The following is a 111,396-nucleotide window of genomic DNA, read 5'->3' as shown; positions in this document are numbered from 1 at the left end:
CGTTGGACACGCAGGTCAGGGTGATGTCGCGCTCGACCAAGCGACGTTCGAGCAGTTGGTCGAACGAGATCCGGAGCTCTTTGTCGACAAGTCCGTGGACGCGCAGTTCCCAATCCCGCGGATCGATCCGGGGCACCTGCAGCAGCGTGTCCACGCGATAGAACTTGCTGTTCGGCGTCGTGAACGGACTGATCCCCGGTACGTCGACACTCGCGCGCAGCGGACCCGCGGCCTCCGTCGGTCGAGGAACCCGGACGCGTGCCCGGAGCTCGTTTCCAGACACTCCGACGACCCTCGTGGCGCCGGCGCTCACCACCCCCGTCGCGGCGAGCGCCGACACGGTCAGGAGGAAGCGCCGCCGGTCGAACCCGGCCGGTTGCGCCGCTGCTGCTCGACGGGCCTTGTGAGGGCTACGGACCACCAGCCACATAGCGGCGACGGCGACGACCAGCGTGACAGTTGCCGGAAGCAACCGGTCGACCAGGTTCCCGGCCGACGACCGGCTGAAGACCGCAAACACAAGACCGACCAGGCCCAACCCGCCGGCGATCCCGACCGCCGTCCGCCGCCGTCCCCGAGCGCCGATCAGACCAGCGACGGCGGCGACGATCACGAGGGCCGCGCAGATACCGACCCGGAGCAGCGGCCGATCGGCGGTCCCGAGCGACCGCACTGCCCAGTCCTTCACCGGCCCCGGCGCCCAGTCGATAACCTGCACACCGACCGCATCCACCGGCCACGGCCCACCGCTCAGATCGGCAACAAGATACCCAACCGCAAGCGCCACACCGGCCGCAACCACACCACCAACCGCTCCGAGAAACCTGTGCATGTACAGGCCTTCGAAGCCGACGCCCCTCCGGATGGGGGAAGAAGGCTCCTCAGAGGCTCGAGTAGGCCTTTCAGCCCAAAAGATTGACAGGAGTCTGAGAGTGGTGGCCGGCTTCGGCGGGTCAGTTTGTCCGCGCGACCTGAGCGCCACCTTGCTCGTGTGCCGCTCCCACCACCCTGTCCCCGCGGGCAGCCTGGTTCCGCCTTCGTCGACAACCCAGGTCCGCCTTTGTGGCGGCCGGCTCCAGCTCAGAGGCTCGTGTAGGCCTTTCAGACAAGAGACTGACTCGAGGTTGAGAGTGGTGGCCGGCTTCGGCGGTCAGTCGTAGGTCTGTCTGCGTGATGTGAGCGCCCACCTGCTCGTACGCCGCTCCCACCAGCACCGTGACCCTGCGGGCGGCCCGGTTCCGCCCTCGTCGACAACCCAAGTCCGTCTTCGTGGCGGCCGGCTTCGGCTCAGAGGCTCGTGTTGGCCTTTCAGACAAGAGATTGACAGGAGATTGAGAGTGGTGGCCGGCTCCAGCGGTCAGTCGTAGGTTTGTCTGCGCGACCCGAGCGCCTCCTTGCTCGTGTGGCGCTTCATCACCACCGTGACCCCGCGGGCAGTCCGGTTTCACCCTTGTCGGCAGCCCAGGTCCGCCTTCGTGGCAGCCGGCTTCGGCTCAGATGCTCGTGTTGGCCTTTCAGGCAAGGGATTGGCAGGAGTCTGAGAGTGGTGGCCGGCTTCGGCGGTCAGTCGTAGGTTGCCTGCGCGACCTGAGCGCCACCTCGCTCGTACGCCGCTCCCACCAGCACCCTGACCCGCGGGCAGCCCGGTTCCGCCCTCGTCGACAGCCCAGGTCCGCCTTCGTGGCAGACCCGTTCCGCCCTCGCGGCGGCTGGCTCCGGGTTCGCCAGGAGTGTGGAGGACAGGCGCCGTGCAGGACATACGGGGGTGCGGGTGTGGCCGGCGAGGCATGACGTGGGAGGCGGGTCCGTCCGCGAGCTGGTGGACCCCTCACCGGTTCGGCGTGGTCGACAAGACGAGCTGCCCGCTGCCGGAGGCGGCTGGAAGGATCCCGCCGTCTCCTGACCCCGTCGCAGCACAACGGCCTCCTGCCCGCTTGCCTGTGGGTAGGAGGTTGTTGTGTTCTCCGGTCTCAGCCGGTGGCTGCGAAGTCGGCCGCTTGCTGGAGGGCAGCCGCGTCGGCCCGCCACCGCGAGCGGTCGGCGACGGTCGCCACCGCGACGCCCTCGGCCGCCCGCAGGCCGGCCTCGGCGAACCCGCTGGGCTCGCTGGGCTCGCTGGGCTCGGATTCCGGTGAGCCTGTCGGGTTGTCTGGTGGCCGGGCGCGCGGAGGCGCGGTGCGTCGGGCTGTGGCGGGGGTGGGTGCGGGTTCGGCCCAGCTGGGGCGGGCGACGTGGACGATGCCGTCGAGGATGGTGATGTGCCAGCGGCCCCTGTGCAGGTCGACGTGGTGGCGACGGCACAGCAGGGCCAGGTTCGAGACTTTGGTGTCGCCGCCGTCGATCCAGGAGACCAGGTGGTGGGCGTCGCACATGATCGGCGGGGCTCCGCAGACCACGCAGCCGCGGTCGCGGGCGTCCAGGGCGCGACGCATCGCCCCGGTGACGAGCCGCACGCGGCGGCCGACGTCGAGCGGTTCGGAGTTCGAGCCGAGCACCAGCGGGATGATGTTCGCGTCGCAGGCCAGCCGCCGGATCGTGGCCGCGGACAGCCCGCCGCTGTAGACGGTGCGCCCGATCGCGTCCGCGGTCGCGGCTTTGAGGTCTTCGAGGTCGATCGTGACCGTGATGTCCGCTTTCGCGCCGTACCTGGCCGCCCGACCACCCGTGCCCGCGGCGCCGGCGGTGTGCCCTGTATCGGCGGTGCTCGCGGCGTTCTCGGTGCCCGTAGTGGGGCCGGCGGTGCGGCCGGTGGTGGGGGCGGTGGTGTCCCACACGGCGGCGGAGATGCTCAAGGCATCCGACAGCGCGTCGGCCTGGCGCTTGTCACGCGGCCGCGGGTCGTGCTCGCCGTCCACGGTCTTGTGCGGGCGAGCACCGGCGTGCACGACGGCGCGCAGGAGTTCGGCGTTCTCGTTGGCCAGGAAGCCCTTGAACTTCACGCCGTTGTCGGCAGCCGACAGCGTCAGGGACTCGCGTTCATACGCCTTCAGTTCTTCGGGTTCGGGGCCGTCGGAGTCCAGCAGGTCGGCGATCTCCTTGGCGGCGGTGCGCAGTTCGCCGGGCGATAGGTGACCGGCCAGCCCGACCAGTTGCTCCGCGGCTGCGTCCAGGTGTTCCACCGGGACCCGTGACCGGACCCGGTCGAGTCCGAACACGATCGCGGCCGCCTGCGTCGGCCGCAGCAGCCAACCACCATCGCCAGCACCGTCCCCGGATCCACTGTCTTCAGATCCGCTGTCGTCGGGTACGTCGGTGGTTGCGGAGGAGGCCGTGCGCTCGAGGGCGGTGGCTACGGCTGGGTAGTGCGGGGCGGTCTGGGCGAGGCGGAGGGTGCGGCGGGCGGCCCGTGGGTCGAGGCGGTAGCGGAAGCGCAGGAGTTCGGCGGTGTCGCGGGCGCCGAGTTCTTCGGCGTAGCCGGTGGACTCGATGGCGGCGATCACGCTCAGCCGGTAGGCCTCCAGGCGGGCGAGCTCGGCTTCGAGCGTGTCGAGGGTGGACAGCAGTTCGCTGCCATTCATCGACCACGCCGGCCGTTCGCCTAGAAGTTCCATGGCATCGACTCTAGACGGCGCCACCGACAGTTTCCGAGCCGGAATCCCCTTATTTTGTGGGCTGTTTGTGGGCCCACACCAGCAAACACCACCAGCCCTCAGGACTCAGGGCCCGGCGGGCTGGTCGACCCGTCACGGGAGGAGAATTGCAGGCCGTCAGGCGCGCTGCCGTCGGCTGTCGGCGCGGTTCCCTGTCGTACCAGGGTCCCGTCGACCAGCACGTCGCGATTTGGCGAACACGCTGGAGAACTCGAGTTCGTGCGGGCAGAGCAATTGGTCGAGCCGCGGCATGTTCACCCGGTAGATCCGCGACACCGTCTGGATACCGTCGGCAGAGTGACGCCGTCCGGGTCTGCCAGGACCTTCTGAGGCTGTACCAGCACGATCTGCCGGCTGGCCCAGAACCCGCTGCCCGGCTTCGAGGACCTTGAAGAGCGGCGTCGCGATCGAGCCCGAGTGGAGACTGATACCGCCTCGATCCACCTGCAGGAAGTTGCTGAAGCGTGGTAACTCCAATTCTCCTGCCGCGGTGGGTCGATTCCTGTTCCCTGCGCCGACTGTCGCTGGCCCGGCAAACCCAGCCACGCACCCAACTCCCGCCCTAGCTTCTCTGTTCTTCTTCTCTTGAGCACCTCCGCCAGGCGGGCCTCCGCTGCGACATCTCTCTCGCGATCGCCAACGCAAGAACCCACCACCACCTCGACGGTCTCCACCGCCGGGCTCTCCGGGCGGTCTCGACGGGGTCTGCTGGTTAGCCCATTCGGGCCAGGGCGGCTTGGGTCAGCTCGTACTGGAGGGGGCGGCCGGATGCATAGTGTTCGATCTCGTTGATGGTGATTTCGCCCATTTCGAAGTAGCACTCGACGGTGGCGGCGGCCTGGTGGGGGGTGAGCAGGACGTTGGGTAGGCCGCGGAACGGGTTGTCGCGTGGGAGGGGTTCCTCGTCGAAGACGTCCAGGGCGGCGTCGATCCGGCCGGTGCGGAGCTCCTCGAGCAGTGCGGCGGTGTCGACCAGCCAGGAGCGGGCGGTGTTGATCAGCGCGGCGCCGTCCGGCATCAGTGCGAGTTCGCGGGCGCCGATCATGTGGTGGGTCTCGGGCAGGGTCGGCGCGTGCAGGGCGACGACCCGACTGGTGCGCAGCAGTTCGTCGAGCGGAACACGACGTACGCCGAGTTCGGCCGCCCGCTCGTCGGTGAGATAGGGATCGTGGACGACGACCTCGTGAGCCCGCAGCGCGACGAGCATCCGGATGTACTCGACGCCGGTCCGGGACGCCCCGACAACGCCGATCCGCGACGCCGTCAGGCCGTGCTGCGGGGGTACGGCGTTCCGCCACGCACCGGCGTGCATCTGGTGATCGAACCGCTGGATGCGGTGCAGCATGCTCAACGTGAACGCCAGTGACACCTCGGCGACCGGCTCCGCCATCGCCTGACCCGCCTGTGTGATCCGCAGCCCGCGCCGGAACACCTCCTCGGTGACGAAATGCTTCACCGAGGACGCGCTGTGCGCGATCAGCCGCAACCGCTCCGCGTGATCGAGCACCGCCGCGGTGAGCGGCGTCGCACCCCACGACGTGATCAGTACGTCGGCCCCGGGCAGCGCCGCCGTCAACGCGTCCGCATCGCCCGGATCGTCCAGGTCGATGACCTCCCCGAGCGCCTCCAGCCGCGCCAGACTCGACGGCGCGAACACCATCTCCCGGTACGACGGGGTCGCCGCCAGCACGATGCGCAGTTTTCCGGTCATGGCCGAATTCTAGGCACGCGGGACACCGTCAGCTGCAGCACCAGCGTGCCGGCGAGGACGACGGCCGCGATGCCGAGCAGATCGTGCGGTGCGGACCCGGCCGTGAGCGCGAGCCCGCCGAGGGCGCTGCCGAGCGCGGACCCGAGCGAGATCGCGCTCCCGTTCAGCGCCATCAGGATCGCCGGGGACTCGGGCGCGAGGCCGGCGAGGCGGACCTGCTGCGGTACGGCGGCGCCGCCGTTGCCGATGCCCTGGGCGAAGAACCAGCTCACGGCGATCACGGCGAGCGCGGCGGCCGAGGTGAGCATCAGGCCGGCCATTCCGAGAATCGAGTTCAGCAGCAGGAAGACCAGGACGACGGTGAGGACGCGCGGTGCGGCGAAGCGGTCGGCCAGCCGGCCGGTGACGGCGTTCCCCAGCGCACTGGCGACGCCGTACCCGAACATGATCACGACGATCATCCAGCCGGCCGGGAAGGACGGGCCGAGGATCAGGACGGCGTACGTGAAGCAGGTGAAACTGCCGGTCAGGATGCCGGTGGTGACGAGCAGCGCGCCGACCAGCCGGGGTCGGGCGAGCGGCCGCAGCTGGTCGGTGAGCCGCCCGGCCGGGAGTTGCCGGCGGGGCAGGCCGCGCAGGATGCCGGCCAGCGCGACGACGCCCATCGCGGCCACCAGGATCATCGGGTAGCGCCAGCTGGACTGCCCGATCAGCAGCCCGAACGGTACGCCGAGGGCGGTCGCGGTCAGCAACCCGCCGAGCACGAACGACAACGCCTTCCCGCGGTGCCGGACCGGCGTCACGGCGATCACGTAGCCGCTCACGGCGGCGTTCAGCAGGCAGGCGCCGAGCGCCGCCAGCACCCGGCCGGCGAACGCGATCGGGTACGTCGTCGCGAGCCCGACGACGAGGTTGCCGAGCACGAACACGGCCAGCGCGGCGGCGATCGTCGTACGCCGCTCCCACCGCGAGGTCACCGCTCCGAGCACCGGCCCGGAGAATGCCGCGGTCAGCGCGAAGGCGGACATCAACTGGCCGGCGGCCGCCACACTCACGTGCAGGTCCTCGGCGATGCTCGGCAGCAAGCCGGTCAGGACGTAGCCGTCGATCCCCATCGAGAAGGTCGCGACCGCCAGCCACGCCAACGGCCGGTACGAGAACTGCTGATCCGCATCCGTCTCAGCGGCGCACGTCTCCGTCACCCGACGGCACCTTTTGAGGCACGGGTGACGAGCGTATGCAGTCCGACGGTGAGCGCCAGTACGACGGCGGAGACGCCGAGCAGGCCGTTCGGCGCCGCGCCCGCGGTCAGCGCGACACCGCCCAGGCCGCTGCCGAGCGCGGATCCGAGCGAGATCGCGCTGCCGTTGAGCGCCATCACGATCGCGGCCGAGTCGGGCGCCATCTGCGCCAGCCGGGCCTGCTGCGGCACGGCCGCGCCGCCGTTGCCGACACCGGCCGAGAAGAACCAGATCAGCCCCCACACCGCGGCAACGACTGCCGGCGCGAACATCAGCGCGATCATGCCCAGGACGGCGTTCAGCAGCAGCCCGACGAGTACGACGGTCAGCACCCGCAGGGCGGTGAACTTGTCGACCAGCCGGCCCGTCACCGCGTTGCCGGCCATGCTCGACACGCCGTACCCGAACATGATCAGGATGATCGCCCACTCGGCGTGGAAGTGCGGGCCGAGGATCAGCGTCGCGTACGTGAAGCAGGCGTAGCTGCTGCACAGGATTCCGGTGGTGACGAGCAGCCCGGCGACCAGCCGCGGCTGCCCGAGCGGGCGGAGGCGTTCGACCAGGGTCCCGCCCGGCAGATGCAGCTGGGGCAGCCGGAGCATGATGCCGAGCAGCGCGATGGTGCCGACGACCGCGACCAGGATCATCGGGAACCGCCAGCTGGACTGCCCGAGGACCAGCCCGATCGGTACGCCGAGCGCGGTCGCGGTCATCCAGCCGCCGAGCACGAACGACAACGCCTTGCCGTGGTGCCGGACCGGCGTCAGCGCGATCACGTACCCGGTGACCGCGGCGTTCAGCAGACTGCCGCCCAGCGCGGCCAGTACCCGGCCGCCGAGCGCCATCGGGTAGTTCGCGGCGAGCCCGACGACCAGGTTGCCGAGCACGAACACCCCGAGCGACAACACGATCGTCGTCCGGCGCTCCCACCGCGACGTCAGTGTGCCGAGGACGGGGCCCGCCAGCGCGGCGGTGAACGCGAACACCGACATCAGCTGCCCCGCGGCCGCCGGTGTGACCTCGAGGTCGCCCGCGATCTGCGGCAGCAGTCCGGCCAGCACGTAGCCGTCGATGCCCATCGAGAACGTCGCGACCGCCAGCCAGATGAACGGGCGGTAGGAGAAGTCCCGCCCCTCCGCCGCGTCGGCGGGTCGCGTTTCCGTCATCTGCCAATCTCACCCTGAGCGGATCGCCCTCGGCAAGAGGAATCTGATCAAATCTGCAGAAAACGGACCAACTACGATCACCGATGGTCAGGACGGCCAGCGGTACTCGACACACTCCGACTTGACCGGCGGACTCGGAGTGAACGTGTGCCGACCGTTCGGCAGGGTGACATTCACGTACGGACAGGTGACCGGAGCGGCCGCGGGGTTCGGGCCGCTGTCGGTGAAGAGCAGGGCACCCGCGGCGTCGTACCCGCGAATCACGAAGTCCCCGCGGCCGGGGTCGTCGGCGTCGTACGGGCCCCAGTCGGTGCGGCCGACAGTCGGCGCGAACCAGAACCCGTCCTGCAGGAGAGCCTCGATCGGCTGCTGCCCCTTCGGCTGCACGGTGACGCGGGCGACCGTCTTCGTGTACACGCCCGCGTTGCGAGCGATCCGCATCCCGGGTGCGCCGCTCAGGATGGCGCCCGGTGAGAACCGGATGCTGGGCTCACTGATCACACCGCCGGCCGTGCGACTGCACAGCCAGTACGCGGGATGGCTCCTCTCGGGCATCGGATGCCGGGCGATCGTCGGATACGTCTGGAGGCCGGAGCCGATCAGCCAGGTGCTGACGACGTCCGGATCCTTCACGTCGGTGAACTCGAAGGCCTTCACCACCTTGTAGTCCGTGAACGGATGCGGGAGGGACTTGCTCGTGATCCGGTTCGCCTCGGCCAGGCACTGGGTACGCAGCGCGTCGGTCTCGGAGGCCGTCAACGCCCTGACGGCGTGCGGCCCGCCCGCGGGCGGCGCGGCCTCGGTGCGGAACGCCCGGACGCCGAGCGCGAGGCCGGCCACCACCGCGAGCACCGCCGCGGCCGCGAGCGCCGGGGCCAGGATCCGCCGGCGTGGGGGCTCGGACTCGATCGCCGCGAGCAGGTCGGCGCGCATCCGCTCGTGCGTCCCGGGTGGCAGCGGCCGGTCGGGCCGGCGGGTGAGCAACTCGTTCATGACAGGTTCTCCAAGGACTCCGACGGTACGGCGACACTGAGATCGCGAAGGCGCTTGCGGGCCCGGGCCAGCCGGGACTTCACGGTGCCGAGCGGTACGTCGAGTGCGACGGCCGCGGATTGTGCGTCGAGGCCGCTCCAGAAGCACAGCTCGACGATCTCCTGCTCGTGCCGTGGCAACGTCCGCAGCAGCTCCCGCAACCGCTGTGCGTCCCGCTCGTCGTCGATCCGGGCAGCCACCCGGTCGGCGTGATCCGGCTCGTCCGTCGCCGGTACCTGCCGGTTGAGGTTGAGCCACCGGAACCGTTGCCGGCGCCGCTCGTTGCGCACCACGAAGTCCGCAGTCCGCAACAACCACGGCAACGCCGAGTCGTGCACCAGCACGACCTCGCTGCGCCGCCGCCACGCGTGCAGGAACACCAGCGAGGTCAGGTCCTCGGCATCACTCCACGACCCGATCCGCCGGAACACGAAGTTGTACACGGCCGTGGCATGCCGATCGAACAGGACGCCGAACACCTCCGGCTCCCCGCCCGCACCCCGCCGCCACAACTCCTCGTCGCCCACCGCCACCTCCGGATCGTCCGCATTCACCCGGTATGTGTCCCGGCCCGGGAGCCGAGGTTCATCGTTCGGTGTTGACGAGAACGACGGCGGTGGACGGGCGCAGGTCGGTTGCCTGGAGGGCGGCGAGAGTGGCGGCGCCGCAGGGGCCGGTGTGGACGTGGTGGGAGTGCAGGAGGGCCTGGGCCGCGCGGGTTTCGGCGTCGGTGACGGCGACGGCGGCGTCGACGCCGTTCCGGATGGCGGGCCAGGCGATGGTGGAGACGGTTCCGCAGTTGAGGCCGGCCATGATCGTCGGGGCGGACGTGTCGACGGTGACCGGGTGCCCGGCGGCGAGGGACTCGGTGACGCAGGCGGCGGTGACCGGTTCGGCGGCGAGGATCGACGTACGGCGGCACGGGGTCCGGTAGTGCTCGATGGCGGATTGGAGCAGCGAGCCGACGCCGGCCGGGACCACGACGAGCCCGATGCCGGCCGGATGCTGTTCGTCGATCTCCGCGAAGAGCGTCGAGTACCCGGCGACGATCGATCGCGGCACGTCCTCGTAGCCGGGCCAGGCGGTGTCCTGGATGAGTACGTCGTCGGCGTGCACACTCGCCGCGGCAGCACGGACGGCATCGTCGTACGACAGGTCAGTGCTGACGACGTCCGCGCCCTCGTCGCGGATCGCCTGCACCGGCTCCGCCGGCAGGCCGGCCGGGATGTAGATGCGCGACCTCAGCCCGAGCAGCCGCGCGAGGTACGCGAGCGCCCGCCCGTGGTTGCCGTCCGTCGCGGTCACCAGCGTGATCCGCCGGCCCGCGACCAGCGCGGCCAGTTCCGCGAAGGTCCGCGCCGGGCCGAGCGCCCGGTTGACCGCCCACGATGCGCCGAGCACCTTGAACGCCGGCAGTCCGAACCGGTTCGACTCGTCCTTCACCCAGAGGCTCCCGACCCCGAGCGACCCGGCGAGGGCAGGCACCTCGACGAGCGGCGTCACGGTGTACCCAGGCATGCTCCGGTGGAACTCGAGCGCGGACTCCCGCACACCCGGCGCGATCCACCCCGCAGCCTCAGGGTTGGTTGCCCAGGGCCTCGGTCCGCGGAGGCCGGCCGTACGACGAGGTTCGTTCATGGTCCGAGTCTGCCGTGGGCGCGGCTGACGCCGGAATGCGAAGCCGCGCGCCGACAGGCGAAGGCCGTGCTGGCGCTCCGGATCAGGCCGTGGGTCAATCGGGCTCAGCACGCCGACGGGTCGGGGCGACACCCCTGCCCCGCCGGCAACCTGGGGGAGGGCAGTGATGGACGGACTGGCCCAGCAATATCGAGCCCGGCTGGAGGGGTTGCTCGGTGAGCCGGTGATGGTCGACGACCCGCTGATCACGACCGCGCAGGCCGCGGTCCTGCTCGGGGTAGCGCCGCAGCGAGTCGCCGGGCTGGTTCGGGCCGGGCACTTGCCGGCCCGCTCCCGGACGCACCGCCGGCTGTTGCTGTCGGACGTGGTCCGGTGTGGTCTCGACCAGTGGATGTCGGTCGCGGAAGCCGGCGCCATGCTCGGGCTCGGGCAGACCGGCGTACGACGGCTGATCACGGCCGGACTGCTGGCCGCACACGGCAGGGAGCTGCCGCTGCGGCGCAACGACGTCGAGGTGCTGGCGGTGCTGCGCCGGGGCTGGCTGACGTTGTCGACGGCGGCGAGTGCGCTCGGGACGGAGGTCGACGACGTTCAGCAGATGCTGCGCGCTCGTCGCCTCACACACACGTGCGACGTGGCCCGGCCGGTGTACCGGCACGAGATCGCCACCATGCTGACCGCGCGCCGTCAGCTGCTCTCGCGCAGCGTCGTCCCGGGGGACCGCCCGTAGGTTTCCCGGTAGTGGCGGGTGAACCACCCCGTCGACGTGAATCCCCAGCGGAGCGCGATCCCGGCGACCGTCTCGCCGGGCCCCGCGTCCTGGAGCTCGCGATGCGCGCGCTCCAGCCGCACCCGGCGCAGGTACTCGCGGGGCGTGCAGCCGAGGTGCCGGCGGAAGGCGTACTGCAGCGCGCGGGCACCGGTTCCAGCGGCCGACGCGACGTCCTCGATCGTGATCGGCCGGTCGGCGTTGGCGTCCACGAACGCGACCGCGCGGCGCAGAGTCGCCGTACCGACCGCTCCTGGGGACGCCACGTGCGTCAGCTGCATCGTGGCGTTCGGGAAGGCCGCGAGCATCGACGAGGCGACGTACTCGACCAGCTGGCCCGCGACCAACGGATGCTCGGCGACCGACGGTGCCGCGGCCAGGGTCCGCCGGACGAAGCCGGTGAGGACCTGCCAATGGGTGTTCATCGCCCGCGACACCGGCCGGCCGCCGACCGGCCAGAGGTCCTTCGGTACGACGTCGAAGTGGCGTGCTGCGGCGCGGGCGACGTCCTGCTGCCCGATGCGGATCACGACCCCCTCCAGCGGCTGTGACCGGAACTGCGTCCCGTCCTTGACCGAGTAGAGGAAGCTGTCGCCCGCGACTAGCGTGTGGTCGTCGATCCCCAGCCGGCCCTTCACGAGGCAGATCGCGGTGAGGTCCCGCCACGGGTCGGTGACCGCGTCGAACCGCATCTGCATCCGGCACCGGTCAGCGCCGACGCCCGCGCACTCCGCCGTGCTCAGCGCAAGTGATCCGCTGTCCGGATTCCTCCCGACCAAGCGTGTCCGGTTCGGGTAGATCTGGTTCAGCAACTGCATCGTCGCGTCGAGCCCGCTGCTGCGGACACTGTCCCGCCGCACTTCCACGGACCCAGGCGTCATCACGCATTCATACACCTGCGATTACGAGACGTGACAGCCTCAGAGCGTGTCTGCGGGCTGACCGAAGGTAGTCGACTCCTCCCGCTAGTTTCCGTTGATCAGGTGTACGGCGAGGTCGGGGCTGAACGTGCCGGCCGGGATGCCGGCGCCGATCCCGCAGTCGCCGTCGGAGTCGCCGGGGACCTTGATCCACAACAGCATCTCGGCTCCGCCGCCGGTCTGGGCGGTGACGCCGAGCTTGCGGCCGGGCGGGTTGCACCAGTCGCTGCCCGCGCCGTTGCCGTTCCGGCTGGTGTCGACGACGAACGGCTTCGCCGCCGACAGGTGGCTGTTGACCGCGTTGCCGTAGCTCACCGTCTGGGCGGTGCTGTAGTAGTTCGAGACGTTGAGCGCGAAGCCGTGCGCGTTCGCCAGGCCCGCGCCGTTCAGCCGCTGCGCCATCACGTCGGCGGCCACCCACCCGGCGTTGCCGCCGTCCAGGTACGCCCACGCGTTCGGGGCCAGATCCTTGAACTGCTGTACGGCGTAGCTCAGCATGCCGTTGCGCTCGGAGATCTGGTCCGCATTCATGCAGTTGAAGTCACCGAGCGCATCGGGCTCGATCACGACCACCGCCGGGCGGTTGCCGATGGCAACGGCGAAGTCGTGGATCCAGGTGCGGTACGCCGCCGGTGTGCCGGCGCCGCCGCCCGAGTGGCCGCCGCACGCGTCCCGGCCGGGGATGTTGTACGCGACCAGCACGGGCAGCTTGTCGGCGGCGTCCGCGGCCCCGACGAAGCTCCCGACCGCGGTGCCGATCGGGTTGCTCCAGTTGCCGAACCAGCGCGCCATCGGCTTGGACGCGATCGAGTTCTGGATCGCGGTCCGGCGGCTGTCGCCGGAGTTGTTGCGGACCCAGACGGCCGGGTTCGAGTTCGGGTCGACGTAGAAGCCGCTGGTCAGTTGGACGGGGTTGCCGGTGGTGGCGGCGCCGGCGCCCTGGTGGGCCGGGACGACCGCGGCGAGGGCGAGGCCGGCCGCGACCAGGCCTCTGAGGATCCATCGCATGTGCTGCTCCTGTCTCGAGATGGGGGCGGGTACTCCGGGAGCGCTTCCAGTTTTCGTGCCGTTCCCGATCGTGTCGGACCAGCCGCCGGCCGTCAACAGTCTGTGTCTGGTCACCGAAAACTGCACGCAACCTCAGTTCCCGCCTCCGAGAGCGCTCCCAATCCTGAAGAGTAGTTTGAGTCCCAGATAATATGAATCTCAAACTACCAACGCAGAGGAGCGGAGCATGAAGATCGTGGTGACCGGCGCGACCGGTCTGGTGGGCAGGCTGCTGGTCGGCCTGCTGAGGGAGCGCGAGGTCGAGATCCGCGCGGTCGCGCGGCCGTCGGCGACCTGGCCCACAGGGGTTGCGGGATTCACCGCAGACCTCGCCGAACCGGCAAAGCTGCAGCCGGTGCTGGACGGAGCCGACGCACTGTTCGTGCATCCGCGTGCCGTGGGTGACAACGCCGGCAAGCTCCTCGCGCTGGCCGGTGAGACAGGCGTACGACGCGCCGTGGTGCTGTCGGCGATCAACGTCGACGACGACCCGGCGTACCAGCCCTCGCGGCTGAACGGCGACCGCAACAAGGAAGTCGAGGAGGCCGTCGTCGTGAGCGGCCTGCCGTGGGTCGCCGTACGGTCGAGTTCGTTCGCGACCAACGTCATCGGCATGTTGGGCGCGCAGATCCGCGGCGGCGACGTCGTCCGGGCGCCGTACGGCGACTTCGCGGAGGCGCTGATCCACGAGGCCGACCTGGCCGAGGTGATCGTCGAGGCGCTGACGAACTCGGACCTCGACGGCCGCCGGCTCCGCGTGACCGGGCCGCAGTCGCTGACGCACGAGCAACAGGTCGCCGTGCTCGCGGAGGTGCTCGGCCGGTCGCTCGTGTTCCAGGAAGTTCCGGCGCAGGCCGCGGTGCGGGGAATGGTCGCGAACGGTCTGCGCGAGGAGTTCGTGACCGCGTTGATGAACCGGTACGAGCGCGGCGCCGGGCAACCGGCCGAGGTCACCGACGAGGTGCGGCGCGTCCTCGGCCGTCCGGCCCGGACCTTCGCGCAGTGGGTCGCCGACCACGCCGCTGTCTTCGGCAGTGTCTTCGGAGGTGTCAGGTAGCCGCGAGCTTCGCGGTGGACGTCTCGCCGGCTTCCGCGCAGCGGCGCAGGAAGCCGGCGATCAGGTCGAGCTCGTCCTCGGAGTACCCGGCGCAGATCCGGTCGACCGCGCTGTTCATCCCGCGGTACAGCTGGTAGACCTCGGCCGCGCGGTCCTTCACGACGCTGACTGTCACCCGCCGGCGGTCGGCCTGGTCACGGTCGCGGACGATCCAGCCGCCGCGCTCGAGCCGGTCCAGGATGCCGGTCATCGTGGCCGGGTGAATCCCGGAGCGCCGGGCCAGGACGCTCGGGGTGAGCGCCCCGTCCCGGGCGAGGACGTCCAGGCAGTCCAGCTCGGCGTCCTTCAGCGACAGCTGGTAGCCGACGTGATGGTTCAGAAGCGCGAGCTGGACCCGCAGGTCCCGCAACGCGGTCCGGATCTCGGCACTGCGCTTCGGCATACTTCCGCTCTCGTATCATCCGAGTTTCAGATCATCTCGGACAGCAGCCTAGCTCACCGGGACCGCGCGGCCGAGCGGTGCGGGCGTGAGCACCGGGTGGGCGCGAAGGTAGGAGATGAAGCCTTCGTGGTCGCGGTCGTTGCGGACCGGGTCGGTGAAGCCCTTGAAGACCGTGGTCCCGTCGCCGCCGATCAGCGTGTAGGCCAAGGCTGCGACCCGGTAGTCGCGGTTCAGGTCGAGCGGCGTCCCGTCGATCAGCACGGTGGCGGGGTCGACGCGCTGACCGATCGGCTTGCTCTTGTCGTAGCTGTAGCTGACGTTGTGCGACACCGCGAACGGCGCGAACTTCTCGGTCCCGTCGGCCTGCGGCACCCACTGGGCCTCGAAGGCGGCGTGCAACTGGGTGCCCGGCAGTGTCACGGTCAGGATCGGGTTGCCGTACCCGAAGGCGCCCCATGCCTCGCCGAACAGCACCGTGCCGTCCTCGTCGGACGCATTGGTGCCCTTGGTGAACAGCAGGTCGCCGGTCACCGCGTTCGATCCGGAGACCGGCTTGACCGAGATCAGGGCCAGGTCGGCGCGGCCGTCGCGGTGCTGGTTCGCGTCCCAGTAGGCGAAGTCCGCGGCCAGGTTGCCCATCGTGCTCTCGCCCGACGTGTTCGGCGTCCGGGTGAAGTCGGCAGTGACCCGGGCCAGCGGTGTCGCGTACCGCTTCTTGCCCTGGGCGGTCCAGTAGTCGGCGATGTACTGCAGCTCCTCGTCGAGCGGTACGTCGCGGGAGTTCGCGTGGTTCGTCGAGCGGGTGAGCTCGCGGATCACCTCGCCGGTGCGCGGGTCCAGCTTGAGGTTGATCTCGTTGATCAGCGACCCGTGGTTGCCGGCCTCGACGACCGGCCGCGGTACGCCGTTCGGGTCCGGGACCATCATGTTGAACCGGCAGTGCCAGTGCCCGGTGACGATCGCGCAGATGTCCGGCGACGCGTTCGCGGCGAGCTGGAACACCGGCCCCGACGGGTTCGTGCCCGCGTTGTAGTCGTTGCCGGCGACGCCGCCGTCGTGGATGTTGATGACGATCGCGTTGACCCCGCGCTTCTTCAGCTGGGCGGCCAGCTTGTTCGCCTGCTCGAGGTCGGACAGTGACCGCAGCCCGGGCTGGTACGACGTGGAGCCGACCTCGCTGCCCACCAGGGTCAGGTGGATGAACGCGATCGGCAGCTTCCGGCCGTGCCCCGCGTCGACCCACTCGATGTTGTACGGCGGCACGATCGTCTTGCCGGTGTCCGCATGCACGATGTTCGCGGTGTAGAAGCGGAAGTTCGCGCCCTGGAAGCGCTGCCCGGTCGAGTCGACGAAGTTGTCGTCGCGCCCGCTGACCGGGTACGGCTTGCCGCGCTCCATGTGGTCGACGAGGAACTCGACCGAGTGGTCGAGCTCGTGGTTGCCGACCGTGCTGAACTGCAGGCCCATCGCGTTCAGCGCCTCGATGGTCGGCTCGTTGGCGTGCGCGTCGACCTCGAACGGCCAGCCGTTGAAGTTGTCGCCGGAGGAGAAGAAGATCGAGTTCGGTTGGCCCTCGCGGAGTCGCTTCAGGTGCGTCGCCAGGTACCCGGCGCCGCCGACGGTGACCGGGACGCCGCCGGCGCCGGTGATCACACTGCCCTGGCTGGGCGTCGTCGGCTGCAGGTAGCCGTGGAAGTCGGTGATGTTCAGCAGTTGCACGTCGACGTACTCCGAGGTGTCGTCGAGCGCGTGCGGCGTGGCGTAGGCGACGTCACCGACCGCGGTGGCGGTGGCGATCGCGCCGGTGGCGGTGAGGAACGTCCGGCGGCGGATCCGACTGTTCACGGCAAACCTGCTTCCTGGCGGGAGGGTGCGCGTTAGTGCGCAATTATCGCCTGTTTGCGACATTATTAGCTGCCGGACCGGACATGCGTCAACGGCCCGATGAACAATCGGCCAACGTGCTCGTCAGATGCTGCGCGCGGACAACCGGGGGAGCGGGCCGCGGCCGGCAGTCAGCAGCCGGGCGTCGATCGCGTCCTGCGCGAGGCTGGCGGCGCCGAGCGCGACGCACAGCGCGCCGAGCGACGACGCGTGCAGCTCGGGGACCCGTGGACAGATCCGCTCGAGCTCGGCGGTGAGCGGCTCCATGAGGACGTCGGCCGCCTGCGAGAACGCCCCACCGAGTACGAGCAGCCGCGGGTCGACGATCGCGATCGCCGTCGCGGCGGCCACCGCCATCGCGCGGGCGTACTTCCGGACGGCCGCCCGCGCGGCGCTGTTCCCGTCGCGGGCGGCGGCGAACGCGCGCTCCGCCTTGTCCACCGTGGGAACCTCCGCCGGTACGACGGTGTGCAGGTGCTCGAGCGCGGCCTCCCAGGCGACGCCGCGCAGCGCGGACATGTCGGCCGCTGCGCCGTACGCGCCGCGTCGCAGCTGCCCGTCGAGCACCAGCGCCAATCCGGTACGGCGTCCTGCGTGCAGGAACACCATGTCCGACGCGTGCTGCGCGCCTCCGCGACGCAGCTCGGCCAGCGCCGCGAGCTGGCTGTCGTTGTCGACGACAACGAGTTGCGCCGGGAAGTGGCCGGCGAGGTCGGTGCCGGCCCAGTCCGGGATCGCGTTGGCCCGGACGACGGTGCCGGCCGGGTCCACCAGGCCGGTGGTGCCGACGCCGACCGCCCACACCCGCGAGACCGGTACGCCGGCTTCGCGCGCGCAGTCGGCGATCACCTGGTCGGCCGCGGCCAAGCGCTTCTTCCGCGGTGTCTGCGGCGTGACGGAGCGCCGTACGTCCGCGAGCATCCGTCCGTCGAGATCGGTCAGCACCGCACGGATCGAGAACGCGCCGATGTCGAGGCCGGCGACGTACCCGGCCTCCGCGCGGAACCGGTAGCTGCGCGCCGGCCGGCCACGACCGCGGATCGCCGGACTCTCCTCGACCAGCCACCGCCGCGCCACGAGGCTCGCCAGCACCTCTTCGACCGCGGTCCGGCCGAGCCCGCTGCGCTCCACGATCTGAGCGACCCGCAACTCCCCGGCACCCCGCACCGACGCCAGCACCGCCCGCTCGTTCAACTGCCGCAGGCGAGACTGGTCGCCACCGTCCGAGGGCCCCATGATCGAGCCAGCTTAGACCGAGCTCACCCTCGTCTTCGGAGCCTTCCCCGCTCCGGCACAACATTGCCTGAAGGTGATTAGGTTGAACCCTTGACGAGCAGTTCTGCGCACTGGCTAACTAGAGGCCCGCCTGTCCGAGGAGACTCATGCGCCTGCTCCGGTCTGCCGTCAGTGTGTTCGCTCTGGTTGTCCCGCTCGTGCTCGTGCCGCAGTCGGCTGGTGCCGCCCCGGCCGCGGTTCCTGTGGTTTCTCCGCAGCCGCAACAGGTCGTGCCGCGCGCCGACGGGTTTCCGATCACTCCGGTGGTCGGTCTGGTCCGCACCGCGCGGACCGATGCCGATGCCGAGCGCGTCGTCCGCCAGGCCCTGAGCCGGGCCGGTGTGACGACTGTCCGGACCACGGACGGCGCCGATCCGCGGACGCCGGTCACGATCTGGCTGGGCCGGGACGCGTCGGTGCTCAGCGCCCTGCGCGTGCCGGACAGCACCGGACTGCCGGTCGAGGGGTATGTGCTCGCGGCCGGCCGCGACGCGAACGACCGCGGGCATGTCGTGCTCGACGGCGTCGACGGTGACGGCACGTACTACGCCGCCCAGTCCCTCGCACAGCTGATCCAGGCCCGTCCCGGCGCCGACTGGATGCCCGGCGTGGCGATCCGGGACTGGCCGACGATGCGCTACCGCGGCGCGATCGAAGGCTTCTACGGCACGCCCTGGTCGCACGCGGACCGGCTGGACGAGCTCAGCTACCTCGGTGCGCATCGCATGAACACCTACGAGTACGCACCGAAGGACGACCCGTACCACCGGGAACAGTGGCGCGACCCGTACCCGGCGGACAAGCTCGCGCAGCTCGCCGAGCTCGTCGCCCGCGCGCGGCAGAACAAGGTCGACTTCACCTTCGCGCTCTCGCCGGGCCTGTCGATCTGCTACACCTCGGACGCCGACTTCCAGGCGCTGATCGCGAAGTTCCAGGCGCTGTACGACGTGGGCGCGAGGTCGTTCAACGTGCCGCTCGACGACATCGACTACAACACCTGGCACTGCGACGCGGACAAGGCGAAGTACGGCACCGGGGGCGGCGCCGCGGGCCGGGCGCAGAGCGAGCTGCTGAACCGGGTGCAGCGCGAATGGGTGGAGACCAAGCCGGACGTCGCGCCGTTGCAGATGGTCCCGACCGAGTACTACAACGTCAGTGAAACGCCGTACAAGAAGGCGTTGCGGGAACAGCTCGACACCGACGTCGTCGTGCACTGGACCGGCATCGGCGTGGTGCCGCGGACGATCACGGCGGCGCAGGCGGCCCAGGCGAAGGCGGTGTTCGGCCACGACATCCTGATCTGGGACAACTACCCCGTCAACGACTACGCCGCCGGGCGGCTGCTGCTGGCGCCCTACAGCGGCCGGGAGCCGGCCATCGCCGATCACGTCGCGGGCGTCATCTCGAATCCGATGAACCAGGCCGCGGTGAGCAAGATCGCGCTGTACTCGTTCGCCGAGCTCGGCTGGAACCCGGCGACGTACGACGAGCAGGCGTCGCATCGCCGCGCCCTGGCCGAGCGCGCGGACGACGACCCGGCGACGATCGCCGCGCTGCAGGTATTCGCCGACCTCAACACGTACGACGGCACGCTGCACCCGGAGAGTGCGCCGGTGTTCGGTGCCGCGGTCGAGCAGTTCTGGCAGCTGTGGCGGTCCGGGCAGCGGGCCCAGGCGATCGCCGCACTCCGGCCGAAGGTGGACGCCGTCGTCGCGGCTCCGGCCAGGATCCGGTCCGGTGTCGCCGACCCGGCGTTCGCCGCCGAGGCCGAATCGTGGCTGAAGGCAACGGAACTGTGGGGACAGGCGATGCAGCGCGCACTCGGTCTGCTCGCGGCGCTGGACGCCGGCGACGGGGCGGCGGCGTGGACAGCGCGGCAGCAGATGAGCGGTCTCGTCAGCGAGGCCAAGGCGATCCGCGACAGCCGCCTCCCGCACAGCGGCACCTATCCGCGGATCGGCGAGCGGGTGGTCGACGAGCTGATCGCCGAGACCGGCCGGGTCCACGACCGCTGGCTCGGCGTGCAGCCCGGCCGGACGGCGACCACGAACCTGGGCACGTACCAGGACAACGTGCCGGCCCGGATGGTCGACGGAGACCCCAACACGTTCTTCTGGAGCAGCGGCGCCCCGGCCCCGGGCTCCGAGATCCGCGTCGACCTGGGCGCGCCCGCGACGATCGGCGCGATCGCGCTCCTGATGGGCAAGTCGTCGAGCCCCAACGACTACATCCACTCGGGAGCGTTGGAGTACTCGCTCGACGGCACGCGGTGGACGGAGTTGACCCGCGCGACGACGGCCGAAGTACGAACTACGGCCCCGGCCGGGACAACGGCACGCTACGTTCGCTACCGCTCGTTGTCGGCGAGCGACTTCTGGCTGGTAGTGCGCGAGTTCTCGGTCGAGACGATCGGTGGACGGCAGACGACGCTGACCGCCGCTGGTACGCCGGCCCCGGCGCCGGGCTCGTCGTACCGGTCCGCGGTGGACGGGAATCTGGAGACCGCGTACGTGCCGGTCGCGGCGCCCGCGGCCGGTGATGCGCTGACCGTCGGCCTGTCGGCTCCCCGGGAACTGGCGGGTCTCACCGTTCTCCAGCGGTCGTCGGCCGTCGGGTCCGCGGACGTCGAGGTCCAGGTCGGCGGCGCCTGGCAGAAGGTCGGTTCCGTCGCGTCGGCGTACGCCGAGGTGCCAGTGAACGACCTGACAGCCGAGGCGGTGCGCCTGGTCTGGAAGAGCGGTACGCCGGCCGTGGCCGAAATCGTGCCGCTGTGGGCGGACACTCCGCTCGCCGCGGTGCAGGTCGACGAGCACCGGGCCGACGTGATCCGCGGCGAGGTGTCGAGCTTGGCGGTGGACATCTCGGCCGGTCGCGGCGTCGATGTGAGCGGCACCCTCGCCGTCGCCGCGCCGGCCGGCTGGACCGTCGACCCGGCCAGTACGGCGATCGCGGTCAAGCGCGGCTTCACCCGGTCCGTGACAGTGAAGCTGACGCCGCCCGCGGACGCAGCCCTTGCCGACGTGGACATCCCGGTGCGGTTCACCGTCGGTACGACCACCTTCGAGGCTGTCCTGCGCGTCGCGGTGCGGCCGCGCACCAGCAGCGTCAACGTGGCGCTGCATCGCCCGGTCGTTGCCTCAAGCATCGAGCCTGGTACGTCGTTCACCGCGGACCTCGCCGTCGACGGCGACGCCGCCACGCGCTGGGCGTCCGGCTACGACGACGCCTCGTGGTTCCAGGTCGACCTCGGGACGACGACGCGGCTCGGCAAGCTCGTGCTGCGCTGGGAGGCGGCGTACGGCACGGCGTACCGGATCCAGGTCTCGGACGACGCGAGCACGTGGACGACCGCGGCCGAGGTGACCGACGGCGACGGCGGAACCGACACGGTCTGGCTCGACGCGAGCGCCCGCTACGTCCGGCTCCAGGGCGTCGACCGGGCCACGCAGTACGGCTACTCGCTGTACGAGTTCGAGGCGTACGCGGCGGATTTGTAGTTTTTGGTGACGATTTCGTCGTAAAGTGCTGTTCTTCCTCTTGCGGGAGGGCTGGTCGGCGCGCTATCAATGCACGATTAGGAAACTTTCCTAACAGTTTGAGCGCACCTCCCTGACTGGGCTCAGCCCACCCGGAAGAAGGAGAAGAGCATGCGTCAACGCGCGGTGAAGTGGTTCTCGAGATGGTCCGCGGCACTGATACTGGCCGCCGTGCCGGCCACCGTGTTCCTCGGTGCCGGTCACGCGGCCGAGGCGGCGGATCTGGACGACCCGGTGAAGAAGGAGATCGCCCAGCAGATCGTGTCCTCGGCGGAGAACTCGTCGCTGAACTGGCGGGACCAGTTCGGCTACATCGAGGACATCGACGACGGCCGCGGTTACACGGCCGGCATCATCGGCTTCTGCTCGGGAACGCACGACATGCTCGAGCTCGTCGAGTACTACACCGATCAGGTTCCGGACAACCCGCTCGCCGAGTATCTGCCCGCGCTCCGGGAGGTCGACGGCAGCGACTCGCACGAGGGCCTCGATCCCGGCTTCACCGGCGCCTGGAAGGAGGCGGCCGCGACGCCGCAGTTCCAGGCCGCGCAGGAACACGAGCGCGACCGGGTCTACTTCGACCCGGCGGTCGCGCAGGCGAAGGGCGACGGGCTGCGGACCCTCGGCCAGTTCGCCTACTACGACGCGATCGTCATGCACGGCGAGGAAGGCCTGCAGAGCATCCGCGCCGACGCCAGGGCGCATGCCGACACCCCGGCCGACGGCGGCGGCGAGGTCGAGTACCTGAACGCGTTCCTCGACGCCCGCGTCGTGGAGATGAAGAAGGAGGCCGCGCACGAGGACACCAGCCGGGTCGACACGGCGCAGCGGGTCTTCCTCGACAACGGCAACCTCGACCTGAACACGCCGCTGAGCTGGGCGGTGTACGGTGAGCCGTTCCGGATCGACTCCGATCCCGACCCCGGCACCGATCCGGAGCCGACCGACACGCTGATCTCGAAGAGCCGGCCGGCGACGGCGTCGTCCGTCGAGGACTCGACCCTGACCGCGGGCCGTGCCGTGGACGGCAACACGTCCACCCGGTGGGCTAGCGCCGAGGGATCCGATCCGCAGTGGATCCGAGTCGACCTCGGTGCCGGTGCCACGGTGTCGAAGGTGCGGCTCAGCTGGGAGGCGGCGTACGCGAAGGCCTACCGGGTCGAGATCTCCGCCGACGGTTCCACCTGGACGAGGCTGGCCACCGAGACCGCGGGGAACGGCGGCACGGACGAGTGGGCGAACCTGGCCGGCCAGGGCCGGTACCTGCGCGTGTACGGGACCGCCCGCGGCACGTCGTACGGCTACTCGCTGTGGGAGCTCGAGGTGTTCGGCAAGAGCGGCGGATGACGAGGGATCTGCAGGAGCCCGGCACCGGCACCTGGCCTCGCTACAGTGAGGCGCATGAGTACGGCGACCGTCCGCGTGTGGTGGGTGCGGCTGTCGCAGGTGGACGACGCGCTCGACGCGGCAACGGCTCGCCTGCTCGCCGGTGAGGAGCGGACGCGCGCCGCCGAGTACCGGCTGTCGGACGATCGGCTCCGCTTCCAGATCGGTGTGGCCGTCACGCGGTCGGTCCTGGCGGCCGACATGGGTTGTCGCCCGGACGAGATCCAGCTCGACCGGACGTGTCCTGACTGTGGACGGCCGCACGGCAAGGTTCGGGTGGCGGGGCCGTGGCCCGGTCGGCAGGTGTCGGTCTCGCACTCGGGCGATCTCATCGGGGTTGCCGTGGGCACCGTGGCGCCCCTCGGACTGGACGTCGAGCAGGTCCGCGCCGTCGAGGCGGCTGTGGCCCCGCTGGTGCTCACGCCGTCCGAGGAGCGTCAGGTGCGGTCGGCTGCGGATTTCATCAGGTACTGGACGCGCAAGGAAGCCGTCGTCAAGGCGACCGAGGACGGCCTGCGGCAACCCCTCAACCTCATCACCGTGACCGCCCCGGCCGAACCTCCCCGCGTCGTCGCCTGGACCGGCCGCGACCAGATCACCGCCACCATCCAGCTGCACGACCTCGCTACCCGCACCGACCACCTGGCGTCCTTGGCCGTCCTCAGCCGCGACGAACTCACGATCACCGAGCATGACGCACGGTCACTCCTCCTGAGCTGAAAGCCGTTTGCCCGCAAGTGGCCCGGGTACCGGCGGGCGGATGCGGACGTGCCGTCAGGAGGAGTGACATGAGCACGACAGTGGGCGACTACGTACTCCAGCGACTGCGGGACTGGGGTGTCGAGCAGGTCTTCGGGTACGCCGGGGACGGCATCAACGGGCTGCTCTCGGCGTGGCAGAAGGCGGAGGACCAACCGCGGTTCATCCAGGCCCGGCACGAGGAGATGGCCGCGTTCGAGGCGGTCGGATACGCCAAGTTCACCGGCCGGGTGGGCGTGTGTACGGCGACCAGCGGCCCGGGCGCGATCCACCTGCTGAACGGGTTGTACGACGCGAAGCTCGACCACGTCCCTGTGGTGGCGATCGTGGGCCAGACGGCACGCAGCGCGATGGGCGGCAGCTACCAGCAGGAGGTCGACCTGCACACGCTGTTCAAGGACGTCGCGGCCGAGTACTGCGAGACCGTGATGGTCGCCGAGCAGTTGCCGAACGTCCTCGACCGGGCGATCCGGATCGCGACGGCGCGCCGTACGGTGACCGCGCTGATCATCCCGTCGGACTTGCAGGAGCTCGAGTACACGGCGCCGTCGCACGCGTTCAAGATGGTTCCGTCGAGCATGGACCTGAGCTGGTCGGCATCCGTCCCGGATCCGGAGCAGCTCGACCGGGCGGCGGAGATCCTGAACGCGGGCGACCGGGTGGCGATCCTGGTCGGCCAGGGCGCGCGCGGCGCGGCCGCGGAGGTGACGGAGCTCGCGGAGCTGGCCGGGGCCGGTGTCGCGAAAGCCCTGCTGGGCAAGGATGTTCTGTCCGACGAGCTGCCCTGGGTGACCGGTTCGATCGGGCTGCTCGGTACGCGGCCGTCGTACGAGCTGATGACGGACTGCGACACGTTGCTGGTGATCGGGTCGAACTTCCCGTACAGCCAGTTCCTGCCGGAGTTCGGGAAGGCGCGGGCGATCCAGATCGATCTCGATCCGACGATGATCGGGATGCGGTACCCGTTCGAGGTGAACCTGGTCGGGGACGCGGCCCGGACGCTGCGGGCGCTGATCCCGCTGGTACGGCGCAAGGAGGACCGGTCCTGGCGGTCGGGGATCGAGAGCAACGTCACGCGCTGGTGGGAGGTGATGGAGCGGCGCGCGCACACGTCGGCGGATCCGATCAACCCGGAGCTGGTGTTCCACGAGCTGTCGGCACGGCTGCCCTCCGACGCGATCCTGGCGGCCGACTCGGGGTCGGCAGCGAACTGGTACGCGCGGCACATCAAGATCCGCGGGACGATGCGCGGATCGCTGTCCGGGACGCTCGCGACCATGGGACCCGGCGTGCCGTACGTGATCGGCGCGAAGTTCGGACTGCCGGACCGGCCGTGCTACGCGCTGGTCGGCGACGGCGCGATGCAGATGAACGGGCTGAACGAGCTGATCACGATCGCGAAGTACTGGCAGGAATGGGCCGATCCGCGGCTCGTGGTCGCCGTACTGCACAACAACGACCTCAATCAGGTGACCTGGGAGCTGCGGGCAATGGGCGGATCGCCGCAGTTCCTGCCGTCCCAGGAGTTGCCGGAGTTCCCGTACGCCGGGTACGCGAAGCTGCTCGGCCTGCACGGGATCACGGCCGAGAAGCCCGAGGAGGTCGGCCCCGCCTGGGACGAGGCGTTACGGTCGGACCGGCCGTGCGTGGTCGAGTTCCGGACCGACCCCGCGGTGCCGCCGATCCCGCCGCACGCCACCTGGGACCAGATGGAGAAGGCCCTGGAGTCGATCGTCCGCGGCGACAGCGACCGGGGCGCCGTCATCAAGGAAGGGTTCAAGTCTAAGGTGCAGGAGTTCCTGCCAGGCAAGTCGTGAGCCGTCAGCCCTCGGCCACCTGTTTCAGGCGGTCGAGGGCCTCGGTCCACAGGACGTCGTAGCTGTGCAGCATGCCCCGGTGGATGCCGCCGTGGGTCAGGATCAGGTGGCTGTACCCGCCGGCCGGCACGACGTCCACGAGCACCGTGCTCGGATGGTGCGGCGGATTGTTGAAGGCCGCCTGGAGGTAGTGCGGCGGCGCGCACGTCGTCACGATTCCGGTGTGCTGGACATGCGCGCCCGTCGCGATCGTGAAGCCGCCGTGCTGGGTGTCGCTCAGCACCGTCTGCCCGAGCCAGCCGCTGAGTAGCTCCGGCCGGGTGATGAGGCTCCAGAGGCGGTCGGCGTCACACTCCACCATACGTACATATCTGAGTTGCGGCGCCCGAGCCGAACGGGGCGCCCTTCGTTCCTGCGAAATATGCGCCATGAACAACCAGTGCCCGCTCTCGCGATCACTACGCGTCCGTTTCGAGCCGGCCAGGTGTGGCAGGTGCCGGGTGGGCAGACGGTCGAGTACGCCGGGATACCGCCGGACGGCACCGTCGTCATCGATGCCGTCGGGATGGAGGCGCATGGTGAGGTCTTGCTGAACGCGTGACCGGGGCGTTCAGGGGGTGGTGGACGGGTACCGGCGGGGTATGCGACTCGACGGGCGGGTGATCTATCAGCTGGATCCGGCGACGTTCTTCGACGCCGACGGGGACGGCGTGGGTGATCTCGAGGGGATCGTCCGGAAACTCGACCATGTGCGGGCCGTCGGGGCGGACACGATCTGGGTGCAGCCGTTCTACGTGTCGCCGTACCTCGATGCCGGGTACGACATCGTGGATCACTGCGGCGTTTCCTCGCGGTTCGGCACCATGGCGGACTTCGAGCAGCTCGTCGAGCGGTGTCACGAGCTCGATCTGCGGGTGCTTGTCGAGCTGGTCATGCAGCACACCTCGGTGCGGCACCCGTGGTTCCGGGCGGCGCGGGACGACCCCAATTCGCCGTACCGCGACTACTACGTGTGGGCAGCGGAGCCGCGCGACGATCCCGTCGTCCTGGAGCCTGTCTTTGCGGGTGTCGAGGATTCGATCTGGGCGTACGACGAGCATGCCGGGATGTACTACCGGCACGCGTTCTACCGGCACCAGGCCGATCTGGACGTCGGCCGCCCGGCTGTGCGCGAAGAGATCGCCCGGATCATCCGTTTCTGGCTGGATCGCGGTGTCGACGGGTTCCGGGTCGATGCGGTGCCGTACATGGTCCGCCAGGCGGCGTTGACCGACGAGCGTGACGACGGCTACTGGTTCCTGACCGAGCTCGCCGACGCGGCCGGTGGTGCGCCGCTGATGGGTGAGGTGGACGCCCCGCCGGAGGAGTACGACGACTACTTCGGCGACGCGAGCCGCCTGCACGCCGTACTCGACTTCTGGACGAACAACCTGCTGTTCCTCGCGCTCGCCCGCGGCGACGCCGAGCCGCTGGTCCGCGCGTTGCGCGCGCAACCGAAGCCGCCGGACGGGTGCACGTACGTCAACTGGCTGCGGAACCACGACGAGCTGGACCTGGACCGGCTGTCGCCGTCCGAGCGCGACGAGGTGATGGCCGCGTTCGCGCCGGCCGCGGAGATGCGCGTGTTCGGGCGCGGGATCCGCCGCCGGCTCGCTCCGATGCTCGGCGACGTCCGCCGGACCGTGCTGGCGCACGCGATCGTCCAGTCGTTGCCGGGGGCACCGGTCATCCGGTACGGCGAGGAGATCGGGATGGGCGAGGACCTCTCCCTACCGGACCGGGCGGCGGTGCGGACGCCGATGCAATGGTCGGCGGACCCGAACGGTGGCTTCAGCAAGGCGCCACCCGACACGGTCCGTCCCGCGGCCGTCCACCGCGGGCCGTACGGGTACTCCCGGGTCAACGTCGCCGACCAGGAACTCCGGCCCGACTCGCAGCTGAGCAAGGTGGCCCAGCTGGCCCGCACCCGGCGAGACCTCGGCGACTGCCCGTCGGACCGCTGCGAAGCACTGTCGCTGCGGCAACGCTCGGTTTTCGGGGTCGTGCACCACCGCCCCGGCGACCCGGTCCTGATGCTCGCGAACCTGTCGCCCGACGATCTCCAGGTCGACATCCCGTACGCCGCACGCTCCGATCTGCTCGCCGACGGTGAGTACGAGCCCGCCTCCGGCACGACAGTCCGACTCACGGGCCGCGGCTACCGCTGGCTACGCGTCCACGATGACCGCCGGGGCGGCGCCACCCTGCAAGAGCCGGCCCAGGATTGATCGTGCGGTTGCGGCGTAGTCGTCCGGACGGAGCGGGGTTCAGTCGGCGGCGGCGGGGGCGGGGGTTCAGTTATCTGGACGAGGACGGCAACGTCATCGACGACACCGACGTGGTGGAACGGATCCGGACGCTGGCGATCCCGCCGGCCTGGGAGGACGTGTGGATCTGCCCTTTTCCGAACGGGCACATCCAGGCCGTCGGGACCGACGAGGCCGGGCGGCGGCAGTACCTCTACCACGACGACTGGCGGACGGCACAGGACGCGGACAAACACGACAGGGTCCGGCAGTTGGCGCGCAAGCTGCCGGCCTTTCGTGAGTCTGTGGACAAGGATCTCGGCGCGAAGGGCCTGCAGCGGCAGCGGGTGCTGGCGGTCGCGTTGCGCATGCTCGACTACGGCGTTTTCCGGACGGGCAACACCGAGTACGCCGAGGAGTACGGCAGCCGGGGCGCGGCGACGCTGCTGCGCGACGACGTCAAGGTCAGCCGCGGGAAGCTGGTGTTCGACTTCCGCGCGAAGGGCGGGCAGCGGCGGACGCTCGAGCTCGACGACGACAACCTGGTCGCGGCGGTGCGATCGCTGAAACGCGCCCGGCACGGTGCGAAGCGGCTGCTGGTCTATCGCGAGGACGGCGAGTACCACGAGATCGACGCCGGGATGATCAACGACCGGTTCCGTGAACTGGTCGGCGAGGACTTCACCGTGAAGGACCTGCGGACCTGGACCGCGACCGTGCACGCCGCGGTCGATCTGGCCGAGGCCGACCCGCCCGCGACGAAGAAGGCGCTGAACGCGGCGGTGAAGGACATGCTCGAGGAAGTGTCCGAGCACCTCGGCAACACACCGGCCGTGGCGCGAGCGTCGTACGTCGATCCACGCGTCGTCGAGCAGTACGAACACGGCCGTACGATCGCCGGCACCGTGGACCGCGTCGGCGACGACCTCTCCGACGAGGAGATCCGGGTCAAGCTGGAACGCGCGGTGAACAAGGTCCTCGACCAGGACCGCCGCGGTTAGGCCCTGTCTGGCGTCAGCGATTGATGGTGGTCACCACGGCGGGGACCGGGGCGAGGGCGGTCGCGGGCTGCAGGGACTCGACCGTCGAGGGATGCTCCTGGTCCGTGACGGTCTCGAGGTGGTGCAGCAGGATGCCTTCGCGCAGCGCCCAGGGTGAGACCACGAGGTTCTCGATGTCGAGGGTGCTCATCGTCGCGTTCGCGACCAGGGCGCCTGCCAGGCTTTGCCGGGCGCGGTACTGCGAGATGCCGCGCAGATCGGCTCGGTCCGCGCTGGACATGGCCGCCAGCCGCGGCAGCCAGCGGCGTACGTCCTTACGGGCCAGCGAACGGCGCACGAACGGCCCGCGCCGCTGCGGCGGAGCACCGGCCAGCCGGGCCAACTGCTTGAAGGTCTTCGAACTGCCGATGACCTGCTTCGGATCGCCCTCCCACAGCAAGCGGTCGGAGACCTGGCGCAGGGTGGTGCGTACGTGGTGGCGCAGCTCGTGGAGCTGGTCGGCGCTCGGCGGGTCGTCCGGCAGGAACGTCCGGGTGAGGCGGCCGGCGCCCAGCGGCAGCGAGACCGCGACGTCGGGCTGGGCGTCGCGGCCGAGGGCGATCTCCATCGAGCCGCCGCCGATGTCCAGCACCAGCAGCCGTCCCGCCGACCAGCCGTACCACCGGCGAACCGCCAGGTAGGTCAACCGCGCTTCGTCCTCGCCGCTCAGGAACCGCGGGTGGATGCCGGTCTCCGTGCTGAGCCGGGCCGCGATGTCGCCGGCGTTCGTGGCGTCGCGGATCGCGGAGGTGGCGAACGCGTAGAGCCGGTCGACCTGAAGGTCACGGGCGACGGTCGCCGCCGTCCGGACACCGTCGATCACCCTGTCGATACCGTCCTCCGCGATGGTGCCGTCCGGCTGCAGCGCCTCGCCGAGCAGGATGCGCTGCTTGAAGGCATGGGTGGGGAGCGGGGGCGCGCCCGGTACCGCCTCCGTCACCTGGAGTTGCGCGGTGGTCGATCCGATGTCCAGTACGCCGATTTTCATGGCGCTCAGGTTCCCTCCGGCAGGGCCTCTCACTCCTGGTTGCACAGCGTGGCGACGTGTCGGACGGGGTACCGGGTGCAGCGTGAGTGAGAACGAGTGCTTGATCGACGCGAGCGTCGACGACGTGTTCGCGATCCTGACCGACGGATGGTCGTACGCCGCGTGGGTGGTCGGCGCGTCCCGGATCCGGGACGTCGATGCACCGTGGCCCGAAGCCGGTGGGCGGATCCACCACTCGGTGGGCGCCTGGCCGCTGGTGATCGACGACACGACGACGGCCTTGGAGTACGAGCCGTCGCGGCGGCTGAAACTGCAGGTCCGGGTGTGGCCGGCGGGTCGCGGTGAGGTCGAGTTCCGCGCCACCGAGACCCCGACGGGCTGTCGGGTCGTGATGACCGAGCAGGCGACCAGCGGACCGATCTCGCTGCTGCCGACGGCCGTCGCGAACCTGGCGCTGCACCCGCGGAACACAGAGACCCTGAACCGCCTGAAACTCCTGGCCGAGAAGCGATCAGAAGCCTGACCGAGCGCCGACTCCGCCGGCGACGTGCGCGGCTACGACGAGTACTCGCCGTTGCGGGGTCAGCTGTTCCGCTGAGCCGATGGCAAACCTAGACAGGCACCGGTATGCGGACGGTTTCGGGCGGTTCCGTTCGAGGTGTCCGCAGGGTGGGAGACTGACTGCGAGGGCGGTCGACTTCGCACGCCGGTTGAGCACACACCCCCCGCACGCTCCCAGCATTTGCGCGAGGCCGGCCGCCTGGGGGTGTCAGCCGTCGCCGGACTCGGGCGAGACCCGCGGGCCGGCCGCCTGCCGCTTGTCGGTCTCCAGCTCCCGGTGCGGCACCGGGCAGACCGGGTGCCGGCGTACCGGCCCGCCCCCGAGCCGACGGAACTTCCACTGGTGCTCGTCGTAGTCGTAATAGGTGTCAACGCCACCGACAGTCATAGCCCCTCCCAAGGTTCTACTCCCACCCGGTTCCCGGGCGGCACGGCTGCGCAAACCGCTGCGTGGCGGCCGGATCCGCGGGTACCGGAGCGGGAGGACGAAAGGGTGAGACAGTCGTGAGGTTCATGACGTGGAACGTCTGGGGACGGTTCGGCGACCGATGGTTGCGCCGCCAGCGGGCGATCGCGGAGACGGTACGGACGCAACGACCGGATTTCGTTGCACTGCAGGAAACCTGGCGTGCCGACGGTCGTTCTCAGACCCACCAGCTGGGCTTCGAGCTGGGCATGTCGCCGGCCTTCGCGCCGTCCCGGATGCCGCCGGACCCGGACCCTGACGTCCATCTCGGACTGGGCATCCTGAGTCGCTTCCCGTTGCGGGAGGTCGAGCAGCACAACTTGTCGGAGGGCACCGTCGCGTTGCGGGCGGAGATCCGCCTGGGCGCGCAGAGCCTGCACTTCGTCACGAGCTGCCTGGACTGGGAGGAGAACCACGAACGGGAGCGTCTGGCACAGGCCGAGGCGCTGGCCGCGTTGGTGTCCGAGCTCAGCGCGGGCGGTGATGAAGTGATCGTGGCCGGAGACCTGAACGCGCCGCCCGACCGACCCGAGCTCAAGCCGTTGCTGGCTGTGCTCGACGACTGCTGGAAGCCGAACGGGTACGACGGTGCGACGTACAGCTCCCGCAACCCGTACCTCGGGCACGGGGAATGGCTCGAGGACCACCGCATCGACTACATCCTCGCCAACGACGGCCTGACCGCCCGCAGAACCCACCTCACCGGCTTCGACGAGGACCACGGCCGCCCGCCGTCCGACCACTACGCGGTCGTCACCGACGTACCGCTGCGCTGAGCCTCGGGTCAGGAATCGCGGGGGAGTTGTTCGTCCGGGTTCTCGTCGGGGTCGGGCTCGGGTTCGGGGTGCGGGTCCAGGTCGGGATCGTCGCTGGCGGGGCGGTCCGGATCGGGAAGCGGCACCACCGGCGGAACCGGGCCCTGCGGGGCGGGAACGGTACTCATGTCTGCCTCCTTGCGAGCCGACGTGGTGACGCACCGGTGCCCGCCCGTCGGCACTCCATGCCCGCTTGCCCGGCGGAGCTCCGGGTACCGGACGGGCGGAAGGAGCGTGACGAACATGCCGGCAGGATCGAATCGCAAGCGGGAACGGCAGTACGAGCACATCAAGGCGGGGCTGAAGGAGCGCGGCCGGAGCGAGGACGTCGCCGAGGAGATCGCGGCGCGCACCGTGAACAAGGAACGGGCCCGCGCCGGTGAGGCGAAGGAGAAGAGCCGGTCGTCGACCCACGACATCTCGTCCGGGCGCCGCGGCGGCCTGCGGTCGCACAGCGGGTCGAAGGGCCGCACGAAGGAACAGCTCTACAACGAGGCCAAGCAGAAGAACATCAAGGGCCGTTCCTCGATGAGCAAATCCGAGCTCGCCAAGGCGGTCGGCCGCTAGGCCGACAGCGCCAACTGGAGGCGGCCCATGATGGTCTGCAGGCGCCGGGAGACCTGCATCTGGCTGATGCCGATCTCGGCGCCGATCTCCGCCTGGGTCAGGTGGTCGACGAAACGCCTGCGCAGGATCAGCCGATCGCGCTCGGGCAGTTCGTTGACCACCGGCCACAGCGAATGGACCTGGTCGACCAGTTCGTAGGTGTTGCGCGGGTCGGCGAGCTGCCCGCCGAGGTTCCAGCTGCCCTCCGAAGCCCGCTCGGCGTCCAGTGAGGTCGGCTGGAAACAGCCCCGCGCCTGCTCGGCCGCGCGGAGTTCGGTGACGTCGACGCCGGTCGCCTCCGCGAGCTCGGCGTACGTCGGCCAGTGCCCGAGGTCGACCGCCAGCGCGGTCTGGACGCTGTTCACCCGGGCCTGGATCTCCTGCAGGCGGCGTGGGAGTCTGATCGCCCACGCGTTGTCCCGGAAGTGGTGCCGGATCCCGCCCCGGATCGTCGGCAGGGCGTACGACCGGAAGTCGGAGTCGTCGGTCGGCCGATAGTTGCGGACGGCCCTGATCAGGTGCTCGACGGCGACCTGCTCGAGATCGTCGTTGTCCACGCCGCGGCCGCGGAACCGGCGGGCCAGCGTCCGGGCCAGCGGGAGGCCGGCGACGATGGCCTCGTCGAGGAGCTCTGCGCGTCGTCGTCCGCGCGCGGCGTGTGCGGCGCGCAGCAGTTGCTCGAGCCGACGGGCTTCGGAGCGACGCGACGAAACGGTGACTGGACTACTCGTTGCCATTGCGGGTGCCCTGTCCGTGTCCGTCCCGGCGAAGTGCGGCGCATGGTTGTACCGCGGCCAGGACTCCCTCCGGGTACCCGAAGAGCGCCGGGCGAATCTCGGACTCGCCCCACGGTTTGCCGCCCGTCGGGCCGGGCACCGGCCCCAGATGGGAAGGATCGACCGGATCGCGGAACCCTGGGGGACCCGGACGCCGTACGGGCCGGGGGAGGACTGGCCGCAGCGGGTCGATCTGCGCCTGGACGACGGGCTGGGCCCGGCGGACGTCGACGAGTGGGTGCAGTCGGCAACGATCCTGCACTCGAACGGCGACGGGCTGGACATCGCGGTGAAGGACGGCCGGATCGTCGGCGTCCGCGGCCGCGCCGTCGACCGCGTGAACCACGGTCGGCTGGGTCCGAAGGACCTCTTCGGCTACCAGGCCAACAATGCACCCGATCGACTGAGGACGCCGTTGATCCGGCGCGACGGACAGCTCGTGGGGACCGACTGGGACACCGCGATGACCGCGGTCGCCGGGCGCACGAAGGAGTTGCTCGCCGAGCGCGGCCCGAGTTCGATCGGCTTCTACACCACGGGCCAGCTGTTCCTGGAGGAGTACTACACCCTCGCGCTGATCGGCCACGGCGGCATCGGCACGAACCACTTGGACGGCAACACCAGGCTGTGTACGGCGACCGCGGCGGCCGCGCTGAAGGAGTCGTTCGCGTGCGACGGTCAGCCCGGCTCGTACACCGATGTCGATCACGCCGACGTCATCGCGCTCTACGGGCACAACATGGCCGAGACCCAGACGGTGTTGTGGACCCGGATCCTCGACCGGCTCGCCGGCCCGAACCCGCCGCGGGTGCTCTGTGTGGACCCGCGCCGTACGCCGGTGGCCGCCGCCGCGACGATCCACCTGGCGCCGCGACCCGGGACGAACGTGGCGCTGATGAACGCGCTCCTGCACGAGATCATCGCCAACGACTGGATCGACCGTGAGTACGTCGACCGGCACACCGTCGGGTACGACGAGCTCGAGAAGCAGGTCGCGGACTGCGACCCGGAGTGGGCCGCCGCGATCTGCGACGTCGCGCCCGGCGACATCCGGGACGCGGCACGCCTGCTCGGGACGGCGGAGCGGCTGCTGTCGACCGTGCTGCAAGGGTTCTACCAGTCCCACCAGGCGACCACGGCCGCCGTCCAGGTCAACAACGTGAACCTGATCCGCGGGATGCTCGGCCGCCCGGGCTGCGGGATCCTGCAGATGAACGGGCAGCCGACGGCCGAGAACACCAGGGAGTGCGGCGCGGACGGCGACCTGCCGGGCTTCCGGAACTGGGCGAACGACAAACAGGTGGCCGACCTGGCGAAAGTCTGGAACGTCGAGCCGCAGCAGATCCCGCACTACTCCGAGCCGACGCATCTGATGCAGATGCTGCGGTACGTCGAGGACGGCTCGATCCGGTTCCTCTACGTCAGCGGGACGAATCCCGCGGTGTCGTTGCCCGAGCTGCGCCGGATCCGCGACATTCTCACCCAGGAACGCCTCTTCCTAGTCGTCCAGGACATCTTCCTGTCCGAGACCGCGCAGCTGGCCGACGTGGTGTTGCCGGCCGCGACCTGGGGCGAGAAGACGGGGACGTTCACGAACGCCGACCGGACGGTGCACCTGTCGGAGCAGGCGGTGGAGCCGCCGGGGACGGCGCGTGCCGACCTCGACATCTTCATCGACTACGCGCGGCGGCTCGAGCTGAAGGACAAGGACGGGCAGCCGCTGGTGAAGTGGTCGGACGCCGAGGGCGCGTTCGAGGCGTGGAAGGCGTGCAGCGCGGGACGTCCGTGCGACTACAGCGGGCTGAGCTACGCGAAGCTGCGGGGCGGGAGCGGGATCCAGTGGCCGTGCAACGACGAGCATCCGGACGGGACCGAGCGCATCTACGTGGACGGCGAGTTCTGGAGCTCCCCGTCGTACTGCGAAAGCTACGGCAAGGACCTGCTGACGGGCGCGCCGCTGGATCCGGTCGAGTACAAGGCGATGAACCCGTCCGGGAAGGCCGTGTTGAAGGCCGCGGAGTACCTGCCTGCGCACGAGCCGACGACGCCGGAGTACCCGTACCTGCTGACCACCGGACGGACGCTGTACCACTTCCACACCCGGACCAAGACGGGACGGGTTCGGCAGCTGCAGGACGCGGCGCCGGACGTCTGGGTCGAGCTGTCGGCGTACGACGCCGATCTGCACGGCTGGAGTGAGGGCGATCTGCTGCGGATCTCCACGCCGCGGGGGCGGGTGGAGGCGAAGCTGCGGATCAGCGGTATCCGGCAGGGGACGTTGTTCCTGCCGTTCCACTACGGGTACTGGGACGCGGCGCAGGGACAGTCCGGGCGGGCGGCGAACGAGCTGACGGTCACCGACTGGGATCCGTGCTCGAAGCAACCGTTGTTCAAATGCGCGGCGGCCCGGGCCGAACGGATCGCCGTCGGTGACACACCGGCCCCGGCGCCGACCACGACGGCGTCCAAGCCGGTCGGCGGCCGGGTGCCGCCGACCCGCGGCGGTGACGACGCTGCGGTGGTGGAGCACCTGGCCGCGGAGGAAGGCAGCCGATGACGAACAAGGTAGGCCTGGCGCTTCGCGAGCTGCATCGTGCCGAGAACGATCTGGCGGCGGAGCTGCTGCGCGCCTCCAGCCGGCACAAGGCGGACCACGACATCTTCTACCTCGGCCGGGACCTCGCCCGCTGGTCCCAGGACCACGTCCGCGCGCTGGCGAAACACGGGGAGAACTACGGCGTCGGGCTGGACGCGGAGCCGCACGAGGAGGCCGGTCTGCTGGCGGCCGCACGCCACCTGGGCGCGGAGTTCCTCGGCGGGCAGCACGACGCGGCGCTCCTGCTGCTGAGGGATCTGCGCGAGATCCACCGCCAGGCCGCCGGCGTCTCGCTCGATTGGGAGATCCTCGCCCAGACCGCCCAGGCGCTCAAGGACGACGAGCTCCTGGAACTGGCCAAGACCTGCCATCCGCAGACCCTGCGTCAGCTGCGCTGGGCGAACGCCTCGCTGAAGGCGAACGCCGCGCAGATCATGGTCACTCCGTAGGCTGCTGTTCGAGCAGGTGCAGGACCGGTACGCCGAGGTGGCGGCGGGCCTGGGCCGACCAGTCGACGTGCAGGAGTTCGGCGATGACGTGCGGGCGGGTGAGGACGACGACCTCCTGCCCGTGCACGCGCGGAATGTAGTCGATGAGCTCGTCGACCGGGTGCCGATGCGTGATCAGGCCGTCCGCCTCCCGGTCGAAGGAGCGCAGCCGCCCGACGCTGCGCTCGAGTGCCGCGGCCGCCTCGGCGTCGACCGCTCGCTGCGCGTCGTCCGCCGCCCTCCGCACGTCCTCGTCCGGCCGGAACGCGTACCGCTGACTGGGCATCCCGAACAGGTCCGACCCGGCGAGCCCGGTCAGTGACGCCTCGACCTGCGCTCTCGCGTTCTCACACGGAACCAGCACGTGGAACTGCACCGCGTCCGCTCTACCGGCGTACAGCTCCACCAGTTCCTTGGCATCGGCCACACTGATCTCTTCCTCGACCAGCACCAACACGTCGTACATCGCAATCACCTCGCCCACCCGGTACCCACTCGTGCTGCGCTCGTGTCAGTGTGCCGTCATGAGCCGTGCCGGGCGCGGGCGGCCTCGATGTCGGGGACGTGTTGCTCGGCCCAGAGCCGTACGGCGCGGAGCGGGACGAGGAGGGACCGCCCCAGCGGAGTCAGCTCGTACTGGACGTGCGGCGGGTTCTCGTCGAACTCGTCCCGGCTGATCAGCCCATCGGCCTCGAGCGAGCGCAGCGTCTCGGTCAGGACCTTCGGGGTGATGCCCTGGATATGGGCCTTCAGTTCGGTGAAGCGGCGCGGTCCGTCGGCGAGGGCGTTCACGACGAACACGGTCCACCGGGCGCCGATCCGGTGCAGCACGGTGCGGCTCGGGCAGGTCGCCGCCATCACGTTGTACGCCTTGCCCATGTGGGACTCCAGTTCCGTTGAAGATACCGGTATCAAATCCATACCGTTGCACCCGATCCTACGAGAGGGAGTGACGAACATGGAGCGGATCCTGGTGATCGGCGGCGCCCGCGCGCTCGGGGCGGCGGTCGCGCGGCGGGCGGCGAAGGACGGGTACGAGGTCGTGGTCGGGGCGCGCGACCTGGCGGCGGCGGGGGTGGTCGCGGACGAGATCGGCGGGACCGCTGTACGAATCGACCTGCAGGACGAGGCGTCGATCGCGGCGGCGGCCGACGGGCTCGCGGACGGGGTCGACCACATCGTGACCACCGGTTCGGCGCCGCACGACGTCCGCGCGGCCGAGCTGGATCACGCCAAGCTGGTCGAGGCGGTCACCGCGAAGGTGATCGGGCCGATGCTGGTCGCCAAGCACTTCGCGCCGGTGCTGCGGCCCGCCGGGTCGATCGTGCTGTTCTCCGGCGTCGTCGCGTGGCGGCCGGGGCCGGGCTCGCTGGTCAAGGGCGTGACGAACGGCGCGGTCGAGTACCTCGCCCGCCACCTCGCCGCGGACCTCGCCCCGGTGCGGGTCAACGCGATCTCGCCCGGCGTGATCGACTCCGGCGCCTGGGACCGGCTCGCCGACGCGAAAGCCGGCCTCCTCGGCAAGAGCGCGGCCGGGACCCTCGTCGGCCGGCACGGCGAGATCGACGACGTGGCCGACGTGGTGATGTGGCTGCTCCGCGCCGGCTTCGTCTCCGGCGAGACGATCCACCTCGAAGGCGGCGCGCGGCACAAGTCCGCCTGACCGGCAAAAGGGGCGCCGCGCGGTTGCGCGGCGCCCCTTTTCGGGTGTTTCGAGAGATTACTCGCCGACCAGCTGGTCGTAGTGCGTGGTGAGCAGGACGTGGCTGACGCCGTTGAAGACGCCCGGGATCTTGCCGTAGGACGTGAGCGCGGTCGCGGAGCCGTTGGCCTTGCTCATCGCGTACAGGTAGCCGGACTGGGTGTCGTGGTCCACGCCGGTGACGAGCGAGCCGCCGCGGGTGCCGCAGCCCTCGACGACGATCGACTCGTACGCCGCGAAGCCGCTGGAGCGGATCAGCTTCATGACCGGCTTGGCGCCCGCCGCGACCGGGATGTGCGCGGTCCACAGCGCGCCGGCCGTGGTCGTCATCAGCAGCGTGTCGTACGTCGCGGTCTCGCTGAGCACGGTCATCGCCTTGAAGCCGCGGAAGCCCGGGATCGGGCCGAGGCCCCGGAAGCTGGTGCCGACCATCTGGTACCGGTACAGGCTGCCGTTGGTGTTCAGGCCGTACAGGTACGCGTGCCGCGGCGCGGCGACGCTGTAGTTCGACGTGGCGATGGACTTGAACGTGGTCCAGCCCGGTCCGACCTTCTTGAACGTGGGCACCCACGGCTTGGTCTCATCCGCCGGCAGGTACGTCGTGTGCCGGTACAGGTTCCCGCCCTGCAACAGCAGGCCGTAGAAGTAGAACTGCGTGCCCGTGGAGTTGAACGCCGCGTACCACGTCGCGTCGGCGCGGCTACCCACGTACTTGAACGAGTCCCAGGAGAAGGACGTCGGCGGCTTGCCGGCCGTCACGTCGATCTCCTGCATGGTGCCCGCGGCGGTGGGCACGCCGACCGAGGTGCCGCACGCCTCGCTGGTGGCCGAGGACGACATGGTCTTGGCCAGACCGGACTTGCTGAAGAAGCGCGGCTTCGGGTCAGCCTGACCGGTGGCGGCGGCCGGAGCAGAGGCGGCGGCCGAGGCGATCAGCCCGGCGCCGGCCAGTGCGAGCGCAAGGCGCTGCAGTTTCATGGAATCTTGCCCTTCGGGAATGTCTCGAACAACTCGAGCTCGCGCTGAAAAGGCCCAGCTCGCCTGGCCGGGGGCCGGCGAGCTGGGCAGCAATCACCACATCGTTGCCGAAGAGGTCGGTGTTACAGCTACGGCGCAGTAATCGACGTCACTGTCGATCCGGACACGTACGTCGGCCACACACCGACCGTCACCGTGACCTGACCGTTGCCGTTCGGCGTCACCGTGGTGCTCGAGCCGTACAGGCTGGTGACCTGGATCGGCCCCGTCGCGTTGACGGTCACCGTGGTGTTCGAGCCGCTCGCGGCCCAGATCGCGCGGAACGGCGTACCGTCGTTGGCCGCGTACACCTGGTCGATCAACCCGTTGCCCGGGTTCTCCTTGCCGAGGAACGTCGCGCCGCGGAGCTGGCGTGCCGCGGTGGCGTAGGCGACGTACGACGGCTTGGGGGTGTACTTGCCGAGCGCGTCGCTCTCGTGGTGCACCATCCCGTAGTTGTTCTGCTCGTTGGCCGGGTCGATGCCGTCGTTCTTGAAGTCGTACGCGTAGTACCGGTCGATGGCGTGGCCGGGGACGTCGAGCATCTCGCGGGCCAGGTACATGGCCTGTGTGGGTTCGCTGACCGGTGCCAGGCCGCCGGAGGTGTACCAGCCGGCCTCGGTGATCCAGATCGGCTTGTCCACGCCGCCGTTGTACTGCCGGATCGTGGCCCGGATCTGGTCGAGTTTCGCGCCGAGGCTCTCTGGGGCGCCCAGGAAGTTGTACGGGTGGATGGAGACCACGTCGAGGTACTCGAGCCCGCCGAGCTGGCAGAACATCTGGAACCAGGCCTGCTGGTTCACGTCGTTGTCGCCGCCGCCGACCACGGTGAGACCTGGGTGGTTCGCCTTCAGCTTCGTGTAAGTGGCCTTGAGCAACGCGAGGTAGCTGTCCGGCGTGTAGTTCGACGGCCCGGCCGCGTTCATGTCCGCAGGTACGTGGTGACCTTCGCCGGGAAGGAGTAGCTGCCAGGCGTCCTCTCGGCGTCGGTCCAGCTGGCCTCGTCACGGCCGCCGCGGGCACCGGCCTGGGTCATCAGCGGTACGAGGTCGGGGCTCCAGCTGAAGTTGAAATGCGCGCCTGCTCCTTGGAGCGTGGGCGATGTGGTCGTCGCGACGGCGTCGACGTTGAGTGCGGCCGTCGTACCGCCGCCGCTGATCAGGGCCTTGTCGAGCGTCAGGGTGATCGCCTTCGCCGGCCCGTGCCAGACGCCGTCGTCGGCGCCGCCGAAGTGCAGGTACGCCGTGCCGCCGTCGAACCGGGTCACGGTGAGCTGCTGCCACCCGGTCGACGCGGACAGGGCGAGGCGCTGCTGATGGACCTGGCCGGTCGCGTCGGTGAGGCGGAGCCCGATCGCCGAGACCTGGCTGGTCTTGACCCACAGGCTGAGCGACTGCAGGTCGATCGGTACGAACGTGCGCTGGAGAGCGACGTAGTTCCCGCCGCCGGAGAAGTCGGCGGACAACTTGGCGGACTGAGCGCCCGACTGCGGACCGGCGGTGTCGTACGTGAGGCTGCCGGTGGCACCCGGGAACTCAGTGCCGGGGTAGAACGACCAGCCTTCGGCCGCGCTCTCGTAGTTGCCGAGCGGCGTGGTCGGCTTCGCCGCCGGCGCGTTGAGAGTGACGTCGTCGAGGGTGACGCTGCCGCTCGTCGCGCCCGGGATCGCGCTCTTGTCGAGCACCACCTCGACGGCCTTGGCCGGGCCGTGCCAGACGCCGTCGTCGGCGCCGCCGAAATGCACGTACTGCTTGCCGCCGTCGAACCGGGTGACGGCGACCGGCTGCCAGGCAGTTGCGCCCGGCAATGTCAGGCGCTGCTGGTGGACCTGACCGGTCGAGTCGGTCAGGCGGAAGGTGAGGAAGCTCAGGTTCGGCGACTTGGCCCAGAAACTGACGCTGGTGGCGTTCACCGAGGGAAGCGGACGGCTGACGCTGACGTACGCGCCGCCGGCGCTGAAGTCGGCGGACAGCTTCCCGGAAGCCGTGCCCGAGTGGTTGTCCGCGGTGCTCAGAGCGAAGCTGCCGGTGGCGCCGGGGAATTCGCTGCCGGGGTAGAAGGTCCAGCCCTCGGCAGCGTTCTCGAAGTCGCCGATCCGGTTGGTCGTGAGGCCGGCGACCGCCGACGTACTGAGGGGACTGAGGATCGCGAATGTGGTCTTCGCGCTCGTCGTCCCCGCCTGGACGGTCAGCTGGTACCAGCCGCGGGTGGTGACGGACACCTGCAGCGTGGTGGCCGCGGCCTGGCTGCCGGTCGCGACGACGGTGCCGTTCACGTCGGCGGCCGACCAGGTGACCGACGAGGCGTCGGTGGCGAGACCGATCTTCACCGGCTGACCGTCGGTGAAGACGTTGCCGAGGGTGATGGGGGTGAGGGTGAGTACGGCGGCGTGCGCGGGGGTGATGCTGCCGAAACAGAGAAGGAGGACTCCGAGGACGATGGCGAGGGTGCCTTTCATGCCGGCTCCTTGAGGTTGCGAAACCGCTTTCGCACACCTTGCTGCGGCACCGAGCGGGTGTCAACGGTTCAGGATCACCCGAGGCGGACCTTCCACCCAGCTCTGCGCCCACCGGTCCGCGAACTCGAGGTCAGTCGGCGCACCGGCGGGCAGGCCGGCCGTCTCGGCCGCGGGCTCTGGTGCGGAGCACGCCGAAGCTCCGCGACGACCTCGGCTGACCCCGAACGCAGGCCCGTCAGACGTCTGCATGCGTCCCCCAGCTGGTCACCTGGCCGCGTTCGGCGATCCGGGTCAGCAGCTTGCGTACGTCGATCCGCTGTACGTCGGTGCGGTCGCGTAGCGCCTGTACGGCGGCGACCGCGGCGGACTCGGCGAGGACGCAGAAGACGGGCTCCATGCGCGTCGCGGCGTACGCGATGTGCGTCGCGGACAGGCAGACCGGGACCAGCAGGTTCCCGCAGTCGGCCTGTCGCGGGGTGATCGCGCGGTACGGGACCGGGTACGGGCGGCCGGTGCCGAGGTGGCCGCCGATGAACATGTCGCCCTCGGTGGCGACACCCCACTGCCCGGTCTCCGGGTCGCCCTGTGCGATACGCCGTACCGGATAGACGTCCACGCCGAACAGAGCGAGCCCGATGCTGTCTTCGGGGGCGGTCCGGTTGACCACGTCGGCGTGGGTGAGGGTGTAGATACCGTCGAGTCGTCGGGCCACCCGCACGTACAGCTGCGGCGGCCAGCCGTCGCTGTCGGGGAAGATGCTCTTGTCGAGCCCGTACGCGGCTGTCTCCTTTCGGAAGGCCTCGGGGACGGAGGGATCGGTCGAGAGGAAGTGGTGCAGCCCGCGCAGGTAGTCGATGTGCCGGCGCCAGATCCGGGACCGCGTGTCCCAGTCGCCGTCCTGGTACTCGCGGCTGACACCGAGCGGGGCGTTCGTGACGAGCGACGCGCGCTGGTAGTTGTACTCGCCCGAGTTGAGCCAGCCCGGGAAGATCCCGCGCAGCGCCTCCAGATCGTCCCCGAGGTGCTCGACATAGCGCCGTACGAGCTCGTAGTCGGCGGCGGAGTAGTCGGCGGGCGGGGTGATCTCGGCGCGGCGGGCCGGGTCGGTGGTGACGTAGAAGCGGAAGTTGTACGCCTGGGTGTAGTCGTCGCCGGCGCCGACCGGCAGGCCGTGATCCTGGTCGAGGAGCGGCAACAGCTCACCGTCGACGTACGGGTCGATCGCGGTCCAGTTCGTGACCGGGCGGACGCCCGCGAAGTCCTCGTGGAAGTCGTCCTGGGGCTCGCGGCCGGTCCGGTACGGGACGCCGGCACGCGCCATCAGGTCGCCTTCGTACGACGCGTCGACGAAGATCGACGCGCGGATCTCGAGGTCCGGGACCGACTCGCCGGCCGGCAGCGGGACGCCCCACGGGTCCGGCTGGGACGTCTCCAGCTGGATGGCGGTGATCCGGTTGCCATCACGCTCGGCCGAGCGGACTCGGTGCTCGAAGACGACGGTGATGTCCGCCGAGTCGATCCAGTCGTGGAAGGCGCGCAGTACGTCGCGCGGGTTGTCGCCGAAGCCGAAGACCGCGTCACGCGTCAGCCCGCCGACGGCCGCCGGGATCGGGCAGTCCTGGCGCGGCTTGATCCCGGCGCTCAGCATGCCGCCGAGCCGGCGGCCCGGCTCGATCAGGACCACCGAGGCGCCCTCGTCGTACGCCGTCATCGCGGCGACGCAGCCCGCGGGCGTTCCTCCGTACACACAGATGTCGGCTGTCATCGTCATGGCATGTACTGTCGCGCGTCGCTCAGACGCCTGAAAATGGCGGGATCGAGCGTCTCCATGTACTTTTTTGCCGTGCTGGTCCTGGACGGTCACCTGCTCGCGGCGCAGCGCGAGGAGTTCAGCCTGACCTTCGACACGTACCGCACCTGGTGCCTGCTGCTGCCGCGGACCGGGGCCTTCGCCTTCGAGATCACCGGCCGTCCTGCGGGGGAGGCGAGATTCGGCGACATCGTCGTCTGCCCGCCCGGAGCGACGCTGCGGCGCCGGATGCTGCGGCCCACGTCGTTCTTCCACGCCCGCTTCGAGACCGACCTGGAGCCGCCGGCCGGCCGGACCCGCGTGCCGGATCTCGACCGGCTCCGCGCGGACCTCGCGATGCTGGAGCAGGCCGACGCCCCCGCGGAGGTCGTCGCCGCGCACGTCGTCACCGACCTCGTCCTGATGACGCGACGCGCCCGGCGCGACGGTCTCGACGACGCGCTCGTCGGCCGCGCCACGACGTACCTCCTCGACAACTTCACCTCGCCGGACCTGTCGCTCGCCGACCTGGCGGCGATCCTGGAGATCAGCCCGGCGCAGCTCTCCCGCCGGTTCAAGGCTGTGCTCGGCGTCACACCGGTCGCGTTCCTGCGGGACCGCCGGCTCCAGAAGGCACGCGAACTCCTCGTGGAGACCGACGACACCCTGCAGACGATCGCCGAGCGCTGCGGCTACCGCAGCGCCTTCTACCTCAGCCGCGTCTTCAGCCATCACACCGGACACTCTCCGTCGGCGTACCGCTACTCCAGCCGATTCTGAAACGCTCAGGTCTCGTTGCCCGATACAACAGGCGGGGAGGAGACCGGATGTGTGAATGCTGCAGGCGCCTGCGCGCCCTGCTCCGAATGATCGAACGCACCGCCGCGCCGTTCGGCGCGGTGGGCGACGACGCGGCTTTGGACGCCTGGTTCGGCTCCCGCTCACCCCTTTTCGGGCCCGACCGTGCCGCGGCGGACCTCCCGGAGTAGTGGACCGGCGTCAGGTGATGGTGGTCAGGCGCAGGACGCGGGCGGAGGGCTCGGGGGTCTGCGTGGTGACGGTGAGTACGTCGTCGGCCGCCCAGGTGTAGGTCCAGTCGGTGTCGTCGGTGGGGAAGTGGGGGGTGATCGTGGCGCGGCGGAGGGGGAGGTTGATCGTGGCCGGGCCCGGGCCGCGGTGCCACAGCGTCAGGTACGTCGTGGTCGGACCGGTGAGGGACAAGGCGATCCACTCGTCGGTCCAGTTCGGAAGGCCGAGCGGCCAGGACGGCTCCAGGGTGTCGAGATCCTTGAGGATGTCCCGGTGGGCCGCGAGAGCGGACCGGATCAGGTCGAGCTCGGTCGGCGTCATCCGGTTGAGGTGGCCGGACAGGTACAGACGGCCCGGGACGCCGTTGACGAGCGCGAACGTGAACTGTTCGCGGGTGGTTCCGGTGATCGGGTAGGCCCAGTGCCCGGCCTGTTCGGGGAGTACGGCGGCCGGCGCGGCCGCGGTGATCGGTGCGTAGAGCAACGGATCTTCCTGGTCCGAGGTCGACTGCAGGTGCAGGCGGGACAGCATCGCGTAGTCCATCCGCATCGCACCCGAGGCGCAGTTCTCGATCAGCAGGTCCGGATGACGCGTGTGGAGTCCGTCGAGCCAGTCCAGCAACGCCCGCTGGTGTTCGAGCAGTCCGTGGCCGAGCGACGTGCCGCCCTTGTCGGTTCCGGGGCCGGTCATGGTGTTGTTGTCGAACTTGAAGAAGCCGACGCCGAACTCCGCGACCAGCCGGTCGACGGTGTCGTCGAGGTGCTTGCGGGCGGCCGGGCTGCGCAGGTCGAGCAGGTAGCGCCCCGACTCGGCGACCCGGACGCCGCGGCGGCTGAGGAAGGCGTCATCGGGCAGCTCGTCGGCGATCGGGGACCTGACACCGATGACCTCGGGCTCGAGCCACAGACCCGGCACCATGCCGCGCGTGTGGATCCGGTCGATCACTTCGGCGAGCCCGTTCGGGAACCGGGACGCCGAGGGCTGCCAGGCGCCGACGGTGTTCCACCAGTCGCCCTCGGCGTACCAGCCGGCGTCGACGCAGAAATAGTCCGCGCCGGCCTCGGCGGCCGCGTCGATCAGCGGCAGCAGCTTCTCGGTGGTCGGATCACCGAGCAGGGTGTTCATGTAGTCGTTGAAGATCACCGGCATCCGGTCGTCGGCCGGGCGCCGCCGGCGGACGGCGCGCCGCTGCCGGGTGAGCGCGGCGAACGTGGTGTCGCGATCCGTGCCGGCCACGAGTGAGACCGGTGCGGACGTGAACGGCGTGTCCTCGGTGAGCTGCACGCTCCACTGGTGTTCCTGATCCGTCGGGCCGCTCAGCAGCAGGTAGCCGCCGTTCTGGCTCTCGCCGATCTCGTAGTGCCACGGCCCGTTGTGCTCGATCTGCCAGCCGAGCGCGTACGGCGTACCGCGGTCGACGAGCACGCCGATCGGCAGCCGCTCGCCGGTGGACCACGACCCGAGATTTGTCACCGCGTGCCGTGTCCTGGCGACGTGACGATGCCCGTCGCTGACGATGTTGGCCAGCGCGCCGAGCCGCAGCGTCTCGGCCGACCACCTGCTCTCGGCCATCCAGCTGTTGGCCGCGGAGTACAACTCGGCGTCGACCGACGCGAGACCGACCGCCAGCGAGGACAGGAACGTCAGCTCGAGCGATCCGGGCCCGGTCAGCGATGCCTCCGACCAGGCACGGACGCCGGCGCCCGCCTCGAACACGCTCGTGACGCGTAACGCGCCGTCTTCTTGGACGATGCGCAACGTGTCGCCGCTGTCCTCGTGGCGCACGTATCGAAGCCGCTGACCGAGCACCGTCTCGACGTGCCGGTTACTGCTCGGCGATCGCCCGGACCCGACAGCCGCGACTTCGACCAGCGTCTGACTCGTCTCCGCCACCGGATCGTCGGGGCGGGCCGCGTCGCGGACGGCGACCAGCCGCACCGGCCCGTCGTCGAGGGCGAAGGTCAGGCTCAGCTCAGGAGTACTCCAGCGCAACAGGTTCACACGGTCTCATTCCGTAGTCGGGCTCACGACGTCTCTCTCGAGGAGGTAGTCCTCGACCGTGAACAGATGGGCGGACATCCGGGTGCGGGCCCGGTCGGCATCGTGGGCGGTGAGTGCGGCGAGGATCGAGAGGTGTTCGCGGTGGGCGGTCTCGTCGGCGCCGGGCTGTGAGATCGATCGGCGTAGCCGGTCCCGCATCGTGCGTCCGCCCAACGCGTCGATCAGCGCGGCCAGCACCGGGTTGCCGGACGCGCCGGCGATGATGCGGTGGAACGCGATGTCGTTCTCGATGACCGTCTCGTGGTCGGGCTCGTCGAGCGCCAGCTCCGCCTCGTTGTTGCTGAGCAGTTCGGCCGCGGCTTCGAGCTCCGCACCGCTGACCCGCTGCGCCGCCAGCGCGGCGGCTTCGGTCTCGAGGACGCGACGTACCGAGTGCAGGTGGGTCGTTCCACTGCCGTCCTGCAGGTCGACCACGAAGCCCATCGGCGCCAGCAGCATCGACGGGTCGAGCTTGGTGACGTAGGTTCCGTCGCCCTGCCGCGTCTCCAGAACGCCCATCATGGACAGCGCCCGGACCCCTTCGCGGAGAGGGTTCCTGGACACTCCGAGCGCGGCCGCCAGGTCCTTCTCGATCGGGAGCCGGTCGCCGGGCCGGAGCCGCCGGTCGATGATCATCTGCCGGATGCCCTGGACGACGACGTCGGTCTGCGAGACGCCCGGCGTACGGGGGTGCTCGGCCAGCTTGCCCGGCGTCACGGCAGTGGATCCGTATCCGTGCGCGACGTCCAGTAGGCGCCGTCCGGGAACCGGTACGTCTCGACTGACTCCTTGTGCATCTCGGCACTGTAACCGGGCGCCACCGGGAGCATGTACGAGCCGTTTCGCACCACGCACGGCTCGACGAAATGCTCGTGCAGATGGTCCACGTACTCGGTGACGCGACCGTCGAGGCTGCCCGACACGGCGACGTAGTCGAAGATCGCGAGGTGCTGGACGAGCTCGCACAGACCGACGCCGCCGGCATGCGGGCAGACCGGCACGTCGAAGCAGGCCGCGAGAAGGTAGACCGCGAGGACCTCGTTCACGCTGCCGAGGCGGGCCGCGTCGAGCTGGCAGTAGTCGATCGCGCCGGCCTGGAACAGCTGCTTGAACAGCACCCGGTTCATGCCGTGCTCGCCGGTCGCGACGCCGATGGGCGCGACGGCCTTGCGGATCGCGGCGTGACCGAGGATGTCGTCGGGGCTGGTCGGTTCCTCGATCCACAGCGGGTCGAACCCGGCCAGCGCCTGCACCCACTCGATCGCCTCGGGGACGTCCCACACCTGGTTCGCGTCGATCATCAGGTGACCGTCCGGCCCGAGCACCTCACGGGCGATCCCGCAGCGCCGGATGTCGTCGGCCAGGCTCGCGCCGACCTTGAGCTTCACATATTTGTAGCCAGAGGCAACGGCTTCCTCGCAGAGCCTGCGCAGCTTGGCGTCGGAGTACCCGAGCCAGCCGGCCGACGTCGTGTAGCACGGGTAGCCGGTGGCCTCGAGCTCGGCGATCCGTTGCTTACGGCCCTCTTCCTTGCCCGCCAGCAGAGCGACCGCCTGGGCCGGTGTCAGGACGTCGGACAGGTACCGGAGGTCGGCGGCCGCCACGAGTTCTTCGGGGGACATCTCGGACAGCAGCCGCCACAGCGGTACGCCGGCCCGGCGCGCGGCGAGATCCCAGACCGCGTTCATCACCGCGGCGAGCGCGAGGTGGATGACGCCCTTGTCCGGGCCGAGCCAGCGCAACTGGCTGTCCGACTGCAACTCGCGATAGATCCCGCCGAGGTCGGCGCAGAGCCCGTCGACGCTCCGCCCGGTCAGCGCTGCCGCGCGTTGTTCGGCCGCGGCCACGCAGAGGTCGTTGCCGCGCCCGATCGTGAACGTGAACCCGTACCCGGACAGCGCCGGGTCGTCGGTGTGCACAACGACGTACGCCGCCGAGTAGTCGCCGTCCTTGTTCATCGCGTCCGACCCGTCCTGGGTCAGCGACGTCGGGAAGCGGACATCGACAACCTCTACCGAGGTGATGCGCGGCATGGCGGCCCTCACTGTCAGAGATAGGTGGGATCTTTCGCGATCTCAATTGGCGTTCAGTATGGACCATTGCCGTACACGGCGCTACGATCCCGGCAATTCATAGGATCAATGTTCGTCTTCGCGACGGAGGACTGTGCATGGGCGACCTGGTGAGCTCGAACCGGTCCGGCCCCCGGCCGCTCAGGTTTATCGATCATCCTGCCGGATCCGAGGCCGTCCCGACTGCCGGCGCGGACGAGGAGGTTGCATGGCAACGCTGACAAGCATCCGGCCGCCGGCCGGCGAGACACCCTCCCGGCCGAGGAAACGACGGCACCGGGAGCGCGCCGGCATCCAAGGCCTTCGGCGCAGCATCCGGCGGCACTGGACGCTGTACCTGCTGATGGTCGTCCCGCTGATCTGGTTCGCCGTCTTCAAGTACATCCCGATGTCGAACGCGGTGCTGGCGTTCAAGAGTTTCAACGTGGTCAAGGGCATCTGGGGGAGCCCGTGGGTCGGTTGGCAGAACTTCGAGCTGTTCTTCCACAATCCGGTGTTCTGGAACCTGGTGAAGAACACCTTCCTGCTCTCGGTCTACACGGTCGCGGCGAGCTTCCCGATCGCGATCATCCTGGCGCTGGCGCTGAACGAGATCCGGACCGGCCTGTTCAAGCGGACCGTCCAGCTGGTCACGTACGCGCCGTACTTCATCTCCACCGTGGTGGTCGTGTCGATGACGATCCTGGTGCTGTCCCCGCGGCTCGGCATCGTCAACGAGGGGCTCGGGTTCTTCGGCGTACCGTCGGTCGACTTCCTCGGGAACCCGGACTACTTCCGGCACATCTACGTCTGGTCCGACGTCTGGCAGACCACCGGGTACTCCGCGGTCATCTACCTGGCCGCGCTGGCCGGTATCGACCCGGCGCTGCACGAGTCGGCCAGGATCGACGGCGCCAGCCGGCTGCAGCGGATCCGGCACGTCGACCTGCCCGGCATCATGCCGACCGCGGTGATCATCCTGGTGCTTGCCGTCGGCAACATCATGGCGATCGGGTTCGAGAAGGCCTTCTTGTTGCAGAACCCGCTCAACCTGAGCGAGTCCGAGATCATCGCCACCTACGTCTACAAGACCGGCCTGCTGAACGCGGACTTCAGTTCGGCGACCGCCATCGGGCTGTTCAACTCGGTGATCAACCTGGTGCTCCTGCTCGGGGTGAACGCGGTGGCCAAGCGGATCACCGGGAACGGATTGTGGTCATGAGCGTCCAAGCCGAAGCGAGAACCGTGCCGGGCAAGCGGGCCGAACGCCGTGCGGCGCGGGCCCGCCGGATCCGGGAGTCGCGGACCGACCGGATGTTCCTGTTCTGCGTGTACCTGCTGCTGCTCGTCTTCCTGGCGGTGGTGCTGCTGCCGCTGTTGTACATCGTGGCGAGCTCGTTCAGCAGCCCGGAGGCGGTGTCGTCGGGCCGGGTGCTGTTCTGGCCCGTCGAGTTCTCGCTTCGTGGGTACCACGCCGTCTTCGAGAACCCGCAGATCGTGCAGGGGTACGTGAACTCGCTGTTCTACACCGTCGTCGGCACGATCGTCAGTGTCACGATGACGGTCGCGATCGCCTATCCGATGTCCCGCCGGACGCTCGTCGGCCGGAACGTCGTGATGACGGTGATCCTGTTCACGATGCTGTTCACCGGCGGGCTGATCCCGACGTACCTGGTGGTGCAGTCGGCCGGCCTGCTGGACACCCGCTGGGCGCTGATCATCCCGCAGGCGATCGGCGTGTGGCAGGTGATCATCGCCCGCACCTACTTCCGGACGGCGATCCCGGACGAGCTGGCCGAGGCGGCGCAGCTGGACGGCTGCGGCGACCTGCGGTTCCTGTGGTCGGTGGTGATACCGCTGGCCAAGCCGATGATCGCGGTGGTCGCGCTGATGTACGCGATCATGCAGTGGAACTCGTACTTCGACGCGCTGATCTACCTCAAGAACCCGGATCTGTTCCCGCTGCAGCTGGTGCTGCGCAACATCCTGATCCTGAACACGACCGGCGGCGGCGCCGTCGACGCCTCGGTCGTCATCCAGCGTCAGCAACTGGCGGACCTGCTCAAGTACTCGCTGATCGTGGTCGCGAGCCTGCCGGTGCTGCTGATCTATCCGTTCGTCGCCCGCTACTTCACCAAGGGAATCATGATCGGCGCCGTGAAGGGCTGATCCCCAGCGTCGCTCTGCCTTGTCCCGACCCCTGTGAGGAAATCATGTCTGTCAAGCTCAATCGGCGGAGGCGTGCCGCGATCGCCGGCATCAGCCTCCTCACCCTCGCCCTCGCGGCCTGTACCGGAGGAAGCTCGAACGATGCCGTCAGCAGCGACAAACCACTGCCGACGATCACCGGCAATCCCGACGTCACGCTGAACGTCTTCTCGCAGCAGTCGGCCGACTCGAACCTCGCCACGAGCGACTTCACCAAGCTGATCAAGCAGAAGTTCAACCTCACCATCAAGTGGCAGACCACGACGTGGGATGGTGGACCGGCCAAGGAGAAGCGGCAGATCTCGCTGGCCAGCGGTGACTACCCCGATCTGTACCTGCTGATCCCGTGGGTCGACCAGTTCACCACGGCGGAGCTGCAGAAGCTGTCCAAGCAGGGTGTCGTCGTACCGCTGAACCAGCTGATCGACCAGTACGCACCGAACATCAAGAAGGCGCTGGACTCCACGCCGGAGTGGAAGGCGATGGCAACCGCGCCGGACGGCAAGATCTACGGGATGCCGCAGTGGGTCGACTGCTTCCACTGTTCGTACCCGGACAAGCTGTGGATGAACTCGGCGTGGCTGAAGGAGCTCGGCCTCGAGCAGCCGAAGACCACCGAGGACCTGCGCAAGGTGCTCCAGGCGTTCAAGACCGGCGACCCCAACGGCAACGGCAAGGCCGACGAGATCCCGCTCAGCGCGAACGTCCGCGACAATCTCATCCCGTACCTGATGAACGCCTTCATCTACGACCCGCAAGGGCAGAACAACAGCGGCGGAAACAACACCACGCTGGTTCTCAACAACGGCAAGGTTGACATCCAGGCGAACAAGGACGGCTGGCGCGAGGGCCTGCGGTACATCAACTCGCTCTACAAGGAAGGCCTGATCGACAAGGGCGCCTTCACCCAGAACCCGGACGCGATGTCGCAGCAGGGCAACCACGCCGGCACGGTCGTCCTCGGCGCGGGCACCGTCATGCACCCGGGCATCTTCGTCAACACCGGTTCGGCGGACGGACGGGACAAGGAGTACGACGCAGTTCCGCCGCTGACCGGTCCGGAAGGCAAGAACTACGCCGGCTACGTCTTCCCGAGCATTCCCGGCGCCACGTTCGTCTTGACCTCGAAGGCCACACCGGAGAAGCAGATCCAGGCGATCAAGATGCTCGATTACATCTTCACCGACGAGGGCCAGATCAACGGTCAGTTCGGCTCGGAGGGCAAGGCCTGGACCAAGCCCGGTCCCGGTGACGTGGCGCTCGAGAAGTCGCTGAAGCCGAGCTTCAAGCAGATCCCGCTCAAGCCGGGTTCCAAGCCGCGGAACTCTGGGTGGGGCCCGCTCGCGCAGTACAACAACACCGCGCAGTTCCGGAACTCCGAGGTCATCGACACCGACATCCACACGCAGGCGGGGTACGAGCGCAAGCTGTTCGAGGCCACCAAGCTGTACGCCGGTCACGAGGACAAGGCGCAGATCTACCCGTTCTGGCGGGTGTGGATCGACCCGACGCTGAGCAACGAGGTCGCGACGCTGCAGACCAACCTCGAGAACTACATCCAGCAGAACACGCTCCAGTTCGTGACCGGCTCGAAGAACATCGAGAGCGACTGGGACAGCTATATCAAGGGCCTCGAGGGTCTCGGCCTCAAGCGCTACCTGGAGATCCAGCAGACCGCGTACGACAAGGTCCCCAACAAGTAGCACCTCCGCGGACCGGCCGGAGCACCGTCCGGCCGGTCCCCACACCTCGACGAGGAGCACTCTGTGTCGTTCGACGCAACCTTCGAGTCCCTGACCGCCTTCGAATGCCCCGACTGGTTCCGCGACGCGAAACTCGGCATCTGGTCGCACTGGGGGCCGCAGTCGGTGCCTCGGTACGGCGACTGGTACGCGCGGCACATGTACCGCGAGGGCAGCGACCAGTACCGCTACCACCTACGGACGTACGGCCACCCGTCGCGGTTCGGGTACAAGGACGTCGTCAAGCTGTGGAAGGCGGAGCGCTTCGACCCGGACGAGCTGATGGAGCGCTTCGCGGCCGCCGGCGCCCGGTACTTCGTGGCGCAGGCCGTGCACCACGACAACTTCTTCAACTACGAGTCGGCCGTCAACCCGTGGAACTCGGCGAAGGTCGGGCCGGGCAAGGACATCGTGGGGCTGTGGAAGGACGCCGCGGACCGGCGCGGGCTGCCGTTCGGGCTCACCGAGCACCTCGGCGCGGCGTTCAGCTGGTTCGCCGCGGCGAAGGGTCACGACAGGCACGGGCCGTACGCCGGGGTGCCGTACGACGGCGGCGATCCGGCGTACCGGGAGTTGTACCTCGACAACGGCGCCTACCTGACCGGGCCGGAGGTCGTGGTGCAGGAGCCGTGGTACGCAGGAGAACCGGCGTGGCACCAGCACTGGCTCGACGCGGTCAGCGAGATGATCGACAAGTACCAGCCGGACCTGCTGTACACCGACGGGCCGCTGCCGTTCGGCGAGCTGGACTACACACCTGGTCTCCGCGCGGTCGCTCATCTCTACAACACCAACCCGCGGGCCGTGTACCAGCAGAAGGACCGGAGCCCGGAGGTCAGCGCCGTCGGGATCATGGACATCGAGCGCAGCCAGACACCGGAGATCCATCCCGCGCCCTGGCAGACCGACACCTCGGTCGGTGACTGGTTCTACAACGTCCGCGATGTCTACAAGACCGCCGGACACGTGATCGAGATGCTGGTCGACATCGTGTCGAAGAACGGCAACCTGCTGCTCAACATCCCGCAGTTGCCCGACGGCACGATCGACGCCGAGTGCTCGCGGCTGCTCGACGACCTCGGCGCCTGGACCCGGCTCTGCGGCGAAGGTATCTACGGCACCCGGCCGTACCGGGTGTTCGGCGAAGGGCCTTCGACGGTGGTCATCAAGGGCTTCACCGAGGACCGCGTGCCCTGGACGAGCTCGGACTTCCGCTTCACCCGCCGCGACAACACGCTGTACGCCTTCCAGATGGCCTGGCCGGCCGACGGGCGCGCGGTCGTCCGGAGCCTCGCCGACCACGAGACCGTGACCGGGGTCCGCCTCCTCGGCCACGGCCCGGTCCCCTTCGAGCAGGCGTACGGCGTACTCGTCGTCCGCCTCCCCGACGTCGCCCCGTCAGAGGTCGCGAACTGCCTGGCCGTCGATCTCGCAACCTGAGCCAGGTCCGCCGCGGATGTGCGGCCCGACGAAGCCCCCGGTGCGGCCGGGGGCTTCTTTCTTTGTTGCGCCGATTCCGCGCGGAAACGGGCGCGGAATTTCACCGTGCCCGAATTCCGGCGTGCTCGTGGTGCCGGCAGCAGGTGAGCTCTTCGATGAGCTCTCCCGCGTCCGACACCGCGAACGGGTCGGCGTGTGTGGCGGGCCGCGTACACCCCGGTCGCACGCAGTACGCCACCACGTCGGCAACACACTCGCCGTGCCGCGACCAGGGAAAACGCATCGTGTCACCCCACCGCTCGAACGAGATGCCGTCCGGTACCCAGCCCCGGGGCGGCCATGCGAGTTGCGGAAAATGAAGTGCGTATTTGAATTGGTCGTTTACTTGAACCGATGCGTAATGCAGTCGCACTGCCACGAAAAGTATGCGTGGTTGTGATCGTTTTGCAGCATTTCGCCTGGGTACCGCTTCTTTATCGAATTTCGGAACGGGGCGGTCGTAAGGAGAGATTCATGGGAATCGGAATGTCTGTGTTCTTGCTCGCGGTGGGCGGAATTCTGGCGTTCGGGGTCTCGGACCGGCTCAGCGGCGTCGACCTGACAGTCGTCGGGTACGTGCTGATGGGCGCCGGTGCGATCGGCCTCGCGGTGGTGCTGATGTTCGCCAATCAGCGGAGCCGGACGACGCACACCTCCGTCCACGAACGTCGCGACATCCACGACGTCTGACGCAACGGGAGTGACGATGCCTGAAGGACGCAAGCCGCCCGACGCCCGGGAGGTGCTGATGGACCTGTTGTTCGACAAGGTCGCGGAGGACCGCTTTCCGTCGCTGTCGATGCTGGACATGATCGAGTCGCAGCTCCGGCCCGACGAGGTGGACCTCTACGTCCGGCTGCTGATCCGCAGGATGCGCGACGAGAAGTATCCGAGTCTGCCCATCCTGCGCCGGATCGCCGCACTGACGGAGTGACGCCACTCCGCGAAGCCCAGCTGTTCGTTGCCCCCGGCCACTTCAAGAGGCCGCCGCGGGCGGTACCACTGTAGGGAGAATCCATGAACACCACCGCCAAGGTGGCGGCCGCCGTCGCGAGCGGCTACCTGCTCGGACGCACCAAGAAGCTCAAGCTGGCGATCACGGTCGGCGGGCTGCTGGCCGGTAAGCGGATCGCCACCGATCCACGCGCCATCGTGAAGCAGCTCGCGGAGGTCGTGGAACAGAATCCCGAGTTGTCGAAGCTGTCCGACCAGGTGCGCGGAAAGCTCGTCACCGCCGGCCGCGACGCCGCTGTGGCAGCGGCGAGCAACCGTCTGAACCGGGTGAGCGACTCGATCCGGGACCGCACGGACCGCATGCTGTCGCTCGGCAACGGGCAGGCCCAGGACCAGAGCGACCAGGACGAGAGCCAGGACGAGAGCGAGGACCGGGGCGGGCGCGAGGACGACGAGCGGCCGCGGCGTCGCCGTCGGCCGGGTCGCCGTCGTGAGGGCGTGCGTGCCCGGCTGCGCGGCAGCGACGAGGACTCCGCCGAATCGAGCGACGACGACAGCGGATCCGGCCGCAGGGCGGACGACAACGGATCCAGTGGCGGTGCGGACGACGACGGTTCCGGACGCGGCTCCGAACGCAGCTCCGGACGCAGCTCGGCGCGGCGCGGGTCGCGGGATCGCGGCTCGTCCGGTGACGGCTCGCGCCGTACCGCCAAGCGGACGGCTCCGCGCGCGGCGAGCAGCAACGGCTCGGGCAGTTCCGGCAGTTCGGGCAGCTCGGGCAGTTCCGGCAGTTCCGGCAGTTCGGGCACCGCGAAGAAGACCGCGGCGCGGAAGGCTCCCGCCAAGAAGACCGTCGCGAAGAAGGCGCCCGCCAAGAAGGCGACTGCGAAGCGGGCGCCCGCGAAGAAGAGCGCACCGCCGGCGAAGAAGGCTGCCGCCAAGAAGACCGCAGCGAAGAAGACGGCCGCGAAGAAGACCGCGGCCAAGAAGAGCACGAGCAGGTCGACGAGCGGTTCGTCGGCCCGGAAGCGTGGGTGACCGGTGATGGCCGAACGATCGCGCGACGAGGAACAGAACGGCTTCAAGTCGATCCTCGACGAGCTCCCGGTCGACCGGCTGAAGGGTGAGCTCCAGGAGGCACTCTCGGTCGCCGCGGAGCGCACGGCAGAAGCTGCCGGGGACAAGATCTCCAGCCTCACCGAGCGGCTGACCGACATGGCCGCCGGTGGCGGTCTCACGGGGAAGGCCCTGGCCGAGGGAGGGAAGGCGGCGGCCACCGGTGGGTCGCCCCTGCTGGGTGCGTTGAAGGGCGGAGTCATGGGAGTCAAGGACAAGGCGGTCGAGGCGCTCGGCGGTGGGGGATCAGGCGGTTCCGGCGGCCAGAACCCGTTGAAGGCGACGACGATCATCGAGTCGATCGATGTCGGCGTACCGATCGAGGTCGTGTACAACCAGTGGACCCAGTTCCAGGACTTCTCCGGCTTCATGAAGAAGGTCGAGCGCGTCGAGCAGCAGACCGACGAGAAGCTCGACTTCAAGGCCAAGATCCTGTGGTCGCACCGGACCTGGGAGGCGTCGATCCTCGAGCAGGTTCCGGAGGACAAGATCGTCTGGCGCTCGAAGGGCGCGAAGGGCCACGTCGACGGCAGCGTCACGTTCCACGAGCTCGCGCCGAACCTGACCCGGGTGATCGTCGTCCTGGAGTACTACCCGCAAGGCCTGTTCGAGCGGGTCGGCAACATCTGGCGCGCGCAGGGCCGCCGGGCACGGGTCGAGCTGAAGCACTTCCAGCGGCACGTGATGACCGACGTGATCCTGCACCCCGACGAGGTCGAGGGCTGGCGCGGCGAGATCCACGAGGGCCGCGCGCAGGAACCCAGCGAGGACGAGGACGACGCCGAGCAGTACGACGAGGACGAAGAGCCGGCCGACGAGTACGACGAGGACGAGTACGAGGGCGAGGACGAAGAGCCCGAGGACGAGTACGACGAGGACGAGGAACCGGCCGACGAGGGCGAGGACGAAGAGCCAGCCGACGAGTACGACGAGGACGAGGGCGAGGACGAAGAGCCCGAGGACGAGTACGACGAGGACGAAGAGCCCGAGGACGAGTACGACGAGGACGAAGAGCCGGCCGACGAGGACGAGGACGAAGAGCCCGCCGACGAGTACGACGAGGACGAGTACGAGGACGAGGGCGAGGACGAAGAGCCCGAGGACGAGTACGACGAGGACGAAGAGCCGGCCGACGAGTACGACGAGGACGAGTACGAGGACGAGGGCGACGAGGAAGCGCCCGAGGACGAGTACGCCGACGAGTACGACGAGGACGAGGAAGAACCCGAGAAGCGGCCTCGCCGCCGGGCGAGCTGATCGGGCCGATCGGAAGGAAGAGACATGACCATCGCGGCCAACGGCCAACGCCGGTCCGGAGGGTATCTGGACCGGCCCGCCCCGAGCAGTCTCGCGGACGTCATCGACAGCATCCTCGACAAAGGGCTCGTCATCGACGCCTACGTGCGGGTCTCGCTGGTGGGTATCGAACTGCTGACGATCGACGCACGCATCGTCATCGCCAGCGTCGACACCTACCTGCACTTCGCGGAGGCCACGAACCGGCTGGACCTGTACGAGAAGAGCAAGGACCTGCCCGAGGTCATCCAGGACATGACCGAGGGCACGGCGCAAGGCAAGACGAAGGGCCTGCTCACCGGCGCCAAGGAAGCGCTGTTCGGCTCGGATTCCGACGAGGACGACCGGCAGCTCGAGCGGGGCGGCGAGGACGAGGAAGGCGAGGAGTACGAGGAGGCGCGCCCGCGTCGCCGTCGTCCCGCCAAGAAGGCCGCGGCCCGTCGCCGGAGGACTGAGGAGTGAGCGTGACGACACCGGGCGACGTCGGCCTGGGGTGCTACGTCTACGGCATCGTGGGCGCGGATCTCGTCGTCCCGCCCGACCTCACGGGCATCGGCGACCAGGTCGTCGGCGTGGCGCCGTACGGCGATGTGGCCGCGGTGATCAGCCTTGTCGACAGCGAGGAAGCACGCGCCGGCCGGGCGGACCTGCTCGCTCACGGCCGGGTGCTCGACACGCTCGCCGGACTCGGCCCGGTGATTCCCGTGCGGTTCGGATCCGTGCTGCAGAACCGGGACGCCGTCACGAGCGAGCTGCTCGAACCCGACCACGAACGCTTCCATGCGATGCTCCAAGAGCTCACAGGGCGCGTGCAGTTCACCCTGCGGGCGCGGTACGACGAGCAGCAGGTGCTGAGCGAGGTCGTCGCGGAGAACGCAGAGATCGCCCGGCTCCGCGAGCTGACCCGTGAGCAACCGGACGAGTCGACGTACGGCGCGCGTGTCAGGCTGGGCGAGCTGGTTTCCCGGGCCCTGGAAGTCAAGAGCACCGAGGACGGGCGCACGCTGCTGGCCGAGCTCGACCGGCACGTGACCGCGCTGAACGTCCGGGAGAGCGCCGGGATCGACAGGCTGCTCGACGTCGCTGTCCTGGTCGAGGAGGCCCGGCGCGCGGAGTTCGAGCGCGCCGTCGAGGGCCTGGCCGAAAGGTTCGCGGGCCGAGCCCGGCTGAAGCTGATCGGCCCGACCGCGCCGTACGACTTCGTGGATGCGGAGGCGTGATGGGCCTGATGACGAACCTGCTGACGTGGCCGCTGGCGCCGGTGCGGGCCACGGTCGCGCTGGCCGAGCAGATTCGCCGGCAGGCCGAGGCCGAGTACTACGATCCGGCCCGGATTCGTCTGCAGCTGGAACAGATCGACGACCTCCGGGAGAGCGGTCAGCTCGACCCGGAGCAGGCCGCGATCTGGGAGGACGAACTGGTGAGCCGGCTCTCCGCACGACGCGAGGAGACCTGAGCTTCGATGGCAACAACCCGGAAGACCACACAGAGCCGGACACCGGCCAAGCGGAGCACCGCCAAGACGAGCACCGCCAAGACGAGCACCGCCAAGACGAGCACCACCAGGAAGAGCGCCGCCGAGAAGGCCGCCGAGAAGAGCGCCGCCCCGCCGCGGGCCGAGCCACAACCCAGGCCGGAGCCCGAGGAACAGACGGAGCGCAAGCCCCGGTCGCTGCGCACGGTGGCGATCTCCGCCGCGCACGAACTCTCGGAGCTGATCGGGCAGAGCCCGGAAGGCATCGTGGCGGTCGAGAAGCGCGACGAGGGCTGGCTGGTCCAGGTCCAGGTCGTCGAGTCGCGCCGGATCCCGGCGACGACCGACATCCTGGCGATCTACGAGGTCGAGGTCGCCGACGACGGTTCGGTCACCGGCTACCGGCGCGCGGACCGCTACGTCCGTGGACGGATCCAGGAGTAGACCGATGAGCGAACCGACGATCTCCGCGCGCCGCGCCGGGATGGACCGTTACGGGTACACCTCGCCGGCGCCGCGTCCGGAGGGCCTGGCCGACATCCTCGAGCGGGTCCTCGACAAAGGCATCATCATCGCCGGTGACATCAGGGTGAACCTCGTCGACGTCGAGCTGCTGACCGTCAAGATCCGGCTGCTCGTGGTGTCGGTGGACAAGGCGATGGAGATGGGCATCGACTGGTGGAAACGCGATCCGATGCTGTCGGCCGAGGCCGCCGACGCCAAGGAGCTGGCCGACGAGAACCGCGAGCTCCGCGCGCGGCTGGAGGAGCTGGAGCGCGATCGTGAGTGAGACCGGAACCTACGTCTACGCCGTGGGGCGCACCATCGACGAGGAGCCGCTGACCGGCCTGGAGGGGGTCGGCGACGCGCCGGTCCGGCTGCTCGGCCACCGGGAGCTGACGGCCGTGGTGAGCAGCGTCGACCTGGCCGAGTTCGGTGAGGCCGCCCTGCGGCGCAATCTCGAGAACCTCAGCTGGGTGGAGAAGACCGCGCGCCGGCACGACGAGATCGTCCGGCGGGCGGCGGCGATCACGACCGCGCTCGCGCCGTTCCGGCTGGTGACGATCTACAAGTCCGACGACGCGGCGCGCGTCCGGCTCGAGGAGCTGTACGGCGACCTGGTCCGCGCGCTCGACCGGGTCGACCGGCGCAGCGAGTGGAGTGTGAAGGCGTTCTGCCGGGTGCGGCCCGGACCGTCCGCGCCCTCGGCGCCGGCGGGTTCCGGCGTCGCCTACCTGGAACGCCGCCGGGCCGAGATCCGGGACCGGCACGAGGCGGCGACCGAGCAGCAACTGCTCGCCGACCAGCTGTTCTGGGACCTGGTTCCCGCGGCCGCGGCGACCCGGCGGCTCTCGGCGCAGGACCAGCGGCTCAGCGGGCGCCGCGAGACGATGGCACTGAACGTCGCGTTCCTCGTCGACGACGACCGCAGTACGGACTTCTTCGAACTCGTGGACGCGACGCGGGCCAGGTACCCGTCGCTGGACGTCGAGGTGAACGGGCCGTGGCCGCCGTACTCGTTCGCGGTACTGGACAAGCCATGACCGTCCAGGCCTCCGCGACGACGGCGGCAGAGCCGAGCCTGGTCGACCTCCTCGACCGGCTGCTCGGCAAGGGTGTCGTGATCACCGGCGACGTCGTGGTGTCCCTGGCCGAGGTCGACCTGGTGCGCATCCAGCTCTCGGCGGTGATCGGCTCGGTCCGTGAGGAGATGGGGATGGATGACTGAACCTGTGCTGCCGCTGGCCGATCGGATCGAGGCCAACGCCGACAACGTCGAACGCGAGCTGCTCAAGCTCGTGCTGACGATCGTCGAGCTGGTCCGCCAGTTGATGGAACGGCAGGCCATCCGCCGGATGGACCAAGGTGACCTCAGCTCGGCACAGGTCGAGGAGCTCGGGCTCGGCCTGATGCGACTCGAGGAGGCTATGACCGCACTGCGCGAGCAGTTCGGTCTGAGCGCGACCGACCTCAACATCGATCTCGGCCCGCTCGGCTCGCTCCTGCCGGAATAGGTCTGGACGTGGTCATGATGAAGGTACTTCGAGGAATCGGTGCGGCACTGATCTGGCTGCTCGCGACGGTCGTGATGATCCTGGCGGCGGTCCTGTGCATCACCCTGGTGCTGTTGCCGCTCGGTCTGCCCCTGATGGCGCTGGGGCTTCGCCTGTACGGGTACGGCGTACAGCTGCTCGTCCCGTCGGCGCCCGAGATGAAGCGCGGGATGCGCAAACGTCTCGGGCTGCGCGCGCACGGCGACCTGTCGGGTGATGCGCAACGGGCGGGCAAGCGGGTCCGCAAACGCGGCAAGAAGGCCGGCCGGAAGCTGCGGAAGAAGACCGGCCGGGTGGCCGGGGCGGTCGGAGGCTGACGATGCAACTCGTGATGAGACTGGTCGTGAACGCGGTGGCGCTGGCCGTCGCCGCTTGGCTGCTCCAGGGCATCACGTTCAGCGGTTCGAGCACGGCGAGCAAGGTGGTCACGCTGATCGTCGTCGCCGCGATTTTCGGCTTGGTGAACGCGCTGATCAAGCCGCTGGCGACCATCCTGTCGCTGCCGTTCATCATCCTGACGCTCGGCCTGCTGATCTTCGTCATCAACGCTTTGATGCTGCTGCTGACGTCGTGGATCAGTGACGTGCTCGACATCCCGTTCAAGGTGGACGGTTTCGGTACGGCGCTGATCGGCGCGCTGATCATCACCGTGGTCAGCTGGCTGATGAACGTCGTACTCCCGGACAGACTCGAGACGAACTGACCGGACAGCGACAGAGATCGTCCGACGGAAGGAGTCACCATGTCCAAGAATTCACTGGGCGACAAACTCGAACGACAGGTCGAGAATCTCAAGACCGGTCTGAAGGACGTCGCACACAAGTTCACCGAGCCCGACCCGGACCCGCACACCGAAGGCACGGCCGCAGCCATCACCCACGCGCGGGTGCGTGGCCGGGAACCGTCGAAGGACGAGCTGTACGCGGACGCGAAGCGCCTCGGCATCAAGGGCCGCTCGAAGATGACGAAGGCCGAACTCGCGAAGGCCGTCGGGCGTACGTCCTGACACGAACGACGGGACTGCCCCGCGCCCGGCAGGCGTGGGTCAGTCCCGGACGGGGGCACGCCTGGATCAGCCGTAGCGGGCGGTTGTGTGGTTCGGGGTGGTCCATTTGGTCAGGAGGTTGTCGGCGAAGAGGTCGTCGAGGGTGATGGCGCAGCGGGCGCCGAAGAGTACGTCGGGGAGTGCCTCGGGGTGTTGGCGGACGTAGCTGCCGCACAGGTCGTGGGCCGCTATCTGTTCGTGGACCGCGTCGGCTTCTACGTGTTCGGTGAAGTAGCGGGCCGCTTCCTCCGAGGCGCCGAGCCGGATGGCGCCGGTCGCGTACTGGCGGTTCGGGAGCGTCGAGGTCATCTCGAGCGCGGCGAGGTGGCCGAGCAGTGCCGCCGTCCATCGGCAGTGGATCGCGAACAGCGACATCACGTTCGACAACGCCAGCGTGACCGCCGGTACGTCGGGGACGTAGCGGCCGTACGTGTCGTCGAGGTCGAGCCAGCGCATCGTCGTACGGAACAGCTCCGAATGCATCCGCTCGGCCCGCCCGCCGCCGTACTCGTCGGCCTCGATCTCGACCAGCGCCGCCTTCGCCGGGCCGTCGAGACGGGCGATGCCGAAGCTGTGCGGATCGGCCTCCTTGAGCTGGTACACGGACCGGTTCAGCACGAACTCGCGGAACTGCTCGCGGGTCGCGTGCCGACGCAGGTACGGCGCGAACCGCGGCCCGTCCGCCTCGTCGATCAAGCCCCGTAGCTGCTCCGCGACCGGCCGCTCGTCCGCCGCGACCCGGCAGGTGGCCTGCAACCAGCCGATCCACGGCCGCTCCGCCCGGCTGCGGAACGCGACGATCGCCGGATCCCATTGCAGCTCGGGATCGACGCCGTCGAAGCCGCGGTACTGCAGCTCGTACGAGACCCAGAGCGCGAGCTGCAGATCGTCGTCGGCGTACGGGAGATCGCGGACGCCGACCTCGGGACCGCCGCCGCTCGCAGTGTCGCCGTGCGTGAGTCTGTCGTTCAGCCAGGCGGTGAGCGGTCCGCGCGGCGGTGGTAGCTGCATACGGGACCGGTACCCGCGGGATAACCGTGGATTCCGGTGGGTACCGCGCTGTCATGACCGAGATCCGTGCCTACCCGGACGGTCCGTTGCTGGTCCGCGGCGAGTTCGAACTCCTGGACGAGAACGGCGATCCGCTGCCGGCCACTCGCCGTACCGTCGCTCTCTGCCGCTGCGGCCGCACCAGCATCCCCCCGCTCTGTGACGGCACGCACACACTGCCGATCAGGAAGCCGCCGCAGCCCTCCGAATGAGGCTCATGGTGTGAAGACCTCCGCCAGCCAGGGCATGAGTTTGTGCGGGCCGAGTGCGCGGAGTTGTTCCACGGGCGGGTCGGCAACCAGTGCCCGTACGTCGTCCAGATCGCTTGGTGCGTAGGGCTCCGCGGCGTCGATGAGGTCGTAGAGGCAACGGCTGGTGGAGCGGGCCGCGCCGGTGCGGAGGTCGAGCAGCTCGCCTCGGACGCCGTGCCGCAGCGCGGCCCATCGGTTCTCCGCGATCCGCCACGTCGGCGCCGGAGGGGGCAGTTCGTCGCGGCGGTACAGGTCGGTGAGCCGGGCGGCGAGCGCGGACACGAACCGGACGATCGCCTCGGTCCGATCCGACGTCGCCTGGACGTCGAGCACGCGCAACTCCAGCGTTCCGTACCGGATGTGCGGTCGCAGCTCCCACCACCACTCCGACTCACGCCCTTGAACAGCCCACTTCAGGTCCTCGGCGAACTGCGTCCACGATGCGATGATCGGCGGCACGCCTTGGCGGGGCAGCTCGGAGGCGATGATCGGCCGGACCGAGCACAGCCCGGTGTCCCGCCCGGCGGCGAACGGTGCCGCGCCCGCAAGTGCGGCCAACTCGGGCAGCAGGTCCCGCAGCGCGTGATAGACGCCCAACGTGCAGTCGGCGTCACCGAAGGCCAGATGGATCTGCAACGAGGACACCAGTTGCCGGCCGATCATCTCGCCGTACCGAGCCTTCAGCCCGTCGGCACGGTCGGTCGGCGCGAGCGCGACCGGAAGGTCGGCCAGGGGATGCACCGCTGCGGCGATCGGGACCACGTCCGCAGCGCAGGCGGCGGCGATCCGCGTGCGACCCCAGCGCAGTTCGCCGACAGCGTCCACGGCGCTCGTGTGCACCGACGTCGCGATCTCCACCTGGCAGGAGGGCAGCTCCTGCTTCACCCTCGGGTCGCCGATCTCCGCCACCACGGCGGCGGCCGGTGCGGGCAGCCAGGTGTCCCGCCGTACCAGCAGGATCTCTTCCTCCAGGCCGATCGTTCCGGCGACGGTACGGTCGAACACCGAGCGGACGCAGTGCGGACCGGCCTCGTCGGCGTGCATCGGAGGCAGCTCACGACTCGGGCTTGGCGAGCGGTTTGGTGGCTGGACCGTCCAGAACCGCGCCGTCGGGTGCGAAGCGGGAGCCGTGACAGTTGCAGTCCCAGGTCGTGTCGCCCTCGTTCCAGCGCAGCGGACAGCCCAGGTGGGTGCAGACCGGTACGACGGTGTGCAGCCGCCCCTCATGGTCCAGGTATGCGCCGACGGTCTTGCCGTCAAGGTCGTACAGGCCTCCTTGACCGACCTCCACGTGATCGAGGCCAGAACCGAGCAGTCGACGGAGGTGGCCGGCGGCGAACTCCTTACCCACCTTCAGGTTGTCCTGCACGAGCTTCGCCACCGACCGCGCGTCGCCGATCCGGCCGGCGTCGAACAGCGCGCTCCACCGGTTGTCGCGATTCAGCACGGTGTCACGAAGGATGCCTGCGGCAACGGTTCCGTTGCTGAGCCCCCACTTGTGCATGCCGGTGGCGACCAAGACCGGTGAGCCCGGCGCCTTTCCGACGTACGGGAGCTGGTCCGGGGTGCTGTAGTCCTCGGCGGACCACCGGTACTCCGGCTGCACCTTCGTGCCCCACAAATCCTCGATCCAGTCGACGAGACCCTGGTACGACGCGTTCGTCTCCTCCTCGGCGCCCGTCTCATGGTCGCCGCCGACCACGATCAGCCCGCTCGGGCCGCCACCCGGCCACGGCCTGGTCGACCGGGTCGGCCCGTCGGCGGAGATCGTCATCGCCGTGGGCGCGTCGACGGGCAGCCGGACGGCGATGCCGTGGGACTGGTTCGGCCGGGTCCGCGCGAAGTACCCGCCCAGCGTTGCGAACGGCAACAGCGTCGCGACGACGGCATGGCGGGCCACGACATGATGCCCGGCTTGGGTCTGCGCTGCGACGCCGTCGCCTTTCGCGTCGACATCGGTCACGCGGGTCTGCTCGAAGATCAGCCCGCCGGCGGCGCTGAACGCGGCCGCCAGACCGCCCAGGTAGCGGGCCGGGTGCAGCATGACCTGATCGTCGAAGCGGACAGCAGCGGTGGCGGTGACCGGGAGTCCCATGTCGGCCGGGTCGGCGGAGTGCGCGGGAAGACCGAGCTCTCGCGCCACCTCTGCCTCGCGGTCCAGGTCGGTGTCACCGGTGGAGTAGACGAACGACGGCCCGCGGCCGAGCTCGCAGTCGATCCCGAGCCGGCGGGTGAGTTCTTCGACATCGTCGACGGCTTCCTGGTTCGCCGTGGCGTACTGCTGAGCAGCGTCACGGCCGTGCCGGTCGAGCAACGCGGCGCAGATCGCGCCGTGCTGGGACGTGACCTTGCCGGTGGTGTTTCCGCTCGTTCGCGCGCCGATCCGCCCGCCTTCGAGCAGGACGACCCCGAGCCCTTCCTGCCGCAGATACAGGGCGGTCGTGAGTCCGATGATGCCGCCGCCCACGACGACGACGTCGGTCTCCTGGTCGGCGTCGAGCGGCTCGTACGTCGGCAGGTCGGCGGTGCCCAGCCAGACCGAGTTCTGAATCGTCATGACCAGCCGGTGCCCGGTTGCGTGGCCGCCAACCGCCCGCCGTACGGGAGGAGGTCAGGGTGCTCGGTGGGGAGGTCAGTAGCCGGGCAGGAACAGGCAGAACAGGTGGCCGCGCGGGTCGCGCATGACCCGTACGCCGCCGGGCTGCGGCTGGTGCGCTTCGAGTCCGGCGCCCAGGCCGAGAGCGCGATCGACCTCCCGCTCGAGGTCGTCGACCTGGATGTCCAGATGGGCCTGCATCTGCTGCGTCCCGGGTCCCTGGGGCCAGACCGGGGGCACATGGTTCGATTCCAGTTGGAAGCTCAAGCCGGGCCGCTCGCTGTCGGGGTGGCGCAAGCGGACCCATTCAGGCTCCCTGCTGACCTCTACCCAACCCAGGAGCTCTTTGTAGAAGTCGGCCAGTCGCTCTGGATCCGGAGTACCGAGGACTGTGGCGGCGAGGTCCGCGCTCATACCGTCACCTCTCGCTGCGTCGAACGTGACACCGAGATCTCCATCGCGTCAGCGATCGGCGTGCTTCTGGACAGTCTTCTCGAGCTCGTCCTTGGACAGACCGGAGGTGCCGGCGATGTCGGCGTTACGGGCCTGCTTGGCCAGCTGTTCCTTCGTCATGTCGCCGGGCTGCTCGCCCAGGTGCTGTTTGCGGCTGGCAGCGAACGCCTCACCGAGCTCCGCCCGGCGCTCGTCGGACAGGTTGGAGCGCATCCCCGGCAGGACCTTGCTCTCCTCCTCCTCGACGTGGTGGGAGACAGCGTCGACGAGATTCTGCAGAACCTTGTCGAAGTCGGCCGAGGTTGGGTCGGTGGCCGCGAGTTTGGCGAGGAGTTGGTCGGCTTCGATGTGTTCCTGCTGGCTGTGCGAGACCTCTTCCTTCTCGCCGGCCTCGGACGCCGCGACGGGATATACCTCGGCCTCTTCGGCGCGACTGTGTGCCGTCAGCAACGTGGTCAGCACGGGCAGCAGAGTGGGACGCTTCTCCGGACTGTCCTTCAACTCGTCGAACAACCGCTCGACCTCGCGGTGATCCTGCATGATCAGATCGACAACGTCGGCGCTCATCACAGCTCCTCCCAGAGACTCGAGATGAACCGATCGGTACCCGGCTCGCCGCGGCGCATGCGCACGAAATCCCGCCTCGTTCACCGCAGGTTTGCGGTCCGGGTACCTGGCTCTTGCGTCAGGGAGATTCAGCTACTGGTGGCGCGGAGCGGGTGAGTGCAGCGAGAAGCGCGCGCCGGGTCTCCTCAGCCCGCGCCACGTCGCACCCCCGCTGCCCCGGCCTCCGGTCTTGCATAGACGTTGCATAGAGCCGCGCGATGCGGGCACCGGCCGATCTCGGATCGACGGAGGGACAGACGATGCGCTCAGTGGTGATCACCGGCGCCGGCAGCGGTATCGGTGCCGCGGCCACGATCGTTCTCGACCGTGAGGGCTGGCGGGTCTTCGCCGGCGTCCACGACGACCGCGAGGCCGCGGTGCTCGACAGGCAGACATCGCAGCGGGTGAGTGTCCATCCGCTCGACGTCGTCAGCCCTGATTCGATCAACGACTTTGCCGGAGCGGTCGATCTGGCGCTCGGCGGGGGCGGGCTGCACGCACTCGTCGACAACGCCGGCAAGGGCGTGCTCGGACCGCTCGAGACACTCCCCATCGCCAGTCTGCGGGATCAGCTCGAGGTCAACGTGCTCGGCCAGGTCGCTGTGACGCAGAAATTCTTGCCGCTGCTCCGGCGTACCAAGGGATCGCGGATCGTCCTGGTCGGGTCGGTCGGCGGCCGCGTGGCGACCGGATTCGCGGGTGCCTACCACGCGTCGAAGTACGCGCTCGAAGCCATCGCCGACGCGTGGCGGCAGGAACTCGGGCCGGACGGCGTCCATGTGGTGCTGGTGGAGCCCGGTTCGCTGGCGACCCCGATCTGGTCGAAGGCGGCGAAGACCCTCGACGCGTTGCCGCCGAGCGCGGTGTACGCCGAGCGGCTGGCCGAGGTGCGAAAGCGCGTGGAGCACCGCGGGAAGGCCAGCACCGGACCAGCGGCCGGCGTTCGGCTGATCCGCCAGGCCGTCACCGCGGATCGTCCGCGGACGCGGTACGCCAACGGCGTCGTCGGAACAGTGTTGCCGAAGGTTCGGCGCCTGGTCCCGGACCGGCTGTTCGACCAACTCGCGCTGCGCGCAACAACAGGTCAGTCAGCCAGCGGTTCGTGACGGCGTCGGTGGTGCGGCCCGGCTTCAGTCCGACGCGGTCATGGCTTGGTTGTGCGTGATCGCGATCTGAGGCGTAGAGCCGCGATCGCCACCAGCGGGACTCCGGCGGCCACGAGCGCCAGCAGCACCAGCGGGGTTCGATCCCAGTCGTTGATGTCACCGTCGGCCGCACCCCGTGGTGAGGCGCTCGGTGACGGCTCCGTGGACGGGCCTGCCAGAGGCCTCGCCGTGGCGCTTGTGGAGTACTGCTGAGCGGACTGCGAGACGCCGCCTGCCGTCCCGGCCGGACCCGCGCAGGCAAGCAACAGACACATGGCCGCGAGCAATCCGAAGTCGAGCCCGTAGCGTCCCCATTGCCTCGGGTGGATCTTCATCACACGCCTGTACCCAACGCCGACCGTGAATAACATTCGCATAAGTTTGCCGCGTACAGCACCCGGACCCGGGGTACCGAGGCGGCGAAGGGACAGGTGATCAGGACACATGGCTGATGACAACGGCTCGGTCGCGACTGTGGCGAAGCTGGTCGAACGGGCGACGATCTGCATGTTCACCACCATGACGCCGGACGGGCAGCACGTTGCGCGGCCGATGGCAGTGCAGGAGGTCGAGTTCGACGGCGATCTGTGGTTCTTCGCGTACGCCGAATCGGCGAAGGTCGGTGAGATCGGCGCGAACCCGCAGGTCAACGTGTCGTTCTCGAACTCCAAGCAGAGCGAGTGGACCTCGATCGCCGGCCACGCCGAGGTGATCGTCGACCGGGCGAAGGCGGAGGAGTTGTGGTCCGCGCCGTTGAAGGCGTGGTTCCCCGACGGGCCGGAGACGGCCGGACTCGTCCTGCTCAAGGTCCACGCCGATGCCGCCGAGTACTGGTCCGGGCCGAGCAGCAAGGTCGTGCGCCTGCTGGGCGCCGCCCGCGCAGCCGTGAGCCGCGACCCGGACAAGTTCCCGGGCGAGAACGACACGGTCGACCTGTCGGGCAACGCCTGATGAGCGAGCAGAAGTTTCACCGGGGCGACGACGTCGAGTGGGACAGCCACGGCGGTACGGCGTACGGCAAGGTCGAACGCGAGATCACCGAACGGACCGAGGCCGGCGGGCGAACGGTCGACGCCTCACCCGACGAACCGCAGTACCTGGTACGCAGCGAGAAGTCCGGCGGTACGGCGGTGCACAAACCGTCCGCGCTCCGTCGCAGGAGATCGAAGTGACCGAGCAGGACGACGTACGGAGCGACTTCCACGACGTCGTGAACATGACGTCGAAACAGCTGGAGAAGTGGCTCGACACGGACGAGTCGAAGCGGGTCGGTCAGAAATCCGGCTCGGACTCGGAGTCGGTCGGGCATCGCAGCGGCCGGCGCATCATCGACCTGCTGAACACCGGGCGGGACGATCTGAGCGACGCGGACTATGCGCACATGCGCAAGGTCGTCGGCTATGTGCATCGGCACCGCAAACAGCGTCCGTCGGGGGATGTGGCGGGCACGGACTGGCGGTACTCGTTGATGAACTGGGGCCACGACCCGACCAAGTAGAACCAACCCTGTAGGACAAACCCTTTGGAGGTAGGACAAATGGGCACCATCACGCAGTCGATCGACGTGGACGTTCCGGTGACGACGGCGTACAACCAGTGGACGCAGTTCGAGTCGTTCCCGCAGTTCATGGAAGGCGTCGAAGAGATCCGGCAGCTGGATGCCACGCACAACCACTGGGTGGTCAAGGTCGGCGGCGCGACCCGCGAGTTCGACGCGACCGTGACCGAGCAGCACGCCGACGAGCGGGTGGCGTGGAAGTCGGACTCCGGTCCGCGGCACGCCGGTGTGGTGACGTTCCACAAGCTGTCCGACACCAGCAGCCGGGTGACCGCCCAGATGGACCTCGACCCCGAGGGCTTCCTGGAGAAGGTCGGCGACAAGGCCGGTGTCGTCGAGGGCCGGGTGAAGGGCGACCTCCAGCGCTTCAAGGAGTTCATCGAGAGCCGCGGCACCGAGACCGGCAGCTGGCGGGGCGACGTACCGCGGTAGTGGCCGCGGTTACCGCTTCTGCCTCGGGCCGGCCGACCGGAACAACCAGGGCCGGACGCGCCCGCTGACGAACGGCAGCACCACCCAGGTGAGCAGCGCGGTCAGCGTGCAGGAGCTGATCGCCAGAAGCGCCGGTTGCGGGAGTCCCGGGGCGATCCAGCAGAGAAGCGTCGCCAGTCCGAGCAGGATCGGATACACCGCGAGCCAGGTCAGCAGGAACGACTTCCAGCGGGGTGACGTGGTCGTCACGGTGAACCAGCTGTGCAGACCGTCGGCGGTGGTGCGCCGTACGTCGGACAACTCGTTGCCGCGGTCAATCAATTCGATCCGCCGCGCGGAGTTCTCCCAGGTGTCGAGGTGGCGGCGCTCGTCGAAGAGATGCACGAGATGGTTCAGCCCCTGATCGTCGTGCAGCCGGACCGAGGCGAGGTGCCCGTCGCTGCCTTTCGCCGCGGCGTCGAGCTCGGCCGCCCAACGGTCGAACTCGGCCTCCCGCCCGGGCCGCACGACCCGCGTCACGACGACCGTCACGCCCTGGGGGCGCACCGCCGGGCCGTCAGTCCGGCGGCTCAACAGGCTGACCTTGACCCGCGTCGGTGACGTCCTGGTCGTCCGGCAGGCGCCGGTCGTCATCAGGATCAGTCGACTCCGGCCCGGGGGAGCGTTGGCCTTCGTCGTGCTCCACCTGGTCGAAGTTCAGTCCGCCCTTGTCGAGTTCGCCGCTCTCCAAGGCGTCATTGACCTCGGTATCGGAGACGGTCCCGTGCTTGTCGTCGAGACCAGGCCGTTCGAACTCCGGTGACTCGCGTGGACCCCCACTATCAGGACCGCTTCGAACCAGCCGCCCCGGGTGGAGGCGCAGTCCGGTGTCCCACCACGCCGGCACTGAAACCTTGAGGCCCGCGGAAGCGGCGCCGGTGAGCCGAGTCAAAGTGCTCCGCGCCGGGCACCGAGATCGATTACCAGGACGAGACCCGGCCTTCGAGCTTGGCTGCACTCGGCCTGGCCGGTGCGGCCCGACGCGAAGTGATCCAGTACGGCTCCGGTACCCAAGGCCAATCCCCAGACCGCGCTCGGATGACGCTCGGCCGCCTTGGGCCTCATGGACCACGACGAGACCCCGGTTCTCGACGCGTTGGCGGAATACCACCGGCGGAACTTCTGCCCACCCGGCCACAGACACCCATTGGTGTTGGAGTTGGTGGCCAATGATTGCTCCCGGCACACCGTGCGGGCGCGACCGAGGATCACATCGCGCGCCGTGCAGCCACCGGCCGCGCCCGGTCGTCCTCGCCAGCATGGTCCTGGTCCTGGCTACGGTGAGCCTTTCCGGCACCCTGACATAGGAGAACTCGTGACCCTCCCAGCCCCTGTCCAGGACCTGTGCGACCGCTTTCTGTTGCTGGCCGAGCAGGAGCTGCCCAAGGGGCTGCTGACCGGGCTCTATCTCCATGGTGGGTTGGTCTTCGGCGAGTGGGCGCCGCGGGAGTCCGACGTCGACTTCGTCGCCACGCTCGCCCACCGGCCGGAGCAGGCGGAGGTGGAGGCGCTGCGAGGCCTCCACGCGCAGATGGTGGCGTACTCCTCGATCCGGTTCGACGGGCCGCACGTGCTCGCCGCCGACCTGGCACGCGATCCGCGCACGCTGCCTCCGGTGCCGGAGATGATCCCCACCAGGAAACTCGAGATTCTTCTCTCGCCGTCGCGGATGATCACGTGGCACGAACTGGCCCAGGCCGGCATCACGGTCACTGGTCCAGAGCTGTCCACTCTTCAGATCTGGACCGACAAGCAGGCGCTGCATGACTACACCGTGGACAACCTCGACACATACTGGCGCAGCAACGCCGAAGGCCTGGCCCGGGCAACCCTCGCCGACCTCCCAACAGACCAGCGCGAACGCGATTATCTGCTCACGCACTGCATCCTCGCCTCCGTGCGTCTGCAGCACCTCTTGGTCACCGGCGAGATGACCGCGAAGTCCCGCGCCGGCCACTGGGCACTGACCCACTACGACGAGCGCTGGCACCGGGTTCTGACCGAGGGCCTACGCCTGCGCGACGCCACCGGCACTTCCGGCTACGCCGACCAGGCCGATCTACTCGCGGACGTCCGAGACTTCCTGGCGCACGTTGTGGAGACCGCCACCGGCAAGCCCGTGGCCCCGACCAACGCCTGATAACCCTCCATCTGGTTCGCCACGGCGAGCCGGCCCGCTCGGTCGCCCTGCGATGTCGCCGAGCGGACAGCAGACGATCGCGGTCGATCTCCAGGCAGTGGGGTTCGCAATCCGAAGTCACTCACGGAGCGTCGTGGGTCCCTCGTGGGCCATCGCGAGAGTCGTCTTGCTGGACGCGGCGAGTTCGATCGCGACCTGCTGGCCAGGGTTGCGCCGGCGCGAGCCCTAACCATGAGGTCCATCAGACACCACTAATCCGGATAAGGCCTCCTCCAGCCGGTTCCAGCGGGCGGGTCCACCGCATCGGGCGTACGTCGACACTGCCGACCGCGAGCACGTCGAACACCACGAGCGACGCGGGTCCTGCGGGTGCGAGGCGGCGTCGTACGGTCGCCACGGTGTTGCCCATTCGCTGTCGCAGCGCGTCGAAGTCGAGGCGGGCGCCGTTCCAGACCACCATCTCGCCGTCGAGAACACAATCCACGCCGATCTGGGTCTGCAGGGCCGCTTGGATGCCGGGGAACTTCGCGGTGAAATCCTTGCGCACCTCACCGCCCTGGCAGCGGCGCCGGCCCGACCAATTGACTGAACTTTCACGCCGGCAACTGCTTCCACCCTCGGAGCAGTCCGCGGCCAGACCTTGCGCTGTCGCCAGTTCTTGGTGACGAGCGGGGTAGCCGTCGTCGGGGCCCTGGTGCCATGGTGGGTGATGGGAAGTGGCATATGCCAGGGGGAATTATGGATCAGACAGTCGTAGGCAGATGCGATTCAGGTACTGGGCGCGGAGCCGACCGTGGCTAGGGATCAAGGCGTAGGCCCAATTCCCCGTGTAGCCGGTGAGCCGGCTTGGCGTTTCATGCAGGCCCCAACCGCAAGTAACTTGGTCGGGATCGACGTCGTCAACCGCGAGGTTGTCTGGGCCTGCGGTAGTTACCAACGCCCAGGAGAAGATCCCGGTCCTGGAGCCGTGATCCGCACCATTGACGGCGGGCGGGCCTGGCAGGACGTCACCCCTCCCGGCGGCGAGCATTTGGCCTTTCGTGATCTCGAGGCGTTCGACCACAACAATGCCCTCGCGTTGGCGGTCGGTCCTGGCGAGCTCTCGAAGATCTATCGGACCGCTGACGGCGGCCAAAACTGGGAGCTGGTGTTCGCAAACCCGGCCGACGGCCCGTTCTACGATGGGATCGCGTTCTTTGACCACGACAAAGGGATAGCCGTGAGCGATCCCGATCCCGTTCAGAGCAAGTTCGGTATCTTGACCACTAGCGATGGCGGCCGGAATTGGCACATTGCCCCCAGTAATGGAATGCCTCTGGCGCTGGGCATCGAAGGTGTCTGGGCGACCGGGACCAGTCTGGTCGCCAAAGGGCCTCGGGACGCCTGGTTCGGCACCGTGGCCGAACCAGACAACGCGCGGGTGTTCCACACGCGCGACCGTGGTCATACCTGGTCGGTGGCCAGCACCCCGATACCCGGCTTGCCGGCGAACCGGGGCATTGTCTCACTGGCGTTCTGGGATACCCAGCACGCCTTGGCCCTTGGAGGTGGTTTGCCCGACACCGACCGTCCAAGCGTGGCCGCTGTGACCACGGACGGGGGGACGGCATGGGCACAAGTCGGTTCACCGCACGGCTTCCGCACCAACATGGCCCTGCTGACGAGTGGAGGCGACACCGCCGTTGCCGTTGGCTTCACCGGCAGCGACATCACCACCGACGGCGGGCGTACCTGGCAACTCTTCGATCAAACCGACCTACGCGGCATCGACTGCGCACATGGCAGTTGTTGGGCGGTAGGGATGGGCGGCCGGACCGCCGAGCTAACGCGATGACGAGCGCACCCTACGCCCAGTACTGCCAGCCTCGACCAGGCCAGCTAGTTCAGCGAAGGAATCCGTCCCACTTCAGCTCGAACCGGGAGCTGCCGGGCATGGCGTGCTCGCCGGGCTGTTCGACCGCCGGGGCCGGGTCCAGTCCGACCGGATCGACGAGATCGGGCGTCGGCTTGGCCGCCTTGTGAATGTTGCCAGCAGCAACCGGTAGGTACCACCCCTGGTCTCGCGAGTCCGGTGCTGGACCATCTCATCTCAGCCGGTACCCCGGGTCACTTCGGCGGCGACGAACACTGGGACGACGGCAGGCACACAGCGTTCGTTGCCCGCTACAACCAGACATCGGGCTCTGACTGCCGCAGGCGTGAGGCGGTCAGCGCTGAGCGGACGACGTTGCCCGGGCCGGATCGATCTGCGCATGGTGGAGAGGTGGACACGGACGCGGTGGCGGTGGAGCTGTACGGGTTGGAGCCCGAACTGTTCACCGCCGCGCGGAACCGAGTCGCGGAGACCGCTCGCGACGCCGGCGATGACCAGTCCGCCGCGGTGATCATGGCGCTGCGCAAGCCCACCCTCGCCGCTTGGCTCGCCAACCAGTTGGTGCGCACCGACCCCGACGGGATTCACGCACTGACCGAGCTGGGGGAGGACCTGCGCCAGACCTACCTGTCGGCCGATGCGACGCGGCGCCGTGAACTTACCCGGCTGCGCCATGACCTCGTGAGTAATCTCGTGCGCACAGCGCGAGAACGCGCCGCCGGCGGACGCCGCGTCACCGCACAGACCGCCGAACGGCTGACCGAAACCCTCGACGCCGCGCTGGTCGACCCCGGCGCGGCGCAACTGCTCCGTACCGGGCAACTGACCAGCGCTCTGCGACATGTCGGCTTCGGCGTGGTCGACGAAAACGGCGACCCAGCCCGGCTCGCGCTCGTCCGGCCCCGAGTCGTACGGAGCTCACCGCCTCCCCGAAAGACCCGGCCGGCCACGACCGCCGTACAGCGGCAACCGTCAGCTGCGAAGAGGCGACCGACCGTAGACACGACACTGGCCAGTCGCCGGAAGGCGCAACGCAAACGACTCGACCAGGCCGAGAACGACTACGCAGCAGCGGAGGCTGAACGTGAAAAGGCCGAACGGGTGCTGGACGCGCACCAGCACCGTCTCGCCGACCTCGAAGCCGATCTCGTGCGGTTGAACGAGCAGCTCGAGCAGACCCGGCAGACGCTGCGGGCGGCCCGCAAACAGACTTCCCGTCTGCAATCCGCCTTCAACCAGGCCGCCCGCAACGCCGCCGCGGTGAAGAAACGCCGCGACACCGAGAACCAGCGGCTCGACGCACTCGATCGTTAGCGGCGTCCGCATACGGACCGGACGATGGGGCACCGGGTGAGGGGCATCTGTCCGCGCTGAGAGGAGAAGGCCATGGCCGAGACTCGAGCGAGCCAGAGCAACAGTCGCGAGTGGACCAGCGAGCAGGTTCAGCAGCTGCGTCAACTTGCCGGCGGCAACACTCCGGTCGGCGTGATGAGCATCAAGCTGGGACGCTCTGAAGCCGCTGTCCGATCCAAGGCCCATGCCGAGGGCATTTCCCTGGCCCCCGCGAACCGCCCGCCGTACGGCGAAATGCGCTGACCAGTGCGCGACGTGCGGCTGGTGATCTGGCCACCGGTGGGTGGTGGCGACACCGGAGTATCCCGGTCCGCGACCCGGCGTGGAGCCGCGGCGCCTGAGGACAGGATGTCAGCGGCACTCGGCTAGCTGCCGGATCATGGCGGCGGACGCACGAGCTGTCACCTGGCGGCGAGGCGCGGCGGTCACCGTGCCTGAGAACGCCGCAGCCGCGCTAGGCCTGACCTGGCGCGCGACCGCCGCTGCGCCGTACCGGGTGATGTGACGGGCGGGGCCGCGGCACTTAGGGGACAGTCGAGGGCGCTGCCGGCAGCGCGATGTGGCGGAGGTCACATCTCAGGCTGGATTGCAGGGAGCAATTCAGGTGTTCTGAGTTTCGTCCAGCAACTCAGCATCGGAAGGACTCCCGGTATGACCACCCTCGATCTTCCTGTTGCGGCCGGCTCACGGTCGCGTCGCGTGCTCGGGCGGCGCGGCAGTTTCTGGACTGCCGCGGCGGTCGCAGGGATCAGCCTCTGGACGAGCGCCGCTCCCACCACGTCGTACCCGCTCTACGCCAAGACCTGGCACCTCACCCCGACGGCGACGACGGCGATCTTCGCGGTCTACCCGGTCGTGCTGGTCGCGTTCCTGTTGCTCTTCGGGCAGCTCTCGGACTTCATCGGCCGGCGAGCGACGATGCTGTACGGCGTCGGCGCCATGCTCGTCGGCGTGCTGCTCTTCGCGCTCGCCCCGTCCGTGGCCTGGGTGTACGCGGGCCGAGCATTCATGGGCGCAGGCGTCGGCCTCACGTTGACCCCGGCGACCGCAGCGGCAGTGGAGTTCAGCGCTCGCGGCAAGGCCGACCGGGCCGCTCCGATCACGACGGCGGCGACCGCGGCCGGGCTGGCGCTGGCGACGATCGTCGGGGGCGGACTCATCGAGTACGCGCCCGCTCCGTTGCACCTGGACTTCTGGGTCCTGCTGACCGTCGTCGCGGGCGTGTTCGCCGCGGTCTGGGCGATGCCGCGCCACACAAAGGACGAGGCTCAGGGCCGTTGGCGGCCGCGCGGCGTGACCGTCGCGAAGGGCATCCGGCTGCTGTACCTGGCCGCGGCTCTCGCCGTCACCGCCGCCTACGCGTTCGGCTCGGTCTTCCTGGCCCTCGGCGCCCAGATCGTTCGTGACCTGGTCGGCACCGGCAACATCTTCGTCATCGGCCTGCTGCTCGCGATCTTCTCGGTCGCCACCGGGACGACAGCGATCATCGGCCGCCGCTTCCCCGCGCGTCGTCTGGTCCCAGTGGGTGCCGTACTCACGATCGTCGACCTCGGCCTGCTCGAGGTGGCCGCGACCGCGCACTCGCTCCCGTTCTTCGTCGCCACGACGGCGGTCGGCGGTACGGCGTACGGGCTCCTGTTCTCCGGCGGTCTGGGCCTCATCGGCACCCACGCGCCGGCGCACCACCGTGGCGCGACGGTCTCGGCCGTCTACCTCGTCGCGTACATCCTGCAGGGCGCGGCAGCCCTCGCTCTTGGCGTGGTCGCAACCGCTGCCGGCCTGAGTACTGCGTTGCTCCTCGGAGTGACCGTTATCGGTACGCTGGCCCTCCTGGTCCTGGCGGCTACCTTCGCACTCACCCGCAAGGAGGTTGCATGACAACCCAGCCGAGCTGCTCGATCGCCCGGACACTGGAGTACCTGCGCGACCGCTGGACCTTCCTGATCCTCCGCGAGGCCCACCTCGGCACCACGCGGTTCGCCGACTTCCGCGCCTACCTGGGTATCGCGCCGAACATCCTCACGAACCACCTGAACGACCTGGTGGATTCGGGCCTGCTGGAGAAGCGCGAATACCGCGAGCAGGGGGAGCGAACCCGGTCGTCGTACCACCTGACACCCGCGGGCGAAGACCTCAAGCTCGTCCTCGCCGCCCTCCAGCAATGGGGCGACGTCCACGTGCCGCGCAAACAAGGCCCGACCGTCCTCCGGCACGCGAAGGACTCCGGCGAACTGGTCAACGTCACCTTCACCACCGAGAGCGGTACGCCGGTCGCGACCGAGGACGTGAGCTTCGACCCGGCCCCCGGCCTGCAGTCCAACCGCGCCGGTTGGCGCTGACCTCAACCGACGAGGCGGGCGGCCGGAGTTACCGTACTGCGGTCAGGTCGTGCCGGTTGTTCCAGGCTTCCAGCGCGATCGCAGCGATCAGCTGCTGCGCCGCCGACTCGGCGAGGTCGGACGTTGTGCAGACGACCAGGACGAAGGGCTCCGCGTCCGCGGGCCTGACGATCCCGCCGTCGTGCAGGTGTCGGCCGGCCCAGCCGTTCTTGTGTTCGACACGGGTTCCGCTGGGCAGCAGCGCCGGGATCTCACCGTTCCACTGGTTCGCGGCCAGCAGGTTGCGCAGGTAGCCGTCGTTCTGCTTGCCGACAGCAATGAGCGCGCCGGCGAGTCCAGCTGCGCTGATCAGGTTGGTGATCCCCGCTTCCCGCGCGGTCGCGTCCTCGATACCGCGTTCGATCTTCGAGGCGGGATCGGCCGAGCTTGGAAGCGTGGATTCGATCAGAGCCGAGTGCGCCGCGTCGATGCCGACCAGCTCGAGCACCAGGTTCGTCGCCAAGTTGCTCGAGCGGGTGATCATCTCGGTCGTCAGCCAGGCGAGTGACGCCTCGCGTCCCAGTCTGTCCCAGGTCGAGGGTGCGTCGTCGTCATCGCGGTTCATGCCGAAGCGGCCGCCGACCACGGACGCGAAATCGTTGTGTACGGCGACTGACTGGTCCAAGGCCAGCTCACCGGCATCCACCTTCCGCAACATCGCCATGGCGACCGGCAGTTTCATCGTGCTCGCGGCATAGTGAGGCGCCTCCGCCTCGTGCTCGAAGAGCACGGTGCCGTCCAATCGCCCGAGCCACACCCCGACCTGCCCGCTCCCGTCGACCCGGCCGAGCGTCTCCGCGATTCCCATGGGCCCACCCAATCACAAACCGTGAAGGTCGACCATGCAAGCGGACTCGGGCCCTTCTCGCCGTACTGCCTCCGAGGCCGCCGATGAACCTGTGCGCTCTCGATGCACGCCGCAGACGTGCATCGAGAGCGATCAAACTGCCTGAACGACTTCGGCGCCGGCGAGGCCGGAGAACTCAGATGTCGATCGGGCGGAGGACCAGCCAGATGCCGTGCGCGATCTGGCGGTTGCCCTTGTTGATGTCGAAGGCCCGCGGGTTGATCAGCGGGTTCGCGTCGTTGCGGTCCGCGTCGATCAGCCGGATCAGGCGGCAACGCCGGCTGAGCACGTCCACCTTGATGGTTCCGCCTGGCAGGGCTGTGGCCAGCCTGGCGCCGTCGGAGCGAAGCGCGGTCTTGCTGTTGATCGTCGCACCAGGGATCACGTGGTACAGCAGGACAGCCTCGATGGTGTTGACGCCGAGGAGGCCGGCAAGGCCGCTGAAGAGCTGGCTCTCGGACCGATAGGTCTTCCCGGTCAGATCCTTGGCCAGACGCTGAAAAGCGCGATCGCTGGGCAGGAACGCGGTGAGCGGGACGGTGCCGTCGGCCAGCACCTTCACCGGGCTGTTCGGTTTGGCGGCCAGGACGGCGCCGACAGCCTGCGTCAGCACGTCGTAGTCGTACCAGTTGCGGTCGAAGGTGTCGCCGTCGGACGCCAGAACGCTGGCGAGGCTCTTGGTGCCCAGCCGGGCAGTGGCGCCGGCGGGCGCCGCGGTGGCGATGACGCTGGTCGCAAGCATTCCGATCGTGACCGCTGCCGCGGCCAGGTGCCGGGTCAGCCGTCGTGAGGACTTGGGCATCGGACAACCTTTCGGACGGGGAGCAGCTGCCCTTGGTGCAGCCGCTGTTGTGAGGTACTTCGCGTTCGTCACCCGCTGCGGATGCGACCCGGTACCGAAATCTTGGACCGCTGTCGCGCCTCAGGCGCCGTCGCGCTAAAGTTATGCACAATTTATGCACAACAGGCCGGACCGGTCGAGAGGGTTCGGGATGGACGGTAGTGACGAGCGGGCCGGCGACTCGCAGGACGACCCACCGGACCGACAGGTCGGATGGACCCGCGAAACAGCGGCGCGGTGGGCGCCGGAGTGGCTGGAGGTCCATGCCGCGCGCAGTCGGGCGTTGCTGCTCGATTTCGTCTCACAACGAGCGGAGGACCATCTCACGGCGCCGGGAGCGGCCGTGCTGGACGCGGCCGTCGCGGACGCGATCTCGAAGTCGGACATGGCGACTTCGACTCTCGCGTACCTCGGTTGGCTGTCCACTCGTCCGGAGTCCCAGGAGGCGGCAGCGGCCACTGCCGCACTGGAACTGCTGACGCTGGCCTCGGCCATCCAGCGCGAACTGTCCGATCGGCGGACCGGCGATCCCGGCGTTCAGGTCGAGATGACTCGCTGGGCTCGCTCCAGGGTCGAACGCCCGGGGACCTTCGGGAGATCGGCGACAGTCGTCCTCGGCGATCTGTGCCTGGTCTGGGCCGATCGGATGTTCGAGGAGGCAGGACTGCCGGCATCGCTGATCGATCCCGCCCGCCCGATCTTCGACCAACTGAGGGCAGACCTGGTGCTCGGTCAGCTCCACGACCTCTACTTCTCCGACCTGCAGCCGAGCGTCACCCTCTCCGCCCACCAGATCGACCTCGGGGTGCCGGCGGTCGCCGGACCGCTGCAATTCGGCGCTTCACTGGCCGGCTGCACACCGAGCACCCGCGACGTGCTGCGGCAATGCGGCGTCGCGCTGGGCCAGGCAATGCGGCTCCGGAGCGACCTCGTGCGGCTTCCGGAAGACCTGCGCCGCGGCCGGATGTCCACCACGATCGCCACGGCGTTCGAGTACGCCGATGCCGAGCTCGTACGCCGGATCAGCTGCCTACCAGTCACCCCACTCGTACGCGCCGGCGAACGCGAGCTGTGGGTCCGGCAGTGGAACCACATCCTGGAAACGACGGAAACTGTAGCCAGGATCGAGACTCTGATCGCCGATCGCCTTCAAGAGGTCCGATTCTGTCTAGGCGTGCTGCCAGACCTCCCGGCCCTACCCCGCGCAGCCCTTCACGTCCTGGCCGACCGAGTCGCTTGAAACCCCGCCGCCCACCGCCCTGGACTCGGACAGCTTGTCGCGTGACGCTTCAGCTCCATGCGGCGAGGACGTGATCGGGGGTGAGGTGGGTGATGTCTGGTGCGGTGCAGCCGCTGCGGCTGACTGCGATGAGAGGTGTGTCGTCGGAGGCGCCTGGTAGTTGTGACCTGTGGTGGATGAGGCGTGCGAGGTCGCGGGTGTCGAATGGCTTGTTCTCGAGCCACTTGATCGATCCGACAGTCGTGATCTTCTTGGCGATCGGTGCCCGGTCGGCGCCGACGATGTCGATCTCGGGGTCGTTGGTGCGGGTCCAGTAGCCACCGATCGCGTTGGTGCCCTCGGGGACGGATCCGTCGGTCAAGCGCCACAGGGCGTCGCGGATCACGGGTTCGACAGCTCGGCCCCGCCATGTCGTCCAGCTTGCGCGGATAGTCTCCAGGACACGGTCGCCTCGACCGCGTTCGATCAGCGGTATTGCGGGGTTTATGAAGGAGAGCCAGAAGCGGAGGTATGGGTCGTCGATCCGGTAGCGCGTCTCGCGGCTCGGCCGGGTGGACAGGGGTGTATCGGCGGCGACGATCCGGCGTGCTGTGAGTAAGTCCAGCGAGCGCTTGACCGCGCCTGGATTGAGGTCGCCGGACGCGCGCCCGATCAAAGTGAAGGTGCGCTCGCCGTGGCCGATGGTCGTCAGCACTCGACGCGCCTGGGCTTCGGTGGGAAACTCGGCCGCCAGTGTGCGTTCTCCGCTGACCAGTAGTGCCGAGGTCGGTCGGTGTACTGCTTGCTCCAGGTAGTCCATCGGGCCCGCGCCCAACGGCCACTCCTCGAGAATCAACGGAAGGCCACCACTGATGAGGTAGGCGTCGAGTGCATCGGCTGATGTCAGTTCGAGCATGTTACCGACTTCGGCCGGGTTGAGCGGAGGGACGACCAGTTCGGTGCCGCGTTGGTAGAAGGGCCGGCCGTAGGTGTTCAGCTGCTCCATCATGGCGAGGTCGGAGCCGATCAGGATCAACAGCACCGGGAGCTTGGACAGGGACCGGTCGTAGGCCTTCTGCAGTGCGCCTTCGAAGGTGGGGTCTTCTTGCACGAGGTAGGGCATTTCGTCGATGACAACGATGCTGGGTGTGTCGGTCGGGAGCGCGGTGGTGAGCAGGCCCAGCGCTGCGTCCCACGTCTGCGGAACGGTGAAGTCCGCGTAGCGAGACGCTTCGGGGAGCGACGATGCCGCGACCTCGGCGCTGAAGGCGGCCAGATCTCCCTCCCGGGATCCGCCGACCGCGGTGAAGAAGACGTGCGGGAGTCCGGCGCGTTCGAGAAACTCTTCCACGAGCCGGGATTTGCCGACCCGCCGGCGACCCCGGATGAGGACAACGCGCCCCCGCCGCGTCCCGCGGCCGCGGGTGCTGACGGATCCGAGCAGCTCGTCGAGGAGGCCGAGCTCGGTATGCCGTCCGACGAATCCGTCCACTGTGAAACCTCCAAGATACTTACATGAATGATAGTTTCATTCATGAAAGTTTCGCAAACAAGAGTGATGAAGGCAGGCAGGAGGCCGGTCCTTGAAGTGTTCAGAGTCCTCGTAGACCCCGGCAACCCGCTGGCGTTGAACCGGAGTGGGCGGGCATGCCGCGTTCGTCGTCATTGAGGCGCGGCAGCTCGCCCTCCGCGAAGCGGGTTTCCGTCACCGGCAGGGCCTAGGCGTGTAGTCACCCTGACGGGGTGATGTTCGGTCGGAGCTGAGGTGCTGATGATGGCGCGTCAGCAGGTGGGGCGCGGCAAAGGAGTCGTCGTGGGTGAGACGGAGCGGTCGTACGAGAAGAGCGCCGAGTTGTTCGGCAGCGGTTTTGTGGTCCGGGAGGTGCCGACGCGTGAGTTTCCTTCGTCGGGCCTGACTGCTGTCGACGCGATGCGGCTGGTGGCCGAGGACCTGGCGCTCGAGGGGCTGCCGGCGCGGAACCTCGCCACGTTCGTGACGACCTGGATGGAGCCGGAGGCGCAGAAGCTGATCGCACTCAACCTGCACCGGAACTTCATCGATCACGCTGAGTACCCGCGGACGGCCGAGCTCGAGCAGCGCTGCATCCGGATGCTGGCCGATCTCTTCCACGCCCCCGGCGAGACGACGGGCGCGCGGACGCAGGGCTCGTCCGAGGCGATCATGCTCGGTGCACTGTCGCTGAAGTGGAACTGGCGCCAGCGCCGCCGCGACGCGGGACTGCCGACCGACAACCCGAATCTCGTGTTCGGCGGCGACGTCCACGTGGTCTGGGAGAAGTTCTGCCGGTACTTCGACGTCGAACCGCGGATCGTCCCGCTCCAGCGCGGCAAGTACACGATCGGCCCCGAGGACGTCGAGCCGCACATCGACGAGAACACGATCGGCGTCGCGGCCGTCCTCGGTACGACGTTCACCGGCCACAAGGACGACATCGGCGGCATCAACGACCTGCTCGTCCGGATCAAGAAGGAGCGGCACCTCGACGTACCACTGCACGTGGACGGCGCCAGCGGTGCGTTCGTCTGGCCCTTCCTGTATCCGCACTCCGAGTGGGACTTCCGGCTCGAGCAGGTGCGGTCGATCAACACGTCCGGCCACAAGTTCGGCCTGGTGTACCCGGGCATCGGCTGGCTGATCTTCCGGACCAAGGACGACCTCAACCCCGACCTGGTGTTCAAGGAGAACTACCTCGGCAAGACCGACTCGACGTTCACGCTGAATTTCTCGACCGGGTCGGCGATGGTGGTCGCGCAGTACTACAACTTCGTCCGCTACGGCCGCCCCGGCTACACCTACATCATGGAGAACATGCAGCGGAACGCAGAGGTGCTCGCCGACAAACTCGAGAAGATGGGCGACTTCCGCGTGATCGGGCGTGAGCACGAGCGGCTTCCGCTGGTCGCGTTCAAGCTGACCGAGGGGCATGCGTACGACGAGTTCGACGTCGCCTGGCAGTTGTCCGCCGAGCGCGGCTGGATGGTCCCGGCGTACACGATGCCGCCGGACGCGCAGGACGTGACGATCATGCGGGCTCTGGTCAAGCAGACGCTGAGCCGCGAGCAGGTCGACACCCTGGCGCGGGACATCGAGGAGGCGTGCCGGACGCTCGAGAAGAAGGGCGGGGCGCACGAGTCGGAGCGCAAGAAGATGGTGGTCGGCTCCGGACACTGACCAGGCAGATCGTGACGAGGTCGCGACCGTGACCAGGCTGCCGGTCGACGTGCCGCCGGACGCGACCGATCTGGTGGTCGAAGGCCCGCGCCCGTTCGTCACCCGCGTGCAGTACCGGCGTGCCGACGGCCGCGTGGTGCAGTGGGAGGCACGAGCACGCCGGAAGGCAGCCGGTGCCCGTGGATTCGGTACGACGTGGTGGGCGGGACTGTTGTTCGCCATCGGGTCGGCGTGTTTCGTCGTGGGGCCGATCCCGGAGTACGCGCAGGCCGTGGGGGGACACGGCGACGCGCTCACGTACTTCGTCGGCTCGCTGTTCTTCACGTCCGGCGCCTACCTGTCCTACCTGCAGGTGGTACGGCAGGCCGGCCATCGCTGGTTCGCGTGGGCGCCGCGCAGCCCGGGGTTCTGGGCGTGTGCGATCCAGTTGGTCGGCACGCTCTACTTCAACGTGACCACGTTCGCCGGGCTGTTCGACGTACCGTCCGATCTGGAGAACCGGATCGTCTGGCGGCCGGACGCGATCGGCTCGGTGTGCTTCCTGGTGTCCTCGGCGATCGCGTTCGCGGAGGCTGGGCACCGCTGGTGGTCGTGGCGGCCCGGCCAACGCGACTGGCACATCACCGCCCTCAACCTGTGGGGCTCGGTCTTCTTCGGCCTGTCCGCGATCGGCGCCCATGTCACCTCCGCCGGCGAGTTCTCCAACGTCCAACTCGCCAACGGCGGCACCTTCCTCGGCGCCGTCTGCTTCCTCATCGCCTCCCTGCTGATGATGCCCGAGGGCCGCACCGCGGCCGCGTCGTCCGGTCCCGGTGATGCTGTTCGTGATCGCGAGCCCAAAGACTCAGGCGCATGACGCCTTCCCGCGCTGCCGCTCGCCGCTGCCCACTTCCTGGACGTAGCGGTGGTGACGTGCATAGTCTCGAAAGTGGCCAGTCGGCCTCTCGTGTGATGTCCGCGCTGGCCGTCAGGGAGCCCAGCGATCTGCACGCCGGCACGTGTCCGGCGCGAGACTCATGCACTGGAGGTCGCGATGACGACACACGCTGCACCCTCGACGTCGAGCCCAGAGCCGGGCGGAGGCTTCGTAGACCCCGACGTGCGGGTGAGGCTCTACGAGACCATGGTTCTCTGCCGCACCTACGAGGAGGCGATCCTCCGGGAGTACCACGCCGACAAAGGACCCGGCTTCGACATCGGCAAGGGGCTCGTCCCCGGGGAAATGCATCTGTCCGCGGGGCAGGAGCCGGTAGCCGCCGGCGTGTGCGCCCACCTGACCGAGCAGGACGCGGTCACCGCGACGCACCGCCCGCACCACCTGGCGATCGCGCACGGTATGGACCTGCGGAGGATGACCGCGGAGATCTTCGGCCGGGAGACCGGTCTGGGCCGCGGACGCGGTGGCCATATGCATCTGTTCGATCCCGCTACGCATTTCTCGTGCTCTGGGATCATCGCCGAAGGCTATCCGCCCGCGCTGGGGCAGGCGTTCGCGTTCCAGCGCCGCGGCGGTGGCCAGGTCGCTGTCGCGGTGACCGGTGAGGGTGCCGCCAACCAGGGCGGGTTCCACGAGTCGCTGAACCTGGCGGCCCGCTGGGCGCTGCCCGTGGTGTTCGTGGTCGAGGACAACGACTGGGCCATCTCGGTGCCGCGGTCGGCGTCCACGGCGGTCGGCTCGAACGCCGACCGTGCAGCGGCGTACGGCATCCCGGGCGATCGGGTGGAGGACAACGACGTCGAGGGCGTTTACGACGCCGCCCGGCGCGCGGTCGCCCGAGCCAGGGCGGGGGAAGGGCCTTCGCTGATCGAGGTACACACCCTGCGGCTGTGGGGCCACTTCGAGGGCGACGCCCAGGGATACCGTCCAGAGCTCGCCGACGTGTCGGCGCACGACCCGATCCCGCGCTACGAGCAGACACTCCGTGCGGGCGGCCACCTCGCCGACGCGGCCGTGGCCCGGATCAAGGACGCGGCGAAGGAGCGGGTCGAGGACGCGATCACCTACGCCAAGAACAGCCCCGTGCCCGACCCTGCGTCGGCCACTTCCTACGTGTTCGCCTAGGAGACGACGATGACGATCATCGACACCCCGGCTGCACCGGCGCCCCGGGCAAGCCACCGGCTGACCACGTCCAAGGCGATGGTCGAGGCCATCGCTCAGGAGATGGAGCGCGACCCTTCGGTGTTCTACCTGGGCGAGGACGTCGGCGCGTACGGCGGGATCTTCAGTTCGACCACCGGGCTGCTCGAGCGGTTCGGGCCCCAGCGGGTCATCGACACCCCGATATCGGAGACCGCGTTCATCGGCCTCGGCATCGGCGCGGCGGTCGAGGGTATGCGTCCGATCGTGGAGCTGATGTTCGCCGACTTCATGGGCGTGTGCCTGGACCAGATCTACAACCACATGGCCAAGATCCACTACGAATCCGGCGGCAACGTGAATGTCCCGATGGTGCTGACCACTGCCGTGGGCGGAGGCTATTCCGACGGTGCGCAGCACTCACAGTGCCTCTGGGGCACGTTCGCACACCTGCCGGGCATGAAGGTCGTGGTCCCCAGCACCCCCGCCGACGCGAAGGGTCTGATGACGTCGGCCATCCGTGACGACAACCCCGTGATCTACATGTTCCACAAGGGTGTCATGGGGCTGCCCTGGATGGCGAAGAACGCCCGCTCCACCGACGACGTACCCGAGGGCGACTACACCGTGCCCATCGGCAAGGCGAGGGTCGCCCGCGAGGGCAGCGACGTCACGGTGGTGACCCTGTCCCTGTCGGTGCACCACGCCCTCGACGTCGCTGAGAGCGTTGCCGGTGAAGGCATCGACGTGGAGGTGGTCGACCTCCGCAGCGTGGTGCCGCTGGACCGCGAGGCGATCCTGACGTCGGTGGGCAAGACCGGCCGACTCGTCGTCGTCGATGAGGACTACTGCTCGTTCGGTCTGTCCGGTGAGCTGGTCGCGACAGTCGCCGACCACGACCCCAGGATGCTGCGGGTCCCGGTGCAGCGGGTCGCGGTGCCCGACGTACCCATCCCGTACGCCCACGCACTCGAGTACGCCGTCCTGCCACGCCAGGACAGGATCGAGAAGGCTGTACGCACTGCGGTGGCCGGATGACCGACGTCGTTTTCCCCGCACTGTCGAAGGAAACACCGGACGCGGAGGGAGTCCTGGCTACCTGGTTCGTGAGTGACGGCGCCACCGTCACCGCTGACCAACTGGTTGCGGAGGTCCAGGTCGAGAAGGTCTCGGCAGAGGTGGCGGCACCCGTCGGCGGTGTGGTGCACCTGTTGGTCGCGGAGGAGGCGACCGTGAAGCAGGGGAGCCCGATCGCCCGTATCGAGTGAATCGCGGGCGAGAAGGCCGCGGCGGCGAACCGGCGGTCAGCCGGGGTCGTACGGGGCCTCGGCTGGAGGACCGGAGGGGAGGACCGGAGGGGAGGACCGCCATGGCGCGCATGGGTGGAGAGGTCACGATCGACGCGCCGGTCGAGGAGGTCTTCGACCTGGTGGCCGACGAGAGCAACGAGCCGCGCTACAACCCGCGGATCGTTCGTGCTGACAAGGTGAGTGACGGACCGGTCGGCACAGGTACACGCTTCGTCGCCGAGCCCAAGGGGATGGGCAACCGCGGCCGGATGACGGTCGAGATCCTGGAGTACGACAGGCCACGCCGGCTCCACAACATCGTGCGCTCGTCGTACATGCAGGTCGACGGCACGCTGACCTTCGAGCAGGTCGAGGGCCGGACGCGCCTGCGGTGGGACTGGGACATGCGTTTGATCGGGCCGATGCGGGTGCTGTCGCCGGTCCTGAGCCTGGTCGGCCCGAACTGGGAGCGCCGGAACTGGGAGGGGCTGAAGCACTACATGGAGTCCGGCCGCCGCTGAGCTGCGTTGCCGGCACCGCCCTGGATCCGGTTCACCTCCAGCCGTTCAATGACGGTCATGTGCCCCGCTCCGGAGGTGCCTTTGTGCCCTGACCGTGAGGGGCATGGCGGGGACGCTGGAGGTGGAGGTGGATCGTGCTTGCTTTCGATTCGGCGGTGAAACGGTTCGGCTCCGTCGCTGCGCTGGACGGATGCACGTTCGAGGCCCGACCGGGCCGGATCACCGGATTTCTCGGGCCCAACGGGGCAGGCAAGACCACAGCGATGCGCGCGGTGTTCGAGCTCGTCCGGCTGGACGCCGGCAGCGTGTCGTGGCGGGGTGCGCCGATCACCGGTGCGGAACGGGCACGGTTCGGCTACATGCCCGAGGAGCGTGGGCTGTACCCGCGGATGCGGATCCGGGACCAGTTGCTGTACCTCGGCGAATTGTGCGGCCGGACGACCAGGGACGCCGGGAGGATCGCGGAGCACTGGCTCGGGCGGCTCGGGCTCGCGGACCGGGCCGCGGACCGCCTGGACACGCTGTCGCACGGCAACCAGCAGCGGGTACAGCTGATCGCCGCGCTGGTCAACGAGCCTGAACTGCTCGTGCTCGACGAGCCGTTCGCCGGGCTGGATCCCATCGCCATGGGCGCCATGGCGGATCTCCTGGCCGAACTTGCCGCAGCGGACGCGACGGTGCTGTTCTCCAGCCACCAGCTCGACCTCGTCGAGGAGCTGTGTGAGGACGTGGTCATCATCGACAAGGGGCGCGTCGTGCTCGCCGGCGATCTGACCGACCTGCGGGCAGCAGTCCCACAACGCTTTGTGGACGTCCGCTACCGCGGGCGCCCTCCGGACTGGTCGAGGCTGTCGGCGGTCCAGGTCGTCGAGACCAAAGACGGCTATGCGCGGCTCCGGGTCGAGCGCGACACCGACCTGTCGGCGGTCGTCGGCGCCGCCGCCTCCAGTGGTGTCGTGTCCTTCGCCTATCAGCCCCCGACGTTGTCGGAGCTGTTCAGGCGGGCGGTGGCGGCATGACCGGCCTGCTGCAGGCATGGCTGGTCGCTCGCCGGGAGATGCGCGAGCGCAGCAGGTCACGGAGCTTCCGGGCGGGCCTGATAGTGATGCTGTTCGTCGTCATCGCCTTGATCGTGGTGCCGGCGAAGTTGGACATCGGTGGCGGACCCAAGGACGTCGGCGTGACGAGTGCCGTCCCCAGCGCGTTGTCATCGGCCATCATCGCCCAGGGCGGCGCCGGCGGCGCGACCGTTCGCCTGCACAGGTACGGCGATGTGTCCACCGCGGAGGCAGCCGTCCGCGCGCACGATCTCGACGTGCTCGTGGTCGACGCACGCCGGGTGGAGTGGCCCGGCAGGGTGGACGAGGAACTGCAGGTTGTCGTCACTGGAGCCATTCGGCTGATCGCTGTTCAGGAACGGGCCGCGGCCGCCGGCATCGGGCCCGATGACCTGCGTGCCCTGATGGCGCCCGTTCCGGTCGAGAACGTCGAGCTCGGCTCGGCCGCCGGACGCAGCCCGGACGACGAATTGGCCGCCATCGTGATCACGACCCTGTTGCTGATGGCAATCGTCATCTACGGGAACCTCGTCCTCACCGGCGTGGTGGAGGAGAAGTCCAGCCGAGTTGTCGAGGTGCTGCTCGCGCGCATTCCCGCCCGGGTGCTGTTGGCCGGGAAGATCGCCGGCATCGGACTACTGGGGTTCGCCCAGTTCGTCGTGACCGCAGTGGCGGCGCTGCTCGCCGCTCTGGTGATCGACTCCGTCGACCTACCGGCGGTCCGTGCCGGCGTACTCGCCTGGGCGGTCGTCTGGTTCGTGCTCGGCTATGCCCTCTACGCCATGGCGTACGGCGCGCTCGGCTCACTCGCATCTCGGACGGAGGACGCGCAGAGCGTCGCCGGGCCTGTCGGCTACGTGCTGATCGCGTGCTACTGGGGCGCATTCCTCACGGTCAGCGCGAACCCCGACGGGGTGTGGGCACGGACGCTCTCGCAGTTCCCGGCGACCGCGCCGTTCGCCATGCCCGGCCGGATCGCGCTCGGCTCGGTCGCCTGGTGGGAGCCGCTGCTCGCCGTGACCCTCACGCTCGCTGCCATCGCCGGACTCGTCGTGATCGCCGGACGCGTGTACACCAACGCGATACTCCACAGCGGCGCGACGCTTCACTTGCGCGACGCCTGGCACAGCGAGGTCCGCCCGTCGCGCGGCATCGGGCAGGACGACCGCCGTGACTCCAGCGGAGCGGCCGCCTCCGACCGCGATCGCCGTACCACCGCACGATCCGCCACCGGTCGATTCGGACGCAAGTGACCGCCAGAGCCCTGGATGGTCCAGATGCTGTTCACTGGTGTCGTGGGTGCGCAGGATCAGCGCCTTGGGACGGCGCCTCTGGCCGACGGCGCGCGGGTGGCCTATGCCCTGACAGGCAGCGGACCGTACCTGCTGGTGGTGCCGGGATGGCTCAGTCATCTCGAGCTCGGATGGGCCATCCCAGCTGAGCGCATGTTCCACGAGTCGCTGTCGTCAGGCCGCACCTTGGTGCGCTACGACCGCCCTGGTTGCGGCCTATCGGCGGCGCACGTCGGCCCTCGCACGATGGCGCTGGAGCTTGCCACGATTGATGCGGTCACCGAAGCGCTCGGCATCACCCGCTGTGACGTCCTGGGGTGGTCGCTCGGGGCGGCGGTGGCTGCGCAGTGGGCCGCCGATCAGCCGGCGCGGGTGTCGCGTCTGGTGCTGTACGGCGGCTGGGCGACCGGTGATGCCATCGGCGACGAGGACAGCAGGCGGCACGTGCTCGGACTGCTCGCATCGCACTGGGGTCTGGGATCGGACCTGCTCACCGATCTCTTCGCGCCCGAGGCTGATGCCGGAACGCGGCTCGCGCTCGCCCGCTACCAGCGTGCCGCCTCCTCGCCCGAGACAGCGGTCGCGTTGTTGCGTCTCGCGTACGCCCTGGACGTGCGTCCGAGCCTCGCGCGGGTGCGGGCGCCGACGCTGGTGCTGCACCGACGCGGAGACCGCGCCGCTCCCCTCGAACAGAGCAGGGCTCTCGCCGACGCGATCCCAGGCGCCCGGTTCGTGGCGCTCGCGGGTCGCTCGCACCTTCCTGCCATCGGAGATGTGGAGTCGATGGTCGGACACGTACGACGGTTCCTCGGACTGCCCCGGCTGCGAAGGACGGTTCCCACCGGCCTGACCGCCCGCCAGACGGAAGTCGCGGCCCTCGTGGCGGACGGCCTCACGAACCGGCAGTTGGCCGACCGCTTGGGCATCACCGAACGATCCGCCGAGTCGCACCTCGAGCGCATCCGGCTGCGGCTCGGATTCAGATCCCGCTCCCAGATCGCAGCCTGGTACGTCGCGCGAGACGCGCACAAGTGAGGTAGTTCCACGGCTGCGCAGGGGACTACCCGGCCCGGAGCATGGAGACATGTCCCGACGCCGTATCCAACTCCTCGTCTCGGCCGCTGCCTGGTTGGGGTTCGTCGTCATCACTGTGTGGACGATGGCCTTCCTCGCCGGAGTCGTCGTTCCCAGGACCGTCGACGGCCCGCACCGCACGACCACCGTTCAGGCGATCGCTGTCGACCTCGCGCTGGTGTTGTTCTTCGCCGTCCAGCACTCGGTGATGGCGCGTCGGCAGGTGAAGTCCTGGCTGAGACGGTGGATCCCGGCGGCGCTCGAACGCACCACCTACGTGCTCGCGACAGACATCTGTCTCGCTCTCCTGCTGGTGCTCTGGCAGCCCTGGGGCGGGCGGATCTGGCAGGCCGAGGGTTCGATATCGGTCGTCGCCTGGTCGCTCTTCGCCGTGGGCTGGGCGCTGGCGGTCTGCTCGACGTTCGCGGTCGACCACCTCGAACTCGTCGGGCTGCGACAAGCCGGATGGGCGGCCGCTCGAGATCCGGGTCAGACGGCCGACCTGTACGTCGGCGGTCTCTACGCCGTCGTCCGGCATCCGTTGATGACGGGCTTGGTCCTGGCCTTCTGGGCGACACCACGGATGGGCGCATCCCATCTTGTCTTCGCCCTCGCCGCGACCGGATACATCGCCGTCGGGATCAGGTTCGAGGAGCGCGACCTCCGCACCACGTTCGGAGCGGCGTACGACGACTACGCTGCCCGCGTGCCGGCCGTCGTGCCCAGACCTCCGATCCGGCGACGCTCGACGCACAGCCCAGCCCAGCCCGAACGCGCCGTACCTAGGGCGTGACGAGACCGGTTTGGAAGGCGATCACCACGAGCTGTGCCCGGTCCCGGGCTCCGAGTTTGCCCATGGCGTGGCTGACGTGGGTGCGGGCGGTCGCGGGGCTGAGGAACAGCTTCGCGCCGATCTCGTCGTTGTTCAGCCCTTGTCCGACGAGTGCGAGGATCTCCCGTTCCCGGCCGGTCAGCACTGCCAGGCGCTCCTCAGCTGTCCCGTTGGCGGCCCGGCGTGTGGCGAACTGTGCGATGAGCCGCCGCGTGACCCGGGGTGCGAGCAGCGCTGCGCCGGCGGCCACGACGCGGATGCCGTGGAGCAGTTCGGCAGGTCCGGCGTCTTTGAGCAGGAAACCGCTGGCGCCGGCTTGGAGGCCCTCGAAGACGTAGGAGTCGGTGTCGTAGGTGGTCAGGATGAGGACCCGCACGTCCTGCAGCCCTGGGGTGGACGCGATCGCCCGGGTCGCCTCGATGCCGTCCATCGTCGGCATCCGGATGTCCATGAGCACGACGTCCGGGCGTTGGACGCGGGTCTGCTCGACCGCGTCGGCTCCGTTGATGGCTTCGCCCACCACGGTGATGTCGTCTTCGGCGTCCAGCAGCAGCCTGAATCCGGATCGGACGAGACCCTCGTCGTCGACGAGCAGGACCCGGATCGGCTCGACGGCCGGCGAGGCGTTCATGCGTGCACGGGCGGGGTCGGCGAGAGCGGGAGTCTCGCGGCTACCTCGAAGCCTGCCGCAGCGGTCGGCCGGGCGTCGAACGAACCACCGAGCAGCTGGCACCGCTCCCGCATCCCGAGATGGCCACGGCCGCGTCCGTCGGTGCCATCTGGTGGCGCGGGTGCCGTGCCGTCCGCGCGTCCGTCGTCGGTGACACGCACGTCGATCGCGTCACCGTCCGACCTCACGGAGATGACGACCTGAGTCGGGCCAACGTGGCGGATGACGTTGGTGAGTGACTCCTGCACGATCCGGTAGACCGCACTGTCGACCGCGCTCGGCACGGGCCGCGTGGGCGGGGCTGCCTCGATCTTGACGTCGAGCCCCGCGTTCCGGGCCTGTGAGATGAGATCGTCGAGCTGGCCGATGCCCGGGTGCGGCGCTCGGCCGTCCTGGTCGTCGCGGAGTACGCCGAGGATGGTCCGCATCTCCTGCAGCGCCTGGGAACTCGTCCGCTCGATCGCCTCCAGCGTCTCGCGCGCCCGCTCCGGGCGCTTGTCCAGGACGTACGCCGTGACGCCCGCCTGCACGTTGATGACGGCGATCGCGTGCGCGACGGTGTCGTGCACCTCGCGAGCGATCCGCAGCCGTTCCGCGTCGACCCGGGCGCGCGCCTCCTCCTCGCGGGTCCGTTCGGCCAGTTCGGCCCGCGCGACCGCCTCGGCCGCGATGACGCGTCGTGACCGCACCGATTCGCCCAGAGCGGCGCTCATCACCGCGGCGCCGATCCGGAAGTACACCCACCCGATCGCGGCCCGCGGCTCGATGTCCGCCGCCGCCACCAGCCAGACGGCACTCAGTACGGCGATCCCGGCACCCGCGATCAGGAGCGATCGCCGGCCGTCGCCGAGGGCCGTGAGCGTGTACAGAGCCACGAACAGCCCAAGCCAAGCCGGGCCGTCGGGAAAGTCCAGCGCGTAGTAGGTCAGGCTGCACAGGCCGGCGGCGACGAAGACCAGCACCGGCCAGCGCTGCCGGACGGCGATGACCGCGCCGCCGGCGACCAGTAGCACGTAGCCCAGGTGACCGAGATCCGTGAGCGGACGCAGCACTGCCGTGGGGTCGGCCGCGTTCCGCACGATGGTGCCTTGGACCTGCATCACGGTGACGAACAGCGCCAGCAGTATGTCGCCTGCCCACGACGGCAGGCGGAACGACCGGGCGCTGACTGACATGCCGAGATCATAGGCCGCGGTGCGAGCTCGGCGCCTACGATCAGGAGCGCGTGCGAGGTACTGCGAGAGGCGTAGCCGGCTTCGGGAACACGGGTCGAATCACGTACCTGGAGACAACGGCTGCCCGACGACCTGCGGGTGTCCGGGCGGCCACCATCGGTGGAGTCAAACCACCGATGGAGGTTCCCGTGCCCGACCTGTCCCCGCCCGAGACCCGCAGGCCCGACAGCAGGCCCGACAGCAGCAGGATGGAGCGCCTGGCCGGCTTCGCCCAGCGGCGCCGCTGGACCGCCCTGGTCGCCTGGGTCATGCTTCTGGTCGCCGTCACAATCACGGCCCGGGCCGTCGGCGACGGCTATGGGAACGGCAGTGACGTCTCTCTGTCGGGCACGCAGTCACAGCAACTGGCCGACCTGCTCGAGCAGCGATCCCCCGAGCAGACCGGCGACAGCGTGACCGTGGTGATGCACGACGAGCGAGGCTGGGCCACCAGTGGGGATCTCGAGGCCCTGACGCGTGACCTGAAGGCGGTCGATCAGGTCGAGGCGGTCACCCCACCGGATCCCCGGCAGGGGACGGTCTCCGCAGACGGCACCCTCGCGCTCGTCGAGGTTTCGCTGGCCGGAGAGCAGGGCGCCGCGCCGGCAGCGACGTACGAGCAACTCATCGCAACGGCCCGGGCGCATACATCCGGCGATCTGCAGGTCGAAGTGGCCGGCAAGGGCATCCGGAAGGTCGAGCGCGGCGGAGGTGGAGGAGCTGAAGGCGCCGGACTGCTTGCCGCGCTGGTGGTCCTGATCTTCATGTTCGGTTCCCTGCTGGCGGCGAGTCTGCCGCTGATCACCGCGCTCTTCGCCGTGGGTACCACGATGGGGCTGGTCGCCTTGCTGTCGCACGCGATCGACATCCCGGACTACACCACCTCCCTGCTCGTGCTGGTGGGGCTCGGCGTCGGCATCGACTACGCCCTGCTGGTCTTCAGCCGCTATCGCAGCGAACTGCTCCACGGTGCCGGGCGGGTACAGGCAACGAGTCGTGCGCTCGACACCGCCGGGCGCTCGGTGCTGTTCGCCGGCGCCAGTGTCATCCTTGCTCTGCTGGGGATGTTCACACTCGGGATCCCAGCCTTCGAAGGCATGGTCGCCGCGGTCGCGCTCACGGTACTCGTCACGATGGTCGCCTCGCTGACCCTGCTTCCGGCTCTGCTCTCCCTGTTCGGCAAGAAGATCGAGAAGCGAGTACAGAAGCAGGCGGCGAAGAGTCCGCGATCTCCCGGTGAGCGCTGGCGACGGTGGGCCCGGTTCGTGCAGCGCAGGCCGTGGCCGGCCTTGGTCGTCTCGGTGATCGCGCTCGGTGCGCTGGCCGCGCCGGCGCTGGACATGCATCTGGGGTTCAACGACGCGGGGAACGACGCCGAAGGCACGACGTCGCGGGCTGCTTACGACTTGATCAGCAACAAGCTGGGTGCGGGCGCCAACGGTCCGTTGGTCATCGTCACAGAGGGTTCCCGTGCGCAGGCGGACGCCTCCTACCGCCACCTCGTGAGCCACCCGGGCATCGTGGCCGACCGGGTCAGCCCGCCGATGCGGCTGGACGACAACGCCTTCTTGATCCGGGCTCAGCCGACGACCGGACCGCAGGACGAGGCCACCGCGGACCTGGTCATCGGCCTGCGCGACGACCTCGGCGACTCTTCCCTCGTGGGTGGGATCACGGCGGCCCAGGTCGACTACTCCAACGCGATCTCGGACCGGTTCCCGCTCTTCGTGCTCGTGGTGGTCGGACTGTCCGGACTGTTGCTCATGAGCGTGTTCCGTTCGGTCCTGATCGCGGTCAAGGCCGCGATGCTGAACGTACTGTCGATCGGCGCCGCGCTCGGCGCGATGAAGCTGGTGTACCAGGACGGTGTCCTGTGGGGCGTTCCGGGCCCGATCGAGGCGTTCATGCCGGTGTTCATCTTCGCCATCGTCTTCGGCCTGTCGATGGACTACGAGGTGTTCCTGCTGTCCCGAATGCGGGAGGAGTGGCTGCGGACCGGCGACGCGCAGCTCGCGATCCGGGAGGGTCTCGCGCACACCGGCGGAGTGATCACCGCCGCTGCGGCGATCATGTTCGTGGTCTTCGGGTCCTTCGCGCTGTTCCCGGACCGGATGCTCCAGCAGACCGGGTTCGCGATGGCTGTCGCAGTGCTGCTCGACGCCGTGGTGATCCGGTGCCTGGTGGTCCCGGCGGTGATGCGGCTGCTCGGGGCGCGAGCCTGGTGGCTGCCGCGCTGGCTGGACCGCTGGACGCCCCGCGTCCACGTGGAAGGCCGCCCTGACCGGCCTGCGCCGTCCGGACCGATCGGCCCAGAACCAGTACCTGCCACGACACCGGACCGCACCTGACCCGGCTTCCCCAACCCCGACGCATCGTCCGCCTCGTCGGCGGCGCCTTGGCGTCCGGCCAGAACGGTGTCTGGCCGGACGCCATGGCTTGCGGGTACTGAATCGAATCGGAGGACTGACAGTTGCTCTGCTTACCTAGCCGTCATTGGGGCGCGCTTCAGGCCGCCTCACGGCTGGGTGTTGGTTTGCAGCGGGTGCTTAGGCACGGCGACGCGCAGCTTGGCGGCGGTGGTGTCGGCAGGGACGGTTATGGTGCCTTGGGAGACCCACTGAGCGATGTTGCCGACGATGGTTGCGACGGCCTTCTGTGAGGCGGCGTCCGGGGACGGGACTGTCCAGTTGGACGGGCAGCGACCGACGAGGAAGCAACCGTAGGCAAAGGTGGATCCGTTGAGGACCCGTGCGCCCGAGGGGGCCGTGTAGGTGGTGATGTGCATCGGGGCGGCGCGGCCGTTCGAGCGGCAGGTACCGGTGCCGCTGGCTACCGTCGTCTGGCCGGGATTCTTGTAGAGATCGGGCCACACGTAGTCGACCTCGCCCGCGATGAAGCCGGGGAGCTGCGTACCGCTTGGGACGCCATTGAAGATCCAGCCGGTGCCGGTAGTCAGCGTGTTGCCCAGAACCGGGCAGATGTAGTCCGCGCCGAGCAGCGGCTGGGACGCGTACGCGTCACCCTGGTAGCGCCACGTCGTCGAGTTGTAGCCGTCGGTGTACCGGTCGATGTCCCATGCCCGTCGGGTGTCGTCGGTGAACGTGATGAGGCGGTAGGCAGTGTTGGCGCCGAGGTTGGCCACGTTGACGCCGCGGGCGATCGCCTGGCTGAGTGCGGCCCGCATCCGCAACGAGTAGTACTCGTCGTGCCCGGGCAAGAAGAGCGTCTTGGCGCGAGCCGGGAGCTGGCCGCCGTACTGGTCGAGGTCGTTGTTGGTCCAGTACGTGACGTCGAGGCCCTTCGACTCGGCCCAGAACACCAGCCCCTGCTCGAGGCTGAGGTACTGCCCGGAGCCCTGTCCCTCGCTGTACGGCCTGTCGAACGTCAGCCGGCCGGATCCGCCGTCGACTCCGCCGGTGTAGAAGCCCGATCCGCCGTAGTTGTTGTAGGCCTGCCAAGTCGCGGTGGCCTGCTGGATCAGCAGGTCGTGCTTCGTGGCAGTGTCGTCGCGAACCGTCAGCGGCGCGTAGGTTGCGACCGATCCGTCACTGACCTTGATCAGGTAGGTGCCAGGCGCCCAGTCCTTGTCGACAGGGATGCTGAGCGTCTTGGTCCAGTGCTCGGCCGACGTCATCCGCAGTTCCTTGCCGTCGCCGGAGATACCGCCGGTGACCGCCTTGTCCTGGACAACGGTCGGTACGTCGTCCTTCCGCCAGACTTCGCGCGCGCCGAGGCCCGCGTAGTACCCCATCCGGTAGGCGACGACGCTCACCAGGTTCCCGGAGGTGACCTTCAGGTCCACGGTGTCACCACACGCGGCGGACACCTGGGTCAGGTAGGCCGCCATCGATCCGTTCATGCTGGTCGGGATGACCCAGTCGCCGGTGCCGGGCTTGGCGTTCTCGGTGGTGGTCGACGGCCAGTTGGTGGGGCACCCGGCGGGTGGTGAGGCGAATCCGGCTGCCTCGACGACGGGCATCTCGGCGGGCGGGGCGATGAACGGCACGCTGGCGCTGCCGCTGGTCAGGACGGTGCCGGTGGCTGTGGTCGCGGACACGGACAGCGTCATCGTTCCGCCGTACCGGGAGAGCTGGACTCCGTTCACCGGGATTCCGAGTCGTGCGCCGGCGGCGACGTTGATCGGTGACTTGGGCTTCCAGGTCGCGTAGCCGTCGGCGACGGTCAACGTGCCGTTGATGGTGGTGTACGTGCCGGTGGCTCCGGTCGGCAGTTGCATGCGGACGGCATCGAGCGTGCCGGCCTTGATTACGGTGGCCTGATACGTGAGGTTCGTCGTCTGAGCCGGGATCGGGTTGGACGCGACAACGGCGACCTGTGCGGTGTAGGTCTTGATGGGTTGGAGTACGCCGGCGCCGGAGGTGATGACCTGCCCCGCCGTACCGATCGACTTGAATCCCAAGGTCCATGGTCCGCCGGCCGGCAGCTTGAGGCCGTACAGCGGAATCGCCAGCCTGGCGCCGACCGCAACGGTGATGTTCCGCGTCGGGCGCCAGCGGAGAACGGTGCTCGTTACCGAGCTCACGGTGCCGTTCGCCGAGGTGACGCGTCCGGTGGTTCCGGCGGGGATCGCCATCGTGATCTCGCGGATCGTGCCCGCCTTGAGGACAGTTGCCCGGTACGTCAGCGTCGTCGTGCCGGTGGTCGCCTGCGTTGCGGTGATGCTGATGTTTGCGGCGTCGGCGTTGGCGGCACGGACGATGAACAGAACTGCCGCACTGGCAAGCGTCAGCGCGGCAAGCGAAGCAAGGAGCTTGCGAAACAAGGTTCCCCCCAGGGACCGGTCGTAGGCGTCGGAGCGAGGTTACGGATCCTGGCCCGGTTTCGGCAAAAACGTTACGAGCCAGTGACTAATCTGGCTCAGACCGGAACCCTGGGTAGCCGCTCGAATCCGCTGGGTAGGCCGAGCGACGACTGTGGCTTCACGAGACCAGAAGACCTGCACTGCGGCCATTCCGTGGATCAACCTGGGCAACTACTCGTTCCCGAACGACGTCGCGAAGACGATCACGCTGAACCCCTCGGCGACCGGGGTCGTCAGCGCGGATGCGATCAAGCTGGTCTCGACCAGCCCGGCCGAGTCCCGGTCGTTCAGCTACGCCTACGACCTGAATGATCAGTAGACCGAGGTGAAGGACAACGCCCAGCGCAACCCGGACACCAGCGCCGGCACGCCGGCGATGGGTCGCTACACCGGCTACACGTGGGATGTCCGGAACCTGGTCGCCACGGTCAAGGCGGGCGCGTCGCCAGCGGGGCCGCTCGACACGTGGTCATACACCTATGACGGGCGTGGCCCGGGGCCGGTGACTGACGGGAATTGCAACAAGCTGCAAGAGGGTTGTCCTCGGCGGGTTTGAACGATACATATCTGTTTGACCTTCGCCGGTGTCGCTCGGGGTGCGCCGGATCCGCCCGATTATGGAGTGTTGATGCGTCGCGCCCGTCTGCTGCTGACCTCTGCCCTTGTCCTGTCTTTGCCCTTCAGCGCGGTTGTCCCTGCGGCTGCTGCACCACAGTGGTCCGCGCGGGCGGATATCGCGCCGGCGGCGCCGACCGCCGTACAGACCTTTCCGGTTCTCGGTGGCCTCGGTGTCGCGTGGGCTGCGCCTGTCGATGGCGGTGCGCCTGAGGGATATGTGGTCCAGTCGCTTCGTACTAATGGCGCGTGGGCTGATGCTTCGAAGCAGTTGCCAGCCGGTGCGACGAGTTGGGTCGACTCGCGTGTCAAGGCGGGCGCCACTGCGACGTACCGGGTGATCGCGGTGAACGCCGACGGCGAGAGCCAGCCGAGCGCGACCGCGACAGGCATCAGGCAGGCGACGGACCCCGCTGTCGGTAGCAATGACGTCCTGACCGTCGACGCCGATGTCGCGTCGTACCTGACGGCTCCCGCCTTCACCGACGGGGTGGCCGGCTCGGTCGCGCAGTCCTCGTCGGGCGGAGTCCGGACGCTGTCCGCGGGGGATCTGCAGATCGCGTTGCCGACGTTCCTCTCAGGGCCTGGAAGCCGTGCGGTCGGCAGCGGCGGCGAATCCTTCGTCGTGCGCCAGAACGACCACGAATGCAGTCTCAACGGCACTTTGGACGTCGCCGAGATCGCTTACAGCGCGGACCTCCAGGTCGCGACGATGAGTGCGACGTACTCCGGCACCTGCCCCGAGGGCAACTCCTTGTACGGCGAGATCCGGATCAAGAGCACGCAGCAGTACGCCGCGTTGGCGATCGACACGCCACGCGTGGATCTCGGCCGGATCGAGCTCAACACCGCGCCGAGGACCGTCCGGGTGACGCTGACGAACGTTGGCACCAAGGACCTCGTCGTGGGCATCAGGCCGCTGCCTGCCGATCCCACCTGGACACGCCAGGAGGACTTCGCCTGCCAGCAGCTTGCGCCCGGGGCCTCGTGCGCCGTCGTCGTGACGTTCACGCCGGATTACCCCAACGACCCGTTGACTTCGCTGACCATCGACGACAACACCGCGCGAAGGCAGCACCGCATCCGTCTGAGCGCCAGCGTGTACACCGTCCCCAGTGCGCCCGACAAGGTCGCGGTGGATGCGACGTACAGCGGGGTGGACCTGTCCTGGAGCCCGGGATTTTGGGGCAACGCCGCACCTGTGGGATTCGTCGTCGAGCGTTCGGTCAACGGGATCGAGACCAGGTTCACGGTGCCGGCGGACCAGACGCACTGGACCGAGCCATGGAACGGAGACTCGTTCGCGACGTACCGGGTGTCCGCTGTCAACGAGTTCTTCGAAGGGCAACCGAGCGACCGCGTGTCGCTGGCCAGGGCGAGGGAGCAGGTAACAGCCCTCGTCCGGCGGCCGAACGAGCCGGTCGTGCTTGGGAGTCTCGCGGTGCCGAAGGCCACTCAGATCGTGCCGGTCGAGAACGCGCCGACGGACGCCACCGAGGTGACGGGCGCGCCGAACGGCATCGACATCGCGTACGTCCTGGGCGACAACCTGTGGGTCCGTCAGCAAGGCGCCGACAGGCTTGTCCGGTCCGGAGCCGGCATCGCGCATCCGGCGTGGTCGCCGGACGGCACCCGGATCGCGTTCAACGTGGCGGGCAGCGACTCGTCCACCTGTGTCGACATCCTGACCTTGTCCGACTCGTCCGTGGTCAGGGTGGGCTGCAACCTCGATCATCCGATCTGGCATTCCGACAACCATTCCCTGATCGTGCAGGACAGCAGCATCGCCGGTGCGCCACTGACCCAGGTCCAGGCAGCGGAGCAGGGGGCACGGATCGCCACTCTCGAGGGTTCTGCGGGTGCTACGCGAGCTGTGCTGTCACCGACGGGGAACGTCCTGGCGTACGCGCCGGCGGGCACGCGCGGACTGGTCGCGTTCCTGCCGCCCGACGGCGGAACGGCCACGGTGGCCGACCTCGGCTTCGTCGAGGGACAGACCATCGAGGATCTCGAGTGGGACACCGTCGGCCGCCAGCTCGCCGTCCTGACCAGATCCGGGGACCGCGACATCATCGAGTCTTTCGACGCCGGTGATTTTCTCGGAGGCGGTGGGCTCAGCTTCAGTGCACCCGTGTACAACACCACGACCGAACGCATCGTTGACCTCACCTGGCAAGGACACAACGTCGTCATCGCGGACGTCCCGGCCGTGAACGGTCCGGACGTGTCGATACCGTTCGACACCTCCGCCGTGAACGGCGATGGCACCCAATGCATCCTGGACGGCGACTTCCTCGGTTCCTGTACGTCGCCGTTCACCGCAACCGGGCTGTCGAGCGGGCGGCACACGCTCCAGATCCAGCCCAACAGCCTGGGCAGCTACCACGCCACTGCCACACGCACGTTCACTGTCCAATAGCGAGGCAACTGCGAACATGCCGCGCGCCCCGGTCTCTCAGACCGGGGCGCGGTATCCGCCACTGGACAGAGCGTCGGCTGGCACAGGGAAACACCGGTCAGTGCGAGACCGATCGGGAACAAGACCGTGCCGACCGCTAGCACTTTCGGATGCGTGAGCCGGCCAGCGCAAGTCGGGCGACTACGGACGCTGCGAACGTCACGAACGGCGCCAGCCCGGCGACGAAGTACGAGTTGTAGCCGAGCTGCCCACGGGACGATGATCGCGCCGAGGGACGACAACAGCCCGATCAGCGCGAAGGACCCGAGTGCGCCCGCCAAGGCGAACGCCATTCGCAGCCGAGAGCGAACCGCACTGGCCGGGCCTGGTCCGCGAGCTCGGGGTCGACTGTCTCCGGCGTCGAGACCACCATCACCAGCAGCGCCACCATCAGCGCACCGAAGACGACGTACGACGTCCGGATCGGCGCTGGCAATGGGCCCTGCAGTCACCGTGACGCGCAGCTGAGCACAGCGTCTCCAGGTAACACGGAGAGCCAGGCCAAGCGCCTCAACGTCATGCGCTGTGAGATTTCTCTAGGCATCGACCGGTGGGCCGTCGAGGATGCCGCGAGGTGCGAGCGGACAACGTCGTAGTCGACCCAGATGTTTACGACACCCTCTTTCAGCGGCCGCCGCACTGGGACGTGACGACGGCGTTGGACGTGCGGACTGGAGCCGGTGTCGCCGGAGTCAGCCACCCACGTCGAATGTGTGGGCGCCGTGAACTCGCAGCCGTCAACTGTGGAGCCGTCCAGGACAACTCACGACCTGGCTGCCTAATCTGCGACCGAGCTGAGATCGATTGCCCGCTGGGCGTTCTCGATCCCCTGCTACGGGCGTCCCAGACTTCGTAGTCGGTCTTCTCGGAGGTCCCCGGCCAGCCTGTAGAGCTGGTTGGCGAGTCGCATGTGCTTGCGGTCGATGAATGAATACAGCGAGAAACCCTCCCGAATCGACAAGACGATCCCGCTCTTCTGGAAACGGTAATGGAGGCGAACTGTGATCGGCAGCAATAGCAGGCTCAATCCGAAGAGGAGGATCACGCCGGCAAACCCGAAGTAGCTCCCCATGATCGCGAACACAAGTGAGACAAGGCATGTCGTGACGTAGAGCAGAACCTTCGACGGTTGGAAGACAGCTGCCGCGTTGATGAACTGGAGCAGGCCGTCCTGGTACTGAACGCCCCCGGCAACGGAGATGCGTAGCGTCGCGACCCGCCGGCGCGTGACAGCAGCAAAACTGTGTGTCCCTATGCCCCAGAATCCCAGCACACCGAGATAATGGCACTCGAGAACTTCTTCACCTTTCGGCAGGAACTGCCTGAACATCGTCGCGATAGCTTCGCGGTCGCCACTCCGGGCTCGGGCGAAGAGACTCTCCCGAGTGGCTGCCGACATGTCCCCCAGCGGGGCCCATCCGGGCGACGACGACTGGCGCGGCGCGTCGGTGGTCATCCGATCCGCCGATGGACCGGGCGATGCATCGCCCGGTGCGGCCGACCAGGCATCCGGTGGTACCTGCGGTGAAGTGTGATCGGCGCCGGGTACCACCGGCGGCTCGATCGGACGCCCTGTCGGGGGAGGGAATCGCGGGTTGCGACGCTCGGTCATGATGCTCCTTCCTGAATGGCGCTAGCGCGTCTTGTCAGTCCACTCCACGCCGTCCCAGTAGCGGAGTTGGGTTTGCTCGGAGGGATCCTCGTACCAACCGGCCGCGGGCCGCCCGGGTTCGAAAGCAGAAGACCTGGCCGGCTCGACGGGATCTGCTAGTGGGGCTTCGGCCGGCAAGAAGGCCATCCCTCCTGGTTCTGCCATTCGCCTGGCCAGCATCGGGCTCATGGCAATTGCGGTGCCGAGGAGAGTGATCGCAGAACCTGCGATGCCGATGGTCCAGGCCGTGCCCAACCCTTCGAACTGGACCCAAGTGATCACGAAGAACCCGAGGAGGAAGCTGGCGATCAGTGCCGCCCAGAACAGGAGCAGTTCGGTGGCGACGAACAGGCTGACGATCAACAGGACGATCGCGATCGTCGCCCCGCCGACGACGAAGTAGCGCCCGCGGTCGATGGCGAGCCAGAAACTCCCGCCGCCTTCCACCGTGGGCCGAGTCAGCGATACCCCGACGACGACCGCACCGACCAGGGCGACCGCACGCCCGATCATGGCTGTAACGGACGTTCTGACCATCATCGGTCCTTGAACATTCCACGGACGAATCCGGTGCGGCGCCGTGACGACCGGTTGAAGTCGTCCAGGTCGACCTCGACAAACTCCGGACTCTTGGGTGACTCCTCCACGGGGGGCACCGGCGCCCCGACAAGCCCGGCAGCGACCCGGGCGAGCCCTGCGAGCCGCTGCTGTACCGGTCCCGGGAACGCATCGACCCACTGCACAGACGAAACGAAGTAGGCAAGGTCGGGCGACGGTTGAATGTCATCGATCCGGACGCCGATGACTATCTTCCGTCCCCGCGCAGCCAACTCGACTTCACGGAGGACTTCGACCGACGCATTCGCCGGCTCTGACAGTACGACGACGAGCGCCCGACTCTGCTGGATTGCCTTGACGATCGCGCCGCTCCACGATTGCCCTGGCACTATGTCTCGGGGAGCGATCCAGCACGCGAGGCCGAGATCTTCCAAAGACGAACAAATCTCGCGTGCGATCCTGACGTCGACCGACGAGTGCGAAACGAAGATGTCGTGAGTCAAGGGGACCACCGCGATCACACAATAGAAGTCAGTCGTTGTGACGAGTCATCTCGGGGATGATCACACTCATCAGAGTCCGCCCGTGCCGCCCGTGATACAAGCCATCCGCTCCGCTCGCATCTCCCGAGGCGAAACGCCGCCCAATCGATTGCTGCAATTAAGCATTTGCTTGTTGGCGCTTCCCCGCTCCCCGTTTCAGTCCTGATCTGGACCAGCCGAATCGATCGCCGTACCGTCGGCAGTGGGGGCAGATTCATATGGGACGGTTTTCCAAGGTGTCGGTCGCGCGGCTTGCCGGCCGCTCCGCTCGAGTTGATCTTCTTCATGGCTACGGTGCTCGGCGGCTGCTATCGACACGCCAACGCAGCACCGCACTGATCTACCGACGCACGTGACCATGTCCAATTCGACATCTTCAGCCTGCACCGAATGCGGCGCCCGCCGCGGGCCGGGGCAGACGTTCTGCGCCAATTGTGGGGCACGGTTCGCGGACGGTGAGGAGATCCTTCTGCGCGACGACACTCTCAGCGTTCCGATCGCAGACCGCGCCAGCCGATACGTCGCGCTCAGCATCGCATTCGCCGTCATCATGATCGCCGGAATCGTTGGCGCGGCTGCCGTGGTCCACCACCGAATGATCGAGAGTTCGGGCAACGTCCCCGTCGCAGCCTCCTCGACACCTGCCGAGGACCCATCGGTAACCGAGTCCACCCTGCCTACGCCCTCCGAGCCCCCGTCACCGACAATCTCCGATGAACCCACACCGACGAACTCCGATGAACCCACGCAGACGGATTCGGTGGAGCCGACGCAAACCACGACGCCGTACGCGGGCAACGAGACTGTCGTGGTAGCACCCGATGCGGCTGACCACCCCGCCGCTCGAGCGGTCGTTGCCCTCCTCACCGATTACTTCGTCGCCATCAACCAGCGGAACTTCACCAAGTTTCGTTCGATCCACACGCAGAGCGAACGGGCGAAGCTGAGTCGGGACGAGTTCCTCACCGGATATCGCTCCACGTACGACTCGCAGGTGCAGTTGCTCGCACTCGAAACCACCGAGGACGGCCGGCTGCTGGCGAGCGTGTCCTTCGTCAGCACCCAAGACGCCGCGGACGGCCGCAACGGCCAGACCTGCACCCAGTGGAATGTCGAGAGGTTCCTGGAAGAAGAGAGTTCCGACCTCCGTGTCGGCAAGACCATCCCCGGCCGCACGCAATACTTCGCATGCTGACCCCCACACCCGGTTGCGGTCGGCGAACGGTGCGAGAATCAGCAATCCGATAGTCGAGCGCGTCACCTTCGTGCGTCGCCGGTTCGGGTCGGCGGGCTATCTCGATGTAGGCACCCAACACCTTGCGTAGCGCCGCGGCGTACTTGGTCTCGAGGTCAAGTGCAGACGACGCCGGTACACTCCGATGACTCGCACTCGCCTGCAAACTGGCGCCATCAGACCGCCTCCGCGGCCCAAGCCCGCACGCAATTCCCCGCCGACACCGTGATCTCGACGCCGACTCCCCGAGTCAGATCCGCGACGCAAGTCTCTACGGTTGCAGGGGATTGCCAACCTACATCCCCAATAGTTAGATGCGACGACCTATTTGTCGGGCGGTTTGATCTCATCGATGATGCCTGCCAAGCGGCTGACCGCCTGGCCCCGCTCACGGCGGACACTCTCGATGATCCGCAGATTGTCTGTGGTGGACTGCCGCTGCCAGCATTCAGCGCCAGCGGCAACCGCCTCTTGCAGCATTTCCTCGGCGCTGTCCATGTCGTTGTCGAGGACGTGGACCTCAAGCATCGTGGCGAAGTCCCAGTATTCAGGCGCCATTGCTCGGAGCCGTTGTTTCGCGGCGAATCGGACGACAGGCAGCAGCTCGTTCTTCCGGCGTTGCGCGCGCTCGGTGCCTTGAGCTTCCAGCAGGGTCACCGCGTTCACTCCGGGGTAGACGTCCCGCCAGTCGGTCTCGAAGCCGCGGTCGTAGGCTCGCACGGCGAGATTCAGACGTTCCCGAGCGCGATCCGGGTCGTGGGCTGCGCGCGCCCGGAGCCACTGTGCCTTGTAGATGCGGCCGAGGAGTCCGGACGTCTCCGAGCTGGGTCCCTGATCCTTCTCCAGTTGCTCCAGCATGCTGATCGCCTCGGGCCTGTCCGCGGCCGCCGTGGGACCATCCAGCTCCGCACGGCGGTTGTAGGCGAGCGCCGTCTGCTGCCGGATCGGTGCCTGTTGCTGCAAGCCGTCGGGCATCTCGTTGTACACGTCGATCATGCCGGACCAGTCGCTGATCGATCGGTGGGCAAGGATCAGCTCGGTCAGCACACCGACGTCGGGTGAACCATCCGCGAGGGCTATCGCGCGGATCGCGGCCAGCTCGATCCGGACGTGGTCGCGCTGGCTGATCTCCTGACCGAGTGCGCGAAGTCGACCGAGCTTGACCTTCAGCTGCTCGTTCGCTCGCACATCGGCGCGGAACGCGTCGGCTGCTGCCTCGGTGAGCAGTTTCGGACTCCAGGTCGGCACCAGGTCGAAGAGTGGGCTGTCCTGCACCTGCTCATGACGGCTCTGCTCGCGCATCTCCTCGAGATGCTCGGTGATCTTCTTGCACAGCAAGTCCGCTGCACTAGCCGTGAACTGATTCTTGGCGCCGAGGGTGTACCGCTGCCGGCGGAGTATCCGCACGTCGAAGGGCAGCGGGGTCGACTGCGCGTAGATCGTGAGGGTCGTACCTGGCCGCGCGGTGTGCCGGACCCCGAGCTCGTAGAGCACGTTGGGATTGCTCGTGGTCAGGTCGGCGATCGCGTACTTGCAGACCAGCAGCCGCTCGAACATCGCCTTGTGGATGATGCCGCCGAGCTTCTCCTCGTCAGCACGGATCGGGTGCATGCCGGCTGCCACAATTGCCGGCCTGATGCCGGTCTCGTAGATCTGGTCGAAGGGGATGTCCGGCCGGCCTGTCGGGTCCGGCTTGCGGCCGAACGGCATCAGGACGAAACAAAGGGGAAGTTGTGCCATGGACTACCTCATTCGAGGGCCGATCCGATTGCTGCGCGCATCGGCTGCGGTTCGGGTGGCACCGAGGACACCAGGCCCGACGTGCTCAGGTCTTCGGCTCGCTGGTCGGCGGGGTCGCCGCGGAGTGCGGCGGCGAACTGGTCGGCTGTGCGGCCGCTGCCCGCGATGACGAGGACTGGTCGGCCAGCCTCGACGCTGTTCGCGACGTCGGCGAATGCGATCTCGCCGCCGTTGACGAGAACGGTGACCGAGGACGCGGGGCCGGCAAGGGCCGTTGCGGTGTGCGCGATCCAGGGCGCCTCGGCACCCCATTCGTCGCCGGGCACGACGACGAAGTGGGTGTGGTGGCGCTCCAGCTCCGCGGTGTCGTCCGAGGCCGGCTCTCCAGGCCAATGAATGGTGCCATTGGCAACGACTCCGATGAGCGGGAACGTTGCGGACCGGCGTACCCGTTCCTCGCCGACAAGACGCATGATGCCGGCATTGGTGCCGCCATCGATAGCGATCGCCTGTTGCTCTTCAAGGATCGGGATCAGACCGTCGGCAATCAACGGCCGCAGCCGGTCGAGGTCAGCGGGGGACAGCCGACCCGCCCCGCCGACGAGGACGACGACGGGGCGGGACCGGGGGAGTCCAAGCGCGGTGAGGCCGAGGACGAGGTCGTCCGGGTCGCGAACATGTATGCCAACCGCCCCGGAGCCCACAAGCTGCCAAGTATCCATGCCGGAGTCTAACGGCGGACTCGTCGGTCTAGGGTCGCTGGCCGACGCGCCGCTGCCTGACGAACGTGTATGGGACGACGCGGTACGACTGGTCGTCCGGGCGGGCTGGACGATAGGCGTGTGCGACATAGGATCCATACCGTTCTCACTGCCCGAGGAAGCCCTCGAAGTGCCGCCGATCTACGTCCCGCGCCAACCGCATTCCCACCCGCTGCAGGGCGCCGATGTGAGCGATCGAGTCGAGCCGCTGCACGTCCTCCGGCCGAACGTCGTGCAGGCCGAGTTGGTTGAGCCCGGGTCGGGTCAGCTCCACGTTGTACCGGACGTACGTGAAAAGCCGCTCCTTCAACAGACCCGGCTCTCCCCGGAGATCGCCGATCTCGTTGTCGATCGACGCGCCGTGCCGGCAGCGACCGAAGGTCCGGCAGAGCATGTCCTGCTCGTTCAGCGCCGCGCTCATCAGCGCCGCCGGAACCGAGGATGCGTTGAACAGCAGGTTCATGTCGCCGGGCCGCAGCCGATCGTCGGCCTTCGGGCTGGTCCCGGTCCCGACCGACACGACCAGCATCTGCTCCTCGCCCGTGGGCCACCCGAGCTTGTAGTGCGCCATCGTCGCCATCAGGAACAGCTGGAACGCGGGGTTGTTGTACATCGTCAGCCCGCCGTCGACGAACACGAAGTCCTGCTCGCCAACGGACACGGCTTCGGCTGGGAAGAACGTCGGCGCCGCCGTACTGGCGCGCACCAGTTTCCACAACGGCAGCCGCAGGTTGCTGTCCAGCCGACTATCCTCGTTGTACTTTGCCCGCGGGTTGTTGCTCAGTGGCCACGGCGAGTCGGTCGTCGCGTTCCGCAGCACCATCATCAGCAACGACTTGAGCTGCGGGTCCCCAAGAGTCACTGCTGCCCCGAAGATGTTCTGCAGCAAGCCCTCCAGCCGCGTGCTGTCGTACTTGTATTTGAACCGTTTGATCAGCGAAGCCCGGTCGAACATCTCCGCCCCGTGCGTCGCGTACAGCTCCCGCAGTTCGTCGACTCGCATCCCACGCGCCAGCCCGGCCGCGATAATCGCGCCGGTACTCGTGCCGGCGATGTAATCGAAGTAGTCGGACAGCACGAACTCGTCGCCGGCCTTCAACTCCCGGCACAGCATCAGCTCGATCTGCCCCAGCACCTCGAGCGTCAGCACCCCGCGGATACCACCACCGTCCAGTGCCAGCAACTTTCGCGGGCCTGGCCCGTCCAGCCGATCCCGATACCCCATCACTCACCCCAGCTGCCGCCAGGCGCCCCCAAGCTCGCAGACCCGGCCCCCGAGCTCAACGCTGCTGCGCTTTCACCTTAACGATGACCATCCTCCGTGAACAGTCGCCGAGCCGCACCGACATCTGTTCCCATTCCGGACTCAATCGTTTCCTTCATCAGGAGCGGTGTGGAGGCCGCCGAGTCCGCGGTGATGAGGCTCGGGGAGGGATCTTGGGTGCAGCTTCGATGGTCTCGATCTCGCGGACCGGATTGACGGAGATGGCTCCGCAGCGGACAGCGATCGCGATGACCGCGCAGCAGGTTTCGCAGTGAGCTCGCCGGACTGGTTCGCCTTGGCGCGGTCCTGGACCTTCTGCTGCAGGACCCGCTCGGCCGCGGTCTTGGTCTTGCCGAAGGCGGACACCGGGCGGACGTGACCGTCGTGATCGCGGAACTGCCGGTGGTGGCTGGTTCGGGCGCGGTGTTGGTGTCGGCGTCTCCAGGTCGACCAGTGCAGCCGGTGCCGGAGGTCGCGGAGCGGACCTGGTGCTGATCGAACCCGGTGAGGGTCTTGCCGGCCTGGAACGACTCCTCGATCGTCCAGCGGCGTCCGGCCACGCGGACCAGCTCGCGCAGCGGCGCCGGGCGCGGCGACCAGCAGCGGTAGTAGCCAGTTCGCCGGTGGTGTTGTTGCGGCGGATCAGTAGCCACCAGTACCCGCTTGCGCCGGTGCGGCTGGGCCGGATGCTGATCCAGGCCCAATCGTAGAAACGCTGCCCCTTGGAACCGACGCCGGCCGACAGCCACTGCCACCCGTGCCTGAAGGCGCAGCAGACCTTGACCCCGGCACCGCTCGACCGCGTGACGCAGAAGGGCTGACCCGGCATAGTCGTCATGTGGTGCTTGGGTTCGGTGGGGATGTGGAGTTCGACCCGGCGTTGTTCGAGGTACGGCGGGGTGGCGTGCCTGTGCCCCTGGAGCCGCAAGCGTTTGATGTACTCGCCTACCTCGTCTCGCACCGTGACCGGGTCGTTCCGAAAGAGGAACTGATGGATGGCGTCTGGGGCGGCCGGTTCGTCAGCGAAACGGCCGTCACCAGCCGGATCAAGCAGGTACGGCGGGCGCTCGGGGACGACGGCCACAGCCAGCGGATGATCCGGACCTTGCACGGCCGCGGGTACCGGTTCGTCGCGCCGGTCGAGTCCAGGTCCGAGGACCGGCCGAGCGAGCCGATCCGGTACACCGTCTCCGACGGACTCCACATCGCCTACCAGATCACCGGCGGCGGGGAGCTCGACATCGTGCTGATCTCGGGCTTCGTGTCGCACCTCGAACTGGACTGGGGAGACCCGCGGCACGCGCACTTCCTGCACCGGCTCGGCTCGTTCGGCCGGCTGATCCGGTTCGACAAGCGCGGCACTGGGATGTCGGACCGACCGTCCGGGCTCCCGGACGTGGAGACGCGGATGCACGACGTACTCGCGGTGATGGACGCCGTCGGATCCCGGCGCGCCGTCCTGGTCGGGTACTCCGAAGGCGGGCCGATGGCGATCCTGTGCGCCGCGGTCCACCCGGAGCGCGTGGCCGGACTGGTGCTGTACGGCACCTATGCGAAGCGGATCTGGTCCGAGGACTATCCGTGGGCGCAGAAGCAGGAGGAGCGTCAGGCCTACACCAACGAACTGGTCAGCAAGTGGGACTGGGAGGCCGACATGCTGATGCGCTGCCCGTCGGCCGACGCACCGATGCAGCGGTGGTGGGCGCAGCGGATGCGGTCGGCGGCGACGCCGTCGACGGTGCAGGCGCTCATGGACATGAACTCGCTCGTGGATGTCCGCGACGCGTTGCCGGCCGTGCGTGTGCCGACACTGGTGATGCACAGGATCGACGATGCGCTCATGAACGTCGGCGGTTCGCGCTATCTGGCGGAGCACATCCCTGGTGCACAGTTGGCGTTGCTCGACGGTGCGGACCATTTCGTGTCGGGGAACCCGGACCAGCTTCTCGACACGATCGAGCGGTTCCTGCGCGACCTGCCCACGCCGAGGGGGCATCCGATGGCGCTGGCCGCTGTCGCGGCACCGGCCGGACCAGGTGCCGCCGATTTGGCCGACGGGCTCGTGGCGGCCGGTGGCCGCCGCGCCTCTGGTCCTGACGGTCGTGCGCTGGTGCTGTTCGACGGACCGGCAACCGCAGTGCGCGCCGGCCTCGCTCAGTTGCACCGCACCGACAGACTTGGTGTCGCCATCGCGGAGGTGCCACGGCACGAGACTCAGCTCGACGCACACGGCGTACGGCTGGCCGTCTCACTGGCGGACCGAGCGACTCCGGGGTCGTTGTGGCTGAGTTCGGCTGTGAACGACTTGGTGGCCGGGTCCGGTGTTGTGACCGAGCCAGTGGAAGACGCGGTCTTCAGGGCCGTCGCTGCGGAGTGAAGGCCGGTCTGCCAGCCCCGGAGTG

114 protein-coding genes (1 of these 114 running past the window's edge) are annotated in these 111,396 nt (G+C 68.7%); 66 read left to right on the top strand and 48 right to left on the bottom strand.

From position 1 onward, the window contains the following. The 8 genes from ACWEOO_RS03140 to ACWEOO_RS03105 all read right to left on the bottom strand — a co-directional run. Positions 1-787, bottom strand: the 5' portion of a protein-coding gene (locus ACWEOO_RS03140; RefSeq protein WP_452141542.1) for a molybdopterin-dependent oxidoreductase. It extends 686 nt beyond the left edge of the window; only the first 787 of its 1,473 coding nucleotides appear in the window; its start codon is at positions 785-787; the stop codon falls past the left edge of the window. Positions 788-1,970: 1,183 nt separating this feature from the next. Continuing rightward, positions 1,971-3,551 (bottom strand): DUF222 domain-containing protein, encoded by a 1,581-nt coding sequence (locus ACWEOO_RS03135; protein ID WP_452141541.1) that lies wholly within the window; start codon positions 3,549-3,551, stop codon positions 1,971-1,973. A gap of 751 nt (positions 3,552-4,302) precedes the next feature. Continuing rightward, positions 4,303-5,301, bottom strand: a complete 999-nt coding sequence (locus ACWEOO_RS03130; RefSeq protein WP_452141540.1) for a hydroxyacid dehydrogenase — start codon at positions 5,299-5,301, stop codon at positions 4,303-4,305. Next, on the bottom strand, positions 5,298-6,503 hold the full coding sequence (locus ACWEOO_RS03125; protein ID WP_452141539.1) for an MFS transporter: 1,206 nt from the start codon (positions 6,501-6,503) through the stop codon (positions 5,298-5,300). Before ACWEOO_RS03125 ends, ACWEOO_RS03130 begins: the two co-directional genes overlap by 4 nt. Further along, entirely contained in the window at positions 6,500-7,708 is a 1,209-nt protein-coding gene (locus tag ACWEOO_RS03120; protein WP_452141538.1) for an MFS transporter, read from the bottom strand. The genes ACWEOO_RS03125 and ACWEOO_RS03120 overlap by 4 nt, the downstream gene beginning before the upstream one ends. A gap of 87 nt (positions 7,709-7,795) precedes the next feature. Then, on the bottom strand, positions 7,796-8,701 hold the full coding sequence (locus ACWEOO_RS03115; RefSeq protein ID WP_452141537.1) for a hypothetical protein: 906 nt from the start codon (positions 8,699-8,701) through the stop codon (positions 7,796-7,798). Further along, on the bottom strand, positions 8,698-9,294 hold the full coding sequence (locus tag ACWEOO_RS03110; protein WP_359938770.1) for an RNA polymerase sigma factor: 597 nt from the start codon (positions 9,292-9,294) through the stop codon (positions 8,698-8,700). The genes ACWEOO_RS03115 and ACWEOO_RS03110 overlap by 4 nt, the downstream gene beginning before the upstream one ends. A 31-nt stretch (positions 9,295-9,325) precedes the next feature. Beyond that, positions 9,326-10,378 (bottom strand): diaminopropionate ammonia-lyase, encoded by a 1,053-nt coding sequence (locus tag ACWEOO_RS03105; protein ID WP_452141536.1) that lies wholly within the window; start codon positions 10,376-10,378, stop codon positions 9,326-9,328. A 166-nt stretch (positions 10,379-10,544) separates the two neighbouring features. On the opposite strand from ACWEOO_RS03105, the gene ACWEOO_RS03100 reads away from it, so the two are divergent. Beyond that, entirely contained in the window at positions 10,545-11,108 is a 564-nt protein-coding gene (locus ACWEOO_RS03100; RefSeq protein ID WP_452141535.1) for a helix-turn-helix domain-containing protein, read from the top strand. Here ACWEOO_RS03100 and ACWEOO_RS03095 read toward each other — a convergent pair. Together ACWEOO_RS03095 and ACWEOO_RS03090 are read right to left on the bottom strand one after the other, a co-directional pair. Next, positions 11,066-12,028, bottom strand: coding sequence for a helix-turn-helix transcriptional regulator (locus tag ACWEOO_RS03095; RefSeq protein ID WP_452141534.1), 963 nt, complete (start codon positions 12,026-12,028; stop codon positions 11,066-11,068). The two genes, ACWEOO_RS03100 and ACWEOO_RS03095, sit on opposite strands and share 43 nt — an antisense overlap. Before the next feature lie 84 nt (positions 12,029-12,112). Then, positions 12,113-13,075 (bottom strand): glycoside hydrolase family 6 protein, encoded by a 963-nt coding sequence (locus ACWEOO_RS03090; protein WP_452141533.1) that lies wholly within the window; start codon positions 13,073-13,075, stop codon positions 12,113-12,115. A gap of 226 nt (positions 13,076-13,301) precedes the next feature. Between ACWEOO_RS03090 and ACWEOO_RS03085 the strand changes: the two genes are divergently transcribed. Further along, positions 13,302-14,171, top strand: coding sequence for an NAD(P)H-binding protein (locus tag ACWEOO_RS03085; protein ID WP_452141532.1), 870 nt, complete (start codon positions 13,302-13,304; stop codon positions 14,169-14,171). On the opposite strand, the gene ACWEOO_RS03080 is transcribed toward ACWEOO_RS03085, so the two are convergent. The 3 genes from ACWEOO_RS03080 to ACWEOO_RS03070 form a co-directional block, all read right to left on the bottom strand. Next, positions 14,164-14,613 carry a MarR family transcriptional regulator gene (locus ACWEOO_RS03080; RefSeq protein WP_355697600.1) on the bottom strand — a complete coding sequence of 150 codons (450 nt, stop codon included), beginning with the start codon at positions 14,611-14,613 and terminating at the stop codon, positions 14,164-14,166. The two genes, ACWEOO_RS03085 and ACWEOO_RS03080, sit on opposite strands and share 8 nt — an antisense overlap. Before the next feature lie 48 nt (positions 14,614-14,661). Beyond that, a complete protein-coding gene (locus ACWEOO_RS03075; protein WP_452141531.1) occupies positions 14,662-16,458 on the bottom strand; it encodes a bifunctional metallophosphatase/5'-nucleotidase in 1,797 nt (598 codons plus the stop codon). A gap of 123 nt (positions 16,459-16,581) precedes the next feature. After that, complete coding sequence (locus tag ACWEOO_RS03070; protein WP_359938793.1) at positions 16,582-17,733, bottom strand: ROK family transcriptional regulator; 1,152 nt, start codon at positions 17,731-17,733, stop codon at positions 16,582-16,584. 146 nt (positions 17,734-17,879) lie between these two features. On the opposite strand from ACWEOO_RS03070, the gene ACWEOO_RS03065 reads away from it, so the two are divergent. The 4 genes from ACWEOO_RS03065 to ACWEOO_RS03050 all read left to right on the top strand — a co-directional run bounded on the left by ACWEOO_RS03065 (position 17,880) and on the right by ACWEOO_RS03050 (position 25,270). Next, entirely contained in the window at positions 17,880-21,269 is a 3,390-nt protein-coding gene (locus tag ACWEOO_RS03065) for a beta-N-acetylglucosaminidase domain-containing protein (RefSeq protein WP_452141530.1), read from the top strand. A gap of 150 nt (positions 21,270-21,419) precedes the next feature. Then, positions 21,420-22,655 (top strand): chitosanase, encoded by a 1,236-nt coding sequence (locus ACWEOO_RS03060; protein WP_452141529.1) that lies wholly within the window; start codon positions 21,420-21,422, stop codon positions 22,653-22,655. Positions 22,656-22,709: 54 nt separating this feature from the next. Beyond that, on the top strand, positions 22,710-23,414 hold the full coding sequence (locus tag ACWEOO_RS03055; RefSeq protein WP_452141528.1) for a 4'-phosphopantetheinyl transferase family protein: 705 nt from the start codon (positions 22,710-22,712) through the stop codon (positions 23,412-23,414). A 68-nt stretch (positions 23,415-23,482) separates the two neighbouring features. Further along, positions 23,483-25,270, top strand: coding sequence for a thiamine pyrophosphate-requiring protein (locus ACWEOO_RS03050; protein ID WP_452141527.1), 1,788 nt, complete (start codon positions 23,483-23,485; stop codon positions 25,268-25,270). A gap of 4 nt (positions 25,271-25,274) precedes the next feature. Here ACWEOO_RS03050 and ACWEOO_RS03045 read toward each other — a convergent pair whose 3' ends face one another. Further along, positions 25,275-25,631, bottom strand: a complete 357-nt coding sequence (locus ACWEOO_RS03045; protein WP_359938807.1) for an SRPBCC family protein — start codon at positions 25,629-25,631, stop codon at positions 25,275-25,277. Between the two features lie 280 nt (positions 25,632-25,911). On the opposite strand from ACWEOO_RS03045, the gene ACWEOO_RS03040 reads away from it, so the two are divergent. Together ACWEOO_RS03040 and ACWEOO_RS03035 are read left to right on the top strand one after the other, a co-directional pair. Further along, positions 25,912-27,537, top strand: a complete 1,626-nt coding sequence (locus ACWEOO_RS03040; protein ID WP_452141526.1) for an alpha-amylase family protein — start codon at positions 25,912-25,914, stop codon at positions 27,535-27,537. Positions 27,538-27,539: 2 nt separating this feature from the next. After that, a complete protein-coding gene (locus ACWEOO_RS03035; RefSeq protein WP_452141525.1) occupies positions 27,540-28,556 on the top strand; it encodes a DNA topoisomerase IB in 1,017 nt (338 codons plus the stop codon). Between the two features lie 13 nt (positions 28,557-28,569). Here the strand turns inward: ACWEOO_RS03035 and ACWEOO_RS03030 are convergent, their stop codons facing one another. Beyond that, positions 28,570-29,583 (bottom strand): Ppx/GppA phosphatase family protein, encoded by a 1,014-nt coding sequence (locus tag ACWEOO_RS03030; RefSeq protein ID WP_452141524.1) that lies wholly within the window; start codon positions 29,581-29,583, stop codon positions 28,570-28,572. A gap of 82 nt (positions 29,584-29,665) precedes the next feature. Between ACWEOO_RS03030 and ACWEOO_RS03025 the strand changes: the two genes are divergently transcribed. Next, positions 29,666-30,106 (top strand): SRPBCC family protein, encoded by a 441-nt coding sequence (locus ACWEOO_RS03025; protein ID WP_359938825.1) that lies wholly within the window; start codon positions 29,666-29,668, stop codon positions 30,104-30,106. Positions 30,107-30,352: 246 nt separating this feature from the next. Here ACWEOO_RS03025 and ACWEOO_RS03020 read toward each other — a convergent pair whose 3' ends face one another. Beyond that, entirely contained in the window at positions 30,353-30,532 is a 180-nt protein-coding gene (locus ACWEOO_RS03020) for a hypothetical protein (protein WP_452141523.1), read from the bottom strand. Between the two features lie 125 nt (positions 30,533-30,657). Here ACWEOO_RS03020 and ACWEOO_RS03015 point away from each other — a divergent pair, with 125 nt between their 5' ends. Then, the gene (locus tag ACWEOO_RS03015; protein ID WP_452141706.1) at positions 30,658-31,386 is read left to right on the top strand and encodes an endonuclease/exonuclease/phosphatase family protein; all 729 of its coding nucleotides are present in this window, start codon (positions 30,658-30,660) and stop codon (positions 31,384-31,386) included. Positions 31,387-31,394: 8 nt separating this feature from the next. On the opposite strand, the gene ACWEOO_RS03010 is transcribed toward ACWEOO_RS03015, so the two are convergent. Continuing rightward, positions 31,395-31,553, bottom strand: a complete 159-nt coding sequence (locus tag ACWEOO_RS03010) for a hypothetical protein (RefSeq protein ID WP_452141522.1) — start codon at positions 31,551-31,553, stop codon at positions 31,395-31,397. Positions 31,554-31,668: 115 nt separating this feature from the next. Between ACWEOO_RS03010 and ACWEOO_RS03005 the strand changes: the two genes are divergently transcribed. Next, on the top strand, positions 31,669-31,992 hold the full coding sequence (locus ACWEOO_RS03005) for a plasmid stabilization protein (protein ID WP_452141521.1): 324 nt from the start codon (positions 31,669-31,671) through the stop codon (positions 31,990-31,992). Here the strand turns inward: ACWEOO_RS03005 and ACWEOO_RS03000 are convergent. Then, the gene (locus ACWEOO_RS03000; RefSeq protein ID WP_452141520.1) at positions 31,989-32,768 is read right to left on the bottom strand and encodes a sigma-70 family RNA polymerase sigma factor; all 780 of its coding nucleotides are present in this window, start codon (positions 32,766-32,768) and stop codon (positions 31,989-31,991) included. The genes ACWEOO_RS03005 and ACWEOO_RS03000 overlap by 4 nt on opposite strands. 148 nt (positions 32,769-32,916) lie before the next feature. Here ACWEOO_RS03000 and ACWEOO_RS02995 point away from each other — a divergent pair, with 148 nt between their 5' ends. After that, positions 32,917-35,364 (top strand): molybdopterin oxidoreductase family protein, encoded by a 2,448-nt coding sequence (locus ACWEOO_RS02995; protein ID WP_452141519.1) that lies wholly within the window; start codon positions 32,917-32,919, stop codon positions 35,362-35,364. Next, positions 35,361-35,852 carry a hypothetical protein gene (locus tag ACWEOO_RS02990; RefSeq protein ID WP_452141518.1) on the top strand — a complete coding sequence of 164 codons (492 nt, stop codon included), beginning with the start codon at positions 35,361-35,363 and terminating at the stop codon, positions 35,850-35,852. The genes ACWEOO_RS02995 and ACWEOO_RS02990 overlap by 4 nt, the downstream gene beginning before the upstream one ends. Here the strand turns inward: ACWEOO_RS02990 and ACWEOO_RS02985 are convergent. Both ACWEOO_RS02985 and ACWEOO_RS02980 read right to left on the bottom strand, forming a co-directional pair. Beyond that, positions 35,842-36,357: a hypothetical protein gene (locus tag ACWEOO_RS02985; RefSeq protein ID WP_452141517.1), complete on the bottom strand. Its 516-nt coding sequence runs from the start codon at positions 36,355-36,357 to the stop codon at positions 35,842-35,844. The two genes, ACWEOO_RS02990 and ACWEOO_RS02985, sit on opposite strands and share 11 nt — an antisense overlap. 56 nt (positions 36,358-36,413) lie before the next feature. Then, on the bottom strand, positions 36,414-36,770 hold the full coding sequence (locus ACWEOO_RS02980; RefSeq protein ID WP_452141516.1) for a winged helix-turn-helix transcriptional regulator: 357 nt from the start codon (positions 36,768-36,770) through the stop codon (positions 36,414-36,416). 79 nt (positions 36,771-36,849) lie between these two features. On the opposite strand from ACWEOO_RS02980, the gene ACWEOO_RS02975 reads away from it, so the two are divergent. Further along, on the top strand, positions 36,850-37,554 hold the full coding sequence (locus ACWEOO_RS02975; RefSeq protein ID WP_452141515.1) for an SDR family oxidoreductase: 705 nt from the start codon (positions 36,850-36,852) through the stop codon (positions 37,552-37,554). 57 nt (positions 37,555-37,611) lie between these two features. Here ACWEOO_RS02975 and ACWEOO_RS02970 read toward each other — a convergent pair whose 3' ends face one another. The 4 genes from ACWEOO_RS02970 to ACWEOO_RS02955 all read right to left on the bottom strand — a co-directional run bounded on the left by ACWEOO_RS02970 (position 37,612) and on the right by ACWEOO_RS02955 (position 42,839). Then, positions 37,612-38,571, bottom strand: a complete 960-nt coding sequence (locus tag ACWEOO_RS02970) for a hypothetical protein (RefSeq protein ID WP_359938850.1) — start codon at positions 38,569-38,571, stop codon at positions 37,612-37,614. A 128-nt stretch (positions 38,572-38,699) separates the two neighbouring features. Continuing rightward, positions 38,700-39,536: a glycosyl hydrolase gene (locus tag ACWEOO_RS02965; protein ID WP_452141514.1), complete on the bottom strand. Its 837-nt coding sequence runs from the start codon at positions 39,534-39,536 to the stop codon at positions 38,700-38,702. Beyond that, complete coding sequence (locus tag ACWEOO_RS02960) at positions 39,533-41,068, bottom strand: hypothetical protein (RefSeq protein ID WP_452141513.1); 1,536 nt, start codon at positions 41,066-41,068, stop codon at positions 39,533-39,535. The genes ACWEOO_RS02965 and ACWEOO_RS02960 overlap by 4 nt, the downstream gene beginning before the upstream one ends. Positions 41,069-41,303: 235 nt before the next feature. Then, a complete protein-coding gene (locus ACWEOO_RS02955) occupies positions 41,304-42,839 on the bottom strand; it encodes an FAD-dependent oxidoreductase (RefSeq protein WP_452141512.1) in 1,536 nt (511 codons plus the stop codon). A gap of 57 nt (positions 42,840-42,896) precedes the next feature. Between ACWEOO_RS02955 and ACWEOO_RS02950 the strand changes: the two genes are divergently transcribed. Then, positions 42,897-43,637, top strand: coding sequence for a helix-turn-helix transcriptional regulator (locus ACWEOO_RS02950; RefSeq protein ID WP_452141511.1), 741 nt, complete (start codon positions 42,897-42,899; stop codon positions 43,635-43,637). An 86-nt stretch (positions 43,638-43,723) separates the two neighbouring features. Next, positions 43,724-43,846: a hypothetical protein gene (locus tag ACWEOO_RS02945; protein WP_359938864.1), complete on the top strand. Its 123-nt coding sequence runs from the start codon at positions 43,724-43,726 to the stop codon at positions 43,844-43,846. A gap of 10 nt (positions 43,847-43,856) precedes the next feature. Here the strand turns inward: ACWEOO_RS02945 and ACWEOO_RS02940 are convergent, their stop codons facing one another. From ACWEOO_RS02940 to ACWEOO_RS02930, 3 genes are read right to left on the bottom strand one after another with little or no spacing between them, the layout of a single operon-like run. Then, a complete protein-coding gene (locus ACWEOO_RS02940) occupies positions 43,857-45,887 on the bottom strand; it encodes a glycoside hydrolase family 36 protein (protein ID WP_452141510.1) in 2,031 nt (676 codons plus the stop codon). Positions 45,888-45,893: 6 nt separating this feature from the next. Continuing rightward, on the bottom strand, positions 45,894-46,643 hold the full coding sequence (locus ACWEOO_RS02935; RefSeq protein WP_452141509.1) for a FadR/GntR family transcriptional regulator: 750 nt from the start codon (positions 46,641-46,643) through the stop codon (positions 45,894-45,896). Then, positions 46,640-47,959 (bottom strand): L-fuconate dehydratase, encoded by a 1,320-nt coding sequence (locus tag ACWEOO_RS02930; protein WP_452141508.1) that lies wholly within the window; start codon positions 47,957-47,959, stop codon positions 46,640-46,642. The genes ACWEOO_RS02935 and ACWEOO_RS02930 overlap by 4 nt, the downstream gene beginning before the upstream one ends. 247 nt (positions 47,960-48,206) lie before the next feature. Here ACWEOO_RS02930 and ACWEOO_RS02925 point away from each other — a divergent pair, with 247 nt between their 5' ends. The 19 genes from ACWEOO_RS02925 to ACWEOO_RS02835 all read left to right on the top strand — a co-directional run bounded on the left by ACWEOO_RS02925 (position 48,207) and on the right by ACWEOO_RS02835 (position 61,306). Continuing rightward, complete coding sequence (locus tag ACWEOO_RS02925) at positions 48,207-49,199, top strand: ABC transporter permease (protein ID WP_452141507.1); 993 nt, start codon at positions 48,207-48,209, stop codon at positions 49,197-49,199. Beyond that, entirely contained in the window at positions 49,196-50,146 is a 951-nt protein-coding gene (locus ACWEOO_RS02920) for a carbohydrate ABC transporter permease (RefSeq protein WP_452141506.1), read from the top strand. Before ACWEOO_RS02925 ends, ACWEOO_RS02920 begins: the two co-directional genes overlap by 4 nt. A gap of 44 nt (positions 50,147-50,190) precedes the next feature. Further along, positions 50,191-51,888, top strand: coding sequence for an ABC transporter substrate-binding protein (locus tag ACWEOO_RS02915; protein ID WP_452141505.1), 1,698 nt, complete (start codon positions 50,191-50,193; stop codon positions 51,886-51,888). 63 nt (positions 51,889-51,951) lie between these two features. Further along, positions 51,952-53,367, top strand: coding sequence for an alpha-L-fucosidase (locus ACWEOO_RS02910; RefSeq protein ID WP_452141504.1), 1,416 nt, complete (start codon positions 51,952-51,954; stop codon positions 53,365-53,367). A 513-nt stretch (positions 53,368-53,880) separates the two neighbouring features. Further along, entirely contained in the window at positions 53,881-54,096 is a 216-nt protein-coding gene (locus ACWEOO_RS02905; RefSeq protein ID WP_355697509.1) for a DUF6458 family protein, read from the top strand. A 16-nt stretch (positions 54,097-54,112) separates the two neighbouring features. After that, positions 54,113-54,340 carry a hypothetical protein gene (locus ACWEOO_RS02900; RefSeq protein ID WP_359938891.1) on the top strand — a complete coding sequence of 76 codons (228 nt, stop codon included), beginning with the start codon at positions 54,113-54,115 and terminating at the stop codon, positions 54,338-54,340. A gap of 83 nt (positions 54,341-54,423) precedes the next feature. Continuing rightward, positions 54,424-55,398: a hypothetical protein gene (locus tag ACWEOO_RS02895; RefSeq protein WP_452141503.1), complete on the top strand. Its 975-nt coding sequence runs from the start codon at positions 54,424-54,426 to the stop codon at positions 55,396-55,398. 6 nt (positions 55,399-55,404) lie between these two features. Next, positions 55,405-56,733, top strand: a complete 1,329-nt coding sequence (locus tag ACWEOO_RS02890; RefSeq protein WP_452141502.1) for an SRPBCC family protein — start codon at positions 55,405-55,407, stop codon at positions 56,731-56,733. A gap of 24 nt (positions 56,734-56,757) precedes the next feature. Further along, positions 56,758-57,234 (top strand): gas vesicle protein GvpJ, encoded by a 477-nt coding sequence (gvpJ, locus tag ACWEOO_RS02885; RefSeq protein ID WP_452141501.1) that lies wholly within the window; start codon positions 56,758-56,760, stop codon positions 57,232-57,234. Between the two features lie 2 nt (positions 57,235-57,236). Further along, the gene (locus ACWEOO_RS02880) at positions 57,237-57,992 is read left to right on the top strand and encodes a GvpL/GvpF family gas vesicle protein (RefSeq protein ID WP_452141500.1); all 756 of its coding nucleotides are present in this window, start codon (positions 57,237-57,239) and stop codon (positions 57,990-57,992) included. Positions 57,993-58,000: 8 nt separating this feature from the next. Continuing rightward, positions 58,001-58,228 carry a gas vesicle protein GvpG gene (locus tag ACWEOO_RS02875; protein WP_355697496.1) on the top strand — a complete coding sequence of 76 codons (228 nt, stop codon included), beginning with the start codon at positions 58,001-58,003 and terminating at the stop codon, positions 58,226-58,228. A gap of 6 nt (positions 58,229-58,234) precedes the next feature. Next, positions 58,235-58,690 (top strand): gas vesicle protein GvpO, encoded by a 456-nt coding sequence (gene gvpO / locus ACWEOO_RS02870; RefSeq protein ID WP_452141499.1) that lies wholly within the window; start codon positions 58,235-58,237, stop codon positions 58,688-58,690. Between the two features lie 4 nt (positions 58,691-58,694). Continuing rightward, positions 58,695-59,036, top strand: coding sequence for a gas vesicle protein (locus ACWEOO_RS02865; protein ID WP_452141498.1), 342 nt, complete (start codon positions 58,695-58,697; stop codon positions 59,034-59,036). Then, positions 59,029-59,790 carry a GvpL/GvpF family gas vesicle protein gene (locus ACWEOO_RS02860; RefSeq protein WP_452141497.1) on the top strand — a complete coding sequence of 254 codons (762 nt, stop codon included), beginning with the start codon at positions 59,029-59,031 and terminating at the stop codon, positions 59,788-59,790. Before ACWEOO_RS02865 ends, ACWEOO_RS02860 begins: the two co-directional genes overlap by 8 nt. After that, positions 59,787-59,975 (top strand): gas vesicle protein, encoded by a 189-nt coding sequence (locus ACWEOO_RS02855; protein WP_452141496.1) that lies wholly within the window; start codon positions 59,787-59,789, stop codon positions 59,973-59,975. The genes ACWEOO_RS02860 and ACWEOO_RS02855 overlap by 4 nt, the downstream gene beginning before the upstream one ends. Continuing rightward, positions 59,968-60,261: a gas vesicle protein K gene (locus ACWEOO_RS02850; RefSeq protein ID WP_452141495.1), complete on the top strand. Its 294-nt coding sequence runs from the start codon at positions 59,968-59,970 to the stop codon at positions 60,259-60,261. The genes ACWEOO_RS02855 and ACWEOO_RS02850 overlap by 8 nt, the downstream gene beginning before the upstream one ends. A gap of 14 nt (positions 60,262-60,275) precedes the next feature. Beyond that, positions 60,276-60,617, top strand: a complete 342-nt coding sequence (locus tag ACWEOO_RS02845; RefSeq protein WP_452141494.1) for a hypothetical protein — start codon at positions 60,276-60,278, stop codon at positions 60,615-60,617. Positions 60,618-60,631: 14 nt separating this feature from the next. Beyond that, complete coding sequence (locus tag ACWEOO_RS02840) at positions 60,632-61,003, top strand: phage holin family protein (protein ID WP_452141705.1); 372 nt, start codon at positions 60,632-60,634, stop codon at positions 61,001-61,003. Between the two features lie 39 nt (positions 61,004-61,042). Further along, entirely contained in the window at positions 61,043-61,306 is a 264-nt protein-coding gene (locus ACWEOO_RS02835; RefSeq protein WP_452141493.1) for a hypothetical protein, read from the top strand. Between the two features lie 66 nt (positions 61,307-61,372). On the opposite strand, the gene ACWEOO_RS02830 is transcribed toward ACWEOO_RS02835, so the two are convergent. Then, on the bottom strand, positions 61,373-62,356 hold the full coding sequence (locus tag ACWEOO_RS02830) for an iron-containing redox enzyme family protein (protein WP_452141492.1): 984 nt from the start codon (positions 62,354-62,356) through the stop codon (positions 61,373-61,375). A 53-nt stretch (positions 62,357-62,409) separates the two neighbouring features. Here ACWEOO_RS02830 and ACWEOO_RS02825 point away from each other — a divergent pair, with 53 nt between their 5' ends. Continuing rightward, on the top strand, positions 62,410-62,607 hold the full coding sequence (locus ACWEOO_RS02825) for a CDGSH iron-sulfur domain-containing protein (protein WP_363711831.1): 198 nt from the start codon (positions 62,410-62,412) through the stop codon (positions 62,605-62,607). A gap of 3 nt (positions 62,608-62,610) precedes the next feature. Here the strand turns inward: ACWEOO_RS02825 and ACWEOO_RS02820 are convergent, their stop codons facing one another. The 4 genes from ACWEOO_RS02820 to ACWEOO_RS02805 all read right to left on the bottom strand — a co-directional run bounded on the left by ACWEOO_RS02820 (position 62,611) and on the right by ACWEOO_RS02805 (position 66,262). After that, positions 62,611-63,690: a carboxylate-amine ligase gene (locus ACWEOO_RS02820; protein ID WP_452141491.1), complete on the bottom strand. Its 1,080-nt coding sequence runs from the start codon at positions 63,688-63,690 to the stop codon at positions 62,611-62,613. Positions 63,691-63,700: 10 nt separating this feature from the next. Beyond that, on the bottom strand, positions 63,701-65,203 hold the full coding sequence (locus tag ACWEOO_RS02815) for an FAD-dependent oxidoreductase (protein ID WP_452141490.1): 1,503 nt from the start codon (positions 65,201-65,203) through the stop codon (positions 63,701-63,703). Between the two features lie 75 nt (positions 65,204-65,278). Then, positions 65,279-65,656, bottom strand: coding sequence for a VOC family protein (locus ACWEOO_RS02810; protein WP_452141489.1), 378 nt, complete (start codon positions 65,654-65,656; stop codon positions 65,279-65,281). 48 nt (positions 65,657-65,704) lie between these two features. Beyond that, the gene (locus ACWEOO_RS02805; RefSeq protein ID WP_452141488.1) at positions 65,705-66,262 is read right to left on the bottom strand and encodes a hemerythrin domain-containing protein; all 558 of its coding nucleotides are present in this window, start codon (positions 66,260-66,262) and stop codon (positions 65,705-65,707) included. A gap of 299 nt (positions 66,263-66,561) precedes the next feature. Between ACWEOO_RS02805 and ACWEOO_RS02800 the strand changes: the two genes are divergently transcribed. The 5 genes from ACWEOO_RS02800 to ACWEOO_RS02780 all read left to right on the top strand — a co-directional run bounded on the left by ACWEOO_RS02800 (position 66,562) and on the right by ACWEOO_RS02780 (position 69,436). After that, positions 66,562-67,407: an SDR family NAD(P)-dependent oxidoreductase gene (locus ACWEOO_RS02800; RefSeq protein WP_452141487.1), complete on the top strand. Its 846-nt coding sequence runs from the start codon at positions 66,562-66,564 to the stop codon at positions 67,405-67,407. Between the two features lie 483 nt (positions 67,408-67,890). Beyond that, positions 67,891-68,397 (top strand): pyridoxamine 5'-phosphate oxidase family protein, encoded by a 507-nt coding sequence (locus tag ACWEOO_RS02795; protein WP_452141486.1) that lies wholly within the window; start codon positions 67,891-67,893, stop codon positions 68,395-68,397. Next, the gene (locus tag ACWEOO_RS02790) at positions 68,397-68,618 is read left to right on the top strand and encodes a DUF2945 domain-containing protein (RefSeq protein ID WP_452141485.1); all 222 of its coding nucleotides are present in this window, start codon (positions 68,397-68,399) and stop codon (positions 68,616-68,618) included. The genes ACWEOO_RS02795 and ACWEOO_RS02790 overlap by 1 nt, the downstream gene beginning before the upstream one ends. Then, positions 68,615-68,944, top strand: a complete 330-nt coding sequence (locus tag ACWEOO_RS02785) for a DUF3140 domain-containing protein (RefSeq protein ID WP_452141484.1) — start codon at positions 68,615-68,617, stop codon at positions 68,942-68,944. The genes ACWEOO_RS02790 and ACWEOO_RS02785 overlap by 4 nt, the downstream gene beginning before the upstream one ends. A gap of 39 nt (positions 68,945-68,983) precedes the next feature. Continuing rightward, the gene (locus ACWEOO_RS02780; protein WP_363711845.1) at positions 68,984-69,436 is read left to right on the top strand and encodes an SRPBCC family protein; all 453 of its coding nucleotides are present in this window, start codon (positions 68,984-68,986) and stop codon (positions 69,434-69,436) included. Positions 69,437-69,445: 9 nt separating this feature from the next. Here the strand turns inward: ACWEOO_RS02780 and ACWEOO_RS02775 are convergent, their stop codons facing one another. Together ACWEOO_RS02775 and ACWEOO_RS02770 are read right to left on the bottom strand one after the other, a co-directional pair. Then, positions 69,446-70,009 carry a hypothetical protein gene (locus tag ACWEOO_RS02775; protein ID WP_452141483.1) on the bottom strand — a complete coding sequence of 188 codons (564 nt, stop codon included), beginning with the start codon at positions 70,007-70,009 and terminating at the stop codon, positions 69,446-69,448. Continuing rightward, a complete protein-coding gene (locus ACWEOO_RS02770) occupies positions 69,993-70,166 on the bottom strand; it encodes a hypothetical protein (RefSeq protein ID WP_452141482.1) in 174 nt (57 codons plus the stop codon). The genes ACWEOO_RS02775 and ACWEOO_RS02770 overlap by 17 nt, the downstream gene beginning before the upstream one ends. Positions 70,167-70,790: 624 nt before the next feature. Here ACWEOO_RS02770 and ACWEOO_RS02765 point away from each other — a divergent pair. Further along, entirely contained in the window at positions 70,791-71,615 is an 825-nt protein-coding gene (locus ACWEOO_RS02765; protein ID WP_452141481.1) for an aminoglycoside adenylyltransferase domain-containing protein, read from the top strand. A gap of 241 nt (positions 71,616-71,856) precedes the next feature. Here the strand turns inward: ACWEOO_RS02765 and ACWEOO_RS02760 are convergent, their stop codons facing one another. Beyond that, entirely contained in the window at positions 71,857-72,162 is a 306-nt protein-coding gene (locus ACWEOO_RS02760) for an ATP-dependent DNA ligase (protein ID WP_452141480.1), read from the bottom strand. A 420-nt stretch (positions 72,163-72,582) separates the two neighbouring features. Here ACWEOO_RS02760 and ACWEOO_RS02755 point away from each other — a divergent pair, with 420 nt between their 5' ends. The 6 genes from ACWEOO_RS02755 to ACWEOO_RS02730 all read left to right on the top strand — a co-directional run bounded on the left by ACWEOO_RS02755 (position 72,583) and on the right by ACWEOO_RS02730 (position 77,180). After that, on the top strand, positions 72,583-73,449 hold the full coding sequence (locus ACWEOO_RS02755) for a WD40/YVTN/BNR-like repeat-containing protein (RefSeq protein ID WP_452141479.1): 867 nt from the start codon (positions 72,583-72,585) through the stop codon (positions 73,447-73,449). A 444-nt stretch (positions 73,450-73,893) separates the two neighbouring features. Then, positions 73,894-74,802: a hypothetical protein gene (locus tag ACWEOO_RS02750; protein WP_452141478.1), complete on the top strand. Its 909-nt coding sequence runs from the start codon at positions 73,894-73,896 to the stop codon at positions 74,800-74,802. A 72-nt stretch (positions 74,803-74,874) separates the two neighbouring features. Next, on the top strand, positions 74,875-75,084 hold the full coding sequence (locus tag ACWEOO_RS02745; RefSeq protein WP_452141477.1) for a hypothetical protein: 210 nt from the start codon (positions 74,875-74,877) through the stop codon (positions 75,082-75,084). A gap of 136 nt (positions 75,085-75,220) precedes the next feature. Continuing rightward, positions 75,221-75,346 (top strand): hypothetical protein, encoded by a 126-nt coding sequence (locus ACWEOO_RS02740; RefSeq protein ID WP_452141476.1) that lies wholly within the window; start codon positions 75,221-75,223, stop codon positions 75,344-75,346. Positions 75,347-75,492: 146 nt separating this feature from the next. After that, positions 75,493-76,719, top strand: coding sequence for an MFS transporter (locus tag ACWEOO_RS02735; protein ID WP_452141475.1), 1,227 nt, complete (start codon positions 75,493-75,495; stop codon positions 76,717-76,719). Further along, positions 76,716-77,180, top strand: a complete 465-nt coding sequence (locus tag ACWEOO_RS02730) for a winged helix-turn-helix transcriptional regulator (RefSeq protein ID WP_452141474.1) — start codon at positions 76,716-76,718, stop codon at positions 77,178-77,180. Before ACWEOO_RS02735 ends, ACWEOO_RS02730 begins: the two co-directional genes overlap by 4 nt. Positions 77,181-77,208: 28 nt before the next feature. Here ACWEOO_RS02730 and ACWEOO_RS02725 read toward each other — a convergent pair whose 3' ends face one another. Both ACWEOO_RS02725 and ACWEOO_RS02720 read right to left on the bottom strand, forming a co-directional pair. Continuing rightward, positions 77,209-78,027 (bottom strand): serine hydrolase, encoded by an 819-nt coding sequence (locus ACWEOO_RS02725; RefSeq protein ID WP_452141473.1) that lies wholly within the window; start codon positions 78,025-78,027, stop codon positions 77,209-77,211. Between the two features lie 175 nt (positions 78,028-78,202). Next, a complete protein-coding gene (locus ACWEOO_RS02720) occupies positions 78,203-78,868 on the bottom strand; it encodes a fasciclin domain-containing protein (RefSeq protein ID WP_452141472.1) in 666 nt (221 codons plus the stop codon). Positions 78,869-79,058: 190 nt separating this feature from the next. On the opposite strand from ACWEOO_RS02720, the gene ACWEOO_RS02715 reads away from it, so the two are divergent. After that, positions 79,059-80,147 (top strand): hypothetical protein, encoded by a 1,089-nt coding sequence (locus ACWEOO_RS02715; RefSeq protein WP_452141471.1) that lies wholly within the window; start codon positions 79,059-79,061, stop codon positions 80,145-80,147. 49 nt (positions 80,148-80,196) lie between these two features. Here the strand turns inward: ACWEOO_RS02715 and ACWEOO_RS02710 are convergent, their stop codons facing one another. Then, entirely contained in the window at positions 80,197-81,618 is a 1,422-nt protein-coding gene (locus ACWEOO_RS02710; RefSeq protein ID WP_452141470.1) for an ATP-binding protein, read from the bottom strand. A 321-nt stretch (positions 81,619-81,939) separates the two neighbouring features. On the opposite strand from ACWEOO_RS02710, the gene ACWEOO_RS02705 reads away from it, so the two are divergent. The 10 genes from ACWEOO_RS02705 (at position 81,940) to ACWEOO_RS02660 (ending at position 91,426) form a co-directional block, all read left to right on the top strand. Further along, entirely contained in the window at positions 81,940-83,319 is a 1,380-nt protein-coding gene (locus tag ACWEOO_RS02705) for a glutamate decarboxylase (protein WP_452141469.1), read from the top strand. Between the two features lie 28 nt (positions 83,320-83,347). Next, positions 83,348-84,175: a hypothetical protein gene (locus tag ACWEOO_RS02700; protein ID WP_452141468.1), complete on the top strand. Its 828-nt coding sequence runs from the start codon at positions 83,348-83,350 to the stop codon at positions 84,173-84,175. Positions 84,176-84,352: 177 nt separating this feature from the next. Further along, positions 84,353-85,381, top strand: coding sequence for a thiamine pyrophosphate-dependent dehydrogenase E1 component subunit alpha (locus ACWEOO_RS02695; RefSeq protein ID WP_452141467.1), 1,029 nt, complete (start codon positions 84,353-84,355; stop codon positions 85,379-85,381). 9 nt (positions 85,382-85,390) lie between these two features. After that, positions 85,391-86,437 (top strand): alpha-ketoacid dehydrogenase subunit beta, encoded by a 1,047-nt coding sequence (locus tag ACWEOO_RS02690; RefSeq protein ID WP_452141466.1) that lies wholly within the window; start codon positions 85,391-85,393, stop codon positions 86,435-86,437. Further along, positions 86,434-86,667, top strand: a complete 234-nt coding sequence (locus ACWEOO_RS02685) for a lipoyl domain-containing protein (protein ID WP_359939017.1) — start codon at positions 86,434-86,436, stop codon at positions 86,665-86,667. The genes ACWEOO_RS02690 and ACWEOO_RS02685 overlap by 4 nt, the downstream gene beginning before the upstream one ends. A 101-nt stretch (positions 86,668-86,768) precedes the next feature. Further along, a complete protein-coding gene (locus ACWEOO_RS02680) occupies positions 86,769-87,209 on the top strand; it encodes an SRPBCC family protein (protein ID WP_452141465.1) in 441 nt (146 codons plus the stop codon). Between the two features lie 155 nt (positions 87,210-87,364). Next, the gene (locus ACWEOO_RS02675; RefSeq protein WP_452141464.1) at positions 87,365-88,228 is read left to right on the top strand and encodes an ABC transporter ATP-binding protein; all 864 of its coding nucleotides are present in this window, start codon (positions 87,365-87,367) and stop codon (positions 88,226-88,228) included. After that, entirely contained in the window at positions 88,225-89,520 is a 1,296-nt protein-coding gene (locus ACWEOO_RS02670) for an ABC transporter permease (RefSeq protein ID WP_452141463.1), read from the top strand. Before ACWEOO_RS02675 ends, ACWEOO_RS02670 begins: the two co-directional genes overlap by 4 nt. Positions 89,521-89,562: 42 nt before the next feature. Then, complete coding sequence (locus tag ACWEOO_RS02665) at positions 89,563-90,594, top strand: alpha/beta fold hydrolase (protein ID WP_452141462.1); 1,032 nt, start codon at positions 89,563-89,565, stop codon at positions 90,592-90,594. Positions 90,595-90,643: 49 nt separating this feature from the next. Then, the gene (locus ACWEOO_RS02660; protein ID WP_452141461.1) at positions 90,644-91,426 is read left to right on the top strand and encodes a methyltransferase family protein; all 783 of its coding nucleotides are present in this window, start codon (positions 90,644-90,646) and stop codon (positions 91,424-91,426) included. Here ACWEOO_RS02660 and ACWEOO_RS02655 read toward each other — a convergent pair. Beyond that, positions 91,416-92,096, bottom strand: coding sequence for a response regulator transcription factor (locus ACWEOO_RS02655; RefSeq protein WP_363711892.1), 681 nt, complete (start codon positions 92,094-92,096; stop codon positions 91,416-91,418). The genes ACWEOO_RS02660 and ACWEOO_RS02655 overlap by 11 nt on opposite strands. Then, positions 92,093-93,310 (bottom strand): sensor histidine kinase, encoded by a 1,218-nt coding sequence (locus ACWEOO_RS02650; RefSeq protein WP_452141460.1) that lies wholly within the window; start codon positions 93,308-93,310, stop codon positions 92,093-92,095. The genes ACWEOO_RS02655 and ACWEOO_RS02650 overlap by 4 nt, the downstream gene beginning before the upstream one ends. Before the next feature lie 188 nt (positions 93,311-93,498). Between ACWEOO_RS02650 and ACWEOO_RS02645 the strand changes: the two genes are divergently transcribed. Then, entirely contained in the window at positions 93,499-95,697 is a 2,199-nt protein-coding gene (locus tag ACWEOO_RS02645; protein WP_452141459.1) for an MMPL family transporter, read from the top strand. 167 nt (positions 95,698-95,864) lie between these two features. Here the strand turns inward: ACWEOO_RS02645 and ACWEOO_RS02640 are convergent, their stop codons facing one another. Beyond that, positions 95,865-98,132 carry a N,N-dimethylformamidase beta subunit family domain-containing protein gene (locus ACWEOO_RS02640; RefSeq protein ID WP_452141458.1) on the bottom strand — a complete coding sequence of 756 codons (2,268 nt, stop codon included), beginning with the start codon at positions 98,130-98,132 and terminating at the stop codon, positions 95,865-95,867. Between the two features lie 151 nt (positions 98,133-98,283). On the opposite strand from ACWEOO_RS02640, the gene ACWEOO_RS02635 reads away from it, so the two are divergent. The 3 genes from ACWEOO_RS02635 (at position 98,284) to ACWEOO_RS02625 (ending at position 101,205) form a co-directional block, all read left to right on the top strand. Beyond that, entirely contained in the window at positions 98,284-98,490 is a 207-nt protein-coding gene (locus tag ACWEOO_RS02635) for a hypothetical protein (RefSeq protein WP_452141457.1), read from the top strand. A 6-nt stretch (positions 98,491-98,496) separates the two neighbouring features. Further along, positions 98,497-98,727: a hypothetical protein gene (locus tag ACWEOO_RS02630; RefSeq protein WP_452141456.1), complete on the top strand. Its 231-nt coding sequence runs from the start codon at positions 98,497-98,499 to the stop codon at positions 98,725-98,727. Positions 98,728-98,799: 72 nt separating this feature from the next. Then, a complete protein-coding gene (locus ACWEOO_RS02625; protein WP_452141455.1) occupies positions 98,800-101,205 on the top strand; it encodes a hypothetical protein in 2,406 nt (801 codons plus the stop codon). 289 nt (positions 101,206-101,494) lie between these two features. Here the strand turns inward: ACWEOO_RS02625 and ACWEOO_RS02620 are convergent, their stop codons facing one another. The 4 genes from ACWEOO_RS02620 to ACWEOO_RS02605 all read right to left on the bottom strand — a co-directional run bounded on the left by ACWEOO_RS02620 (position 101,495) and on the right by ACWEOO_RS02605 (position 103,956). Continuing rightward, entirely contained in the window at positions 101,495-101,680 is a 186-nt protein-coding gene (locus ACWEOO_RS02620; protein ID WP_452141454.1) for a hypothetical protein, read from the bottom strand. A gap of 396 nt (positions 101,681-102,076) precedes the next feature. After that, positions 102,077-102,856, bottom strand: a complete 780-nt coding sequence (locus tag ACWEOO_RS02615) for a hypothetical protein (RefSeq protein WP_452141453.1) — start codon at positions 102,854-102,856, stop codon at positions 102,077-102,079. A 21-nt stretch (positions 102,857-102,877) separates the two neighbouring features. Further along, positions 102,878-103,432, bottom strand: coding sequence for a DUF2510 domain-containing protein (locus ACWEOO_RS02610; protein ID WP_452141452.1), 555 nt, complete (start codon positions 103,430-103,432; stop codon positions 102,878-102,880). Then, positions 103,432-103,956 (bottom strand): toll/interleukin-1 receptor domain-containing protein, encoded by a 525-nt coding sequence (locus tag ACWEOO_RS02605; protein WP_452141451.1) that lies wholly within the window; start codon positions 103,954-103,956, stop codon positions 103,432-103,434. Before ACWEOO_RS02605 ends, ACWEOO_RS02610 begins: the two co-directional genes overlap by 1 nt. Before the next feature lie 397 nt (positions 103,957-104,353). On the opposite strand from ACWEOO_RS02605, the gene ACWEOO_RS02600 reads away from it, so the two are divergent. Beyond that, entirely contained in the window at positions 104,354-105,190 is an 837-nt protein-coding gene (locus tag ACWEOO_RS02600) for a zinc ribbon domain-containing protein (RefSeq protein WP_452141450.1), read from the top strand. A gap of 363 nt (positions 105,191-105,553) precedes the next feature. Here the strand turns inward: ACWEOO_RS02600 and ACWEOO_RS02595 are convergent, their stop codons facing one another. From ACWEOO_RS02595 to ACWEOO_RS02585, 3 genes are all read right to left on the bottom strand, one after another. After that, a complete protein-coding gene (locus ACWEOO_RS02595) occupies positions 105,554-106,969 on the bottom strand; it encodes a TRAFs-binding domain-containing protein (protein WP_452141449.1) in 1,416 nt (471 codons plus the stop codon). An 8-nt stretch (positions 106,970-106,977) separates the two neighbouring features. After that, positions 106,978-107,691 (bottom strand): hypothetical protein, encoded by a 714-nt coding sequence (locus tag ACWEOO_RS02590; protein ID WP_452141448.1) that lies wholly within the window; start codon positions 107,689-107,691, stop codon positions 106,978-106,980. A 145-nt stretch (positions 107,692-107,836) separates the two neighbouring features. Further along, entirely contained in the window at positions 107,837-108,955 is a 1,119-nt protein-coding gene (locus ACWEOO_RS02585; protein ID WP_452141447.1) for a patatin-like phospholipase family protein, read from the bottom strand. A gap of 527 nt (positions 108,956-109,482) precedes the next feature. Between ACWEOO_RS02585 and ACWEOO_RS02580 the strand changes: the two genes are divergently transcribed. Together ACWEOO_RS02580 and ACWEOO_RS02575 are read left to right on the top strand one after the other, a co-directional pair. Beyond that, positions 109,483-109,704 carry a hypothetical protein gene (locus ACWEOO_RS02580; RefSeq protein ID WP_452141446.1) on the top strand — a complete coding sequence of 74 codons (222 nt, stop codon included), beginning with the start codon at positions 109,483-109,485 and terminating at the stop codon, positions 109,702-109,704. A 47-nt stretch (positions 109,705-109,751) separates the two neighbouring features. Next, the gene (locus ACWEOO_RS02575) at positions 109,752-111,371 is read left to right on the top strand and encodes an alpha/beta fold hydrolase (protein ID WP_452141445.1); all 1,620 of its coding nucleotides are present in this window, start codon (positions 109,752-109,754) and stop codon (positions 111,369-111,371) included. The last annotated feature ends 25 nt before the right edge of the window (positions 111,372-111,396 follow it).

It is taken from the genome of Kribbella sp. NPDC004138 (assembly GCF_053603655.1).
This window is presented reverse-complemented; position numbering and strand designations above follow the sequence as displayed.

Excerpts from the sequence above, each read along its gene's own strand:
- ACWEOO_RS02595 (WP_452141449.1), bottom strand. The coding sequence starts at position 106,969 with ATGGCACAACTTCCCCTTTGTTTCGTCCTGATGCCGTTCGGCCGCAAG.
- ACWEOO_RS02810 (WP_452141489.1), bottom strand. The coding sequence starts at position 65,656 with ATGAGCGCGGACCTCGCCGCCACAGTCCTCGGTACTCCGGATCCAGAG.
- ACWEOO_RS02615 (WP_452141453.1), bottom strand. The coding sequence starts at position 102,856 with ATGACCGAGCGTCGCAACCCGCGATTCCCTCCCCCGACAGGGCGTCCG.
- ACWEOO_RS02950 (WP_452141511.1), top strand. The coding sequence starts at position 42,897 with ATGTACTTTTTTGCCGTGCTGGTCCTGGACGGTCACCTGCTCGCGGCG.
- ACWEOO_RS02610 (WP_452141452.1), bottom strand. The coding sequence starts at position 103,432 with ATGGTCAGAACGTCCGTTACAGCCATGATCGGGCGTGCGGTCGCCCTG.
- ACWEOO_RS02685 (WP_359939017.1), top strand. The coding sequence starts at position 86,434 with ATGACCGACGTCGTTTTCCCCGCACTGTCGAAGGAAACACCGGACGCG.
- ACWEOO_RS03050 (WP_452141527.1), top strand. The coding sequence starts at position 23,483 with ATGAGCACGACAGTGGGCGACTACGTACTCCAGCGACTGCGGGACTGG.
- ACWEOO_RS03020 (WP_452141523.1), bottom strand. The coding sequence starts at position 30,532 with ATGACTGTCGGTGGCGTTGACACCTATTACGACTACGACGAGCACCAG.
- ACWEOO_RS02995 (WP_452141519.1), top strand. The coding sequence starts at position 32,917 with ATGGGAAGGATCGACCGGATCGCGGAACCCTGGGGGACCCGGACGCCG.
- ACWEOO_RS02850 (WP_452141495.1), top strand. The coding sequence starts at position 59,968 with ATGACTGAACCTGTGCTGCCGCTGGCCGATCGGATCGAGGCCAACGCC.
- ACWEOO_RS02890 (WP_452141502.1), top strand. The coding sequence starts at position 55,405 with ATGGCCGAACGATCGCGCGACGAGGAACAGAACGGCTTCAAGTCGATC.
- ACWEOO_RS02975 (WP_452141515.1), top strand. The coding sequence starts at position 36,850 with ATGGAGCGGATCCTGGTGATCGGCGGCGCCCGCGCGCTCGGGGCGGCG.
- ACWEOO_RS02790 (WP_452141485.1), top strand. The coding sequence starts at position 68,397 with ATGAGCGAGCAGAAGTTTCACCGGGGCGACGACGTCGAGTGGGACAGC.
- ACWEOO_RS02840 (WP_452141705.1), top strand. The coding sequence starts at position 60,632 with ATGAGACTGGTCGTGAACGCGGTGGCGCTGGCCGTCGCCGCTTGGCTG.
- ACWEOO_RS03010 (WP_452141522.1), bottom strand. The coding sequence starts at position 31,553 with ATGAGTACCGTTCCCGCCCCGCAGGGCCCGGTTCCGCCGGTGGTGCCG.
- ACWEOO_RS03030 (WP_452141524.1), bottom strand. The coding sequence starts at position 29,583 with ATGAAAATCGGCGTACTGGACATCGGATCGACCACCGCGCAACTCCAG.
- ACWEOO_RS03105 (WP_452141536.1), bottom strand. The coding sequence starts at position 10,378 with ATGAACGAACCTCGTCGTACGGCCGGCCTCCGCGGACCGAGGCCCTGG.
- ACWEOO_RS02835 (WP_452141493.1), top strand. The coding sequence starts at position 61,043 with ATGTCCAAGAATTCACTGGGCGACAAACTCGAACGACAGGTCGAGAAT.
- ACWEOO_RS02865 (WP_452141498.1), top strand. The coding sequence starts at position 58,695 with ATGAGCGAACCGACGATCTCCGCGCGCCGCGCCGGGATGGACCGTTAC.
- ACWEOO_RS02855 (WP_452141496.1), top strand. The coding sequence starts at position 59,787 with ATGACCGTCCAGGCCTCCGCGACGACGGCGGCAGAGCCGAGCCTGGTC.
- gvpO (WP_452141499.1), top strand. The coding sequence starts at position 58,235 with ATGGCAACAACCCGGAAGACCACACAGAGCCGGACACCGGCCAAGCGG.
- ACWEOO_RS02600 (WP_452141450.1), top strand. The coding sequence starts at position 104,354 with ATGTCCAATTCGACATCTTCAGCCTGCACCGAATGCGGCGCCCGCCGC.
- ACWEOO_RS02795 (WP_452141486.1), top strand. The coding sequence starts at position 67,891 with ATGGCTGATGACAACGGCTCGGTCGCGACTGTGGCGAAGCTGGTCGAA.
- ACWEOO_RS02720 (WP_452141472.1), bottom strand. The coding sequence starts at position 78,868 with ATGCCCAAGTCCTCACGACGGCTGACCCGGCACCTGGCCGCGGCAGCG.
- ACWEOO_RS02780 (WP_363711845.1), top strand. The coding sequence starts at position 68,984 with ATGGGCACCATCACGCAGTCGATCGACGTGGACGTTCCGGTGACGACG.
- ACWEOO_RS02980 (WP_452141516.1), bottom strand. The coding sequence starts at position 36,770 with ATGGGCAAGGCGTACAACGTGATGGCGGCGACCTGCCCGAGCCGCACC.
- ACWEOO_RS02815 (WP_452141490.1), bottom strand. The coding sequence starts at position 65,203 with ATGACGATTCAGAACTCGGTCTGGCTGGGCACCGCCGACCTGCCGACG.
- ACWEOO_RS02820 (WP_452141491.1), bottom strand. The coding sequence starts at position 63,690 with ATGCACGCCGACGAGGCCGGTCCGCACTGCGTCCGCTCGGTGTTCGAC.
- ACWEOO_RS02680 (WP_452141465.1), top strand. The coding sequence starts at position 86,769 with ATGGCGCGCATGGGTGGAGAGGTCACGATCGACGCGCCGGTCGAGGAG.
- ACWEOO_RS03100 (WP_452141535.1), top strand. The coding sequence starts at position 10,545 with ATGGACGGACTGGCCCAGCAATATCGAGCCCGGCTGGAGGGGTTGCTC.
- ACWEOO_RS02900 (WP_359938891.1), top strand. The coding sequence starts at position 54,113 with ATGCCTGAAGGACGCAAGCCGCCCGACGCCCGGGAGGTGCTGATGGAC.
- ACWEOO_RS03080 (WP_355697600.1), bottom strand. The coding sequence starts at position 14,613 with ATGCCGAAGCGCAGTGCCGAGATCCGGACCGCGTTGCGGGACCTGCGG.
- ACWEOO_RS02875 (WP_355697496.1), top strand. The coding sequence starts at position 58,001 with ATGACGAACCTGCTGACGTGGCCGCTGGCGCCGGTGCGGGCCACGGTC.
- ACWEOO_RS02650 (WP_452141460.1), bottom strand. The coding sequence starts at position 93,310 with ATGTCAGTCAGCGCCCGGTCGTTCCGCCTGCCGTCGTGGGCAGGCGAC.
- ACWEOO_RS02830 (WP_452141492.1), bottom strand. The coding sequence starts at position 62,356 with ATGCAGCTACCACCGCCGCGCGGACCGCTCACCGCCTGGCTGAACGAC.
- ACWEOO_RS02690 (WP_452141466.1), top strand. The coding sequence starts at position 85,391 with ATGACGATCATCGACACCCCGGCTGCACCGGCGCCCCGGGCAAGCCAC.
- ACWEOO_RS02985 (WP_452141517.1), bottom strand. The coding sequence starts at position 36,357 with ATGTACGACGTGTTGGTGCTGGTCGAGGAAGAGATCAGTGTGGCCGAT.
- ACWEOO_RS02905 (WP_355697509.1), top strand. The coding sequence starts at position 53,881 with ATGGGAATCGGAATGTCTGTGTTCTTGCTCGCGGTGGGCGGAATTCTG.
- ACWEOO_RS02625 (WP_452141455.1), top strand. The coding sequence starts at position 98,800 with ATGCGTCGCGCCCGTCTGCTGCTGACCTCTGCCCTTGTCCTGTCTTTG.
- ACWEOO_RS02955 (WP_452141512.1), bottom strand. The coding sequence starts at position 42,839 with ATGACGATGACAGCCGACATCTGTGTGTACGGAGGAACGCCCGCGGGC.
- ACWEOO_RS03115 (WP_452141537.1), bottom strand. The coding sequence starts at position 8,701 with ATGAACGAGTTGCTCACCCGCCGGCCCGACCGGCCGCTGCCACCCGGG.
- ACWEOO_RS03130 (WP_452141540.1), bottom strand. The coding sequence starts at position 5,301 with ATGACCGGAAAACTGCGCATCGTGCTGGCGGCGACCCCGTCGTACCGG.
- ACWEOO_RS03040 (WP_452141526.1), top strand. The coding sequence starts at position 25,912 with ATGCGACTCGACGGGCGGGTGATCTATCAGCTGGATCCGGCGACGTTC.
- ACWEOO_RS02845 (WP_452141494.1), top strand. The coding sequence starts at position 60,276 with ATGATGAAGGTACTTCGAGGAATCGGTGCGGCACTGATCTGGCTGCTC.
- ACWEOO_RS02925 (WP_452141507.1), top strand. The coding sequence starts at position 48,207 with ATGGCAACGCTGACAAGCATCCGGCCGCCGGCCGGCGAGACACCCTCC.
- ACWEOO_RS03085 (WP_452141532.1), top strand. The coding sequence starts at position 13,302 with ATGAAGATCGTGGTGACCGGCGCGACCGGTCTGGTGGGCAGGCTGCTG.
- ACWEOO_RS03135 (WP_452141541.1), bottom strand. The coding sequence starts at position 3,551 with ATGGAACTTCTAGGCGAACGGCCGGCGTGGTCGATGAATGGCAGCGAA.
- ACWEOO_RS02825 (WP_363711831.1), top strand. The coding sequence starts at position 62,410 with ATGACCGAGATCCGTGCCTACCCGGACGGTCCGTTGCTGGTCCGCGGC.
- ACWEOO_RS02930 (WP_452141508.1), bottom strand. The coding sequence starts at position 47,959 with ATGCCGCGCATCACCTCGGTAGAGGTTGTCGATGTCCGCTTCCCGACG.
- ACWEOO_RS02895 (WP_452141503.1), top strand. The coding sequence starts at position 54,424 with ATGAACACCACCGCCAAGGTGGCGGCCGCCGTCGCGAGCGGCTACCTG.
- ACWEOO_RS03045 (WP_359938807.1), bottom strand. The coding sequence starts at position 25,631 with ATGGTGGAGTGTGACGCCGACCGCCTCTGGAGCCTCATCACCCGGCCG.
- ACWEOO_RS02715 (WP_452141471.1), top strand. The coding sequence starts at position 79,059 with ATGGACGGTAGTGACGAGCGGGCCGGCGACTCGCAGGACGACCCACCG.
- gvpJ (WP_452141501.1), top strand. The coding sequence starts at position 56,758 with ATGACCATCGCGGCCAACGGCCAACGCCGGTCCGGAGGGTATCTGGAC.
- ACWEOO_RS02655 (WP_363711892.1), bottom strand. The coding sequence starts at position 92,096 with ATGAACGCCTCGCCGGCCGTCGAGCCGATCCGGGTCCTGCTCGTCGAC.
- ACWEOO_RS02945 (WP_359938864.1), top strand. The coding sequence starts at position 43,724 with ATGATCGAACGCACCGCCGCGCCGTTCGGCGCGGTGGGCGACGACGCG.
- ACWEOO_RS03065 (WP_452141530.1), top strand. The coding sequence starts at position 17,880 with ATGCGCCTGCTCCGGTCTGCCGTCAGTGTGTTCGCTCTGGTTGTCCCG.
- ACWEOO_RS02660 (WP_452141461.1), top strand. The coding sequence starts at position 90,644 with ATGTCCCGACGCCGTATCCAACTCCTCGTCTCGGCCGCTGCCTGGTTG.
- ACWEOO_RS02805 (WP_452141488.1), bottom strand. The coding sequence starts at position 66,262 with ATGAGCGCCGACGTTGTCGATCTGATCATGCAGGATCACCGCGAGGTC.
- ACWEOO_RS02730 (WP_452141474.1), top strand. The coding sequence starts at position 76,716 with ATGACAACCCAGCCGAGCTGCTCGATCGCCCGGACACTGGAGTACCTG.
- ACWEOO_RS03060 (WP_452141529.1), top strand. The coding sequence starts at position 21,420 with ATGCGTCAACGCGCGGTGAAGTGGTTCTCGAGATGGTCCGCGGCACTG.
- ACWEOO_RS02745 (WP_452141477.1), top strand. The coding sequence starts at position 74,875 with ATGGCCGAGACTCGAGCGAGCCAGAGCAACAGTCGCGAGTGGACCAGC.
- ACWEOO_RS03095 (WP_452141534.1), bottom strand. The coding sequence starts at position 12,028 with ATGACGCCTGGGTCCGTGGAAGTGCGGCGGGACAGTGTCCGCAGCAGC.
- ACWEOO_RS02960 (WP_452141513.1), bottom strand. The coding sequence starts at position 41,068 with ATGAAAGGCACCCTCGCCATCGTCCTCGGAGTCCTCCTTCTCTGTTTC.
- ACWEOO_RS02990 (WP_452141518.1), top strand. The coding sequence starts at position 35,361 with ATGACGAACAAGGTAGGCCTGGCGCTTCGCGAGCTGCATCGTGCCGAG.
- ACWEOO_RS03070 (WP_359938793.1), bottom strand. The coding sequence starts at position 17,733 with ATGGGGCCCTCGGACGGTGGCGACCAGTCTCGCCTGCGGCAGTTGAAC.
- ACWEOO_RS03120 (WP_452141538.1), bottom strand. The coding sequence starts at position 7,708 with ATGACGGAAACGCGACCCGCCGACGCGGCGGAGGGGCGGGACTTCTCC.
- ACWEOO_RS02725 (WP_452141473.1), bottom strand. The coding sequence starts at position 78,027 with ATGGGAATCGCGGAGACGCTCGGCCGGGTCGACGGGAGCGGGCAGGTC.
- ACWEOO_RS03015 (WP_452141706.1), top strand. The coding sequence starts at position 30,658 with ATGACGTGGAACGTCTGGGGACGGTTCGGCGACCGATGGTTGCGCCGC.
- ACWEOO_RS02915 (WP_452141505.1), top strand. The coding sequence starts at position 50,191 with ATGTCTGTCAAGCTCAATCGGCGGAGGCGTGCCGCGATCGCCGGCATC.
- ACWEOO_RS02590 (WP_452141448.1), bottom strand. The coding sequence starts at position 107,691 with ATGGATACTTGGCAGCTTGTGGGCTCCGGGGCGGTTGGCATACATGTT.
- ACWEOO_RS03005 (WP_452141521.1), top strand. The coding sequence starts at position 31,669 with ATGCCGGCAGGATCGAATCGCAAGCGGGAACGGCAGTACGAGCACATC.
- ACWEOO_RS02970 (WP_359938850.1), bottom strand. The coding sequence starts at position 38,571 with ATGAAACTGCAGCGCCTTGCGCTCGCACTGGCCGGCGCCGGGCTGATC.
- ACWEOO_RS02735 (WP_452141475.1), top strand. The coding sequence starts at position 75,493 with ATGACCACCCTCGATCTTCCTGTTGCGGCCGGCTCACGGTCGCGTCGC.
- ACWEOO_RS02585 (WP_452141447.1), bottom strand. The coding sequence starts at position 108,955 with ATGGGGTATCGGGATCGGCTGGACGGGCCAGGCCCGCGAAAGTTGCTG.
- ACWEOO_RS02800 (WP_452141487.1), top strand. The coding sequence starts at position 66,562 with ATGCGCTCAGTGGTGATCACCGGCGCCGGCAGCGGTATCGGTGCCGCG.
- ACWEOO_RS02670 (WP_452141463.1), top strand. The coding sequence starts at position 88,225 with ATGACCGGCCTGCTGCAGGCATGGCTGGTCGCTCGCCGGGAGATGCGC.
- ACWEOO_RS02740 (WP_452141476.1), top strand. The coding sequence starts at position 75,221 with ATGGCGGCGGACGCACGAGCTGTCACCTGGCGGCGAGGCGCGGCGGTC.
- ACWEOO_RS02695 (WP_452141467.1), top strand. The coding sequence starts at position 84,353 with ATGACGACACACGCTGCACCCTCGACGTCGAGCCCAGAGCCGGGCGGA.
- ACWEOO_RS03000 (WP_452141520.1), bottom strand. The coding sequence starts at position 32,768 with ATGGCAACGAGTAGTCCAGTCACCGTTTCGTCGCGTCGCTCCGAAGCC.
- ACWEOO_RS02965 (WP_452141514.1), bottom strand. The coding sequence starts at position 39,536 with ATGAACGCGGCCGGGCCGTCGAACTACACGCCGGACAGCTACCTCGCG.
- ACWEOO_RS02920 (WP_452141506.1), top strand. The coding sequence starts at position 49,196 with ATGAGCGTCCAAGCCGAAGCGAGAACCGTGCCGGGCAAGCGGGCCGAA.
- ACWEOO_RS03055 (WP_452141528.1), top strand. The coding sequence starts at position 22,710 with ATGAGTACGGCGACCGTCCGCGTGTGGTGGGTGCGGCTGTCGCAGGTG.
- ACWEOO_RS03090 (WP_452141533.1), bottom strand. The coding sequence starts at position 13,075 with ATGCGATGGATCCTCAGAGGCCTGGTCGCGGCCGGCCTCGCCCTCGCC.